This is a genomic window from Streptomyces dioscori, from assembly GCF_003024195.1.
Classification (GTDB): Bacteria; Actinomycetota; Actinomycetes; order Streptomycetales; family Streptomycetaceae; genus Streptomyces; species Streptomyces dioscori.
The window spans coordinates 114,003-216,977 of sequence record NZ_KZ679044.1 but is presented as its reverse complement, the minus strand read 5'-3'; the positions used below and the strand labels follow the sequence as shown (position 1 = coordinate 216,977).

The following is a 102,975-nucleotide window of genomic DNA, read 5'->3' as shown; positions in this document are numbered from 1 at the left end:
TGGAAGCCACCCTCGCCCAGCAGGTGGAGGTACTCGGCGACACCCACCCCGACACCCTCGCCACCCGCAACAACCTCGCCAGCGCCTATCAGACGGCGGGGGATCTGGGACGGGCCATCCCGCTGCTGGAAGCCACCCTCGCCCAACGAGTGGAGGTACTCGGCGACACCCACCCCAACACCCTCACCAGCCGCCACAACCTCGCCAGCGCCTATCAGACGGCGGGGGATCTGGGCCGGGCCATCCCGCTGATGGAAGCCACCCTCGCCCAACGAGTGGAGGTACTCGGCGACACCCACCCCAACACCCTCACCAGCCGCAACAACCTTGCATACGCCTACTACACGGCGGGGGATCTGGACCGGGCCATCCCGCTGCTGGAAGCCACCCTCGCCCAGCAGGTGGAGGTACTCGGCGACACCCACCCCGACACCCTCACCAGCCGCAACAACCTCGCATACGCCCGGGAAGCGGCTGCATCTGTACGGCAACCTCGGTGACCACCACCAACTTTTAACCTCCTTCCAACACCCCGAGTAACCTGTGTGACCGTCATCGGTTGGTTTCTGTAGAGCTACGGCACAGAGGGTTGTGAAGTCTGGTGCGCGCACCCGGGCCGCACCACAAGCGCACCAGATCGAGCGGGGAACAGCGGGGAATCACGGTGAAAGCCGCCGCCTCCGGCGAGGCAGCACCTAACTCGTTCGCCCAGGTCAGCTCCCGAACCGCCCGCAAATGCCCGCAGCTTCCCAAGCTGAGAGTGCGAGTTCGATTCTCGTCACCCGCTCCATGCGGAGCCCCCAGGCCGGCGGCCCGGGGGTTTCTTGTTGTCCGTTGTCCAGACCGGTGGGCGGGGCGTGCGCTACGGCGTCGGCCAGAAGCCTCGCGTTCGAACCTAAAGCACCTGTCGGTCGGCAAAAAGTACGTCAGACGACGTCGTGGACGTTGCACTCGATCAGGTCGGACGCATGCCGGGCAATGCTGCCGTAGCCGGCGTCGTCATGGAGGACGGTCAGACCGTGGTGGGCGGCAGTGGCTGCGATGACGAGGTCCACTGCCGAGGCACTGCGATGCTCCCCTGCCCGGGCCATACGGTGTTGCACCGCGCTGATCCAACGCCCCGCGTTCTTCGGTACCGCGACGTCGGGATAGAGGTCAGAGAACATTTCCGCGATCTCGTCGTACTCGCGGCCATGTCGGGCGCTGTACAGGAACTCGGCGCGTTGCACGAAACAGGACGCGATGGCGCCGGCATCGATCGCGTCGTACCAGGCCGATTGCAGTTTTGGATCGCGGAGCAGCCGGACCAGGCCGGATGTGTCGAGCAGGTAGATCACCGGCTGTGCTTCTCCGCCCGGTGCAGACGCTCGGCGTCCTCGACGGCACCCCACTCATGTGCACGCTCGAAGTGACGGCTTATGCGCGCCGCACGCTCCTGCTGCTCGGCGTAGAAGTTCAGAGCGAGATTGACCGCCTCTTTCTTGGTCCTGACGTGAGCCAGAGCCATGGCGCGCTCCAGGGCGTCGTCATCGATGTCGATCTGGGTCACGGACATACCGTGCCTCCCACGTGATGTTGGTGATGTACATAGAAGAATATGTGACCAACATTGCCGGGTCCACCCGTCGGCTCCGATGCGGTACCACCACGCACTCACACCTGTCGCGGCAGCCGCACCCGGGCGTACAACCTTTCGTACGGCGTGCGCGTCATGGGAACACCTGTTGTCAGATCAAGGAGTTCCGTTGCGTAGAGCAGTCACGGCGGTCGCCGTGCTCACCGCCTCCGTCGCCGTCACCCTCGCCCTGGTGACGTCGTCCGCCGCCGCGCCCTACAAGGGGGCCAACTCCGCGGCCGTGCAGGACGACTTCAACGGTGACGGCTATCGCGACCTGGCCGTCGGAGCTCCGGGGGCCGCCAGCGGCACGGTGCAGGAGGCCGGATCGGTCGTCGTGCTCTACGGCTCCGCGTCCTCGGTGAGCGCCACCCGGGGCACGGTCATCACCCAGGCGACCACGGGTGTCCCCGGCACAGCCGAGGAGTCCGACCGCTTCGGCAGGACGGTGAGCAGTGCCGACCTCGACCGGGACGGCTATGCCGACCTGCTCGTCGGCGCCCCGGGCGAGGACGTCGGCGATGTCGCGTCACGAGGCTCCGTGACCGTGGTGTGGGGCGGACCGGACGGGCTGAAGGGCGGCGCGACCATCGCCCCGCCGGCCGGGTACGGCGAGGGCAGGACCTACTGCCGGTTCGGCATGTCCATCGCCACGGGCGACATGAACGGCGACGGCGCCCCGGAGGTCGGCGTCGGCTCGGGCTGCACCCCCGCCTCCTACAGCGGCCCCTTCACTCGCACCGGTGAGGCCGCCGCCCGCTATCTGGAGTGGCGGGAGAACGCCCGTGGCGTGGTGATGGGGGACGTGAACGGCGACGGCACGGCTGAGCGCTTTTACCTGGCCGGTCCCACGGACGGTGACATCCGCGGACCGGTGACTCTCGACGCGGGTGCCCCCGACCCCGAGGACCCGTTCGTCAACCAGGGCGTCGAGCTGCCGTACGCCGACGGCCACGCGGGGCAGATCGGCGACATCGACGGCGACGGTTACGGCGACCTCGTCACCGGTATCGCGGGCGACGACTCCCACTTCAACGCCCCCACCCCCGCGGCCCACCGCGGCGGCGAGATCCAGGTCCTCCACGGGAGTGCCCAGGGCATCACCGCCGGGCAGCAGCCGGAGGTCTTCCACCAGGACACGGCGGGTGTCCCCGGCACCGCGGAGTGGGGCGACTGGTTCGGCCAGTCCCTGAGCGTCGGCGACGTCGACGCCGACGGGTACGCCGACGTCCTGGTCGGCTCCCCCGACGAGGCCGTCGGGTCGCTCGCCTCGGCAGGCACCGCTGTCCTGCTGCGCGGCTCCGCCTCCGGCCTGACGACGGCCGAGGCGGCTGGTTACACGCAGAGCACGACGGGTGTCCCCGGGGCCGCGGAGGCCGGCGACAGGTTCGGCGCGGCCGTCCACCTGGCCGACCTGGACAAGGACGGCAAGGCCGAGACGATCGTCGGCGCCCCCGACGAGAACTCCGACGGCTGCTTCTGGATCGCCCGTGGCTCGGCGTCCGGCCCCCTCCTGAACGGCTCGGTCAACCTGTGCGGCAAGGCCGCCGGCATCACCGTCCACGGAATGAAGGGCTCCTTCGGCGCCGCCCTTTCCAGCCCGCACGTGGAGAACTGACGCGGGCACGGCGTGCCTACCGGGGTCCTGGACGCCGTCCTGCAGGCGCCCAGGACCCCGAGGCCGACAAACTCCTCGGACCGGTGCCGGCTCACCGGCCCCGGTCCGGCTGGACTCGGTGCGGCTACACCCGGTCCTGAAATACGCAGCCCCATACGTGAGTGCCCGCCACCGTGCCGTCGGGGCGTATCGCCTGCAGGGTGTAGAAGTGCGTGGTGCCCCGGTCGGCGCTGGTGTCCGTGTATCTGCGGGTGTCCGGTGGCAGCAGGTCCGTGTGCAGGGGCGCGTACGTCTTCGTCGTGGGGTTCCAGCGGGTGATCCGGTAGCCCGCCGCCGTGTCGCACTCGGGTGTCCTGGTGCAGTTCCAGCCGACGGACGGGCCGTCCTCGGTGGGGCCGCCGATCACGGTTCCGTTGGCTGTGGGGCCGAGTTCCCAGTTGCGGGTGACCGGCACGGACGGCCTGACGTCCAGTTCGGTGGCCTCGACGGGGGTGACCTTCGGGTCGGTCGGGTGCAGGGCGTTGCCCCAGCGGTCCCTGGCGACGATCGCGTACACGTACGTCTCGCCGTCCGGCAGGTCGCCGCAGAGGACCGCGAGCGGGTCGCTCGTGCCCTCCCGGCAGTCCGCGGAGCCGAGCCACTTGATCGTGCCGTCGGTCTGCCGGACTCCGGTCCATCCGTCGTAGTGCTCGACATCGTCCTCGGTCGGGGCCGCCCAGCTCAGCAGGATGCCGTCGGCGCGCGGGGTGGCCCGCACGCCGGTGACCGGGCCGGGCGCGACGCGGTCACCGGTGCGGACGACGTGCGGGGCGGACAGCGCCGACTCGTTGCCGGCCGGGTCGACCGCCGCGACGGCGTACGTCACGTACGTGCCCGCGGGCATGTCCACGTCCTCGCAGATGCCGCCGGAGTTGGTCTCGTCGCTGTCCTCGGTGCAGGTCACGCGGGTGCGCGTGGCCGGGTCGAGGGTCTTGCCGGGCGAGCGGTAGACGCGGTACGTCCCGCCGTTGGAGAAGTCCTCGTCGAAGCCGTCGGGCTGCTTCCAGTACACCTCGGTGTGTCCGACGCGGGCGATGGCGGCGAGGGAGAAAGGAGACTTCGGCGGGGTGCGGTCGACGCCGTCGCCGGTGACGGTGGTGTACGGCGACGGGTTGCCGAGCGCGTCGAGCGCGCGGACCCGGTAGTGACGGGCGGTGTTCTCGGGCGCGCTGGTGCGGTACGTCGTCGTGGTCGTCGTGCCCAGCAGTTCGAAGGGGCCGGTGGCCGTGGAGGCGGCCTGTATCTCGTACGTCGCGGCGTCGGGCGCCCCCTGCCAGGCCAGGGTGGCCCACCACGCGTCAGTGGTGACCGTGAGACGGGACGGCGCCGCGGGGCCCGTACGGTCCACGCTCGCGACGGTGACGTCGGAACTGCCGGTCGACTCGCGGCCCGCCTTGTCGACGGCGCGGACCTCGTACAGGAAGGTCTGGCCCGTGGCCGGTGTCGCGTCCACGAAGGACAGGGAGGTGACCGGCGCCGTGCCGCTGACCTTCGCCCACGGGGCGGTGCCCAGCCGCCGGTACACGCGGTAACCGGCGAGGTCCATCTCGTTGTTCGCGTTCCAGCGCAGGATGGCCTTCGTGGTGTCCTGGTTGTAGTTGCCCCTGAAGTCGGCCGGGGCGAGCGGTTTGACCGTGTCGACCGCGGCCGTCGTGCGCGGGGCGTACGTGAACGCGGCCTGGGCGACGCCCGTCCAGGCGACGTAGTCCACGCGGAGGGTGTGCTTGCCTGCCGGAATGGTCAGGTCGACGGTCTTGCGGGCGGTGGTGGAGACGTTCTTCCACAGGTTGATCTTCCGTACGCCGTCGACGTAGACGCGCATGCCGTCCTGTGTGGCGGCGGAGAGCCGGAAGGGGCCGCCGGAGCCGAAGTCCCTTGTGAGGGACCAGCGGACGGAGAAGTTGTCCTTGGGCAGCGTGACGCCGGGCGGGTCGCCGCGTCCGTAGTTCTCCGCGACGGCGGAGTCGCACGCGGTCAGCTTCGGGGTGCCGCTGAAGGCGGAGTTGCCGAAGTACTGCGCCTTCCAGAGGGGAGAGGCGCAGGTGACGGCCGCGGAGGCGGGGGCGGCGGTGAGCAGACCGCCGACGGTGACGAGGGAGGCCGTGGCGGCCACCGCGGTCAGCCGGGTACGAGTGAGCACGGGGAGTAGGGCCCTTTCCGGACCGTAGGAAAGCACAGTGGCGAATGACGCCTGTGTGACCTGTGTGACCTTTGAGGTGGGGGCAAGGTTGCCCACGCCGCCTCCCCTTTTGCGGCTCAGCCCCGACAGGCTTCGCACGTGCCCGGAACTGTGGCTTCCGTCACAGCCAATGTGATCTTGGCCTGGTGAGATCACCGGATGCTCGGTTTCCTCATCCGTCTCCTGCCGTTCTGGGTCCGTGAGCCCCTGCTCATCGTGCTCGGTTCTGTGTTCGGCGTACGGATCATGTATCTCGCCGTCCACGACCACGACTGGGCCGCGGCGGGTATCGGCACGGCGTTTCTCGTGATCGCGGCGGTCAGTGTCCACAGGGTGGTCCGGGCCCTGCGGGCGCGGCGGAATCCGAGCCCCGCCCCCTCCGCGGATGGGGAGGGGGCGGGGGCGGGGGATGCTCAGCCCCCAGCCGTCGCCCGGTCGCTTCCCGGCCCGGCCGCGCCGGAGAAGGAGCCCAACGCGTGGGGGCAGGCCGCTGCCGCCGTGGCCGTGTTCGGGGTGATCGCGGTCGTGCTGTGGGCGGCCCCGCGCTACCTGCCGTCCACCGACAACTCCCCGCAGCCACCCTCCTGTTCGGACGGGTCGTCGCACGAGGAGCTTCCGAAGGTCTACAAGGAGTCGCCCCGGCCGGTGACCGGTCAGGAACTGTGCGAGGCGCTCAACCGGCCGGACCTGGCCGAACTGCTCGGCACGCCGGGAGAGATCGCGACCTCCGTTTCCCGCACCAACAACACCGCTCCCCTGACGGACGAGAAGGTCGCCGCACCGGAGGCGGCGGTCACGTTCGACACGTACACCGTGAACTTCTCCGTCACGTACAACAAGCTGTCGATCGACCAGTACGTGAAGCTGATGAAGTTCGGGGACGAGACGGACGTCCGGACGCTCACGGTCCTCGGTCGGCCCGCGGTCCTCTCCTCGGACCACACCATGCGGTTCGAGATCGACCTCGGAGGCAGCGCATCCGGCGGGCCGGTCGAGGAGGGGCCCCTGGCCAGGTCGGTGACCGTGGCGCTGGACCGCGACGACCGGGGCGGCTACTGCGACATCAGCGTATGGAGCACGTCCGGCACCCTCCCGACCGACAGCGTTCTCCTCGACATCGTGGAGAGGGTCCTCCCGAAGATCCCCGAACGGTCCTGACACTGAGGCGACGCCGACGCCGACGGGGAGGACCACCCGGCGCACCTGCCCCAACTCCACCTTCTGCGGATCCAGTTGTCCGCGTACCTCGTCGGGATTGTCCTTGATCCGTAACGAGGGCGTTCGGACGGCTTCGCTGCTCGTACTGTTCTGGATGTCGCCGGGTGACCGGGGAGTTGGTGGGTAACTTCGGGGGAGCGGGGCCGATATGGCGCGGCACAGTGGTGGACGCGGCTGGTACAGCAAGGTGATCGGCGCGGCGCTCGGGGTGGCCCTGGCCGCCACCGGTGCCTCGATATGGACCGCGCAGGCCGGTGTCGTGGGCGGTTCGTCGAAGCCCGCCGCGTCGGAGACCGCCGTCAAGCCGGTCGCGGAGACCATCGTGCACGCCTCCGACAAGGGCCCGCGCGGAGTCAACATCACCATCGACGACGGCCCCGACCCCGTCTGGACCCCGCAGATGCTCGACGTGCTGCGGGAGAACGGGGTGAAGGCCACCTTCTGCATGGTGGGTACGCAGGCCGAGGCCCACCCCGATCTGGTGAAGAAGGTCGTCGCGGCCGGCCACCGGCTCTGCGACCACTCGGTGTCGCACGACACCACGATGGACAAGCAGTCCCAGGCCTACCAGAAGCAGCAGATCCTCGACGCCGAGCGCATGATCACCAAGGCGTCCGGGGGCGTACGGCCGATGTACTACCGGGCGCCGGGCGGTGCGTTCACCCCGTACAGCCGCAAGCTCGCCGCCTCCCACGGGATGCGTCCGCTGGGCTGGAACGTGGACACCAAGGACTTCGAGGGTCCGAGCGCGGCCACCATGGTCGAAACCGTCGAGCAGGAACTCCCCGACGGGCCGACGATCCTCTTCCACGACGCGGGCGGCGACCGCTCCCAGACCGTCGAGGCCCTGCGCCAGATCCTCCCCCAGCTCAAGGCTGAGGGCCACACCTTCGGGTTCCCTGTGCATTGATCACCCGTGAGCCACTTACCCGTGAGCTGATCACTTGTGTGCTGACCGTTCCCCTTGGCGGGCCGTAGGCCGCCAAGGGGAGTGACCTCAGTGCACGTCCACGTAGTCGCCCGTCGCGTTGGCCGCGGCCGTCGTCGACGTGGCGGTGGAGCTGTAGCGCCAGTAGCCGTCCGTGGACGCCTTCACCGTGGTCTTCAGGTTTCCGGAGCTGTCCGTGGTGACCGTCTTCACGGTCGTGTACGCGGACGTCCCCTTCTTGCGGAACTGCAGTTTCACCTTCTGGGCCGTGTAGGCGTGGTAGCCGCCGCGCGTCTCCCAGTCCACGCGGGTCAGCTTGCCCGTGACGGTCAGCGTCTTGCCCTTGGTCACCGGTTCGGGAGCCGCGTTGGCCGTCAGCTTCGCGTCACGCAGGACGGGGACCGTCCTGGCCGCGTGTGCGTCGACATGGCCTTTGCCGTCCGCCGACTCCGCCCACGCCGCCAGCTTCCACGTACCGGCGAGTGAGTTGCGCCCGAGCGTCAGGCGCGGCTGGATGTAGGCGAACTGCGTCTCGCAGGTGGACGTCGTCGCGTCGGCCTTCGTGCAGGTCGCGGCCCAGGTGCCGTGGAGGACGGCGTCGGGGGTGTCGTACGAGCCCTTGTACAGGTACATGTCCCCGCTCGCGATCCCCGACGGGTCGGTGGCGGTGAACTTCGCCGTGAACTCCTGCAGCGGCTGGTCGGTCAGCTCGACCGCCTTGCCCCCGTTCACCACGACGTTCGAGACGCGGGTCGCGCCCACCGTCTCGTCGCCCTGCGGGGCCGGGCCCGCGAACGCCCGCGTGATGGTCCGGCGCAGGACACCGCCCTGGTCGTCGGCGGCGGTGACGCGCAGCGAGACGAAGGAGGCCGTCGCGGGGACGTCGACCGTCGCCGAGCCGTCCGCCGCGAGCGCCGTGTCCGTCCAGGTCGCGCCGTCGTCCGTGGAGAAGGCGAGCCCGGTGACGCGGGTGTTCGCCTCCGTCGCGTCCGTGTCGCGGGTCGTCGCGCTCGTGTCGACCTGTACGGGTCCGGCGCTCACGCGGCTGAGACCGTCCAGCCCGGCCACCTTCACCTCGGTGTCGATGAGCGGGAGTTCACCGCCGGCCGTGTGGTTCGAGCGGAACGTCCACTCGCTGCGCACGTCCGTCGACAGCCGGGTGTACGGGGCTTTGCGGTGCGCCGTCTGGTCGAGGGTGTACGTCTTCTGCTGCGAGGGCAGCGCGGCGGAGGTCAGCGTGGCATAGGCGTCGAGGCCCTCGGCCCGGGCGTAGGTGACACCGTCGGAGGAGCTGAGCCTGTACGCGTACGTCGCGCGGCCGTCGGTGCCCCGGTGGCCGGCCGTGTCACCGAAGGTGTGCGGCTCGTACAGCCAGATCTTGCCGGAGTTGCGCTGCGAGCCGCCCCATTCGCGGCGGACCGGTTGCGCGGGGGCCCCGCCCACGGTCTCGCCCGCGCCCGCCCCGGCGGGCAGCGTGCGGTCCGGGAGGTCGAGGGTCGTCCCGTCGCCGCCGTAGGAGAACAGGCGGCTGTAGGTGATGCCCGGAGTGGCGTACTCGGTGACCGAACCGGCGACGGGCACCGCGGAGCCGATGTAGACGCCCGTCCACTCACCGAAGGACGGCACGCTCTGCAGGAAGGCGGTCGTCCGCGTGCCCGGGGCGGCCACCTTCGTGACGGTCCTCGCCAGGGAGGACGCGGCGACCGTCTTGACCGGCGAGGCGGGCGCGGTGCCGTTGAAACTGTGCGTGAGGTCGTAGCGGTAGGGGCTCGGCACGCTCGCCGACGCGCCCTTCTTGCCCAGCACCTCGTGCAGACGCAGCGAGACACCGCTCCGCGTGAACGGGGTGACGTACACCTTGTCGGCCCCCGAGCCCGCGAAGCCCGCGAGGTCGCCGCCCGGGACGCTGATCCACACGGCGGACGCCTCACGCGTGGCCGTGGTGTCGTCGGTGCGGATCGCGGTCTCCTTGGCCGCACGCTGGTCGAAGCTGACCGTCTTCGCCGCCGAACCGACCGTGAAACTGCTGGTGAGCAGGTAGCTCGGCTCCTGCCATTCGTTGTGCAGCGCGACCGAGAAGTAGTCGCCCGGCGGCAGCTTCACGGTCGCCGAGGCGCCGGAGCCGTCGCTGGGAACGGCGTACGACGTCCAGGTCTCGCGGTCCCAGACGTAGAACTGCTTGGACCGTACGTCGGCGTTCGTGATGCGCAGCTTGACCGCGTACGACGCCGCGGCCGCCTTCGCCGTCGTGGTGACACCGGTCGAGGTGACACCGGTCGAGCTGGCACGCCGGGCGCCACCGGTTTCCGTCGGCAGCGGAAGCGTCGCGGTCGTACCGTCGGACGCCGGCTTCCCGGTCGGCCGCACGGACACCGTGCCGTTCAGTGACGCCACCGAGTAGCGGGCTCCCCGGGCGTCGCCCCGCGCGTCCGCCGTCACCCTGACGTCGCGTCCGTCGACGAGTTCGACGCGGCCGTCGTCGCCCAGCTCGGCGCTCTGTCCGGTGCTCTGCCCGGCGGCCCGCCCGGTGCGGAGTTCAGCGCCCTTGCCCTCGTCCTCCGCCGTCGAGACCACTCCCACCGTGGCCCGCCCGTTGTCGGACGCGGAAGCCACAGCTGAAGGCGTCGCCGCGAGCGTCGGCGTGGGCGCGGTCAGCGCCGCGGCGGTCAGCGCCGCCCCGCACAGCCCCGCCGCCGTGTGTCTTCGAAACCGCCGCGCGTGAAAAACGGACATCAATTGTCCCCCTGATGTACCCACTTGACCGTCCCCTGGGACCGTCCCCGGCACAGCTGTCACGGGCGACGGTCAGCACACTCTAGATGGTGGTGTGCGGGCGTTCCGTCCGGCGTTCCAGGCAGGTCAAGTTTCCGCAGGTCAGAGCCCGTTTGAGCATTCCAGCGTCCCGTAATTCCCGCAGGAGTGGCGGCTGGGACGGAGGGCGGCACAAGGTGGGGCCATCCACCCGATGTTCAGAGAGAGCAGTCCACTCATGCGTAAGAGCACGCGTTCCTTCTCCCGTACCGCCGCCTCCTCCCTCGCCGTCGCCGCCCTCGCGCTCGTCGGGTTCCAGGCCACCGGGCAGACCGCCTCCGCCGCTTCCACCACCGCGACCGCCAAGGCGTCCTCGATCGCCACCTGCACGACGGCGAACACCAAGGTGACCGTGAGCACGGTGTCCCGGCCGATCAACCACCTGCTGCTGAAGGCCACCAACACGGGCAGCAAGCCCTGCTACGCCTACAGCGCCCCCTTCCTGCGGGCCGGTGCCGACGCCCAGGCCCCGCTGCAGTGGGTCGAGGACAGCACTCCGCAGTCCGTGCTGATGCTGGAGCCCGGCCAGTCCGCGTACGCCGGCATCCTGACGTACTCCCCCGACGGCGAGGGCGGCAGCCTGGCGAAGAACCTCGGTGTGCTGTTCACCGACAGGAACGGCGGCGCGACCGCCACGGAGAAGAGCCTGAAGCTGCCGGGCAGCGGTGTCTTCTTCAACAGCGCCGCCGCCGTCACGTACTGGCAGGACAACGCGGCGGACGCCCTCGTCTGGTAGCCCGGGGCTCCCGCGATCCGCCGCGATCGCCGTGATCGCCGTGATCATGTCACCGGTCGGTGACAGCGCTGTCCTGGAACGACGGCGGCGGGATCCCCTCGCCGCCCAGCCCCCTCATAGTGATCAAGCGAGTACCGCCGAGGCCGATGTGCATCGGTCTCGGCGGTGTCTCAACTCCGACCCACACAAAGGAACTTCATGTCTGGCAACCGTCGCAGGGCCTTCCTCGTCTCCGCCGTCGTCGCGGGCAGCGCCCTGCTGATGACCGCGTGCCAGGACACGGACGGCGGCAAGGACAAGGACACCGGTGCCGCCGGGAGTTCCTCCTCCGCCGGTGCGGCCGACGACGCGGCCACCCCGTCCGGCTCGTCGGGCGCGGGCGGCGACCAGGCCGCGGACAAGTCGAAGGGCTCCGACGCGAGCAAGGGGTCCGGGAACACGGACGGCTCCGGCGTCGACACCGGTGACGGTACGCGGGAGAAGGTCGAACAGGGCTGCGGCGCCAACGACATCACCTGGTCCACCAGGTCCGAGAGCCAGGCCGGCGGATACGTCCTGATCATCGCGAAGGCCAAGTCGGGGATCACCTGCTGGCTGCCCGCCGAGCTGCCGACCGTGGCGTTCGGGTCCGACGGCACCGAGGCGGGGCCCGCCGAGCAGAGCGTCGGCGAGCAGATCAAGCTGACCGGGAACGTCACCGCGTACGCGGGCGTGAACCCGAAGACCACCAACTCGGACGGTGGCAAGGAGCTGGAGAGCATCATCGTCGGCGTCGGCAACGACGACCCGAACCCGGTGAGCCTGCCGGTCGACACCATCACCGTCGACAAGCCGATCGTCACCAACTGGCACACCTCCCCCACGGAGGCCGTTCCCTTCAGCTGACCGGACCGCGCGGACCACGTGCTGAGTCGATGTGCCGTCGCGGCCCGTTCTTCAAGGATGTGCAGGACGTACTCGACCCAGGAGTCTGTGATGAGCACCAAGACGGGACCCCAGCGATACCCCTCCGCGAGCCGGGCCAACTGGTACCAGGACGACTTCGGCGGTGACCCGATGCAGGTCAACGTCGTCGTCCTGCACACCACGGAGGGTTCCACCCTGCCCGGTTACGGCGGCGGCTCCTCCGCGCCGAACCTGACCGCGGTCCCCGACCTCGCGGCCAGGAAGCTGAAGTGGTACCAGCACTTCGACATCGAGACCTCCTCCCGCGCTCTGGTCAATCTGTCCGGCGGCGTCGAGACGAACACCCTGAACGTGTGCCAGGTCGAACTGGTCGGCACCTGCGACCCGAAGACGCACACGAAGTGGAAGGCGGCGGGCCGGGCGCACATCTACTGGCCGGACGCGCCGGACTGGGCGCTGCAGGCGGTCGCCCGCTTCCTTTCGTGGATGCACGAGGAGCACGGCGTACCGCTGTCCGGCCCGAAGGCGTGGCCCGCGTACCCCACGTCGTACGCGAACGGCGGCGGTCAGCGGATGTCGGGTGCGAAGTGGAAGGCCTTCAAGGGCGTCTGCGGGCACATGCACGTGCCGGAGAACGTCCACGGCGACCCCGGCGCGATCGACTTCGCCAGGATCCTCAAGTACGCGAAGGCCGACCTGGACGTGGACGACGACACCCCGGGGACGACCACACCCGCCGTCCCCGCCTTCCCCGGCCGCAAGTACTTCGTGGCCGGGGCGTCGAACGCGTACGTGCTGCAGCTCGGCAAGCAGCTGGTGAAGCGCGGCTTCGGTGACCACTACAAGGTCGGCCCGAGCAGGAACTGGGGCGAGGCGGACCGGCTGAACGTGCGCGACTTCCAGAAGTCGCGCAAGGAACTGCGCGGCGACGCCGACGGCGTCCCCGGCCCCCTGACCTGGCGCCTGCTGTTCTCCTGAACAGCCGCCAGGTGGCCGGGCGTGCCGCCTAGTGGACGGGTGGGACGGGTGTGCCCCCGGGACGGATCAGGCCCGTCTCGTACGCCAGGATCGTCGCCTGCACCCGGTCCCGTAGGCCCAGTTTGGTGAGCAGGGCGTTGACATGCGTCTTCACGGTTCCGGTGGTCACGCCGAGCGCGTCCGCGATCTCCGCGTTGGCCAGGCCCGCGGCGATGTGAAGCAGTACTTCCCGTTCGCGCGGGGTGAGTTGTCCGAGTGCCCCCGTCACGGCGGGCGGCGGGGGCGCGCCCTGCGCGAAGGTGTCGATCAGCCGGCGGGTGACGGCCGGGGCGAGGATCCCCTCGCCGGAGGCGACCACGCGCAGGGCGGACAGGAGCTCCTCGGGCTGGGCGTCCTTGAGGAGGAACCCCGAGGCTCCGGCCCGCAGTGCCTCGTACACGTACGCGTCGAGGTCGAAGGTGGTGAGGACCAGGACGCGGGGTCCGGGCCTGAGCGCGGTGATGAACCGGGTCGCGGTCAGGCCGTCCATGCCGGGCATCCGGATGTCCATCAGGACCAGGTCGGGGGCCTCACGGGTGGCCAGCTCCACGGCGGTCGCGCCGTCCCCGGCCTCCCCGACCACGGTCAGATCGGGTTCGGCGTCGACGATGGCGGCGAACCCGGCGCGGACCACCGCCTGGTCGTCGACGACCATCACACGTGTGGCGACGGGGACACCTCCTGGAACGGGACCGGATCCGGGTCCGGACCGGGTCCGGCCGCCGACGCACCGGGGCCGGCCGCCGACGGCAGCAACACCCGTACCGTACCGGCAGGTTCGAGGGCGATGCAGGCCCCGGCGGCGGTGGCGTGCGCGCGCAGGCGGTCCGCGGCCGGGCCGTGCACCGCCAGGCGTACGCCGGTGACCGTGAGGTGGAGTGCTCCGCGGCGCCGCCGCAGGCGTACCCGGGCGGGCCCCCGGTCACCGGCGCCGAGTGCCGCCTCCACCAGCCGGTACGACGTCAGCGCCACCGGCTCCGGCAGCCCGGCGGCGGCTCCGGGGAGCCCGCGCACGGTCACCTTCCGTCCGGCGGGGCCCATCGGACGGCACAGCGCGTCGAGGGCGAGGGCCAAGTCGAAAGCGGGCGCGGGAGTCTGCTGCCGAGCCGGTCCGGGCAGTCCGCCGTTCATCCCTGGCGGTCCGTCGTTCATCGCCGGCAGTCCGCCGTTCATCTCGTGGAGCAGGTCCCGCATGGCCTTGAGCGTGGCGCGGGCCTCGGTGGCCACCGCGTCCAGCTCTCCCCGGCGGGCGAGTTCGACGAGCGCCGAGGTGCGGTCGAGCACCGCGTCCCGCAGTCGTGCCGCCAGCAGGTGCCGCTCGGCGCCCGCCGCGTGCTGCGCCTCCCACCGGGAGACGCTGAGCGCGAGGTCGTCGCGGGCCACGGCGCGCAGCCGCCGGCCGCGGACGATCAGCCCGGTCCCCCACACCAGGAGGAACAGCAGACACAGCAGTGTCCCCAGCGGCACGACGACCACCATCACCAGGAGCATGGACGGGGTCTGCCCGGCCATCGCGCCGTCGGCGGTGGCCGTCACGGTCAGCGCGGTGGCACCCGCTCCCGCGGCCGTCAGCGGCGCGGGCCAGGTGGACGCGGCGCCACGGCCATAGGCTGCCAGGGCGTACACGGCCAGCGTCTCGGCCAGCAGGCCGCCCGCCAGGAAGGGGGACACCTGTCCCGACAGGTGGGCCGTCGTACGGGCCACCGGCCACAGCCACGACGAGGCCAGCACCGCGGCGAGGACCGCCCAGGGCGCCCGGCGCCGCCACAGCAGCGGCAGCGCGTGCAGGGTGAGCAGCGCGGCCACCACGCCGATGTCCCGGAGGACGGTGGTGCCGTCGTGGTGTTTCCAGTCCTCCGCGTCCGCCAGCAGCACGATCAGGGGGAACACGGCCGCGGAGAAGACGAGCGCGAGGTCCGCCAGCCTCTGCTCACGCGGGAAGTCGCGCCGCCGGGGGCGTACGCCGGGCTGCCGGGGTCCCGTGGTGTCGGGCAGCGTGGCCCGCACGCGCCAGCCCCCGTCGGGCCCGGGGCCCGCGGTCAGCTCCCCGCCGAGGGCCACCGCGCGCTCGCGCATGCCCGTGACCCCCCTGCCCGATCCCAGGCCCCCGAAGTCGGCCGTGCCGCGCGCGGCGGTGTTGTCCACGGTCAGCTCCAGCGTGCCGTCCGCCACACCGCCCGCTGCCCCGTCCGCTGTCCCGTCCACCCGCCGTACGGCGACCCGTACGGCCGAACCGGGCGCGTGGCGCAGGGCGTTGGTGAGGGCCTCGCGCACGATGCCGTGCACCGCCTCGGCGGCGGGTCCGGCAAGGTCGCCGGGCAGGTCGATCGCGATGGGGCGGCCCAGGCGGCCGAATCCGGAGACGAGGTCCTGGATGCGGCCGGTCATCGGGTGGGCGTCGGCGGGGTCCGCGTCCCGCATCACCGCGACCAGCCGCTGGATCGCCGCCAGGGTCTCGCGCCCGGTCCGTTCGGCGAACTCCAGCGCCTCGGCGACGAGTTCGGGTCTGCGGTCGCCGAGTCTGCGGGCCACGTCCACGGTGACCACGACCGAGGTCAGGTGGTGCGCGCTGACGTCGTGCAACTCCCGGGCGAGTCTGCCGCGTTCGGTCTCCCCGGCCCGTTGCCTGCTCTCCTCCGCGCCGGCCAGCAGGCGGGCCGCCGACTGCCGCCCGGCCACCCGCTGCCGCCGTGCCAGCCCGAGGCCCACGCAGACGACGTACGTGGCTGCCTGCACCGTCAGCTGGGTGGCGAGCGCGGGGTGGAATCCGACGCGTACGACGGCCGGCAGCCAGGACGAGCCGACGGCCGCGGCCAGGGCTCCCGCGGTGACCGCGGTGGGACGGCGGACCGCGACGGAGTAGAGGGCGACCGGCAGACCGAGGTCGGTGTACGCGTCGTACTCCATGGCCTGGCCCAGGACCGACGTCGCGAGGACCCACACCAGGGCCCGTACGGGCGCGCGTCGGCGCATGCTCAGCGCGACCGTCTCCACCGCGACCGCGACGAGCACGCCGACGGCACCGGCCGGGCCCGGTGCGGGGGCGTCCAGCAGACCGGCCTCGTCCCCGATGCACAGCAGCATCACCTGGACGGCGGCGAGCAGCCCCGGAAGCGCCCAGTTCCGTGTGGTCTCCATGTCAGGTCGTCTCCATGTCGGGCACGAGCGTAGGCCCAGCCGGTTTCTCCACCCTTCGGTAGAGGCCCCGGTCGTCCGCCACGCCGACGACTCCCCGCCCGGCCGACGGAATGCTTACGGGCATGGACATCACCGTGCTCACCGTCGTACTCGGCGCCGTCGTGGTCGTCGCGGCCGCGTTCCTCATCGCCTCCAACGAACCCCCGCTGTGGCTCTACGCGGTCGGCTGCGCGGGCTCCTGGCCGCTGAGCCACGTGCTGCTCGACGGGCCCGGTCGCACCGCCGGCCTCGGGGACGGTTCCGTCGGCGCGTGGGCCGTGCGGCTCGCCGTCACCACCACCGTCACGGCCCTGCTGAGCTTCTTCGTCGACAAGGACCGCCGGACCGCGGACACCGTCTGACGCCCGGTCCCCGGTGCTCAGGCCGGTTCGGGCTGGGGGTCCAGTTGTGGTGTCGGCGTGGGCTTCGGCTCCCATGCCGTCGTGGTGCGTACGTAGCGGTAGATCACCGAGGCCATCGATAGGAGGACGAGCGGTCCGAAGATCCACGGGTGGCGGGCCATCTCGGCGGGCAGGAAGCGGTAGGCCACCAGGAGCCCGGCGAAGACGGTCGCGCCGTGGGCGGCCAGCCGGATCCCCGAGCGGTCCCAGCCGCGGTCGTACGCGCGCAGGGCCGACTCGATCGTGAGGACGAACACCACACCGGCGACGAGGTCCGCCCCGTAGTGGTAGCCGAATCCGAGTGTCGCGGCCAGTGTCGCGATCAGCCAGAACGCGCCCGCGAACCGTATGAGCCGCGGGCCCTTGCGGGAGTGGATGAAGATCGTGACGGCCCACGCCGTGTGCAGGCTGGGCATGCAGTTGCGCGGGGTGATCCCGTCGAAGCCCATGGGCTGGGGGGCACTGATCGGCGGCGGCGTACGCGGCCACAGATCGCCCACCGACCACGGGAGGCTGGACGGGGCGCTGTCCGCCCAGACACTGACCGACGCCCAGTGCACGGCGCCGTCGCCGAAGGCGAAGACCGGTCCGACGACCGGGAAGATCATGTAGACGGCCGGTCCGAGGAGCCCGATCAGCAGGAACGTGCGCACCAGGTGGTGGACCGGGAAGCGGCGCTCGGTCGCCACATTGCGCAGTTGGTACAGGGCGACGACGACCGCGGCCACCGCGAGCTGACCGTAGACGAAGTCGAGGAGACCGAAGCCGAACGGGCCGGTCGCGGTGACGAGCCTGCCCACCGGCCAGGAGAGGTTGCCCAGCGCGTGGTCGGCGGCCGCCATGTACTGGTCGAGCACCATCGGGCGGGTCTTGGAGGTGATGAGCAGCCAGGTGTCCCCGGTCTTGCGGCCCACCACCAGCAGCAGACCGAGCCCGACGCCCTTCAGCAGCAGTACGCGATCCGGTCCGGTGCGGCGGGTGAGGGCCATGACCGCGCAGCCGAGGATCACCCACAGGGCGCCGTTCCCGAACGGGTGGCCGTCGGTGATCTCGATGCCGGCCGCCCACCGGACCAGCCAGAAGACGGCGTCGACACCGACCGCGGCACCGATCGCGACGAACCGCTGCCGCCAGGGGAGCACCACCAGCGTCAGCGCCATGCTCGCGTAGAGCAGCCCGCCCGACTTGGGTGCGAAGACCACTTCTCGCACCTGGTTGGTGATCGGCCCCGGCAGGCCGTAGTGACGTGCGGCGATCTCCAGCGCGATCATGAAGCCGAGGGCCGCCACGCCCACCACGGCCCAGAGTCTCACCCGTCGCCGGCGCCACATGGGGGGCGCGACGCCGGGTTCTATTCGGGCGGAGACCTGCGATTTTATAGGTTTCAAGTTTTTCAGTCGATTGAGTAGGTGGTGATCCGGTAGGTGTCGCTCAGGCCCGAGCCGGGCCTCTCAGCAGGGGAAGACGGGGGGATCGGCGTTCGGGTTCCGGCCTCACCCCTGGCCCCTGTGCCGCAGCCGCGCCATCAGCAGGGCCCCGCCGAGCGTGGCACCCACGGCTCCCACGGCTCCCGCCGCTCCCACCGCCAGGAATCCGCCGTTCGACCGCCAGGACAGCACCGACCAGCGCGACTGCGCGGAGAACAGCGATCCCGTACTGAGCCATGAGCCGGTCGAGATCAGCGACAGGGACGAGCCGATCGAGCCGACCGACAGGGCGCTGCCGATCGAACCGACGGACAGGGCCGAACCGACGGACCCCACGGACAGCACCGAGCCCACCGAGCCGATCGACAGCACGGAGTCCTGGGACCACAGCGACAGCACCGATCCGGCGGAACCGGCATCGGCGGAGCCGCGACCGACCGATCGTACGGACAGCTTTTTCATAGGGACATCTTGCCTGCCCGGTGCCCCTGCCCGGGAGATCCCGTACACGCTTACGTGCACGGCACATCCTTGCGAATTAACTTAGGTAAGGCTTACCATACTGACTCGCACCACTCGGGGTCCGACCACCGACCGCCGCACCGGTCCCCCCTCGGCGAGCGCTCCACCGACGCAGCCTGGCCGCCCTCCCCCAGTGCCCCAAGGGCCTGGGAGGTCCCCCAGCCGGAACCCGCTCAGAGGACCCGCACGTGAATCGCTCCACCGGCTCCGCCGCCCTGCCCTCCGCCGCCCTGCCCTCCGCCGCGTCTCCCTCCGCCGCCTTCGGCCTGTACGACCCCGCCCGCGAGCACAGCGCCTGTGGCGTCGGCTTCATCACCCGGCTCGACGGGACACCGGGCCACGACGTCGTCCGCAGGGGCGACGAGGCGCTGCGCGCCATCCCGCACCGGGGCGGCACGTCCGCCGAGGGGGTCGGCGACGGGGCGGGCGTGAGCGTCGACCTGTCGGTGGAGTTCTTCGGGGCGCTCACCGGGGAGCGGCTGCGCCCCGGGCACTTCGGGGTCGCCAACTGCTTCGTACCGACCGACGGCGTACGGCGTCACGCGTCGGTGGACCTGGTCGGCCGTACCCTCGCCGCGCAGGGCTTCGACGTCCTGCTCGTCCGGGACGTGCCCGTGGACCACGGCGTCGCCCGGCCCGCCGCCGAGCAGTACCAGCTCCCCATCGTGCAGTGGGTGTTCCGGGCCCCGGACGCCTGGGAGCGCCATGCCGTCGACTCGGCCGCCCATCGCGCGCTGCTCGCCGTCGAGGCCGTCGCCTACGCCGACGACGCGTACGCCGGGCTGTATCCGCTGTCGCTGAGCGCGCGCACCCAGGTGCTCAAGGGACGGCTCAACTCCGGGGAGATCGTCGGGTACTTCCGTGACCTGTGCGACCCGCGGCACTCCGTGCGCTCGCTGTACTTCCACACCCGGTTCTCCACCAACACCGAGCCGCATCCGACGATGGCGCAGCCGTTCCGGCTCATGGCGCACAACGGCGAGCTGAACACCGACCGCAAGAACCGGCTGAGCGACGAGGCGCTCGCGCGGGCCCGCACCCGGAGAATCGTGCGGCCGCCCGGCCAGTCCGACTCCAGCCGGCTCGACCAGACCCTGCAGAGCCGGGTGTCCGACGACGGGCTGGACATCGTCGAGGCCGTCGTGTCGCTGATGCCGCCCGCCTGGGAGAACGACCGCACCCTGCCGGTCGCCGTCCGCGACATGCTGGAGTACTTCTCGCTGTACGAGGAGAAGAACGACGGGCCCGCCGCCGTCATCTTCAGCGACGGGGACGTCATCGGGGCCCGGCTGGACCGGCTCGGGCTGCGTCCGCTGCGTACCGTCGAGACCGCCGAGTACCTGATGGTGTCGTCGGAGGCCGGGCAGGTCGCGTTCCCCGACGAGGAGGTCGTGCACCGGGGGCGTATCGAGGCCGGCGGCATGCTCGTCGTCGACCACCGGACCGGGCGGCGGATGCGGACGCGCGAGGTGCTCGGTGCGCTCGCCGCGCGCCGCCCCTACAGCGAACTGCTCGACGCGGCCCGGGTGAACCTCGACGACATCCCCGCGCCCGACTACTACCGGGGCACGACGACGCTCGGGTACGAGGGCGACCTGACGCAGGCCGGACGGTACGTGGCGTACGGGCTGAACCAGGAGAGCTTCCGGTTCATGCTCGACCCGATGCTCGCCGACGGCTCGGAGCGGATCTCTGCGATGGGGTACGGCAACGCCATCAACGCGCTCAGCGACACCGAGGGCGGTATGGCGAAGTACTTCTCGCAGCGCTTCGCCCAGGTGACGAACCCGCCGCTGGACAGCATCCGCGAGGCCGACGGCATGAGCATGCGGGTCGCCCTCGGCCCCAAGCCGGACGGCACCGGCGACATCGCGGACGCCGGCGCGGCCGGAGAGCGGCAGCTCGTCGTGAACTCGCCCGTGCTCGGGCACCTCGACATGGTGCGGCTGCGCGACCAGCGGATCGTGCCGCTGGAACGGTTCGCCATGCTCTACGAGCCGGTCGCCGGGGACACCACCGCGAACGCCGACGCCCTGCGGGACGCGCTGACGCGCCTGTGCGACGACGTGGAGCGGTTCGCCGCCGAGCGGGGCGGCATCGCGCTCCTCAGCGACCGGGCGATCTCGTCGACGCGGGCGCCGCTGCCCGTCGTCCTCGCCGTCGCGGCCGTCAACCAGCGCCTGATCGAGGCCGGTCTGCGGCTGCGCGCCTCCCTCGTCGTGGAGAGCGGTCAGCTGCCGTCCTCCCACCATGTGGCGACCGCGCTCGGGTTCGGTGCTTCGGCCGTCTACAGCCTCAGCGCGCGGCTGCGCGCCGAGGAGCGGCACCCGAGCGCGCCCGCGCCGGCGGGGGAGATCACCGGGACCGACCGGGCGCTGGCGAGGTTCCGCAAGGCGGCCGAGAAGGCGCTCGCCAAGACCATGGGACGCGTCGGACTGTGCACCGCCGAGAGCTACATCGGCGGCGCGTTCTTCGAACCGAACTACCTCGACACCCGCGACGACGTGTTCGCGCGGGCCTTCCCGCACATGGACGCCCCGGTCGGCGGGGTCGGCTTCGCGCGGATCGCGCAGGCCGCGACGGACTGGCACGAACGCGCCCGCACGGTCGACGGCAATCAGCAGATCCCGCTGCTCGGCCTGTTCAAGGAGCGCTCCGACGGCGCCGGGCACTCGTTCGGGGTCACGGCCGTGCGCGGGTTCGGCGACATGGTCGAGGAGCGGCCGGAGTTCGGGCGGCCCGGTGACTCGGACGCGCTGCGCCTGCTCACCCTCGGGCAGCTCGACGACGCGTTCGGCATCACGGAGGCCGCGTACCGGAACACGGGGTACGACGCGCTCAGCGACGCGGAGATCGACGCGTTCCGGATCACGCCGGGCTACCGCGCGTTCCTGCGCACGACCCACGAGGAACGCTCACGGCGCCCCTCCGCCCTGCGCGACGTACTCGCCCTTCCCGCGGACGTCACGGGCCTGCGCACCCCTCAGGACTTCGCCCGCGAACTGGGCCGGTTCTCCACGACCGGCAACGCGAGTGTCATGGTGCGCGGGATGGTGGTGCGGGTCCAGGACCGCACGGAGGCGCCGGGGGGCCCGGCGGACCCGCCCGTCGCGGGTCGGGCCACCGGCGCCGACGGGGGCACCGGCAGCGAGAGCGGCAGCGGTGACGGTCGCGGCAGCATGGTCGTGCGGCTGTGCCTCGCCCCCGGGAGCCACGCCGGCGGCCCCGACGACCCCGCCCGGCGCCACGCCGCCCTCGCCGAAGGGCTCGCCCTCGTCCGTCCCGGGGAGGTCGAGACGCTGGAGGCCGCTGCGGACGGTGTCCGCGTCCGGGTCACCGGCGCCGCCGCCGCGTTGCTCACGCTGCTGCGGGGCGCGCCCGACAGCGTGTCCCTCGACGACGTGCGGCCCGCGCACGAGATCACCCGCGTGCTCGCCTCCGGGGCGATGAGCCACGGGGCGCTCGTGGCGACCGCGCACGAGGCCGTCGCGCACGGCACGAACATGGTCGGCGCCCTGTCGAACAGCGGCGAGGGCGGCGAGCACCACTCCCGCTACGGGACCATCCGCGGCTCCCGGATCAAGCAGTTCGCGTCCGGCCGGTTCGGCATCTGGGCGGGCTATCTCGCCGATCCGATGCTGCGGGAGCTGGAGATCAAGATCGGGCAGGGCGCCAAGCCCGGCGAGGGCGGCCAGTTGCCCGCGCCGAAGGTGACGGTCGACATCGCGGCAGCCCGTGGCGGCACCCCGGGCATCGAACTGATCTCACCGCCCCCGCACCACGACACGTACTCGATCGAGGACCTCGCGCAGCTCATCCACGACTGCAAGGCCGCCCGGGTACGGGTCGTCGTGAAGCTCGTGTCCTCCGAGGGCATCGGCACCATCGCGGTCGGCGTCGCCAAGGCGGGCGCGGACGTCATCAACGTGGCGGGGAACACCGGCGGTACGGGCGCCGCGGCCGTCACCAGCCTCAAGTACGCGGGGCGTTCGGCGGAGATCGGCGTCGCCGAGGTCCATCAGGCGCTCGTCGCCAACGGCCTGCGGCAGAAGGTCGTCCTGCGCTGCTCCGGCGCGCACCAGACCGGCTCCGACGTCGTGACCTCCGCGCTGCTCGGCGGCGACAGCTTCGAGTTCGGTACGACCGCGCTCATGATGCTCGGCTGTGTCATGGCGAAGAACTGCAACGTGAAGTGCCCGGCCGGGCTCACCACCAACGCCGAGGCCTTCGAGGGCGACCCGCGCGCACTCGCCCAGTACCTCCTCAACATCGCGCACGACGTCCGGCAGATCCTCGCCCGCCTGGGCCTGCGGTCCCTGCGCGAGGCGCGCGGGCGCACCGACCTGCTGCAGCTCCTCGACCACCCCGCGAGCGTCGGGCGGCTCGACGTCCGCCGGCTGCTCGCGCGTGTGCCGGAGAAGGCCGTCGCGGACCCCGAGTACCTGGAGAAGGACTTCACCACCGACGACGCGCTCATCGAGCGGGTCCGGGCCGCGCTCCTCGACCGGCGCGAGCCGTCCCTGCTCGTCGAGGGCGTCCACCTGCGCAACAGCGACAAGTCCGTCGGCGGTCAGCTCTCCGTCGACATCGAGCGGCTCCTCAACCACGAGAACCACGCGAACCACGAGTTCGAGGGTGCCGTACCCGCCGTCACCGTCGACGACCGCGGCCGGCGCCGCCTCGTCGACGGCGCCGTCCGCATCCGTACCACCGGGTCGGCCGGCCAGTCGTACGGCGTGTTCTGCAACGACGGCATCGCCCTCGAACACACCGGCACCGCCAACGACGGTGTCGGCAAGAGCCAGAGCGGCGGCCGGATCGTCGTCCGCGCCCCGGGCGGCGGCAGTACCGAGCGCGGCGGCAACGTGCTCGTCGGGAACTTCGCACTGTTCGGCGCGACGGGCGGCCGGACGTTCGTGCAGGGCGAGGCGGGCGACCGGTTCGCCGTACGCAACTCCGGGGCGACCGCGGTCGTCGAGGGCGTCGGCGACTTCGGCTGCGAGTACATGACCGGCGGGACCGTCCTGAACCTCGGCGGCTTCGGCAAGGGCCTCGGCAACGGTATGAGCGGCGGGTTCCTCTACCAGTACGACCCCTCGGGCGAGGTCCGTGACCGGGTGAGCGCCGACTCGCTGCTGGTGTTCCCGGTGACCGACACCGGTCACGGCGCCTTCCACGAGGAGGCCGTGCGGCTGCTCCTGGAATGGCATGCCGAGGCCACCGGCTCCCCGCTCGCGGCCCGGCTGCTGGCGGACTGGGAGAGCGAGCGGCGGCACGTGTACTGCGGGATGCCCCGGGCGCTGCTGCTGTACCAGGACGCCGGTGAGATCCTCGCCGCGGCGAGCCGGGGGCAGCTCCTCGACGAGCTGGCGACCTCGATCGCGACGGACAAGCTGCGCGCGTTCAAGGTGGACTACCGCGACCGCAGGACCGTGCTCGGCGGCCGTGCCCCGGCCTTCGGCGACCAGGGAAGCGACGACATGTTCTCGCTGCTGTCCTCGTACACCGTGCTCGGTGTCGCGCAGGATCTCGCGCTCCGGCGGGTGCCCGGGGCGAGCGGCCCGGACGACCCGCGGATCGCCGAGGCGGTCCGCAACCTCGTGCTCACCGAGGACTTCTTCGTCAAGCAGCGGGTCGTGAAGTATCTGCGCGGCACGCTGGAGCGGTTCGCCGACGACGAGCTGGCCACGCTCATCGCGGTCAAGCGCCTCGACGACTACAAGCGCGCCCTGCGGCAGCGCAACAACCTCAGTGTGGACGCGCCCGGCACCTACGGCTGGATCATGCACCAGAACGCCAGGAACGCGGGCCGCGTACGGGCCGCCCGCTTCGACGAACTGCTCGCGACCGCGGCGCTCGACGACCTGGCGAGCCGCCACGTCCCGCAGGCCCCGACCGAGACGACCGAGACGGTGACCGCGTGACACTCATGCCCCCGACCGGGACCCTGATCCCGGCCGACGCGCCGTTCTCCGCCGGGCAGGAGGCCTGGCTCGCCGGGTTCGTCGCCGGTGTCGCCGCGGCCGGACGCCGGGCCCCGACGGCGGCCGACGCGCCCACGGCGACGGTCGACGTCCTGTTCGGCACCCAGACCGGGAACGCCGAGTTCCTCGCCGGTGAGGTCGTCGCCGGGGCCCGCGCGCAGGGCCTCGGCGCAACCGCGACCGCGCTCGACGCCGTCACGCCCGAACGGCTCGCCGCGATGTCCCACGTCCTCGTCCTCGCCTCGACGTACGGCGAGGGCGAGATGCCCGACAGCGCCGGGCTGTTCTGGGAGGCGCTCCAGGCCGACACCGCGCCGCGCCTGGACGGGCTGCGCTATGCGGTCCTCGGGCTCGGCGACCGGGGGTACGACGACTTCTGCCAGGCCGCGAAGCTCATCGACACCCGTCTGGAACAGCTGGGGGCCACCCGGCTGTACGACCGCGTGGACTGCGACGTCGACTTCGAGGAGCCCGCGGCGGCCTGGACGGCCGCCGTCCTCGACCGGCTGACCGCCGAGACCGGCGGTACGACGGCGACCGCCACGCCCTCCCCCGCGCCCGCCCCGGCGCCCCGCACCCGCTCCCCCTGGAACAAGCGCACCCCCTACCCCTCCCGCCTCCTGGTGAACAGGCTGCTGTCCTCGCCGGACAGCGCGAAGGAGATCCGCCACTACGAGTTCGACCTCGGCGACAGCGGCATCACGTACGAGGCGGGCGACGCGCTGGCCGTCGTACCGCTGAACGACGACACCCTGGTCGGCACCCTGCTGGAACACCTGGGCGCGGGCGGTGACGAAGAGGCCGCTCAACTCCTGCGCGCCGAGCGCGAGATCCGCACCCCGTCCAAGGAACTGATCGCCGACCTCGTGGAGCGGGCGCCGTCGAGCGAGCTGGCCGCGGTCGTCGCGCACGGCGACCGGTCCGACCTGGAGTCCTGGCTGTGGGGCCGGGACGTGCTCGACCTGCTCCGGGACGCCGGACCGGCCGCCCCGGATCTGGCCGAACTGCTGCCGCTCCTGCGGCCGTTGCAGGCCCGCCAGTACTCGATCTCGTCGAGCCCGCTCGCCCACCCGGACCGTGTCCACCTCACCGTCGCGTCAGTCCGCTACGGCACCGGGCAGCGGACGTACGCGGGAGTCACCTCGTCGTATCTCGCGGACCGGGTCGGCGAGGAGGCATGCGTGGGCGTCTACCTCCAGCCCAACGCCTCCTTCGGCGTGCCGGCCGACGACGACACCCCGATGATCATGATCGGGCCCGGCACGGGCATCGCGCCCTTCCGCGGCTTCCTGCACGAGCGGGCCGCACGGGGCGCCTCGGGACGCAACTGGCTGTTCTTCGGCGACCGCCACCGCGCCACCGACTTCGTGTACGAGGACGAGCTGGCCGGGCTGCGCGAGAGCGGCGTGCTCACCCGGCTCGACCTCGCGTTCTCGCGCGACCAGGCCGAGAAGGTGTACGTCCAGACGCGGATGCGGGAGCAGGCGCGGGAGCTGTACGCCTGGCTGGAGGACGGCGCGCACGTCTACGTCTGCGGGGACGCCTCCCGGATGGCGAAGGACGTCGAGGCGGCCCTGCTGGGCGTCATCGCCGGACAGCGCGGACGCGGGGACGCCGACGCCGCCGAGTACCTGGCGGACCTGCGCCGGGCCAAGCGCTACGTACGGGACGTGTACTGAACATGACGGACCACCACAAGCCGTACCGGACCTGCGCGTTCGAGGGGTGCTGCGGCAGACGGAACGGCAGTGTGCGGCTGATCGACGCGCGGATGCCGGAACTCGCCCGCTGCCTGACGCTCTTCCAGTACGTCCAGGCGATCACCGGAGGACCGGTCGCCCGCATCGAACAGGCGGGCAGCTACGCCGTCCCGAGCCTGCTCGGCGAGGCGTTCGCCGTCCGGCCGGGCTCGATCGCCCTGCGTATCGACGGCGGCTCGGTCGCCTCGGCGGTGGTCGCGCGGGACGAGGACACCGGCACGGTCGCCCTGAGCCTGTTCGACGCGGACGGCCGGACCGCGCACCAGGGGCGGCTGCTCTCGGAGGGGGACCGCCTGCTGGCCGGACTCGCCGGCACGGTCACCCCGGGGCTCCGGGCGGCCGGACCGTCCACCGCATCCGCCGCGCCTGCCGTGCCCGCCGTACCGGAGTGGGAGAGCGGCGACCAACTCGCGCAGCTGGACGCGGTGCTGGCGGACGGCGGGGTGGCCCGGCGCGCGGCCTTCCACCGCTACCGCGGCGAGCACCGGGCGATCGAGGCCGACGTCGTGCCCGCGGTGCTCGACCACGTCTGCTCCGTCGGACTGCCGGTCGGGATCGCGGTGTTCGGCCCGGGAGCCATGCAGGCGTGCGGCGGCCGGGTGCACGTCACCGACCGGACCGTCGGCGGGCGGGTGTTCGCCGCGATCGCGGACAGCTCGGTGGAGATCGACCTCGCGGGCGTGCGGGCCTGCCGTCTGGTCCGCTCGACGGCCGCGCACGGCCCGACCTCGGCGCTCGAACTCGACGACGGGGACGGGCGCTGTGTCGCGGTCGTCACGCAGTTCGGGATGGTCGGCGAGGACGTGCACACGGCGTGGGAACACCTGGCGGCGTCCCTGCCCGACGCCTGACCGGCCGGTCGATCGGCCCGGCCAGGCGTCGGACTCACGCACCTAGTTGGTGAAGGTGATGTACTTCCAGGCGCCGTGGGTCGTGGAGTTGACCGTGTCGCCGGACGAGCTGTTGACGTACGACGAGCGGACGCGGGCCCGGATACCGGACTCGCCCGGCGCCCCCAGGGTCACGACGGACTTGCCGTTGCTGCCGAGGGCGAAGTACTCGGAGCCCGTCGTGTACCAGGAGCCCTGGTGGTACACCTGCACCTGGAGACGCTGCTTGCGGCCCGAGTAGTAGTTCATCGTGGTGGTGAACTTCGGGTCGGTGTTCTTGCGGAACCACTGGTACGTCGTGGAGCCGATCTTCGCCGTCCTGTAGTGCTTGGAGACGGTGGTGGAGACCTTCGCCTTGGCGTACGCCGTCGACTTCACGGTCTTGCCGGCGTAGCGGGCGTCACCGGCGAAGACCGCGGAGACCGTGGTGTCGCGGGTCATGTCGACGGTCGCCGACAGGTTGCCGCTGGAGTTGACCTTGGCCGTCTTCAGCAGCTTCTTCGGCTTGTCGGAGCCGAAGGGGTCCGCGTAGATCGCGACCGTACGGTTCTTGTACGTCGTCCCGAGGTGCGCGGTGAAGGAGACGTCCTTGCCGTACGAGTACAGCTTGCCGTTGTTGCTGAGCGTCAGCGTGGTCGCCTTGCGGGAGACCTCCACCGCGTCCGAGCCGGAGACGGCGCCGTGCGTGGCGTCGCCCGCGTAGGACACCTTGTAGGTGACCTTGCCGCCGGCGGGCGGGGTGTCCGTGAAGGAGAAGCTGCCGTCCGCCTTCGTCTTGACGGTGGCCAGCGCCTTGCCGTTCGGGGACTCGACGTCCGTACGGGTCACGCTCAGGGAGGTGCCCGCGGGGAGCGCCGACTTCGAGGTCAGCTTGCCGGTGACGGTGAGCTTCTTGGCGCGGTCCGACTTGGCGGGGGCCGACACCTTGAGGGTGGGCAGCTCCTTGGTCGGGTCGGACAGGGCGCGCAGCGTGTACGTGCCGTAGGTGTTCACGGAGACCGCGAAGACCTGGCTCGCGTCCGGCGCCCAGGCGAGCGCCCCCTCCACGAGGGTGTCGGCGCCGCTGCTGTTGCCGGTGTTGGGGAAGTCGTACTCCCGCACCGGTGTCTGGTCGCCGGGCCGGTGGATGTGGACGTCCGGGTCGTACCAGGAGCTGCTGCCGCCCGCCACGCTGCCGTCGGGCGCGACGCGCACCGCGTTCGGGTAGGCGTCGATGGGGTAACCCGTCTGCTCGGACAGGTCGGTGGCCGCGTAGGCACCGATGCCGTAGCCGTACTCCGGGTCGCCCCACGAGGTGAGGACCTGGCCGCCGTCGGGCGTCAGGTCGATCTGCCGTACGGCGGTGTCCATGCGGCCCTTGACCCGCAGCGCGGCCCCGTCGGCGGACACGTCGTACACGGCGAGGTCGCCGCCGTTGCCGACCGCCAGGACGCCGGGTACGGCCGGGTCGGCGGCCAGGTACATGCCGAAGCCGCCGGAGAAGCCGACGTCCCCGCGCTGGGCGAGGTGCACGACGGGCTCGGCGCCCGAGACGTCGAGCGAGCCGATGTCGGTGCCGTGGGCGAACCAGATCCGGCCGTCCACCACCTCCAGGTCACTGGGGGCCGCGCCCACCGGATAGCTGGCGGTCTGGGTGTACGTGCCGGTCTCCACCGAGACGATGCGGTTGCCGTTCTCGACGGCCGCGTACACCTGGCCGGAGTCGGCGGACAGCGCGAGGCCGCTCACGCCGGAGAGCCCGGTCAGGGTGGCCCGTACGGCACCCGTGTAGTCGGTGACGACGATCTTGCCGCCGGTGGGGTCGGAGACGTACACGCGCCGGTGGGCGCCGTCCACGACGATGTCCCCCACGGACGCCACCGGCAGAACCTTCGCGGAGTCGGCCGATGCCGGACCCGCTGTGCCCGCGGCCAGAGCCGCGGAACTGAGGACGACCGCGAGTGTCGTCGCGATCGACATGCTGCGCCTGCGCACAGTGATGTGACCCCCCACAAAGAAGCCCGGTACTCGCCGGGCGTGCTTGAAGCGGCCGCGGGTTCCCCTCGCACCGTCGACGGTGCGTACCTGCGGCCGAAGACGCAGCGTATGGCATGACAGTGACAAAGGTGACCGGGTCAATGCCCGGCGCCCGCCCGAGCCGGGGTGTTGGGGACGCTCACTCAGCCGTGCAGGGTCCGGTACGCCTCCGCCGCCCCCGGATGCAGGGCGATTCCGCCGGTGCCGATCAGGCTGCCGACGTCGAGGAACTGGGTGCCGACGGCGTTGTCCGGTACGAGGGCGCTCGCCCGCAGGACCAGCAGACGGGTCAGTGCCTCGGCGACGGCGTGCGGCAGATCGGGGCGGCACACCAGGAGGTTGGACACGCCGATGGTCGCCACTCCGCCCGCCGACCGGTACGCGCCCTGCGGCAGGGACACCTCCTCAAGACCGGAACCGGCCCGGCCCTCGCGCCCGCCCAGCCGGGGCAGCAGCCCGGCCAGCGGCAGGAACCGCAGACCGGGCCGTTCGTCGAGGTCGGACAGTGTGGGCAGCGGCACCCCGCCCGCGACGATCAGGGCGTCGACCGAGCCCGCCCGCATCGCCTCGGCCGCGTCGGCCAGCGGGAGATGGAGCACGGGCACGTCGGTGCCCGGGGTGAGGCCCGCCGCGTGCAGGATGCGGGCGCCGAGCACGGCCGCGCCCGACCCGGTCGCGCCGAGCGAGACGGGGTGCCCGGCCAGGTCGGCCACCTCGCGCACGGGGGAGTCGGCGCGTACGACGAACTGCAGGTAGGTCTCGTACACCCGGCCGATCGCGCGCAGGGGTACCGGTCGCGGGAGGAGGTCGGTGCCCTGGGCGGCCAGCGCGGTGTCGGTGAGGACGAGTCCGAGATCGGCGCGGCGGTCCCGGAGCAGCTCGATGTTGGTGAGGCTGCCCGCGGTGGTGCGGACGCGGCAGTTCAGCCGGGGGTACGCCGACTCCAGTTCCGCGGTGAGGAGGCGGCCGAACGCCTCGTAGAACGCGGTGGGTTCACCGGTCGCGATGCGCAGCACGCCGCTCGGCCCGGGGCGCAGCCCGGACGCGTCGGCGGTGAGCGCGCCCCCGAGAACGGCGACGGCGGCGGTGCCGAGGGCGGCGTGCAGGAGGGTGCGGCGGTCGAGGGGGCGGGATTCCGGACGGGGGCGGGTCATCGGGCATCACCGCTGCCGCCCGCGTCGCTCGTGCCGCCCGCTCCGCCCGGCGCCGCGCGCGGCACCAGCGCCCTCGCCCGCAGCCCGTGCGGACGCGCCGCCGTCAGTTCCAGTCGGCCGCCCCGGCCCGCCAGCAGTTGTTCGGCGATGGCCAGACCCAGGCCCGTACCCGCCGTGCGGTTCTCGCGCTGGTGGCCCGAGCGCCAGAAGCGGGTGGTGGCCAGGGCGAGTTCGTCCGCGCCGAGACCGGGACCGTCGTCCGTCACCGTGAGAACCGCAAAGCCAACCCCGGACCCGGGCCCGGATTCGGTGGTGCAGTGGAGGGAGATCTCGGCGCCCGCACCCGCGTACTTGATGGCGTTGTCCAGCAGGATGTCCGTGATCTGGGCGAGTTCGCGGTCCGTGCAGGCGGCCGGGACCGGGGACGCGGCCGAGGTGAGGATCAGCCTGGCTCCGGCGCGTTCGGCGACCGGCTTCCACAGGCGGTGGCGGTCCGCCGCCACCGCCGCCGCGTCGCAGTGCCCGCCCGAGCCGTCGGTCACGGTCAGCTCCCCGGCCCGGTGTTCCGCGGTGGCGAGGGCGAGCAGATCGTCGAGAAGGGTCTCCAGGCGGTCGAGTTCGGTGGTGACCCCGGTGTACGTGCGCTCGCCCGACGGCGCCAGATGGGTGTGCAGGGCGTCGACGCGCAGCCGCAGCGCCGCCATCGGGTTGCGCATCTGGTGGGACGTGTCGGCGACGAGCCTGCGCTGCTGCTCCAGGGCCGCCGTGACGGTACGCGCCATACGGTTGAAGCCGATCGCGAGCTGCCGCAGTTCGGGCGGGCCGCCCGCCCGGGTCTGTTCCGGCGGGAGTCCGGCGGCGAGCTGGCCCACCGCCCGGTCGAGCCGGCGCAGCGGGCTGACCACCCACCCGGTCGCGGCCCGCGCGAGGACCGCGCAGGCGACGGCGACCAGCGCGGCCCCGGCGAGGACGGCGGCCCAGCGCCGGGTGATCTCGTCGGCGGCGGTGCCGACCGAGGCCCGCAGCACGACGGCCCCGGAGACCCGGGTCCCGGTGCCGGCGGGCTCGGCGAACATCCGGTACCCCCGTGACCAGGGGCGCAGTGACGCCGAGGGGTGCTCGGTCTGGTTGCGCAGGGCCGCGTCGAGCAGCCGGGCGACGGCCGGGTCGGCGGCCCGCATGCCGCCGGTCTGGACGACGGTCCTGCGGCGGGTGTCGGTGACGACGAGCGGTTCGCCGTACAGCGCGGTGTAGCGCCGGGCCTCGGCGGCGACGGCCGAGGTGTCGCCGGTCGCCGCGGCCTGGTCCATGAGGGCCGCGAACCGGTCGAGGTCGGCGCTGCGGGCGAGGACGAGCTGCTGGGTGCGGTCGGAGGCGGTGAACAGCAGCAGCGGTACGGCGAACGCGGCCACCGCGATCACGACGAACAGCAGCAGTGCGGCCTGGACCCTCGTGCGCACGCCTCGCCCCTCAGTCCTCGTCGGTGCGCGTCGAGGTCCCGAAGCGGTAGCCGAAGCCCCGGATCGTCGTGAGCAGGCCGGGGCGGCGCAGCTTGGCGCGCAGCTGGGTGAGATGGACGTCCAGGGAGCGGGACACCCCGTGGTGGGCGTCGCCCCACACCTCGTCGAGGAGCTGCTCGCGGCTGACCGCCGTGCCCGCGCGCCCGGCCAGTACGGCGAGGATGTCGAACTCCTTGGTGGTCAGCTCGACCTCCGCCCCGCCGACCCGGACCCGGCGCGCGTCCAGCTCCACCTCGACGTCGGCGGCCCGGACGGTCCGTACGGCGGGGGCGGCGGGCGCGTTCCTGGCGCTGTTACGCCGGGTGACGGTGTCGATGCGGGCGAGGAGTTCGGCGAGGCGTACCGGCTTGACGAGGTAGTCGTCGGCGCCGAGGCGCAGCCCGCGGACCACCGAGCGTTCGTCGCCGCGCGCGGTGAGCACCACGACCGGCAGGTCGCTCACCGCCCGCAGCGCGCGCAGCACGTCCAGACCGTCGGTGTCGGGCAGTCCCAGGTCGAGAAGGAGCAGGTCGGAGCTTCGGTGGTAGGTGAGCACGTCCCGGCCGTAGCGGACCCGCCGGGTCTCGTGGCCGTGGTCGTACAGGGCCTCGACGAGCGCCGCGGCCACGCCGTCGTCGTCCTCGGCCAGCAGTACCTGCACCCGGTCCACCTCCTTCGGCCACGTCGGCCCCTACGGGAAACGCGGCCACTCCCCGTGACCACGCAACCGAATGTAGACCACACCGGCCCCGCACCCGCCGGAGTGTTAAGGGGACGTTAGTTCTGTGTCTGGTCCTCTCGTACGGCGGCACGGACCGGGGTGAGGCTGCACGGCACCCAGCAGTGCAGCTCGGCTTGCGAAGGACCCCGTCATGATCATCGACTGTCACGGTCACTACACGACCGCCCCTCCCGCCCTCGGGGCGTGGCGCGACCGCCAGATCGCCGCCCTCACCGGCCCGTCGGCCGCCCCCGACCCCGCGGACCTGCGCATCGGCGACGACGAACTGCGCGAGAGCATCGAACCGAACCAGTTGCGGCTGATGGACGAGCGGGGCATCGACGTCACGGTCTTCTCACCGCGTGCGTCGTTCATGGCCCACCACGTCGGGGACTTCACGACCTCCGCCGCCTGGGCCGCGCTCTGCAACGAACTCTGCTTCCGGGTCTCGCAGTTGTACCCGGAGCGCTTCGTGCCCGCCGCGATGCTCCCGCAGTCGCCCGGCGTCGACCCCGCCACCTGCGTCCCCGAACTCATCCGCTGCGTGGAGGAGTACGGCGCCGTCGCGGTGAACCTGAACCCCGACCCCTCCGGCGGCCACTGGACGGCCCCGCCCCTCACCGACCGCTCCTGGTACCCGCTCTACGAAAAAATGGCCGAGTACGACATCCCGGCGATGATCCACGTCAGTACGAGCGTCAACCCGGCCTTCCACACCACCGGCGCGCACTATCTGAACGCCGACACCACGGCGTTCATGCAGTTCGTCCAGGGTGACCTGTTCGCCGACTTCCCGACCCTGCGCTTCGTCATCCCGCACGGCGGCGGCGCGGTCCCCTACCACTGGGGCCGCTTCCGGGGCCTGGCGATGGCACTCGGCAAACCCCCGCTCGAAGAACACGTCCTCGGCAACGTCTACTTCGACACCTGCGTCTACCACCAGCCCGGCTCGGACCTCCTCTACGACGTCATCCCGACCCGCAACCTCCTCTTCGCCTCGGAGATGATCGGCGCGGTCCGCGACATCGACCCGTGCACCGGCTTCCACTTCGACGACACGCGCCGGTACGCGGAGGCCGCGGACCTCTCCCCGGACGACCTGGCGGCGGTCCAGGAGCACAACGCGCGCACGGTGTACCCGCGCCTCGACGCCTTGCTGAAGCGACAGGGCCGGTGAGCCCCATGAGCGGATCCACCACGGGCTCCCCCAAGACCCCCGGCTGGCTGGACTGGTACGAGAATCCGTCCGCCCCCGCCTTCCGGCTGCCGCCGGGGGCCGTCGACACGCACTGCCATGTCTTCGGCCCGCAGGCCGAGTTCCCCTTCGCGCCGGAGCGCAAGTACACGCCCTGCGACGGCGGCAAGGAGGACCTGTTCGCGCTCCGCGACCACCTGGGGGTGGCCCGCAACGTCATCGTGCAGGCCACCTGCCACGGCGCCGACAACAGCGCCATGACCGACGCGGTCCGCTCGGCGGGCGGCCGGGCGCGCGGCATAGCGACGGTCCGCCCCGAGATCACCGAGACCGAACTGCTCGCACTGGACGCGGCGGGGGTGCGCGGGGTGCGCTTCAACTTCGTACGCCGTCTGGTGGACACCTCGCCCGCCGACGACCTGCTGACCATCGCCGAGAAGGTCGCCCCGCTGGGCTGGCACGTCGTCCTGTACTTCGAGAGCGCCGACCTGCCCGAGCTCGAAGGCTTCTTCGGGTCGCTGCCCGTGCCGCTGGTGGTGGACCACATGGGCCGGCCGGACGTGACGCAACCGGTGGACGGCCCGCAGTTCAGCCGCTTCCTGCGGTTCGTGGACGCGGGCGACGTGTGGGTGAAGGTGAGCTGCCCGGAGCGTCTCAGTGTGAGCGGACCCGCCGCCCTGCACGGCGAACGGCACGCCTACACCGATGTCGTCCCCTTCGCCCGCCGGGTCGTGGCGGAGTTCCCCGACCGGGTGCTGTGGGGCACGGACTGGCCGCACCCCAACCTCACCGACCACATGCCGGACGACGGCCTGCTCGTCGACCACATCCCGCACGTGGCGGTCACGGCCGAGCAGCGGCACAAACTCCTGGTCGCCAACCCGATGGGCCTGTACTGGCCCGGCGAGGACTTCTGACATGCAGCACGCCGACATGCAGCACTCCAACGCGCTGAACCGGCTGGACCGGCTGCCGGTCTCCCGGTTCCACAAGGTCACCCTGCTCGCCGTCGCCTTCGCGTACTTCTTCGAGTTCGCCGACATCAACAGCTTCGCCACCACCGCGCCGAAGCTCATCAAGCTGTGGGGCCTGACCGTCGACCAGGTCGCCTACGTCACCTCGCTCTCGTTCGTCGGCATGTTCATCGGGGCGATCGTCGCCGGGTCCATCGCCGACCGGTGGGGCCGCAAACGGGCCCTCATCTGGACCACGCTGTTCTTCGGCGTCTCGTCGTTCGCGGCGGTGTTCTCCTGGGACCTGGTCTCGCTCGGCGTCTTCCGCGTCCTGACCTCGGCGGGCCTGTCGGCGATGACCGTCGTCGGGGTCGTCTACGTCAACGAGATGTACCCGTCGGCGATCCGCGGCAAGTACCAGGCGTACGCCATCGCCATCGGCATCTGCGGCACGCCCGTCACCAACCTCATCGCCAGCGCGGTCGTCCCGCTCAACGACTGGTCGTGGCGGCTGGTCTACCTGTGGGGCTCCCTGGGCGTCCTGCTGGTCTTCTTCTCCGGCCGCCTCAAGGAGTCGCCGCGCTGGCTGGAGAGCCGGGGCGAGCACGCGGCGGCGGACGCGGTCCTGACGGAGATCGAGACGGCCGTGACGGCGGAGAAGGGGCCGCTGCCCGAGCCCGCGCCACCGGTCGCCGAGACACCGTCGACGAAGGCGCCCCTGCGGCTGCTGCTCCAGAAGAAGTACCTGCTCCCGACGCTGCTCCTGTCCGTCCTGTGGATGACGCAGACCATCGGCTTCTTCGGCTATTCGAGCTGGGCGCCGACCCTGCTGGCCAAGGAGGGGTTCAGCGTCGAGAAGTCCGTCTTCTACGTGGCGCTGACGACGGTCGGAGCACCGCTCGGCTGCTATCTCGCTTCGCTGGTCACCGACCGGTTCGAACGCAAGTGGTGCCTGGTCGCCTTCGGCACGGTGATCGCGATCTGCGGGCTGCTGTACGGGCTCACCTTCAACCCCGTGCTCATCATCGTGTTCGGCTTCCTCGTGAACCTCTTCGAGCGCGGGTACACGGCGCTGGCGTACGCGTACTCACCCGAGCTCTTCGACACGCGGGCCCGGTCGTTGGGCACGAGCGTGTCCTACGGGCTGGGGCGGCTGTCGAACGCGGCGGGTCCGCTGATCGTCGCCGCGCTGTACACCGGGCACGGGTATCAGAGCGTCTTCTACTTCATCGCCGGGACGTGGCTGGTCGGCGCGGTCACGCTGGCCGCGTTCGGTGCGCGAACGCGCGCCACGCGATTGGCTGAGGCGGAGTCTCAGCGGGTCCGCGTCCCGGTGTGAGGTGCGGGTCCGCTGTGGCTGGCCGCGCAGTTCCCCGCGCCCCTAAAAGATTGCGCCGTTCCCCGCGCCCCTGATGGGGCGCAGCCCCTCTTAGGGGCGCGGGGAACTGCGCAGTCTTTTGGCTTTTAAGGGGCGCGGGGAACTGCGCGGGCAACCCCCACCGGGCCGCACCCGACCAGCAACCCTCAGCGGAGCTTTCGGCAGAGGAGCGCGTCGGGGGTGCGGGAGGACCCGATACGACCCGTGTACGCGACACCCCCCACGTACTCGTCGTCCGCACACTGCCCCTTGTACCGCCCGTTGGCGAAGTCCCCGCCCTTGGGGGCCGGGCCCCGGTTGTCGCCCCGGTCGAACCACACCGTACGACCCGCCGTACCGGTGATCACCCCGGCCGGCGCGGCAGCGCACAGCACGGACGACACCGCCGCACCCCGCACCGCGTACCCCGACACGAACCGCCCGTCGGCACACTGCAGCTTGGTGTACCCGGACGCCCAGTCCCCGCCCGGCGGCACGTACCGCTCGTCCTTGACGACCTCGGGCGCCCCGGCCGCGTTCGCCGGCGGCCCGGTGGTCACGTCGGAGCACAGTCCCCGGTTCCCCGTGTGGGCGAGCCCGAGGAGCCGCTGTCCGTCGGGGCAGACGGCCTTACGGGCGCCCGGGTCGAAGTCGGGCACCCCCCGCATGCGCCGCGAGGCGATGAAGTCGCCGTGGTCGGGGCTGAGCATGGACCATTCCGGGACAGGGGCGACCTGTCCGGTACGCCCGGCGGCTCCGACGAGCCGGTTCCACGCCGCGGCCCGCCAGTCGTCGCCGTCGTACACCCCCATGCGGTGGCCCGCCGCGTCCCAGTGGAGCAGGGCCCAGCCGTTGCCGGTGCGGTTCTCGTGCCAGCCGACGAGTGGCCAGTACGCGAAGTCGGCGTCGGTACGGACCAGTTGGTCGACGAAGTTCTCGAACCAGGCCCGTGCCTTGGGGTTCGTCTCCGCCCGGCCGCCCACCCCGAACTCGCTGATCCAGACGGGCGCGGTGAAGTGCTGGTCCTGTTCGGCGGTGACGAAGAACGCCTGGCGGTTCAGTACGTCGATCAGTTCGGCGGGGCTGAAGTCGCGGTAGCGGGGGTCGGTGGTCTCACCCGTGCCGGTGGCGCCGCTGTGGTGGGGGCCCGTGTAGTCGTAGAAGTGGGCGGAGTACACGAGCTTGCCGGAGTCGACGAGGGTGTGCGACAGGTTCCGTACGGGCTCCAGGGTGGGGCGGCCGTGCGCGAACCCGTCGACGGGGATGCCCGTCCAGTTGATGCCCTCGACGACGATGAGGAGATCGGCGTCGGCCTCGGTCAGGATGCGGTCGCCGACGCGCTGGGAGGCGGCGAACCAGTCGTGGTCGTCGCCGAGGCCCCAGTTGGGGTCGTCCCAGATGGTGCGGCGCACCTCGTTGTAGAGGTCGGCGCCGACGACCCGCTTGTTGTCCTTGTAGCGGCGGGCCATGAAGAGCCAGTCGTCCTCCCAGGTCTGGACGGACTGGCTCGTGTTCCAGCGCTCGTTGCCGTCGACACCGCAGCACCAACGGGTCGTGTTGGTGTGGTTGTTGAGGATCACGGCGAGCCCGGCGCCGGTGAGTTCGCCGATCACGGCGTCGTACACCTGGAGCGGTGTCCTGCCGCGCAGCGCCGGGTTGGCGGCGACGGCGTCGTCCGTGACCGGGCGGCTGTCGTGGACCATCTCGTTGGAGAAGGGCAGCCGGATGCTGTTGATCCCGATCTCCTGGAACCCGGCGACGATGTCGCCGACGGGTGCCCGGTCCAGGCCGAGGGGGATCCGCCCGGAGTTCTCGCCCGCGTGATGGGCGGAGTCGTCGTCCACGTTCCCGCTGCCGTTCCACGTACCGCTGGCACCGTGCCAGTTGCCGCTCCGCAGCTTGAACCGGTCGCCGTTCGCGTCGACGATCCAGCGGCCCCGTGTACTGAGCGGTCCCGTCCAGTCCGCCGCGGCCGTGGCGGCCTCACGGGCGGCGGGTTCCGGGCCGGCCGAGGCCGCCCGAGCGGGAGCGGAAGCGAAGGGCACCAGGAGAAGAACGGCGGCCAGGGTCGTCCAGCCGAAGGATCCGCGCACGGTCACCATCCCGAGGACTACGTTGTCATGGCAGCGTCATCATGAGGGACGGTCGGGCGCTGGTCCAGGCCTGCGAGGAGAAGACGAGGGGAACGGATACGGAATCCGAGGGAATTCAAGCCACCGGGTCGTGCCCCTTGCCGCCGCGGCGCAGCGCGCGGGCGCACCAGCCGATGACGAGCGCGTTGACCAGCGCCCCGAACGCGACGGAGACGCCGAACAGCGCGGCGCCCTCCGGCAGCAGCAGGAGCGGCACGACACAGCCCGGGGCGGCGGCGAGCAGCGGGATGACACCCGCCATGGACCCGTCCTCACCCGCGCTCACCACGTACGCCCACACCACCAGGCCCGCACAGACCACCAGGTAGGCGAGGGCGAAGACGTCCTTGAGGGCGTGTCCCAGACCTCGCACGAAGGCGGTGGGGCGGTAGCCGGGGCTCTTGCCGGTCTCGGTCACGGGGCGGTACTCCTCGGGTCGGTGCCGGGCGGATTCGGCCGGGCGAGCCCGAGGTCGTACGCGAGGATCGTCGCCTGTACGCGGTCCCGCAGGCCGAGTTTGCGCAGCAGCGCGTTGACGTGGGACTTGACCGTGCCGACGGTGATGCCGAGTTCACCGGCGATCTCCGCGTTGTTGAGTCCGGACGCGATCAGGGCGAGGACGTTGCGCTGGCTGCCGGTGAGGCTGTCCAGCTCGTCCGGCCCGCTCCCGGCCCGTGTCCCGGCGCCCGCTCCCGCCGCGTAGTGGCCGATGAGCCGGCGGGTCGCGGACGGGGCGAGCACGCTCTCGCCGGCGGCCACCACCCTGATGCCCTGCAGCAGTTCGGCGGCGTGCACGTCCTTGAGCAGGAACCCGGAGGCTCCGGCGTGCAGCGCGTCGAAGACGTACGAGTCGAGGTCGAAGGTGGTCAGCACCAGGACCCGGGGCGCGTCCTGGCGGCCGGTGATGATGCGGGTGGCGGCGATGCCGTCGAGCACGGGCATCCGGACGTCCATGACGACGACGTCGGGGGCCAGTTCCGCGGCGAGGCGTACCGCGGCGGCGCCGTCGGCGGCCTCGCCGACGACCGTCATGTCCTCCTCGGCGTCGATCACGGCGGCGAACCCCGCGCGCACGATGCCCTGGTCGTCGACGACCAGCACCTTGAGACTCATCGCTCCCTCTCCTCGGCCGACGCCGATGCGACGTCGGCCTCCTGCGGAACCGGTGCGAGTGGCAGCCGGAGCCCGACCGTGCCCGGCCGGTCGGTGTCCAGGGTGCCGCCGAGCGCGGCGGCACGCGCCGCCAGCAACTCCCGTACGGCGGGGCGGGCGGCGCGGGGGACCCCGGTGGCCGTGAGCGTCAAGGTATCCCCGTCCAGGTCGAACTCCAGCACCGCGGCCTCCTCCCCGCCGGCCCCGAGCACCGTCTCGGCGGCGTGGTACGCGGCCAGATCCACCGCGGTGGGCAGCCGTTCCGGTACGCGGCCGGTCACCCGTATCTCGACGTCACGACCGCCGGCCCGGCACTGCCGGGCCAGCAGGTCGAGGGCCTGGAGGGTCGGCTGCGGCCGCAGTTCGGCCCTCCGCTCCCCCTCCCTCTCCCCCTCACCCTGCCCGTCCCGGACGGTGTCGAGGAGGGCGCGCATCGCGGCGAGGGCCTCACGGGCGCGTTCGGCGGTCGCGTCGAGGTGGCCCGCCTCCGCCTGGGCGACCATGTCGGCGGTGCGCGCCAGCACGGTGGTCTCCAGCCCGGCCGCGATCCGCCGCCGCTCGGCCCACGCGTCCCGCACGGCCTCCCCCGCCCAGACGGCCATCCGCTCCTCCCGCACCCCCCGAGCCCGCCCCACCCACCGCCCCCGCAACAACCCACCCCAGAGAGCCCCACCCACCAGGACCCCCACCCCCCACACACCGACCCCCCACTGCCCCGCCCCGACAAGAACCACCACGAGGCCATGCACCCCCACAGCAACCAGGGCAAGCCCCAAGGGGGCGCGGGGAACGGCGCAGTCTTTTACCCTCAGGCGCGCGGGGAGCGGGGCACGAGCGACGGCCGGCCCCTCCCCCCTCAGGGGCGCGGGGAACGGCGCAGTCTTTTGCTTTGAGGTGAACAGGAACGCGGCGACCAGCCCCAGCCTTCCAGGGGCGCGGGGAACGGCGCGAGCAACCCCCACCGACCCGCGGCCGTACAAAGACGCCCACCCCCAGACCCCCGCACACGTGACCAGCACGCTCAGCCCCACCGGCAGCAGAGCCGGCCCTCCGTACCCACCCACCCGCATCGCCTCGGGCCAGAGAAGCGCCAGCCCGAACAGCGCACCCCAAGCGACCCGCGGCGCCCGCCGCAGCCACATCAGCGCAACCACCTGCGCCGCCGCCAGCAACGCGAACAGCAGCCCCGCGGACACACCCCCGTCCCCCTGCTCCACGGTCTCGTCCCGGATGACCAGCGCGGGAAGCAGCGGCTGCAGAAGGAGCCCCGCGGCGGCCACCACCTGCGCCACCCGGTAGCTCCGCGCCACGACACGCCCCACCGGCCCCGCGACCCGCCCGGGCAGCACGGCACGTACCTCCCAGCCACCTTCCTCCGTGGGGCCGCTGGTCAGCGTCCCGCCGGCCTCCCGCGCGCGGGCCCGCAGGAACCCTTGCCCGCGTCCCCCGCCCAGACCGGCCCCGTGGGCCGTCACGGCCGCCGCACCGGCGGGCGGTGCCGCACTGGTCACCACGACCTCCGTGCGCGCGTCGCCCTGCCGGCACCGCACCACGGTCGGGGCGCCGGGCGCGTGCCGGGCCACGTTGGTCAGCGCCTCGCGCACGATGCCGAAGGCCGCGTCCGCGACGGCGCCGTCCGGCAGCGGCCCGATCTCGCAGTCCACGGGCTGACCGAGCCGCCGGAACCCGGTGACGAGCTCCCGCAGCCGTTCCTCCGGCGAGGGCAGCTCCTCCCGCGAGGGCGCCGGCGCCCGTACCGCGCCGAGCGCCCGGGTGACCTCGCGCCCGGTCTCGACCGCGAACCCGAGTGCCTCCGAGGCCAGTTCGGGACGGCGCTCGCGCAGCCCGAGGGCCGCCCCCGCCGTCACCACCACGGCCGTCAGATGGTGGGCACTGACGTCGTGCAGCTCCCGCTCCATCCGCCGCCGTTCGACGGCCGGAAGCCGGTGCCGCTCGGCCTCGGCCCGCTCCAGGAGCTGTGCGGCTGTCCGCCGGGCACGACGGGCCCGCCGTACGACCAGGCCGGCGCCGCACGTGACGGCGTACAGCAGGGCGGTCAGGACGAGGTCGAGTCCGTCGCGTTCGCTGAGTCCGTGCAGGCTGATGCTCTGCAGCAGTTGCCACAGGGCGAGCGCCACCACGCACAGCACGGCCGTGAAGGTGTCCCGTTCGGCCGCCACGGTGAACAGGGCCAGCCCGACCCCCGCGGTCCCGAGCACCGCCGTCGCCCCGGTGGGCAGCGGCCCGGCGCCCAGCGCGCAGGCGACGGCGACCAGGACGAGGGTGGCCACCGGGCGGGCACGGCGCAGGGCGAGTGCGGCGGTCACCGATCCGGCGACCAGGACGGCCACGAGGAGCGCGGACGCGTCCGGCGCGGCCCCGCGCACGAGTGCCGCGCCGGGCCACACCAGGGCCTGGACGCAGAGCAGCAGGACCGCGAGCAGCCGGTCGTCGATTCGGTTCACGGCGGCCAGGCTATGGCCGCGACCGAGCTGCCCGACTCCGGCCGGGGGTGGATTCCCGTCTCTTACCAGGGTTGGAGATCGGCGGGGACGGCACTCATCCGGCAGCGTGACGACCATGGAACACCCCCGGACCTAATCTTGGACACATCGAGAGAGCGGCGGCCCGCCGAAGAAATTCGCGGGAGGAAACCCAGGAAACCCGTCCGAGGGAATTCGCGGACCGCTCCGACTCGACCCGACGCAATTCAGCGCAGTCCAATTCAGGGGGATATCCATGTCCAAGTCCAAGCGCATTCTCATCTCGTCGCTCGTCGGTGCCGCCGTCGTGGGCGGAATCGCCGCCGGCGGGTTCGCCATGGCGTCGTCCTCCTCCGCACCGGCCCTGAGCGACAGCGCGGCCCGTTACAGGGCCCCGGCCGGCGGCGGCGCTGGCTCGCTGACCTTCACCACGGACGTGCGTGACGACTCGGGCATCAAGGGCCTCAAGGTCATCGCATGGCCCGCGAGTTCGAAGCTCGACCCGACGGAGGCGGAGCTGCGGTCCGTGGACGGCGCCGAGTGCCGGAGCACGTCGGACGAGACGTCCCGCTGCACCTACACGCTGAAGGTCACGGAGAAGGAGGCGGCCGAGCTGGACCGGGGCACCTGGCACGTCTCCGCGCTGGCGACGGCGAAGGACGGCGACACGGCGTTCGTGCCCCGCGCCGCCGCCTTCGAGGTCACCGGCTGACCGGACAGCGGCCGACCGGTCACCGCCACGCTCCCGACAGGCTCCGGTTGACGACCGAGCTGAGGATGCGTACGCCCCGTGTCGAGCCCGGGTCGATGTCCGTGAGTTCCCTCGCCCGGCGAAGGCGGTAGTCCAGGGTGCGCGGGTGGATGTTGAGGGCTTCCGCCGTGGCACCGCGGTTCATGTCGTGGCGGTAGTAGGCGTCGAGGGTGAGCAGGAGGTCCGGGCCGGGTACGAGGCTCCGGGCCACCGCGCGGAGCCAGTCGTCGACGAACGGCACGTCGGCGACGGCGAGTTCGACGAGGACGTCCGCCATGGTGTGCGCCCGCAACCGCGCGGACGTACGCCGCAGGGGGGCCGCCCTGCTGATTCGCCGGGCCCGGTCGAGCGCACCGGCCAGCCCGGACCGCGGCCCGTCGGCGGTCCCCACGGCACACAGCCGGCCGATCTCCCGGGCGAAATCCCCCAGCAGATCGGACACGGCCGCGTCGGACACGGACGGGCCGGACACGGACGGACCGGACCCGTCCGAGCCGGGTCCGGCCTCCCCGGGTACGGCCGCGTCGGGTGACGGCGGCGGATCGGGGGCGGCGGGGGCCGCCTGCCCGCCCCCGACGGCGTCCTCCGGCACCAGCGCGATCAGCTCACCGCCCCTGCCCCCGCGCTCCGGACACCAGGTGACGGGCACCCGGTGGGTCCTCACCAGCGTCTCGATCCCGTTCTCCAGGGCACGGTCGCCGACGGGGCAGTCGGGCACCCGGACCACCGTCACCTCGTAGTACTCGGCCGGTTCCAGGCCCGTGAGCAGCGCGAGTTCCGCCGCTATGGAGTCCCCGGTCAGCAATGCCCGGGCCAGCAGACCGACTTGCTCGACGTACGGGAGCCGGCGTCGCATCGCCGTCACGAAGCCCCGCCGGTAGGCGCCGATACCGCGCTCACCCTGCGGGGCGAACCAGCTCATGATCCGCATGAGTTCGTCGACGTCGCCGCCGCGCTGGGCCTCCGTGGCCTCGTTGATCTCGCGCAGCATGAGTTCGGTGTGCACGCGCAGCACTCGCTGCCGTGAATCGAGTGACATGCCCGCCCCGGCCCGTGCCTCGCCCATGGAGGCGATGTAGTCGAGGTCGGCGTCGGTCAGCATGCCGTTGGCCGGGGCCAGTTCGAGCGTGCGGCGCCTGAACCACACCGAGTACTCCAGCGTCTCGGACCTCGCCCGGGAGTTCAGGTCCAGCGATCGGAGTTCCGGTATCTCGCGTACGTACGTCTCGACCTCGCGGCGCGCGTTGGCCGACGCCTGCCGGGCCAGCTCGGCGAAAAGGCTCCCCATAGGCATGAGCATGTCACCGCCGACGAGGGCGCCGACAGATGAAATCCGGACGGGCGCTCATCACTCCGGGTGAATCGATGAAGGACATGCCGACCGCGCATTTGTCACAGTGCGCAAAGTTCCTTGATCCGGGCCTACTTGTGGCCCGATCGGCTTGTCGGGCCGATCCCTCCTGGGCTTAATGGAGACCGCGCAGCGGAATTCATTCGTACGGCTCAAACGGAGGGGAAAACAATGAAAGCAGCGGTCAAGAAGAGAATCGCGGCGGCGGTAGCGGTCATGTCCGCGGCGACCGCGCTCACGCTGAGCGCGCCCGGCTCCAGCTCCGCCGCCCCCGACGCCACTCCCAGCCTGCGGGCGTACGGGATCTTCGGCACGGGCACCACGATGGCCACGTTCCTCACCGACAAGCCGGACACCCTCGACTGGGTCAAGACAGTCAAGGGGCTCGTCGGCGACACCAAGCTGATCGGGATCGACTTCCGTGTGCAGAACGGCCTGCTGTACGGCGTCGGCGAGAAGGGCGGGATCTACACGATCACGTTCCCGCCGATCACCGCCGACGTGGTCGTCACCAAGGTCTCCCAGCTCGCGGTCTCGCTCTACGGCACCGTCTTCGACATCGACTTCAACCCGGCGGCCGACCGGCTGCGGGTGATCAGCAACTACGGCCAGAACCTGCGGCACAACCTGAACGACGGCACCACGGCCACGGACAGCGCGCTCACCGTCCCGCCGCTCACCACGGCGGCCCAGGGCGTGACCGCGGCCGGCTACACGAACAACGACAAGGTCGGTTCCACCGCGACGACCCTGTTCGACATCGACACGTACAACGACCAGGTCGTCATCCAGTCGCCGCCCAACGCGGGCACCCTCGTCCCCACCGGCCTCCTGGGCTTCGACGCGGGTACCGACGCCGGCCTGGACATCTACAGCTATCTGAGCAACGGCAAGACGGTCTCGAACGCCGCCTTCGCCTCACTCACCCCGTACGGCGCCGAGACCCCGTTCTTCTACGAGGTCAACGTCCTCACCGGCGAGCCGTCGCCCGTCGGCCAGTTCCCGCTGAACGTCACGGACATCGCGATCAGCCTGACCGGGACCTGACCTGCCTGCACTCCGGGACTCACCGACCCACCGACTCGCCGCGGACCCCGGACCGCGGCGGGTCGTCGGCGTGTGCGGCGCCCCGGAGCGTCCTCGCAGCGCCCTCGGAGCGCCTCAGAGCGCCGTCGGGCCCGCCTGCACCAGGCCCGTCTGATAGGCGATGACCACCAGTTGGGCCCGGTCCCGGGCACCCAGCTTCGTCATCGCCCGGTGGACGTGGGTGCGTACGGTCAGCGGGCTGACCGTGAGCTCCTCGGCGATCTCGGTGTTGGACTTGCCCTCCGCCGCCAGGGCCATCACCTCGCGTTCGCGGACCGTGAGTTCGGCCAGACGTTCCGGGGGCGCCAGGTGACCCCCGGGCGCGGGGGACGTGAGGAAGCGGGTGATGAGCGTGCGGGTGGCGCCCGGTGACAGCAGGGCCTCGCCGGACGCCACGGTTCTCAGCCCGTCCAGCAGGGTGTCGGCCGTGACGTCCTTGCCGAGGAACCCGCTGGCACCCGCGCGCAGCGCCTGGGCGACGTAGTCCTCGGTCTCGAACGTGGTGAGGATCAGGACGCGGGTGGCGGACAGCTCCGGGTCCGCGCAGATCTCGGACGTGGCCGTGAGGCCGTCCGCGCCCGGCATCCGGATGTCCATGAGAACGATGTCGGGACGGTGGGCGCGGGTCAGGTCCACCGCCTCCACGCCGTCGGAGGCCTCGCCGACCACCGTCATGTCGTCGCAGGAGTCGATCAGGATCCGGAACGTGGCCCGCAGCAGGGCCTGGTCGTCGGCCAGCAGCACCTTGATGCTCATGGCTTCTCTCCTTCTGCGGTCGAAGAGGTCGTGGAGGCGAAGGAGGTGAAGGAGGCGAAGCAGCTGGAGCACATGGTGGACATCGTGGACTTCTCCGCGTCGGCGGTGCCGGAGGGGGCGGGGGTGCCGGCCGCCGTGGAGGTACCGGCCGCTCCGGAGGCCTCCTCGGCCCCTCGCGACACCCCGGCCACACCCACAGCACCCGCAGCCGCAGCCGCACCCGTAATCAGCGGCTGCAGCGGCAGCGCCGTGGTGACCTCGAAGCCGCCTTCCGGGCGCGGGCCCGCCCGCAGCTCCCCGCCGATGGACCGGGCGCGTTCGTGCATGCCCATGACCCCGAAGCCCCGGCCGGGCTCGGCGGCCGGAGCAGCCTTGGCGGCCGTAGCCGCTGTGGCAGCCGTCGCCCCTGCGGCAGCCGTAGCCCCTGCGGGAGCCGTGGCGGCCGGCGCGGCGACCGCCGCCGGACCGTCGTCGGTGACCGTGATGAGCAGCCGGGAGTCGGCGTAGCCGAGCCGCACGTGCGCGCTCTCCGAGGCGGCGTGCTTGGTCACGTTGGTGAGCGCCTCCTGCACGATCCGGAACGCCGTGAGGTCCACCCCCGGGGAGAGCGGCTGGGGTACGCCCTCCGTGGTCACCGTGACGGCGACGCCCGCGGACGCGCACGCCGCCACCAGATCGGGCAGGCAGTGCAGGCCGGGGGACGGTTCGAGCGAGGGGGAGGCCGGGTCGTCGCTCTGACGCAGCAGCCCCAGTGTGGCCTTCAGCTCGCGCAGCGCCGACGACGTGGTCCCGGTGAGATCGGTGAGGATCTTCCGCGACTGCTCGGGGTTGCTGAGCGCGAGGTGGGCGGCGGTGCCGGCCTGCGCGTTGGCCAGGGCCAGATGGTGGGCGACGACGTCGTGCAGTTCACGGGCGATCCGCATGCGCTCCTCGGTGACACGCAGCCGCGCCTCCTCCTCCCGGGTGCGCTCGGCGTGTTCGGCGCGGGCCTGCACGGCCGTGAGGTAGGCGCGGCGCAGCCGGGTCATGTTGCCCACGGCGATCGGCAGCATCAGCCAGAACACCGGCCCGATCGTCCTGAGCAGCAGGGAGTGCGAGCCCAGGGAGCTGGACGTCACCGAGCCGGCCGTGAGCGCCACCATGACCGTGCCCCCGTAGATGCGGGTGGTCTTCCGGTCGCAGAAGACGGCCAGCCAGTAGAGCGCCGCCATCACCGGGGCCAGCAGCAGGGGGGTGACCAGGTACCCCAGGTCGACCGCGATCACCGTGCAGACCGTGATCACGACGACGGTGATCCGCGGGTACTTGCGGTACCGCAGCAGGGCCAGGCAGGACACGCCCATGAGGACGGTCCCGGCGCTGTCGTGGTCGGGCGGGACGACACCGGGCAGCGTGATCGAGCTGCCTAGGGTCGCGGAACCCATCAGTCCCGCGGCCAGGGCCACGTCGATCACGCGGGGATGGCGGTCCGCGTACTGCTCGAAGCGGTCCGTGTAGCGCTCCAGGCTGGTGGACATCGGGCTCTCCGGTTGGCTGGACTGGGTCCTTCGTGCTGCGTGTCGTCCATCGTGACGCCGAGAGGCGCGAACGGCCGACGGGGCCGCCCGTGTCGTTCGCCACGGGCGGCCCCGTCCGGGGGGGAGGGAGGCGGTCGCCTCAGGTGGACCTCATGGGCCTCAGGTGGACCTGCCGGGTGCCAGGTCCACCTCACGGGTCTCAGGTGCGGGCCACCTCCAGGTCGGCCGTGTCGGACGGCGCCGGGGCGGTCTCGGCGCTGCGGCTGAGTGCCTCGCCCTCCACGTCGACGCGGGGCAGCAGCCGGTCGAGCCAGCCCGGCAGCCACCAGGCCTTGTGGCCGAGCAGGGCCAGCACCGCGGGCACGATCGCCATCCGTACGACGAAGGCGTCGAAGAGGACGGCGGTGGCCAGCCCGAAGCCGATCATCTTGATCATGGACTCGCTCTCGCCGATGAAGCCGGCGAACACCGCGATCATGATCAGCGCGGCGGCCACGACGACCCGGGCGCTGTGCCGGAATCCGCTGGTCACCGCCTGGGCGGGCGACTCCCCGTGGACGTACGCCTCGCGCATCCGGGAGACCAGGAAGACCTCGTAGTCCATGGCCAGACCGAAGACGATGCCCACCAGGAAGATCGGCATCAGGCTCATGATCGGGCCGGTCTGCTCCACGCCCAGGAGTTCGGCGCCGTGGCCCTGCTGGAAGACCAGGACGACCACACCGAGGGAGGCGAGGACCGACAGGAGGAAGCCGAGGGCGGCCTTCAGCGGGACGAGCAGGGACCGGAAGACCACCATCAGCAGGATGATCGCGAGGCCGACCACGACGATCAGGTACGGGACCAGGGTGCCCGAGACCTTGTCGGAGATGTCGATGTTCAGCGCGGTGGTGCCGGTGACCTCGAAGGTCGCGCCGGTCTCGGCCTCGACCCCGTTCCGCTCGCCGCGGATGGTGTTCACCAGGTCCGTGGTCTTCTGGTCGGTCGGCGCGGTGGAGGGCACGACCGAGAAGACGGCGGTGTCGCCGCTCTCGTTGAAGCGCGCCGGGGAGACGGACACGACCCCTTCGGTGTCGCCGATCTCCTTGGAGATCGTCTCCACGGCACCCTTCGCGTCGGAGTCGCCCTTGGCGTCCACGACGACGGTCAGCGGACCGTTGAAGCCCGGTCCGAAGCCGTCGGCGAGCGCGTCGTAGGCCCGGCGCTCGGTGGTGGAGGTCGACTTCGCCTCGTCGCCGGGCATGCCCAGCTGCAGATCCGCCATCGGTACCGCAAGGGCTCCGAGGCCGACCACGCCGAGAAGCAGTACGGGCACGGGCCGGCGCAGGACGAACCGCGCCCAGCGGGTGCCGCCGTTGCTCTCGGCCTCCTTCTCGACCCGGCCGCTCCTGCGGGCCTTCCGGGTGAGTACGGCGTTCGGCCAGAAGCCGAGCAGTGCCGGTACGAGGGTCAGCGCGATGAACACGCCCACGACGACCGCGCCGGCCGCGGCCAGGCCCATCTTGGTGAGCATCGGGATGCCGACGACGGCGAGGCCGGCCAGCGCGATGACGACGGTGAGTCCGGCGAAGACGACCGCGGAACCGGCCGTACCGGTCGCGAGCGCGGTGGCCTCCTCGGGCGTACGGCCCTTGGCGCGCTCCTCGCGGTAGCGGGAGACCACGAACAGGGCGTAGTCGATGCCGACCGCGAGGCCCAGCATCATCGCCAGGGTGCCGGTGGTGGTGGACAGGCCGAGGGTGCTGGCCAGCGTCAGGATCGTGGCCATGCTCACGCCGACGCCGATGACGGCGGTCAGCAGCGGCAGCCCGGCCGCGGCGAGGGAACCGAAGGTGACGAGCAGGACGACCGCGGCGATCGCGACGCCTATCAGCTCCGCCGCTCCGCCCGGTCCGCCGTTCTCCTCCATCGCGGTGCCGCCGGCCTCGACGGTCAGCCCGGAGTCCCGGGCCTCGTCGAGCGCCTTCACCAGCTGGGACCTGCTGGCGTCCGTCAGCTCCTCGGGCCCGACCTTGTAATTGACGGTCGCGTACGCCGTCGTGCCGTCCTTGCTGACCGCCTTCGCCTGGAAGGGGTCGGCCGCACCGGCGACCTGCGAGCCGTCGCCCAGCTCCTTGACGGTCTTCTCGACGGTCTCCCTGCTCTCGGCGGCGGTGACCTTCCCGCCGTCCGGCGCGACGAAGACGACCCGCGCGGTCGCGCCGTCGGCGGACGTGCCGGGGAAGCGCTCCTCCATCAGGTCGAACGCCTTCTGGGACTCGATGCCCGGCATGGAGAACGCCTCTTCGGCCGCCGCCGGGGCCTTCATCGCGCCCAGTCCGACCGCGGCCAGGACGGCCGCCCAGACCAGGGCGACGTACCAGCGACGCCGGAAGGCCAGACGGCCCAATCGGTACAGGAAAGTAGCCACGGCAGGAGGTCTCCACATCTGGTGCCGAATGTCCCTCCAGGCTGTCCGGTGGAGACCCGTCCTGTCGTCGTGCGTCTGCCGACACATTTCGCTACTCGGTACGCAGTAGGAACAGGCTTCCGGCTCCGTCTTCGGGACGACGGTCCGGGCCGCCTTGTCAGCCTCTGGTCTGGCTCCCGTCAGGTTCGGGCCCGCCCCCACGCCAAGTTACCGAACCGTAACCTCCCTACTGCTACCACGAGTAACTTACTCGTAGGTAAGTTCCAGGCGGACTTTCACCTGTCGGCCGCTCCACAGGAGGTTCGCCATGCCCGCACGCAGAAAACTGCTGGCCGCGGCAGTCACCGCCGTCGCCTGCCTCACCGCCCAGGCACTCACGGCCACCGCCGCCACGGCGGCGGACGAGGTCGTGTCCCGGGGCGTCACCATCCCCGCCTTCTACCACCCGCCGGCCACCCTGCCCGCCGCGAACGGCACGCTCGTACGCAGCGAACCGCTCCCGCTGGCCCTGAGCCTGCCCAGCCTCCACGGACCGCTGCCGGGCACCGCGACCCGGCTGATGTACAAGTCCACCGACTCGAACGGCGGGCCGGTCGCCGTCACCGGCGCGTACATCGAACCGGCCGCCCGCTGGAAGGGCGGCGGCCCGCGGCCCCTGGTCGCGCTGGCACCCGGCACCCTGGGCCAGGGCGACCAGTGCGCCGCGTCCATGGGCCTCGAACACCCGCTGTCGTTCAACGGCGAGACCGTCTCCGTCGGCTACGAGGACCTGTCGATCTACCGGCTCCTCGCCAAGGGCGTCGCCGTCGTCGTCACCGACTACGCCGGCCTCGGCGCGACCGACCGGCTGCACACCTACGTCGACCGGGTCGACGAGGCGCACGCGGTCCTCGACGCCGTCCGCGCGGCCCGCTCACTGAGCGGCACCTCGGTCACCGCGGACTCCCCGGTCGGACTGTTCGGCTACAGCCAGGGCGGCGGGGCGACCGCCGCCGCCGCCGAACTGCAGTCCTCGTACGCCCCCGACGTGACCCTCGCCGGAACCTACGCGGGCGCGCCGCCCGCCGACCTGACCGATGTGACGAAGGCCATCGACGGCAGCGAGCTGGCCGGTGCGCTGGGCTGGTCCCTCAACGGCTTCCTCCAGTCCGACCCGGAACTGAAGCCGATCGCCGAGGCGCATCTGAACGCGGCCGGGAAGGCGGCCCTCACCGACCTGTCCACCATGTGCGTCGGCGACGCGCTCTTCGGCTACGGCTACGCCAAGAGCACCAAGTGGACGACCGACGGCCGCTCCATCAGCGACATCATCGCCGCCACGCCCGAACTCAAGACATTCCTGGACGGGCAGCGCATCGGCAGACTGAAGCCGTCGGGCCCGGTCCGGCTCGCTACGGGCGTCAGCGACAACCTCGTCCCCCACGGCCAGTCCCGGGACCTCGCGGTCGACTGGTGCCACAAGGGGGCCGACGTCACGTACAAGCCGGTGGTCCTGCCGGGCGTGGGCAGCGCACTGCTCAACCACTTCGCCCCGCTCCTGACCGACCAGGGAAACGCCATCGACTGGCTCACGGACCGCCTCGCGGGCGAGCCCACCACCTCCAACTGCCGAACACTCCCGCTCCAGCCCTGAGCAACGCCGCACCCCAGGGGTCTCGCAGGCCGCCCCCAAAGGCCCGCGAGCCCTTCTCGGCACCCCGCGAGCCCCTCTCAGCGGGCCGCAGGCCCCTGCCGAGGGACGCGCAGCGGGCCGCAGGCCCCTGCCGAGGGACGCGCAGCGGGCCGCAGACCCCTGTCGACGGGCGCGCAGCGGGCCGCAGGCCCCTGTCGAGGGGCGCGGGGAACTGCGCGACCAGCCCCCACCGGGCCCGCACACGAAACCCCACCCACCGCGGGCGCACAGAAACCATGCCCCCCGGGCAGACCAATACCTGTGCCAGCCACATGAGAATTGACCTCGACGCGCGATGACAATTACTTACTCGACAGCCCGAGTGAAATAACTCATCACGCACCCCCGATCGCAGCGTGCTAGTCTCGATCTCAGTTGCATGTTGTGGTTCCCGAAAATCTTGACAGGCATCCCCACCACTTCGTTACGGGTGGGGATCCTTTATGGCTCCGGTTGCATTTCCGGTGGGGTGATCATCACGGCGACACGGAGCGCACACAGTGTGCGCCCCGACGCACCGCCCCGAAGGAGATAAACATGGCTTCCGGTACCGTGAAGTGGTTCAACGCAGAAAAGGGCTTCGGCTTCATCGAGCAGGACGGTGGCGGCGCTGACGTCTTCGCCCACTACTCGAACATCGCCGCCCAGGGCTTCCGCGAGCTGAACGAGGGCCAGAAGGTCACGTTCGACATCGCGCAGGGTCAGAAGGGCCCGACGGCCGAGAACATCGTTCCCGCCTAGTCGTCACGCACTTCGCAGCTGGGGCCCGCACCTTGGGGTGCGGGCCCCAGCTCGCTGCATTCCAGGGGATTCGCGACCCGCTCCACGGGGTCCTCCGTCCAAGCTCCGGATGAAAATCCTTCGGAGCCACCCGCACGGAACGACCGACCCCGTCCCAGGAAACGCGCAACGCGCTCCGGCGAGGCCACCCGCGAATATTCCCCATCGCCGCTTCGATTTTCCAACCGATTCGGCTCCCCATTACTTCGGCTCGTTCTTGCAATTCTCTGCGCTGCTCGTTCTCCGCGGGAATTCCTTGATACGCGCCACGTCAAGGAAGGTTCCACGTGAACCGCACGCGCACGAACGACCGCTACTCCCGTACCCGCAGCGCCGGAGCTCCGAGCGCCGGCCGGAGCGGTGGCGGTACCCGCTCCAGCTCCCCGCGCCGTTCCGACAGCGGCGGCTACGGCCGCCGACAGAGCTCCCCCCAGGGCGAGTTCGCGCTGCCGAAGACGGTCACCCCGGCCCTGCCCGCCGTCGAGGCGTTCGCCGATCTCGACATGCCGGCGCAGCTGCTGGACGCGCTCAGCCACGAGGGCGTGACCGTGCCCTTCCCGATTCAGGGCGCGACCCTGCCGAACTCCCTCGCGGGCCGTGACGTACTCGGCCGTGGCCGCACCGGCTCGGGCAAGACCCTCGCCTTCGGCCTGGCGATGCTCGCCCGTACGGCGGGCCAGCGCGCCGAGCCCAGGCAGCCGCTCGCCCTGGTCCTCGTCCCCACCCGCGAGCTGGCCCAGCAGGTCACCGACGCGCTCACCCCGTACGCCCGCTCCCTGCGGCTGCGGCTGACCACCGTCGTCGGCGGCATGTCGATCGGCAAGCAGGCCGGTGCGCTGCGCGCCGGCGCCGAGGTCGTCGTCGCCACGCCCGGCCGCCTCAAGGACCTCATCGACCGCGGCGACTGCCGGCTGAACCAGGTCGCCATCACGGTCCTCGACGAGGCCGACCAGATGACCGACATGGGCTTCATGCCGCAGGTCACCGCGCTGCTCGACCAGGTGCGCCCCGAGGGCCAGCGGATGCTGTTCTCGGCCACGCTCGACCGCAACGTCGACCTGCTGGTGCGCCGCTACCTGACCGACCCGGTGGTCCACTCCGTCGACCCGTCCGCGGGCGCCGTGACCACCATGGAGCACCACGTCCTGCACGTGCACGGCGCGGACAAGCAGCGCACCACCACCGAGATCGCGGCCCGCGAAGGCCGCGTGATCATGTTCCTGGACACCAAGCACGCGGTGGACCGGCTGACCGACCACCTGCTGAACAGCGGGGTGCGGGCCGCGGCCCTGCACGGCGGCAAGTCCCAGCCGCAGCGCACCCGGACCCTGTCCCGCTTCAAGTCCGGGCATGTGACGGTGCTGGTGGCGACCAACGTCGCGGCGCGCGGCATCCACGTCGACAACCTCGACCTCGTGGTGAACGTCGACCCGCCCACCGACCACAAGGACTACCTGCACCGCGGCGGCCGTACGGCCCGCGCGGGCGAGTCCGGCAGCGTCGTCACACTGGTGACCCCCAACCAGCGCCGTGACATGAGCCGTCTGATGGCCGCCGCGGGCATCAACCCGCAGACCACCCAGGTCCGTTCGGGCGAAGCCGAGCTGAGCCGCATCACCGGCGCCCAGGCCCCCTCGGGTGTCCCGGTCACCATCACCGCCCCCGCCTCCGAGCGGACCCGGCGCAGCACCTCCTCCGCCCCCTCCGCGGCGTCCCGCGGCCGGCGCGGGCGTGGCGGCCGGAGCCGTTCCACGGGCGACGCGGCACGCCGTCCGGCGCCGCGCTCGTCCGCCGTCGACGCGGCTGCCTGAGCGCTCCTCCCGGGGCGCGGTACCGCAGGCGCGGGCCGGTGGGGCCGGCCGGGCACGTGACGTGGTCACGGCAGCCCGCCGCCCCACCCGGCGCCCGCGGCGGGTACCGTCCCCCGGAGGAAGCCCTCGCCCGTCCGGCTGCTCCACCCCGTTGCACCCCGCCCCCGTCCCGGGTCGGCCCCCTTCTCCCTCTCTGTCTGTGAGGCATCATGCGCTGTGTCATCGCCCGGTTCCCGTTCGACCTCACCAAGAACGGGGTGCTGGACTCGATGAAGGGTGTCAAGCCCGAGGCCATCACGGGTGAGTCCGTGCTCATCGGCCGCCGCCAGTACCCGGTCAAGCAGGTCGGCGAGATCATCACCCGGCAGGACCGCCGCGACTTCACCGGCGCGGAGGTCACCCGGGCGATGGCCCGCCTCGGCTTCACCTGCCGCAGCCTCCAGGAGCCCGCGCCCGCCGCGCCGCGCGCCCTGACCCCGCTCCAGAACGCCTCGGCGATGCTCGGCGAGGCCGAGCCCTCCGCCCCCGTCAACACCGACGCGCCCGCCGGTGCGAACACGGACCTGAGCACGAACATGAACACGAGCATGAGCGCGGACGCGGCCGTCGCCCGCTGAACCGCTGACCCGCTGACCCGCAGGACAGTGAAGGGCCCCGCCGACTCACGTCGGCGGGGCCCTTCGTCATGGGTCGGCGGGTCCTACGGATTCCGGCGGCTCACTGGTCGGAGTAGCTGAAGTCGCCCACGGTCCAGGCACTGACATCGGTGATCGCGACGCGGTACATCCCGCCGGTCTCGGGAATCCCGACATTGCCCTGCAGGATGCGGGCGAGATGGAAGTGCAGATGCGTGGGCGCCGCGTCACGATCGGCCTGACCGGTACGGTCCTGTGGCCGGTCCGCGAGGAAGACGCCGGAGAACGGGCCCAGATGGTCGGAGTCCTTCAGCACCTCCGAGACCCGTTCCCGCCACACGGCTTCGGGGGCCAGTCTGCCGGTGATGACAGCACCACCGGCGACCACGGTCAGCGACATCCGATTGCTCTGCCCGGACTCCACCAGGGCTGAGATACCGACGAGCAGTTCGTCAGGGTTCGACATGGGAGCCGATTCTATCCAGCGGTCGCTCCTACCCACCTCCCGTAGAGATGACACCAAAATATTTGGGATTCATGCTGACCAAAATCTACCTTTGCCAGAGTAGACATTGGTCGCGCACGTAGCTAAGGTTTCTCTCGTAGACGAGGTCGAGCAAGGCCCGCAGACATGAACTGACGGGCAGAAGTACGAGAAGTGCGCAGTTCAGAGCGGTTGTGGAGTTTCGAAGCCACGTGGTTCGCAGGACGGTGACGGGACTGACGACCGCGCTGGGTGGCTCGCGGACCGAGGAGCCGCCACCAGCACCACCCATGGATTTCGAGGAAGGACGGAAGGAGCAGACGCCATCAGGATCGCCCGGCCGAGAACATTCGACCGGGCTCGCCAGACCCCGGATTGGAAGGTGGTCCCCGGTCACGCAACCACGGTCCCCGTACTCCCTGCCCTCTCCCGGGCCGGGTGACGGAAACAGAAGGTCGGCGCGACAGTAGCGCCGGCAGATGGTGTTCAATTTCCTTCGGGGCCCTGGTGCCGTACGGCACCAGGGCCCCTCGACGCGTTGCAGAACGAGGTGACATGACAGCAGAGAATCCGCTGGGCGATCGGCTGGACGACGACGACTACCCCGCGTACACGATGGGGCGGGCCGCCGAGATGCTCGGCACCACTCCCGGTTTCCTCCGGGCCATCGGGGAGGCCAGGCTCATCACCCCGCTGCGCTCCGAGGGCGGGCACCGGCGGTACTCCCGCTACCAGCTACGGATCGCCGCCCGCGCGCGCGAGCTCGTCGACCGGGGCACGCCGGTCGAGGCCGCCTGCCGCATCGTGATCCTTGAGGACCAGCTTGAGGAAGCACAGCGGATCAACGCCGAATACCGGCGTGCGGCGAGTCAGGCGGCGCCGGACGGCCCCGGGATGTCCTGATGCGCGCGGCAATGCCCCCGGGCCCCCGGCGAATGTGTGCAGGAGCGTCACACAGGCTGCACACAGTGCCTCGGCCGCCTGGTTAGCGTGACTGGCGTTCGACCCCACGTACCCACGTACGACCATGACCGGGCAGGGAACCGGCGGGGCGGCGACCAGTCAACTCAGGAAGACGCTGATGGACTACTGCTCCTCGTGTCGTCGGCATCTCAACGGCGCCCTGGTGTGCCCCGGATGCGGCGCGTACGCCCCCGACATCGCCCCGGTCACCGTCAGCCGCCACCCCGTCCAGCCCCGGGTCACCCTGGCCGCCGCGAGCACGACGACGGACCACGTCCCGGACGTGCCGGACGTGCCGGACATCTCGGTGTGGGAACCCAGCGCCCCCGCCTCAGCCTTTCCCGCCTCGGTTTTTCCCGACGCGACCGCCCGCGACACGGCCGCCCCTGCCCCGTCCGGCCGCGGCACGCAAGACGAGCGCACGCATGGCGAAGGCACGCATGACGACGGCACGCATGACGACGGCACGCATGACGACGGCACGTACGATCACGACGGTTTCGAGGGGGCGACGCCCCCGCCCCAGGGGCGTGCCGCACGCCGTCGTCAGCGCGCCCGCTGGAAGAAGAACCAGCGCCGGGCCGTCGTCGCGACCGCCGTCGCGCTCGTCGGAGGCGGTCTGACCTTCACCGCCATGGACCGGCTCTCGGCCGACCGCGCGGAAGCCGCCTCGGCTCCGGAAGCCGCGGGCCTGGGCACCAGCACCAAGACGGCCGCGGGCTCCGCGGCGGAGGAGGCGACGCAGTACACGCATCCCTCGTCGGCACGGCCCGACGCCCGGCGGTCCTCGGCGGCCACGTCCCCGCAGTCGCCCGCGAGCGGCCGGTCGGCCGAGCGGGGCGCGGTCGCCCCGTCCTCCGTCGCCCCGCGGGGCTCCCGTCCGGACGCGTCCGCACCGGGTACGGCATCGGCGTCCGACCAGCGGTCGCGGAGCGGGAGCCCGGCCTCGTCGTCGGCCTCCTCCTCGGCTTCGTCCCCGGCCTCGTCCTCGTCGTCGTCCTCCGCGGACCCGGCCGACAGCGCGTCCTCGCAGCCGTCCACACCCGCCGCCACCGACGGGACGAGTGGCACGGGCGGCACGGGCGGCTCCGACTCGACGACGTCACCGGCGAGCCCCTCGCCGTCGGCGACGTCGCCCTCGCAGCTCTGCCTGCTCGTGCTCTGCATCGGCTGACAGCCACATCCCGTACGGGCACAGGTCGCCCGGAGTCCGGAGCCGGGCCGGAGCCGGGCCCGTGGTGTGGAGTGATGTGGCCGGTCGCCGCCGGTGTCGTGCCCACCGGCGGCGACCGCACCGCCCTTCCGCGCCGCCCCCCGGCAGCGGTTTCAGGGCATGAGATCCCTCGGCGGGTCGCGGCGGCACGCGGGAGTGCACCGTCGGCGGGTCCGCAAGGGACATGTGGACAGGGGCCGCTCGCAAGGGAAGCGGCGGGAGGAACTCGCTCGGCGTTCTCGATCGCCTCGTCCTGGCGCCCGGGAATCAGGGGCTGGTGCACCCGGGGGCCGGGGGCGCGAGGGAAGCCGTGGACCACGGCTTCGTCATCATCGGCGGGCTCGGCTCCTGAACGCGGGGTCAGGTGAGCCTCGCTCACATTCTGTTCCGAGCGTAGGCGAGAGAGGCGGCTCTGCACAGCCCTGTGAACCGTCGTCCGTCGGGCGATGCCGGCCACGGCCGTACGACCCCTGGCACGGATGTTCCATGGGTCCCCCCGGCTCCACTCCCCCCTCGCTCCCCACCCTTGCCCGGCCGCGCGGACGGCCCGGGGACGCCCTCGGACAGGCCCTCGGACATGACGGAGCATCACCAACCCTTGCGGAGGCCCCGTTTACCCCGGCGGCTCCTGCTGTGATGATGCCGAGTCCGGGGATGTCCGTCCCGCGGCCGGGGGGAGGCCCGTATGGCAGAGGTGTACTTGCGCAGACTGTCCCGGTGGCAGGCGGAGCAGCAGCGGGACGCCGTCGCGGACGTGTACGTCAGCGCGTACCGGGGCGCGGCGGGGGCGGAACACCGGGACCGTCAGGGTTTCCTGCGCCGGCTCGAACAGCATGTGCAGCACACCGGCTTCGACATGGTGGTCGCCGACACGGCCGGGACGGTCGGCTGCGCGTACGGGTTCCGGGCGCCGCGCACCGGCGAGTGGTGGTCGGACTTCCAGGGGGAGCTGCCGACGGACATCGAGGAACTCACCGCGTCCGGGCGTACGTTCCTGCTCGCCGAACTGATGGTGCTGCCGGCCCACCGCCGCCGTGGTGTCGCCACGCGCCTGGTCGAACGGCTGCTGATCCGGCTCGACGCCGATCTGGTCGTCGCGGCCACGGGCCGGGACGCGGACAGCCCCGCCGGCGGCCGCGGGAACGGCGCCGGCGGGGGCGGCGGGTCGCCGGGCGCGGCGGCGGAGGCGTTCCGCGCCTGGGGATGGTCGAGGTTCGGTGTCCTCGGTCCGCGTATCACCCCCGCCACCGCTTTCGGCGCCGGTCCCGGCCCGGACCGGATGGCCGGCGAGGTCTGGATCCGCCGACCGCTGCGGTGACCTCTCGCGCGGACCGACTGCGGTGACTTCGCGGCGCTCGACGACCGGCTGCCGTCGGCCCCGCGAAAGCCCCCAGTACTGCCTTGCCCCTGGTCAGACCCCCGCGGGGGACGGTCCGACCAGCTCCGACAGGACGTCCTCCATGGTGACGAAGCCGAGGACCTTGCCCGCCTCGCCGGTGACCGCCGCGAGATGACTGCCCGTGGCGCGCAGCGCGGTGAGCGTGTCGTCGAGCGGGGTGTCGATACGAACGCGGGTCACCGGGTGCAGGGCGCTCCGCGGGAACGGCCGGTCCCGCTCGACGACGCCGAGGGTGTCCTTGATGTGGAGGTAGCCGAGCAGCGTGCCGTCCCCGCCGGTCACGGGCAGCCGCGAGAAGCCGGCCTCGGCCGCCGCGCGTTCCAGCCGCGCCGGGGTCACGGTGTCGTCGACCGTACGCATCCGCTGGGCCGGGACGAGGATCTCGCCGACCGGGCGGGTGCCCAGCTCCAGGGCGTCGCGCAGCCGTTCGCCGTCGGCGGCCGTCAGGAGCCCGGCCTCGCTGGAGTCGACGACCATCCGGGCGAGCTGGTCGTCCGTGAACGCCGACTCCACCTCGTCCTTGGCCTCGACGCGCAGCAGTTTCAGCAGGGCGTTGGCGAAGGCGTTGATGCCGAAGATGAACGGCTTCAGCGCCCGGGTGAGGGCCACCAGCGCGGGACCGAGGAGCAGCGCGGTCTGCGCGGGCGCGGCGAGCGCGATGTTCTTCGGGACCATCTCGCCGAACAGCATGTGCAGATACGTCGCCACGGTGAGCGCGATCACGAAGGCGATCGGGTGCACCAGGCCGTGCGGGATGTGCGCCGCCTCGAAGGCGGGCTCCAGGAGATGCGCGATGGCCGGTTCGGCGACCGCGCCCAGGACCAGCGAGGAGACGGTGATGCCGAGCTGGGCGGTCGCCATCATCGCCGAGATGTGCCGCAGACCCCACAGGGTCATCCGGGCCCGCTTGTTGCCCTCCTGGGCCAGCGGCTCGATCTGACTCCGTCGTACGGAGATCAGGGCGAACTCCGCGCCGACGAAGAACGCGTTGGTGAGCAGGGTCAGGGCGCCGATGAGCAGTTGGATCGTGGTGGAGGTACTCATCGGGACTCCCTCGCGCTCTGACCGACCGGTTCGCCGTCGTGACCGCCGTCGTGCTTGTCGTCGTGACCGCCGTCGTACTTGCCGTCGGGATCGCCGTCCGGCTCGTCGGCCGGTCCGGTGATGCGGACGCGATCGGCCCGGTGGTGCTCCACGGCGAGGACGTCCAGCCGCCAGCCGCCCAGGTCGAGGACGTCGCCCTCGGCCGGGATGCGGGCCAGCCGGGTGGCGACCAGGCCCGCGACCGTCTCGTACGGGCCGTCCGGCGCGCGCAGTCCTATCGCGGCCAGCTCGTCCAGCCGTACGCCGCCGTCCGCGTCCCAGGCCGGGCGGCCGTCCGCCGTGGCGGGGGCGGGCAGCAGGTCGGGGATCTCGACGGGGTCGTGCTCGTCGCGGACCTCGCCGACGACCTCCTCCACGATGTCCTCCACCGTGGCCACCCCGGCCGTGCCGCCGTACTCGTCGATGACGACGGCCATCGTGCGGGCCGTGCGCATGCGCTCCAGGAGCCGGTCGGCGGGCAGGCTGTCGGGCACCAGCAGCGGGGCCGTGGCCAGCTCGGTCACGGGGGTCGTGGCCCGCTCGTCCGGCTCCAGGGCGAGTACGTCCCGGATGTGGACCGTGCCGACGACCTCGTCCAGGCTGTCGCGGTAGACCGGGAAGCGGGACAGGCCGGTCGCGTGCGAGAGGTTGGCGGCGTCGGTGGCCGTGGCGTGCGCCTCCAGCGCCCGTACGTCGACGCGCGGTGTCATCACGTTCTGGGCGGTCAGTTCGCCCAGGTGCAGCGTACGGACGAACAGTTCGGCGGAGTCCGGCTCCAGGGCGCCCTGGGCGGCCGAGTGCTGGGCCAGCGCGACCAGTTCCTCGGGGCCCCGGGCGGAGGCCAGCTCCTCGGCGGGCTCAAGACCGAAGCGGCGTACGAACCGGTTCGCGGTGTTGTTCAGGTGCCGGATGAACGGGCCGAACGCGGCCGTGAAGGCGCGCTGCGGTCCGGCGACCACCTTGGCGACGGCCAGCGGGCGGGAGATCGCCCAGTTCTTCGGGACCAGCTCGCCGACGACCATCAGGACGACGGTGGAGAGCACCACGCCGAGCAGGGTCGCCGTCGTGGAGGCCGCGCCGCCCAGACCCACGGCCTTGAGCGGGCCCTGCAGGAGGACGGCCAGTGAGGGTTCGGCGAGCATGCCGATCACCAGGGAGGTGACGGTGATGCCCAGCTGTGCGCCGGACAGCTGGAACGTCAGCTTCCGGACGGCCTTCAGCGCGCCGTCCGCGCCGCGCTCGCCCGCTTCGGCCGCCCGCTCCAGATCACCGCGCTCGACGGTGGTCAGCGAGAACTCGGCCGCCACGAACACCGCGCAGGCGAGTGTGAGCGACAGGGCGAGCAGAAGCAGCAGGATCTCGGTCACCGTGCCACCCCCGCTCCCGTACGCACACGTCTCGGGCCGGGGGTGGCACGGCTGGTACTAGGAGGTTCACCCATGGTGGAACCGTTGCTCCTTCGTCGTCGTCAAGCGTTGGGACCAGTGTAAAGGAATCGCAAAGTAAGGAGTCCAGAGATGCCGGGCACGAGTGGCGCAGCTCACGTCCTCCCTGGTGGGGCACGGGTCGGGGGTACCTGATTCCGGTACGGGGGCCGCCCTTAACCTCTACATGTACGTAGAGCATGACCGCGTACACGCACACGTACACGTACGCGTGCACGTACTCGGAGCATGGCCCGGCACGACCACCCGCACATGAAGGAGTGGACCCCTCAATGGTGTTCAAACGGCTGCTCGGATCACTCGGCGTGGGCGGCCCCACGGTGGACACGGTCCTGAGCCCCGCCCCCGCCCTGCCCGGCGGGACCCTCTCGGGCGAGATCCGGCTCAGGGGCGGCGGCTCGGACGTCGACATCGAGCACATCACGCTGGAACTGGTCGCGGGCGTCGAGGCCGAGCACGAGGAGGGGGAGAGCGAGAGCGGGGTCGTCTTCGAACGGTTCACCGTCGGCGGCGGCTTCCGGCTCTCCGAGGACGAGGAGCGGACCGTACCGTTCGCCGTCACGCTCCCCTGGGAGACCCCGGTCACCGAGCTGTACGGGCAGGAACTGGGCATCGCCCTCGGCCTGCGTACGGAACTCTCGGTGGCGGGCGCGCGCGACAAGGGCGACCTGGACCGGCTGACCGTGGCGCCCCGGCCCGTCCAGGAGGCGATCCTGGAGGCCTTCGGGCAGCTCGGTTTCGGCTTCAGGTCCGCGGACCTGGAACTGGGCCGGATCGGCGGCACGGGCCAGCAGCTCCCCTTCTACCAGGAGCTCGAACTCACCCCGTCGCCCGCGTACGCCCACGCGGTCAACGAGATCGAGGTGACCTTCCTCGCCGCCCCCACCGGTATGGAGGTGGTCCTGGAGGCCGACAAGCGCGGCGGCCTCCTCTCCTCGGGCGACGACACGCTCACCCGGTTCACCGTCTCCCACGAGGGCGTCGGCCATCAGGACTGGAACGCCGTAGTCGACGGCTGGGTCCGGGAACTGGTCGAGCACCGGGAGTCGTACGGCCCCGACGCGGCGTACGGCCACGACCGGCACGAACCGCACGAGCGGTCGCACCCCGGCATCGGCGCGGGGGTCGCCGCGGGCGCGGCGGGGCTCGCGGTCGGGGTCGCCGGCGGACTGGTGGCGGCGGAGATCGTGGACGAGGTGGGCGACTTCTTCGAGGGGGACGAGGAGGAGCAGGAACAGGAAGAGGAGCAGGAAGAGGAGCAGGAGCAGGAAGAGGGCTGACGGAGGGCTGACGGCTCCCCGTCACCCATGAGGCCCACCCCGGCGCACAGGGCGACGCTCAACCGTCCTCCTCCCCACCGGGGTGGGCCAGCAGTTCACGCAGCAGCCGCTCGTCGTCCGGCTCCAGGGACGTCACGAAGCTGGCGAGTACGGCTTCCCGGTCCCGTTCGCCGTCGAGAACCCGGCGCATCCGGCGAGCGGCCAGGCCCGCCTCGTCCGAGGCCGGAGTCCACACGAAGGACCGGCCGACGCGCTCCCGGGTCACCGCGCCCTTGGCCAGCAGCCGGGTCAGGATCGTGATCACCGTCGTATAGGCGAGATCACCACCCAGCCGCTCCTGCACCCACCCCGCCGTCGCGGGCCCCTCCGCCGCGCACAGGGCCGACAGGACCTGCGCCTCCAGCTCGCCCTGTCCCCGCCGCGGGGGACGCTGTCGCCGGTCCGTCACGTCCTGTCTCCTTCCTTATTTTCTACAGTGCTGTAGATTCTGCCTCACGAGGTACGTTCACACCAATAAGGAGATCGGCGTGGGAGTTTCCCTTTCCAAAGGCGGCAATGTCTCGCTCAGCAAGGAGGCGCCGGGCCTGACGGCCGTGCTGGTCGGCCTCGGCTGGGACGTACGGACCACGACCGGCACGGACTACGACCTCGACGCGTCGGCGCTGCTGGTCGACGAGTCCGGCAAGGTCCTTTCCGACCAGCACTTCATCTTCTACAACAACCTCAAGAGCCCCGACGGCTCGGTCGAGCACACCGGCGACAACCTCACCGGTGAGGGCGAGGGCGACGACGAATCGGTCAAGGTGAACCTGGCGACCGTGCCGGCCGAGGTCGCGAAGATCGTCTTCCCCGTGTCCATCCACGACGCCGAAGCACGCGGGCAGAGCTTCGGGCAGGTCCGGGGCGCCTTCATCCGCGTCGTCAACCAGGCGGGCGGCGCGGAGATCGCCCGCTACGACCTGTCCGAGGACGCCGCCACCGAGACCGCGATGGTCTTCGGCGAGCTGTACCGCCACGGCGCGGAGTGGAAGTTCCGCGCGGTCGGCCAGGGCTACGCCTCCGGCCTCGCGGGCATCGCCTCCGACTTCGGCGTCGGCGTCTGACGGCGGCAGGGCGGGAGGGAGAGGGCGCACATGTTCGGGCTGAGTGAGCTCGCCGTCATCCTCGTGGTCGTCATCGTCGTCCTGGCCGTGAAGAAAGGCCCGGATCTGGCGCGGTCGGCGGGGAAGTCCGCGCGGATCCTGAAGGCGGAGAAGCGGGCGGCGGCTGCGGCGGAGGGGGACGCTCCGCCGCGGGTGGTCCAGGGAGAGGTGATCCCACCGGACGGCCCGTCGGCCCCTGGGACGGGGGGCTGAACGCACGCTGCGGCGTCCCTTGGGCGGGCGGGGGTCCGGTTGTCCGTCCGGCACGGGCCGGTGGGGGCTGGGCGCGCCGTTCCCCGCGCCCCTTCGGTGGGCCGGGGGACCGGTTGGCCGTCCGGCGCGGGCCCGCGGGGGCTGGGCGCGCCGTTCCCCGCGCCCCTGAGGTGCGTGGGGGAACCGTTGCCTGTCCAGTGCGGGCCCGTCGTGGCTGGGCGCGCCGTTCCCCGCGCTCCTTGGGTGGGTGGGGGAGCCCGTGTTTGTTCTGTGGGGGTTGGTTGTCGCTGGGCTGCCTTGGAGGTCAGGGCGCAGCCCTGTTTCAGGGGCGCGGGGAACTGCGCGGCCAGCCACCACCGAGCCGTACCGGACACCCGGCCGAACCCCCACTCACCTCAGGGGCGGGGGGGGACAGCCGGGCCCCCGCCCACCCAGGGGCGCGGGGAACTGCGCGACCGGCCCCCACCGGCCCGCAGACGAGGCCGCATGCGGGCCGCGGAGCGTTACTTCTCCGCCGGCGCGTCCGGGCTCGGGACCAGGTCCCGGGTCTGCGTCGCGTCCGGCTCCGGCTCCGGGTCCGACGGGCGCGCGGACCGGCGCCCGGCCAACAGCGCAGCCACCGGCTCGGTGTACCGCGCCGTCAGCGGCCCCACGATCACCAGGATCAGCACATACGCCGTGGCCAGCGGCCCGAGCCGCGGCTCGATACCGGACGTCACCGCCAACCCCGCGATGACGATCGAGAACTCGCCGCGAGCGACCAGCGTCCCCCCGGCCCGCCACCGCCCCTTCGACGAGATCCCGGCCCGCTTGGCGGCCCAGTACCCCGTCGCGATCTTCGTCCCGGCCGTGACCACGGCCAGCGCCAGCGCGGGCAGCAGCACCGGCGGAATGCTCGCCGGATCCGTGTGCAGCCCGAAGAAGACGAAGAAGACAGCCGCGAACAGGTCCCGCAGCGGCGACAGCAGCCCGTGCGCCCCCTCCGCCACTTCCCCCGACAGCGCGATCCCGACGAGGAACGCCCCCACGGCCGCCGACACCTGCAGTTGCTGCGCCACACCGGCGACCAGCAGGGTCAGCCCCAGCACCACGAGGAGCAGCTTCTCGGGGTCGTCGCTCGACACGAACCGCGAGATGTGGCGGCCGTACCGCACCGCGATGACGAGGACGAGCCCGGCGACACCGAGCGCGATGGCGAGCGTGGCACTGCCCGCCGCCAGACCCGCACCGGCCAGCAGCGCGGTGATGATCGGCAGGTAGACCGCCATGGAGAGGTCTTCGAGGACCAGGATGCTGAGGATGACCGGGGTCTCACGGTTGCCGAGCCGGCCCAGGTCGCCGAGGACCTTGGCTATGACACCGGACGAGGAGATCCAGGTGACTCCGGCGAGGACGACGGCGGCGACCGGCCCCCACCCGAGCAGCAGCGCCATCGCGGCGCCGGGCAGGGCGTTCAGGGCGGCGTCCACGAGGCCCGCCGGGTACTGGGTCTTGAGGTTGGAGACCAGATCGGTCGCCGTGTACTCCAGCCCGAGCATCAGCAGCAGCAGGATGACGCCGATCTCGGCGCCGATCGCGACGAACTCCTCGCTGGTGCCCAGCGGCAGCAGCCCGCCCTCGCCGAATGCGAGACCGGCCAGCAGGTAGAGGGGTATCGGCGAGAACTGGAACCGTCCGGCGAATCGGCCGAGCAGCCCCAGTCCGAGGATGATCGCGCCGAACTCGATCAGGAAGACCGCGGACGAATGCACGTGTCACTCCCTTCCGAGTATGGTCGCGGCCGACTCCACGCCCTCGCGGGTGCCGATCACGATGAGGGTGTCCCCGCCGGCGAGGCGGAAGTCCGGCGCGGGCGAGGGGATGGCCTCGGCGCGGCGCAGGACGGCGACGATCGAGACGCCGGTCTCGGTGCGCATGCAGGTCTCGCCGAGCAGGCGTCCGTTCCAGTGCGAGGTCGACGACAGTTCGATGCGTTCGGCGACCAGGCCCAGTTCTGTCGTGGACAGCAGGCTGGGGCTGTGGTGGGCGGGCATCAGGGCGTCGATGAGCGCGTCGGACTCTCCTGCGGAGAGCCGGACGGAGAGGGCGCAGGCGTCCGGGTCGTCCTTGCGGTACGCGCTCAGCGTGCGGCCGCCGTCGCGGTGCGCGACCACGGAGATGCGGCGTTGTTCGCGGGTCGTGAGGTCGTACCGCACCCCGATTCCCGGCAACGGCGTACTGCTCAGGCGTGGAGTGCCCATGGCTGGTCCCCTGTCCGATGTCGATCTGCTGATCCGTTCACCCTACGGCGGGCTGCGGAATGGTTTCCTCTACGGCCGGGTGGCGCACTTCTTCGTCTGCGGCCCGGTGGGGGCCGTTCGCGCAGTTCCCCGCGCCCCCAAAAGATGAAAGGCAGGGGCGCAGCCCCGCTTTTCAGGGGCGCGGGGAACTGCGCGACAAGCCCCCACCGGCCCGCACGGGACGACCGCCGCACCCCCACCCACCCCAGGGGCGCGGGGAACTGCGCGATCGGCCCCCACACGGCCGCAGACGAGCGCCGTACCGTCAGAGCGCCGTGCCGTCAGTCGGTCACGTCGACCTTGCCGTTGGCCGGCGCGGCAGCCGGCGCCGCAGCCGGCGCAGCCGACGGCCCAGTGATCCTGCGGAGCAGTTCCGGCAGGTCGACCCCGGTCGTGGAGCCGAGCAGCTCAACCCCCTGCGCCACGTTGTCCGCGACCGTTCGGGACAACTGGCTCGCCCCGTCCGTGGAGATCACCGTCATCTTGTCGATCGCGCTGAGCGGCTCGGACGCCTTGGCGACCACCTGCGGCAGCACCTCGACGACCATCTGCAGCACCGCCGCGTCTCCGTACCGCGAGAACGCGTCCGCCTTCAACCGCATCGCCTCCGCCTCGGCGGCCCCCTTCGCCCCGATCGCCGCGGCCTCGGCCTCACCCTCGATGCGTACGGCGTCGGCGAGCGCCGCCCGGTGCGCCTTCTCGCCCTCACCGGTCAGCCGGGACCGCTGGGCGTCCGCCTCGGCCTGCTTGACGAGCGCGACCCGGCGGGCTTCCGCCTCCTGTTCGGCCTGGTAGCGCGCCGCGTCGGCCGGCTTGCGGACCTTGGTGTCCAGTTCGCGGTCGGTCAGCGCGGCCTGCCGCTGGGCGACCTTCTCCTGCTCGGTGAGCACTTCCTGGCTGCGGGCGGCCTGGGCGAGCGGACCGGCCGCCGCGGCACGGGCCGCCGCCTCGTCCGTCTCGGCCTTGATCTCCGCGGTCTTGAGCGCGAACGTCCGCTGGGCGATCGCGATCTCCTCCTCGGCCTTCAGCCGGGCCTGCTCGGCGGCGCGGCGGGCCACCGCTTCCGCGATGTCGGCCTCCTGCTTGGCGCGGGCGGCCTCGGGCCGGCCGAGGTCCTCCAGGTAGGAGCCCTCGGTGGTGATGTCCTGGATCTGGAAGGCGTCGAGTACCAGGCCCTGTCCGGACAGGCTGGCTTCGGCCTCCTCGGCGACCTGCCCGGCGAACGCGGCACGGTCCCGGATGATGTCCTCCACCGACATGCGGCCCACGATGGAGCGCAGCGCGCCGGAGAGCACTTCCTGGGTGAAGCCGACGATGCCGTTCTGCTGCATCAGGAACCGTTGGGCGGCGGCGCGGATGGAGTCCTCGGTGCCGCCGACCTTGACGATGGCGACGCCTTCGAGGTTCGCCTTGACGCCGCGCAGGGTGACCGCGCCGCGTACGGCGATGGGGATGTGCCGGCTGGACAGGTCGAGGGTGAACTTCTGCTGGACGAAGGGCACGACGAAGACTCCGCCGCCGACGACGACCTTCTGGCCGCTGTTGTCGGTGAACACCCGCCCGGTGTCCGGGTCGGTGGACTTCTTGCCGCGCCGCCCGGTGACGATGAAGGCCTGGCTGGGCCCGGCCACCTTGTACCGCGTGACGACGACGAGTGCGAGCAGGACGAGGAGTACGACGACTCCCACGACCGCGACGAGCACTGGACTCATGATGAATTCCCCCCTTGCCACCCCCAAGGCGGCAGATCGGTACGGATCGAAACTGCTTCAGCGCTGGATCGCGCGGACCGCCACCGATGTCGGTGACAGGGACTCCTCGACCCAGATCTCCGTGCCCCGGGCCACCGCTTCGGGGCTTTTCGCCGCGAGTTTCAACGGCTGCCCCGCGAGATGCACGAGTACCTCGCCGTAACCACCCACCGGGATCGCGGTGACCACCGAGCCAGAGGTGCCGACGAGGTCGGCCCCGCGTGGTGTGGCGGACGGTTCGTCGCGCATCAGGGCCCGGCTGAACCGCCAGGTCAGTCCGCCTGCCGCGGCTCCGGCCCCGATGCCCACGGCGGTGGCGGCACCGGCCCCGAGTCCGGTGGTGCCGAGCACGAGGGCGCCGCCGAAGCCGAGCATCGAGACGAAACCGGCGATGACCGGCAGTGAGAGCAGTCCGTCGAAGAGCCCGTCCAGGAAACTCGCCCCGCCGAACAGTCCTTCCAGGACGCCGTCGAAGACCAGTGTCAGAAGCAGCAGCACGACACCTGCGATGCCGAGACCGAGAAACAGGTTCATCCGGTCACCTCCCCGACTGTGCCGATCACCTCGGCGGACTCGCATTGTGTCAGATGCATGCGCTATACACATTGCCGGATCCCGGCAGTCTTTACGCTTCCTTGGTGCCGCTTTGACACATCCACCCCCATGCGTCGCGGGACCGCGGCGTCGCCCGGCACCGGGAACGCCCGAAGACTGCCGGGATCCGGCAATGCGGAAATCCGGCTCCCCCGGGCACGATGACCGGGCGGAAACAAGGAACCACGCGGACGTCACGGGGGATCCGCTTGGGCCTGCTACGGGGGACGGACAGGGGCCCCGGTACCGGACACCGTCGGACGACGGCCGGTACCGGGGCCCCGCTCCTGCCGTTTCCCGGCAGCGAGCCCCACCCTCACCGCCCCGGCCCCCGCCCCATGCGCTAGAAAGGCGTCACCAGCTCATCGAGGGAAAACGGCTGACGGGGAGACGAGGGGTGCGCATGGCGGGGCGGGACGTACCCGAGGAGTACCTGGACGGGTACGCGCGTATTCTCGCCGACGCCTCCGCGACCGGCCGCCGGCTGACCCGCGACGAACTCGACTCCCGGCGGGCCTTGGGCGAACGGGCCGCCGAGGCCGGGTTCGGACTGCGCGCCCTGGTCGGCGCCCACCTCACCGCAGCCCGCGTGCACTGGCCCGCCACCGCCGGAGAGCACACGCTCGCCGCCGTCGAGCAGGCCGTCGACGCCTTCGCCGAGGGGTACGAACGGGCGCAGCTCCTCGCCGTACGCCAGGAGGAGGCCGCGCGCCGGGAGTTCATCGACGACCTGCTGCACGGCCGCAGCGACCTCGGCCTGCTCGCCGAACGCGCCGAACGCTTCGGGCTGCGTCTCTCGCACGCGCACGCCGTCGCCGTGGCCAGGGGCAGCGCACGTCACGACGGTTACGACGAGGGCGACGCCGTGCCCCGCGAGGTGGAGCGCGCGCTGATCGCCAGGTTCGGCGACCGCAGCATCCTCGTCACCACCAAGGACGGGCGCCTGGTGTGCATCGCGCCCGGCGACCAGGACGACGTGCTCGCGTTCTTCGCCAAGCAGGCGTACGCGGCCACCGACGGCGGACAGGTCGCCATCGGCCGCTCCCAGCCCGGTCCCGGCGGGGTCGTCCAGTCCTACGAGGAGGCGCTGAACGCCCTCGACCTGGCGGAGCGGCTGGAGTTCGACACGCCCGTACTGCGCTCCGCCGACCTGCTCGTCTATCCCGTACTCACCCGGGACCGGCAGGCCATGGCCGATCTGGTGGTCAGCGCGCTCGGTCCGCTGCGCGCGGCCCGCGGCGGCGCCGAACCGCTCCTCGACACCCTCACCGCGTACTTCGACTCGGGCTGTGTCGCCGCGGAGGCCGCCCGGCGCCTGGCGCTGAGCGTCCGCGCGCTCACCTACCGGCTCGAACGCATCCACAAGCTGACCGGCGCGAACCCGGCGGACCCGGTGCACCGGTACACCCTGCAGACCGCGGTCATCGGGGCGCGGCTGCTGGACTGGCCGGAGAAGGACTTCTGAGGGCCACCGAGGTACTGAGCCTCTCCGCGGGCGCTCATTCCTCGCCGTCGTCCGTGTCGTCCTCGTCGTCGCCGTCGTCCGAGCGGTCCTCGCCGCCCTTGCCCGGCTTGCCCGGCTTCTCCGCGTCCTGGGCGGGGTCCGGTACGACCTCCGGAATCTCCTCCGTGACGGAGGGGGAGGCGGAGGGCGCCGGATTGACGTCGGGCGCGGTCCCGGTCTCCTGCCCCTGCTCCCCGCCCTGATCCCCTCCCTTGTCCCGGTCCTGGTCCCGGTCCACGGCTCCGGCCACGGGCGCCCCGGTGGCCGAGGTGCCGGACGAGCCGTCACTCGCACCGGCGGACGGGGACGCGTCCTTGGACCCGTCCTTCGAAGCGGTGTCGTCCGGCGAGAACATCGACATGCCCGCGAGCACGGCCAGTACGAAGATCACGGCACCGGCGAGGATGCCGAACACCCGGGGTCTGCGGCGGACGGCGGTTCCGACACCGCCGCGTCCGCCGCCACCGCCGGTGGGCCGTGCGCGGCGCGAGGGGCCGGAACGGGCGGAGTGCGAGGCGTGCGAGGAGGGAGCCGGGGCGGGCAGCGGCCCGGAGCGGGCCGCGTGGGCGGAGCGTCCGGTCGGCTGTGCGGCGGTCGCCGGGAGCCGGTACGTCGTCGGGGCCCCGCTGTCGGCTCCCCCGGGCTGCTGCTGCGCAGGCGCGGACGCGTACGACACCTGCGTACGCGGCTGCTGTGCGGCCACCGGGAGGGGTTCGGCCCGTCCCTGCCAGGCGCCCGTGCCGAACCAGTCCGCGACCTCCTGGGCCGTGGGCCGGTCCTCGGGCTGCTTGGCGAGCAGGCCCAGGAGGTAGTTCTCGAAGGCGGGCGGCAGCTGGATCCCGCGCTCACGGGGCGGCACCGGCGCCATGTCGATGTGCTGGTGCAGGGTGATGGTCGCGCTCTCGCCCTGGAACGGCGGTCTGCCGGTGAGGAGTTGGTAGAGCACGCAGCCCAGCGAGTACACGTCGGAGGCGGCCGACGCAGGACGGCCGAGGGCGCGCTCCGGGGCGAGATAGAGGCTGGTGCCGACGATCTGGCCGGCCGTGGTGAGCGCGGACGACGGGTCGTCGACGAAACGGGCGATGCCGAAGTCGCCGATCTTCACGGTGCCCTGGGCGTCCGCGAGGAGGTTGCCGGGCTTGATGTCCCGGTGCACGATCCCCTCGCGGTGCGCGGCGGCGAGGCCCGCGGCGGCCTGGGCGGCGATGGTGGCCACCCGGTCCGCGCCGAGGGTGCCGGACGCGGTCAGCTCCTGGGCGAGGCTCTGGCCCTCGACCAGCTCCATGACCAGGTAGAAGCGGTCGTCCCAGGCGCCGAAGTCGAAGACGGCGACGACATAGGGGTGGCTGAGCCTGGCCGCCGTCTGGGCCTCCAGGCGGAAGCGGGCGGACGCGGCGCTGTCCGCCTCGTCCCCCAGCAGCAGCTTGACGGCCACGGCGCGGCCGAGCACCTCGTCGGTGGCCTGCCACACCTCGCCCATGCCGCCTCGGCCGATGGACGCCTGCAACCGATACCGCTCCGCGACGAGCACCAGCGAATCATCCTCAACAGCAGAAGGCCAACACGGGGACCGCGAACGGCACTTCAGCGTTACGGAAGCGCGCAGATGGGGGGACTCGCAGTCCCCCTAGCCTACCGATCCCCCGACGACCTGAACGCCCTGCGGGCCGCGGGGTCGCTCGGCCGCGGGCCCGGTGGGGGTCACCCGCGCAGTTCCCCGCGCCCCTGGGGGCGCCGGGGGCGCGGGGAACTGCGCGGCCGGCCACGTACGACCCGCAGGCGACACTCCACCGGGGCCCCCACCCCCTAGGGCGCGTCCGCGCGGACCATCACGCAGTCGAACTCCACGACCCGCCCCGTCGCGGGGTCGCGCGTCACGGGGTACATGCCGGTGACCCCGAACCCCGCCGCCTCGTAAGCGGCAACGGCTTCCCCCATCGCGGGACTGCCCTCGTACAGCCGCAGAGCCGCCACCTCGGACTGCATCCCCACGAACTCCGAGATCCGCTCGCCCGCCCCGGCGAACACCTCCATGTCGAAGCCCTGCGTGTCCATCTTCAGATACGGCCGCGGGTCCTCGACCCCTTCGAGCGCCTTCTGCATCACGCCGTCGAGCCGCCGGATCTCGATCTCCTCCGTGCGCCCCTTGGCGAACCGCCGGTACCGCTCCTTGCCGTACTCGCTGGGCGGGAGCAGCGAGTTCATCGACTTCCAGTCCACGTGGATGGACTGCACGGCCTCCTCGCGGCCGAGCGCGAAGTTGTACACATGCCAGTCCGGGTCGTTCTCGGCGGACTTCCGCAGCTTCTCGAACGTCGCGGAGACCGGCTCGAAGGACACGATCCGCCCCGTGTAGCCGAAGCGCCGCAGCCCCTTCCCGTACTGCCCGCTGTTGGCCCCGACGTCGAACACGCAGTTCACACGGTTCAGTTCCAGCAGTGCGGCCACGTGCTGGGTGCACAGATAGTGCGCGGCGGCGAGCTGGAACTCCCGCTCCCCCGCCGCCGGCACCGTCTTGTCGAGCAGCAGCCGCGCGCCCGTGTCACCGAGCGGCACACTCTTCACGTTCCGGCCCCCGGACCCGCGGGCCACCACCCAGGTGTCCGTGCCGGCGTCCGTGACCGCGTACCGGCTCCTGCCGCGGGTCACCAGATCGGCGCCGCCTCCCACCGGGACGACGGTCCGCTCGCCCCGCCGGAACAGCAGGGACGTACCGGGACCGATATCGACCACCTTCACGCCTATCCGGGGAAGGATTCCGAGCAGTCTTCTGTAAAGGGTCGGCATCGGGTCAGCCTCGCAGAAGTCGCCTCGGATTCACCGGTACTTCACGCAACAAGTTTTCACTGCCGTCCCGTCTCGTGACGGTCGAGTTCGTAGGCCGCTCTGATGAGGGGAACGTGCGTGAACGCCTGTGGGAAATTGCCCAGTTGGCGCCCGGCGACGGGGTCGTACTCCTCCGCCAGCAGGCCGACGTCGTTGCGCAGGAGCAGCAGCCGCTCGAACAGGGTCCGGGCCTCGTCCGCGCGGCCGGTCAGCCGCAGGGCGTCCGCGAGCCAGAAGGAGCAGGCCAGGAAGGCGCCCTCGCTCCCGGCGAGCCCGTCGGGGCTCCCGGACCCGCCGGCGTTCGTCGAGTAGCGGCGGACCAGGCCGTCGCCGGTGGACAGTTCGCGTTCGACGGCGGCGACCGTGCCGATGACCCTCGGGTCGTCCGGCGGCAGGAATCCGGTGCGCGGGATGAGCAGCAGCGCCGCGTCGAGGGCGCGCGAACCGTAGGACTGCGTGAACGTGCCGCGCGCCGCGTCGAAGCCCCGCTCGCAGACCTCCCGGTGGATACGGTCCCGGATCTCGCGCCAGCGGTCGACGGGCCCCGGGCGTCCGTGCTCCTCGGCCAGCCGCACCGCGCGGTCGAAGGCGACCCAGCACATGACCTTGGAGTGGACGTGGTGGCGGGGTTCGCCGCGCATCTCCCACAAGCCCTGGTCGGGCCGGGACCACACCTTCTCCAGATGGTCGAGCACGGCCCGCTGGAGCGCGATGAGATGCCGGTGGGGCCGCAGCCCCGAGCTGAGGGTCAGTGCGAGGGTGTCCATCAACTCGCCCGGCACGTCCAGCTGTTGCTGCACGGCGGCCCCGTTGCCGATCCGTACCGGCCGCGACCCCTCGTACCCGGGCAGCCAGTCGGCGGTCCACTCGGTGAGCCTGCGTTCGCCGCCGATGCCGTACATGATCTGGATGTCCTGCGGGCGGCCGGCGACCGCTCTCTCCAGCCAGCCGCGCCAGGCGTCCGCCTCGGCGGTGAAGCCGCTGCGCAGCAGCGCCTCCAGGGTCATTCCGGCGTCGCGCAGCCAGCAGTAGCGGTAGTCCCAGTTGCGTACCCCGCCGGGCTGTTCGGGCAGGGAGGTGGTGGGCGCGGCGACGATGCCGCCGGTCGGCTCGTAGGTGAGGGCCTTGAGGGTGATGAGGGAGCGTACGACCGCTTCGCGGTAGGTGCCGTCGTACGAGAAGGGCCGCAGCCAGTCGCTCCAGTACTCCTCGGTGCGGCGCAGCGCCTCGAAGGGGTCCACGGGGCCGGGGGCGGGCAGGTGGGAGGGCTGCCAGGTCAGGACGGAAGGGATGCGTTCGCCCGCGGTGACGGTGAAGTCGGCGGTGTGGGCGTGGCCGTGCGCGGTCAGCGGGACCGGGGTGGACAGCCGTACCGCCTCGGGGCCCGCGACCCCGGTGAGCTGTCCGTGCTCGCGGTGCATCCAGGGCACCACGCTCCCGTACTCGAACCGCAGCCGCAGGTCCATGCGCAGGTCGACCGTGCCGGACACGCCCTCGACGATCCGTACGACGCTGGGGGCGCCGTCGCGGCGCGGCATGAAGTCGACGACGGTGGCCCGGCCGGTGTCCGTCTCCCACACGGTCTCCAGGACGAGGGAGTCCCCGCGGTAGCGGCGGGTGGCGGCCGGCGGGGCGGGGTCGTCGTACGCGGCCACCGGGGCGATCCGCCAGCGGCCGTTGTTCTCGTCACCCAGCAGCGCGGCGAAGCAGGCGGGGGAGTCGAAGCGGGGCAGGCACAGCCAGTCGAGGCTGCCGTCGCGGCCGATGAGGGCGGCGGTCAGCAGGTCCCCGACGAGGGCGTAGTCCTCGATCCGTCCCGGCATGGGGCCAGTGTGGCCGCGCCGGTGGGCGAGGGCATCTCGAAGGGGCCCGCCCGCTCACCCGGTCGGCCCGGTGCGCTGGTGGGAGGTGCCGCGCGATGGTGCCGTGGGAGGAGATCCAGCAGTCCCCCTGTCGTCGGGAGCCGTAGGAGGCATCCGTGCTGAACCGTCCGCCCCGCCGTCGGTGCCGTCACCGGCGTACCGTCCCCGCCCTCCGGCCGGCCCTCGTCCCGGTCCTCGCGGTGGCCGCGCTGCTCACGACGGCCGGCTGCACGGGCGGTGGCGGCGGGGCCGGTGCCGCGGACGCCGCGGCGGCCTCCGCCTCCGCCGCGGCGGCTCGGGTGCCCTCCCCCTCCCCGTCGGTCACCGTCGCGCACACGCTGACCGAGGCACAGGCGAAGTCGGCGCTGCTCACCCCCGCCGACCTCGGCGACGGCTGGACGGGTACCGAGGGCGCGGCGACCTGGCGGGACGCCCTCCTGAAGGGCAAGGCGGACGTCACCGACTGCCAGCGGCTGCTCGACGGCCTGTACGCCGAGAACCTGCTCGGCGAGCCCGCCGGGTCCCGCGCGGCGGCCGGCTTCGACGACTCCGGCGCCGGGGCGCAGCTGCGGTACCAGGTCGGGGCGTACGACCGGGCCGCGCTGGACTCCTCGCTGGCCTGGCTGAAGACGGTGCCGGAGACCTGCGGGCAGTTCACGGCCACGGACGTCAGGGGCGGACAGTTCACCGTACGGGCCGTCGCCGCGCCGCTGCCCGGCCTGGGCGAGGCGGCCGAGGGCCTGCGGGTGACCGTGAGCGGCGACGGCGGCGGCTGGCCCGCCGTGCTCACCCTGGACTACGCCGCCGTACGGGTCGGCGACAGCGCGCTGTCCCTCACCGACGGCGGACTCGACGAGGTGGACGCCGAGGACGTCCGGCGGGCCGCCGAGGCCGGCACGCGGCGCCTTGAGGAGGTCCTGGCGGGCCGGACGCCCGCGGCGGCGCTCTCGGCCCCGGCCTCCGCGTCGGAACCGGCGGGGGCTTCGGATGCCGCTTCGGCGGGGGCTTCGGAGGAGGCTTCCGTTCCCGCCCCGGAGTCGGTGCGGCCCTCCGAGGAGAGCGGTGACGAGGACGATCCGGACGGGCCGGAACCCGACGAGCTGAGCTGAGCCGCGCCGCCGCGTGACCGTGGGTACGGCCGTCAGGGCCGGTCGGTGAGGTACCGCTCGACCGGGCCCAGGGTGAGCAACCCGCTGCCCGCGCCCGCGAGTTCGGCGGCGGCGGGGCGCAGACGGTCGCGGGCGCGTTCCAGAACGGCACGGTCGCCCAGACGGCGGGCGGCCTCGGCCTCCAGTGCGCAGCAGGCCTCGTACAGAAGGTCGTGCGGGGGTTCCGGGAGGGCGCCCAGGGCGGTACGGGCCTCGGTGCGGCGGCCCGCCGCGAGCAGCGTGAACGGCTCGGCCCAGGGGCGGTGGGGGCCCCAGTCCTGGCGGGGGTCCGGGTCCACCGGGAGGTCGTGGGCCAGACGCAGGCAGAGGAGCGCGAGGGGGAGGAGGCCGCGTTCCAGGCCGGGCATTCCGGCGCCCTCCAGACGGGTGGCGGCGGCGCGGTAGGCGGTCTCCGCCTCGGCCGGGCGGCCGGTCGCGCTGAGCCGCAGCGCCCCGTACCACTCGGTGAAGACGCCCACGAGGGGGAGTTCGTGGCGTTCGGCGAGGTGGTCCGCGGCGGTCGCGTGGCGGTCCGCGCCGGGGAGGTCGCCGAGTGCCGCGCGGGCCTGGAGGCGGATGAGACGGCCGAGGACCTCGTAGGTCACCAGGCCGTGGCGCGCGGACAGTTCGACGAGTTCGGCGCCGATCGCGTCGCGTCGCGGGGCGAGGCCCGCGCGGGAGAAGGACTGCATGAACGTGCCGTTGAGGGCGAACGCCAGCAGGGCGGGGTCGTCGAGGCGGCGGGCGAGCGTCTCCGCCTCGACGGCGGCGTCGGGGCCGCGCCGGCCGTCCGCGCCGCTCGCTCCGCGGGTCTCCAGGGCGATGGTGGTCAGGAGGCGGCAGCGGGCCGGGTCGTGGGCGGGCGTGCCTGCCGGCAGGGCTCTGAGGGTGCGTTCCGCGGCGGCCACGATCTGGGCGGCGGCCGTGGGGTCGTCCGCGCGGGTCCAGATCGCCGGGACGTCGTACGCGCCGATCACCCGGGCGGTCAGTTCCGGGTCGGCGAACTCCTCCGCCGCGGCGATGGCCGCCGTGCGGTGGCGGCGGGCCTCCTCCAGACCCGCGCCACCGGTGACCGCGAGGTTGCGGAGCAGGCCGACGGTGGAATGGAGGCGTGTGCGGGCGCCTCCGGCGACGGTGCGGTGGTAGGACTCGGCGGCCCGGGTCCACAGCTGGGCCGTGACCTCGGTGGCGCTCTGGCCGCCGCCAGGTGTGTTGTCGGGTGCGGGTGCGTCGTGGCTGGTCGCGCCGTTCCCCGCACCCCCGAAAGGCAAAAGACTGCGCCGTTCCCCGCGCCCCTGGGTGGGCTGGGGTTGGGCTTGGGCAGTCGGTGCGGGCAGGCCAGGGGGTAGGTCCAGGTTGGGATTCTGGGTCAGGATGTCCGATTGCAGGTGGCGGAGGTGGGGGCCCGGGTCCACGCCCAGTTGGGTGGTCAGGACCGTGCGGGCCCGGCGCAGGACCGCCAGGGCGTCTCCCTGGCGGTGCTGGCGGTAGAGGGCCAGGGCCAGCAGGCGCCAGGCGTTCTCCCGCCAGGGGTGGTCCGTGAGGTGGGCGTCCAGGTCGGGGACCGCGTCGGCGGGGCGGCCGAGGGCGAGCAGGGTCTCGGCACGGCGTTCCACGGCCTGGAGGCGCAGTTCGGCGAGGCGGGCCCGTTCGGCGCGGGACCAGTCCTGCCCCTCCCCGGCGAACTCGGCGTACGCCGGACCCCGCCACCGGCCCAGCGCCTCCTCCAGGGCCGAGAGCGCAGCCGGGGCGGGCAGTCCGGCGGCGGTGCCGAGCGCCGTCTCGAAGCGCCAGGCGTCCACCGTGTCCGGCGCGGCACGCAGCGCGTAACCGGGGCCGTCGGTGACCAGGAGCCGGGCCGGGGTGCGGGGCGGGCGGTCCGGTTCCAGGGCGCGCCGCAGGGCCGCCACGAAGGTCTGGACGGCGCCCACGGCTCCGGCGGGCGGCTCCGGCCACAGGTCCTCGACCAGCCGGGACACGGGTACGACGCGGCGGCGGGCCACGATGAGCCGGGCCAGCACGGCCCGGTGCCGCGGCCCCTTGAGGGCGAGCTCCCGCCCGTCCTCGGCGTGGGCGACCGTCGGCCCGAGCACCCCGAACACCACCCGCACGTCCCGCTCCTCACCGGCCTCTGCACACCCGTCCCACGCTACTGCGCCCCCACCCACTGCCCGACCGCCGACCGACCGCTGATCGCCCGCTGATTCACACCCCTCACCTTTGTCTCCAAGGGCCGCGGGAAACGCCGCGATCCTTCGCCCCCCAGGGGGCGCGGGGAACGGCGCAATCCTCTCGCCTTCAGGGGCGCGGGGAACGGCGCAATCCTTTCGCCCCCAAGGGGCGCGGGGAACTGCGCGACCAGCCCCCACCCACCCGCACCCGACCCACCTCCGAAAGGCACCCCTTGACCCCCACCGCTCCCACCATCGACGGCTTCGCCCACCACCGCATCCCCGGCGCGACCCCAGCGGAGCTGCACGTCGCCGTCGGCGGGGGCGAAGGCGGAGGCACAGGCACCCCCGTGGTCCTCCTCCACGGTTTCCCCCAGACCAACCTCATGTGGCGCCACGTAGCCCCGAAGCTGGCCACCGACCGCACGGTCATCTGCCCGGACCTCCGCGGTTACGGCGCCAGCGACAAACCCGCCGATCCCGACGGAACGACGTACTCGAAGCGCGCCATGGCCGCGGACGTCGTCGCGGTCGCCAAGGCGCTGGGCCACGAGCGCTTCGCGCTGGTCGGCCACGACCGCGGCGCCCTCGTCGCGATCCGCGCCGCCCTCGACCACCCGGAGACGGTCACCCACCTCGCTTCCCTGGACGTCCTGCCGACGCTCGACATGTGGGAGGTCATGCACGGAACGTCCGCCGCGATCGGCTTCCACCTCTACCTGATGGCCCAGCCGCCGGGCCTGCCCGAGCAGTTGATCGGTGCGAGCCCGGACGCGTTCTTCGGCCACTTCCTGGACGTGTGGACGCGCGACCCGGCGGCCGTACCGGCGGACGTCCGCGCCGCCTACCTCGCGGCGTGCCGCGCGGCCGTCCCGTCGATCGTCGCGGACTACCGCGCCTCCGCGGGCGTCGACGTCGCGCACGACCTGGCCGACCGCGAGGCCGGCAACCGGCTGCGGATGCCGGTGAGCGTGCTCCAGCAGGACTGGGGTTCGGCCCTCGGCTTCGACGCCGCCGCGCTGTGGTCCGCGTGGGCCGACGACCTGCGGCACAGCACTGTCTCGTGCGGTCACTTCATGGCGGAGGAGGCCCCGGACGTCGTCGTCGGGGCGATACGGGAACTGCTGTGCCGCTGACGCGGGGGGCTGTCAGCCGCGGGCGGCTCGGTTAGCTTGCCCGGTAGGACCTGCCCCGCACGGCCGGCCGGGGAAGAAGCCGGTCGGGGCCGGAGAAGAGGCCGGTGGAGAGGAGACGGCCGGTGGACAAGCGCACGCCCCGACTCGGCGAGGTCCAGGAGACCCTGCTCATCCCCCTCTACGCCCGTGCGGTCGAGACCCGTAAGGCGCACGGACTGCTGAGCGATCCACAGGCTGTGGAGATGGTCGACTCCCTCGATTACGACTTCTCCCGTTTCGACGGCGCGCGCAGCCTGCTCGGGGCGAACCTGCGCACCCTGCTCTTCGACCAGTGGGTACGGGAGTTCCTGGAGCGGCACCCCGCCGGCACGGTCGTCGAGATCGGTACGGGTCTGAACACGCGGTTCGACCGGCTCGACAACGGCACGGTCCACTGGTTCGACCTCGACCTGCCCGATGTGATCGCCCTGCGGCGGGGCTTCTTCAAGGACACGGACCGGCGGCACATGGTCTCGGCCTCAGTCACCGATCCGCAGTGGATGGAGCAGGTGCGCGGCAGCAGCCCCGGCCCGTACTTCCTGGTCGCCGAGGCGGTGCTGGTCTATCTGGAGGCGGAACTGGTCCGTACGGTGTTCCAGCAGGTCGGCGAGGAGCTGCCCGGGGCCCGCTTCGCCCTGGAGACCGCGGCGTCCCGCGTGGTCGATGCCCAGGACAGTCATGACGTGCTCGCCAAGGTGACGGCCCGGATGCGCTGGAGCTGCGACAACCCGGGTGCGCTCGAACAGTGGGAGCCGGGCCTCAGCCTCACGGACTCCCGCACCCTGGCGCACCTGCCGGCCCCGGTCGCGCACCGGCTGCCCCTGCGCTACCGCCTCCTGCTCCCGGTCGTGGCGACGCTCAGGCGCCGGGACATCGAGGCGTACCGCTGCAACCTGTTCCGGTTCGCCGGGGAGTGATCGCGTAACCGGCCGTGCCCTGCGCGTAGTCGGAGGTTGCTGGGGGTGGTCCTGCAGGTGAAGCGTGCGCGAGGATGGGGTTATGACCGCGGCCCCTCGCGCCATCGCTCTTCTGGAGACCTGGCCGAACCTGGTAAGTGGCCCGCCCCGGTGCGCCGTTGGGCATGCCTTCGCTTCGGCGGGACACGAGATCGTCCACTTCCACTCCGACGACTCCGCCGACCTCTGCCTCACACCCACGGCGGTCGAGCGCCTGCTTCCCCAACTCCTGCACGCCAGCGCGATCAGAGTCCGCCCCGGCGCCTCCTGGATCACCGTGCTCCTCGACTGCGACGCCGACGTCCAGCTGCTGCTGGGGCTGGTGAGTGTCGCGCTGAAGGAGCAGGGCGCGGTCCCGCTCCGGCGTCCGACGCCGCCCTGCGACTGGGAGCGTCCGGCGGTGGTCCCCGGGCCGCGCCCGGGAGCGGCCCGCCGTGTGGTGGACCGGCTCATGCCCCACCACTGACGGCCGCTCGCCGAAGGCCGCCTGTACGAGGCCACACCCGCTCCTCCCGTGAGAGGGAGGCACGCCAGGAGGAGGGGGTGGTCATCGGGAGGCAGTCGTGCGGACCTCCGTGGAACTGTCCCCACCCTCACGCCATGTCACCGCTCCTGCAACTAACGCGCAGTAAAGCTCACCCCAAGGGATGTGACCCACGACGGCCCGCAACGGCCCACCAGGCCTCAGGGCCTCGTGTCCGTGCCCCCGGCCACCGCCGCCGACTCCTTCGCCCGCGCCGCGTCCTCCAGTTCCTTCGCCCGCGCCGCGCCGGTCGGATCCAGCGTCTCCGTCCCTGTCTCCATCCCCGTCGCCGTCCCCGTCTCCATCCCCGTGGGCGGGGCCTGGAGGCCGCTGTCCGCCAGCGACGGCTCGGGCTGCTCAGGCTGCCCGGACGGCCGTGCCGTGACCGCCCCCACGACCTCCACCACCGCTCCCGGCCTGAGCACCTTGTACAGCCACATCGCGTCCACCGTGCGCATACCGATCGCACCGCCGGTGCTGTCGTAGTTGCCGGGCGCCTTCTCGTCCCAGCTGAGGGCGAGCAGATAGTTCGTACGGTCGTCGGGGCCGCGCAGCCGCATCACCCAGGTCGCCTTCACGCTGTACTCGTTCCAGCCCGCCACCGCGCCCGGCACCATCGTCGCCTTGTACTTGGCGGTGACCGTCATCAGCCCGGTCGGGGTGGGCGACTTGCCCGACCCCACGGAGATCGGCAGCGTGCGTCCCTCGGCGATCAGTTCCCGCCGGTCGAGGTCCACCCTGGCGGCGGCCACGACGGGCGAGGGCCGGGCGGTCGCGGGGGGCGTTTTCACGCCGTAACTGGCCGCGGGCGGAACCGACCGGGTGCTTTCGCCATCAGTGAGCACGAGGGCCAGAATCAGGGCCAGCGCTCCCGCTCCGGCCGTGGTGACGGCGGCCAGCGAGGCTTTACGGCGCCGGCGGCGGCGTACCGCACGACGGCGGATCTCCGCCCCCGGGACGGCCACCGGGGTCTCGTGGTCCTGCGCCAACTCGCGCAGCGCGACGGTGAGTTCGGAACGGCTCGCCGCGTCGCCGGGGTCCTCGTGCTCGTGGCGGCGGCCGGGCGTGAGCTCATCGGACACGGTCGTCCTCCCTCTCACCCAGTTCGTCGGCCTCGCCGAGCCGCCGCGCCAGCGCCGCCCGGCCGCGGGACAGCCGGGCCTTGACCGTCCCAGTGGGCGCACCGGTTTCGGAGGCTACCTGTTCGACACTCAAGTCGCACAGATGGTGCAGAACGACAGCCATGCGCTGCGCCTCGGGCAGTTCCCGCAAGGCGGCCACGAGCGCGGCCCGTTCCGGACCCGGCCCCGGGGTGTGCTCCTGCGGCGGATTGCGGCGTACGAGTTCCAGCCAACGCCGGGCCCGCCGCCACCGGCTGACCGCGAGCCGCATCGCGACCGTACGTATCCAGGCCTCGGGCGCCCCGTCGGCGAGGAACTCCCGCCGCCGGTCCCAGGCCCGGACGAATGCCTCCTGGACGACGTCCTGCGCCTCACCGTGGTCACCGGTGAAGGCGTAGAGCTGCCCGGTCAGCCGGGGGAACGCGGCCGCGTAGAACCCGTCGAACTCGTCCTCGGTCATACCCCCCGCCACACCCCCTGCCGCTGTTCTCGGAAGTTCGGAAATCCCGTGCAACCCGGCTGCCTCTGTCGTGCGTACAGGTCACGTACGTCACGTACGCAACACAGGTCGCGTAGGTCGCGTACATCGAAGCACAAGCACCGCGCAGGGCCGATCCGGAGGGAGTGGCGCGCATCGTCGCGCTCGACTGACCATGGACGACGACTTCACCGCCCGCGCCGGGGAGTACTGGCCCCGGCTCACGCGCACGGCCCGGCTGCTCACGGGGAACTCCGCCGACGCGGACAGACGCGCGAGAGCGGCGGTGGCGGAGGTGTACGCGCGGCGCCGGGTCCCGGGCGACGACGCGGAGTTCTACGTCCGGCGGGCTCTGGTACGGGGTTTCCTGCGACGGCGGCCACGGCTGGTCGCCCGCCTCGGGCACTCCTGGGGCTCCTGGGGCTCAGGGGTCTCAGGGGGCTCCGACGGTCACGGGAACTCCGCGCGCTCCGGCGGCTCCAGGCACTCCAAGCGCTCCGGCCCCACGCCGGAGCCGTACGTGACCGATCCGCTCGACCCGCTCACCGAGGTGCTGGCCGGCCTGCCGCCCCGCCGTCGGGCCGTGGCCGTGCTCCGGCACTGGGACGGTCTGACCCACCGCGAGATCGCCGCGCTCCTCAACTCCTCGCGGGGAGCGGTGAAGGCGGTGGACCGCCGGGCGGAGAAGGCCCTGCGCGCCCACGCCGCGCACCGGGAAGGAGCGCGTGACCCGCAAGTCCCCAACCGTCAGGGCCCGTTCGAGGTCCCGGGCGCGGAACTTCCCGGGCCCGCCATCGAGGCGGCCGGACGCACGCTCCGCAAGCGGCGCCGGCTCACGACCGCGGTGCTCACCTCCGTGGGCGCCCTGCTCCTCGTACCCCTGGTCGTGGGGGCCGTGCGCGGCACGGGTTCCGGGTCCGGCGGGGTCACGGTCTCCGTGGACAGGGCGGCGGTCCGGGTCGTGACACCCGGCGAACGCGTCGCCGCCGCGCCCGGTGTGCAGGTGTGGCTCTCCAAGGACGGTACGCACGTGTCGGCACCGGGGCAGCCGAACCAGTTCCGCGACGCCGGGAAGGACGGCTCGGGGAAGGGCGGGGCCGCCCTGACCCTCTGGGCGGACTCCACGGCCGGGAAGCGGATCTTCCTCTCCGGCGTCCACCGGGGCCCGCGCGAGGCGTCCCGCGTCGAAGTCCGCACGACCGACGGCACGTTCACGGCCCGCCTGCTCACCCTGGCGGGCTCCCCCGGCTGGTCCGCCTGGTACGTGGACGCCCGGCTCACCGGCGGCGACACGGAGTCGCCGGGCATCACGGTGAAGGCCTACGACTCCGCCGGCACCCTCCTCGCACGGACGGACACCCCCTCATGAACGCCCGCGTGAAGCCCCGTACCAAGACCCGTACCAAGACCCGTGTGGCCGCCCGGGACCTGCTCGGCCGCGGCGGCACCCGGCTCCGCGGCATCGGCACGTTCCTGCGGCGGATACGCGTCCGGCGGCGCCGTACCCGCGTCCGCCGCCTGCGCCGCGTGCTGGCCGCCCTGCTGACGCTGTTCCTCCTCGCGAGCGCCGCGGTCGTCGTCGCGTACCGGATGACCCCCATCCCCGAACCGCATCCGGAGACCGTCAGCCAGAGCACGGTCTTCGTGGACTCCGGGGGCGAGTACCTCGGCAGGCGCGGGCCGGTCGACCGCCAGGACATCCCCCTCGAACAGGTACCGCGGCACGTCCAGGACGCCGTGATCGCCGCGGAGAACCGCTCCTTCCGTACGGACTCGGGGGTCGCCCCCTCCGCGATCCTGCGGGCCGCGCTCGCGACCGTGACGGGCGGCGACCGCCAGGGCGGCTCCACGATCACGCAGCAGTACGTGAAGAACGCGCTGCTCACCCCCGAGCAGTCCCTCAAGCGCAAGGCGCACGAGGCCCTCATCGCCGTGAAGCTGGACCGTACGAGGGCCAAGGACGACATCCTGGCGGGCTACCTGAACACCGTGTACTTCGGCCGCGGCGCCGCCGGCGTCGAGTCTGCCGCCCGCAACTACTTCGGTGTCGGCGCCCGCGACCTGACGGTGTCCCAGGGCGCCGCCCTCGCCTCCATCCTCAACCTGCCCTCGTACTACGAGCGGGCGGGCGCGGACGCGAAGGTGACGGGGACGCTGGAGCGCCGCTGGGCGTGGGTGCTCGACGCGATGGCGGACTCGGGCGCGATCAGTGCCCGCGAGCGGACGGCCGCCCGCTTCCCCGCCTTCCGCTTCTACCCGCCGGGCGGCTCGAACGGCCAGCGGCAGTACCTGATCGACACGGCGTCCGCCGAGGCCGCCGACCGGCTCGGCATCTCGGAGGACCAGCTGGCGCGCGGCGGCTACAAGGTGCACACCACCTTCGACCTCGGCCTCCAGGACGAGACGGCGGAGCTGGTGCGCGAGCGGACGCCCGACGGCGACACGGACGGCAAGGGCGACACCGGCGGCAAGGGTGGCAAGGGCGGCGCGCGTGGCAAGGGCGCCGAGGGCGCCCGGCTGCACACGGCCGTCGTCGCGACCGTCCCCGGCGACGGCGCGGTCCGGGTGCTGTACGGCGGGGCGGACTACGCCCACCAGCCGTTCAACGACGCCGTCGACGGGGCGGTGGAGGCGGGCACGGTCCTCGAACCGTTCGCCTACAAGGGCCTGCGGTTCGGCGACCCGCTGGGCAAGCTCGTCGAGGAGACGGCTCCCACCCCGCTGCGCCTGAACTCGGCGTACGCCACGCTGGCCGCCGACGGCACCTACGCGGCCCCGTACACCGTCGCGAAGATCACGAAGGCGGGCCGTACGGTCCACACCGCGCAGCCGAGGACGCGTACCGCGATGGGCGGGAAGGAGACCGTGGTGGTCACCGAACTGCTGAACGCGCGCCAGGGCGTCAAGGACGGGGCCTTCGTGCCCGGCGCCAAAGACGGGACCTTCCTGCCGGCCAGGGCCGTGCCCGCCTCGCCGGTCGGGCACTCGGCCGGCGCGGGCAGCGGGCCGGGCGCGCGGACGGCCTGGCGGAGCGTGTACTCGCCCCGGCTCGCCCTCACCCTCGCCCTGTTCGCCGAGCGCGGCGGAAAGCCCGTCCGGGTCGCGGGCCTCACCGGCGACCTGCCGCCCGACGCGTACGCGGAACTGACGGCGGACGAGGTGTGGCGGCTGGCCGGCTCCCCCGGCGGCCGAACCCCCCAACAGCCCGAACCGACGGCCGCGCCGGTTCCCTAGGCGGGGTTCCGGCGCCGCGTCGCTGATCAGCGTTCCGGCGCCGCGTCGCTGATCAGGGTTCCGGGAGGGACCGTCCGGATCACCCGGACAGTCCCTCCCGTTGGTGGGCGGGGCGGGGCCGTGATGGTGTGGGCGGGTGCCCGGTGACCAGGTCCAACCCGACCCGCGCATACTGCTGACCCAGGCGGAACTGGCGGCGCTCGCGGACGCCGTGCACCACTCCGAGAACGTGGCCGAGTCCGCGGAGCGGCTGCTCGACGAGCTGACGCTGACCCGGCGGCTCCTCGACCACTGCCCGGCCGGTATCGCCGTACTCGACACCGAGCTGCGCTACCTCTACCTCAACGACGCGCTCGCCCGGCTCAACGGCGTCCCGGCCGCCGAACACCTCGGCCGCCGGCTGCGGGACGTCCTGCCGGACCTGGAGGCCTCGGAACAACTGCTCGCGAAGGTGCTGCGTACGGGAGTTCCGCAGGTCATCACCGTCGGCGGACAGACCCCGGCCGACACGACGGGCGACAACCGGTGGTGGCTGGGCGCCTACCACCGGCTGACCGGACCGTCCGGCGAGATCCTCGGAGTGGCCGGGGTCGTCATGGAGGTCACCGACGCGCTGCGCGGACGCGAGGACCTCGTGCGGGCGCGCAACCGCATGGCGCTGCTCGACGAGGCGAACCGCAGCACCGGCGCGACCCTCGACCTCGGCCAGGCCTGCCAGGCGCTGGCCGACCTGCTGGTGCCGCGCTTCGCGGACTACGCGGCGGTGGACGTCGTGGACCCGGAGGGCACACCCCAGGTGCCCTCGGACCGGTATCCGCTGCGGCTGCGCCGGATCGCGCTCGCCACCACACCCGAGCTGGCGGAGGCGTCCTCGCCGCTCGGCCTCCTCGGCGAGTTCGTCGTGTACCGGGCCGGATCCCCCATGGCCCACGTGCTGGCCGACCGGCGCCCGCTCGTCCTCACCGACCCGGCCGACGAGGCGATGCGCCAGTTCTCCCTCTCGTACGAACGCAAGGAACACTTCCGCCGGATGGGCGCGCACTCCGGCATCTACCTGCCCCTCGCGGTCCACGAGGAACTGGTGGGCGCGGTGATCGTGTTCCGGGCCGGTGACTCCGCCCACCTCACCGACGCGGACGCGGAACTGCTCGGCGACCTCACCGACCGCGCCGCCACGGGCATCGCGCACGCGGTCCGCTACACCCGCGAGCACGAGACGGCCCTGGAGATGCAGCGGGCCTTCCTGAACACGCCGACCGTCACGGGCCCCGGCGTGGAGACCCTGGGCCGCTATCTGCCGGCGGGCGCGGGAGCGGAGGTGGGCGGCGACTGGTTCGACACGCTCGCGCTGCCCCACGGCCGCACGCTGCTGGTGGTGGGAGACGTCATGGGCCACGGGATCCGCGCGGCCGCCGCGATGAGCGAGTACCGCTCGGTGCTGCGCACCCTCGCCGTCCAGAGCAGCACCCCGGACTTCATCCTGCTGCAGGCCGAACGCACCGCGCTCACCCTGGAGCTGGACCGGGTGGCGACCTGTCTGCTGGCCCTCCTGGACCCCCGCAGGGAGTGCGCCACCTTCTCCAACGCCGGCCACGTCCCCCCGCTGCTCGTCGCCCCCGACGGCACCCGCACCCTGCTCAGCCTCCCGGTCGCACCGCCCCTGGGCGTGGGCCTCGGCTCCTTCTCGGCCACCACGATCCCCGTCGCCCCCGGCTCGGTGCTCCTCCTGTGCACCGACGGCCTGATCGAACGCCGCGACCGCGACATCGAAACCGGCCTCACCACCCTGGCCGACCTCCCCATCGACCCGGCGGCCCCCCTCCCCACCCTCCTGGAAACGGTCACCACCCACCTGGACCCCTCCACCTCGGAAGACGACGTAGCCATCCTCCTGGCCCGCACGGGCCCCCCACCCCCACACACGGACCACCTGCCGTGGCTGCCGCAGGGCTGGCTGCACGGGCGGAACCTCACGCCTCCACGGTGATCGTGCCCATGGCCGATTCCGGGCCAGGCCCCGCCGGGCGCTCCACCGTCTCGCCGTCATTCGTCCTGTCAGCCATGTGCCGATCAGTCATGCGCCGATCAGTCATGCGCCGAGTCAGGGGGTCGCCACTGACAACGACCAGGCGAAGCAGCGACTCAACGGCTCAACGCTTCTCGTACGGGTCCGCAGGCGCCGTCGTCCTCTTCACCGACACGGCGTCCAGTACCGGGCGGGCCGCGTCCGTGCCGGGCTTCCCCGTGGGGTGCCAGGTTCCGGTTACCGTCACCCAGGTGTCGGCCGCCGGGGCGTCCTCGCCACGGATCTCGACCTTGAGCGCCTGCGCGTCGGCGGCGCAGCAGGTGACGCGCAGTCGTGCCACGGACCAGGCGCCGCCGTCGTCGCGGGTCACGAAGCCGGTCAGGCGGACCGTGCGCCCCTTCAGGGACGCGCCCGTGTCCCACTCCGCCCGCGAGGCGAACACGCCCAGGGTCAGGTCGAGAGGGTCCCCGGCCGGCAGTTCCGGGAAGGTCCCGGTACCCAGCGCCGCGACCCTCGCCTCCTCGCGTTCGGCGCTGTACGAGCCGAGCGCGGGCGGCGGGAAGAGGAGGAGGGCCAGGGCGGGGGCGGTGAGGAGCCAGGCGATACGGGGGTTACGGGTGTGGTCGTGGCCGTCGTCTTCGCCCGCACCCCGGCCATGGCTCTCCTCGTGGGCGTCTTCGTCGTCCTCGTGGGCGTCTTCGTCGTCCTCGTCGTGGGTCCGGGCGAGCAGGCCCAGGAGGCCGAGTGCGATCAGGGCCGCGCCGGAGACGACGAGGTACGGGCGCAGGCCCTCCTTCACATAGCGCAGGTACAGCTCGCTGAAGAGGGCGATCCGGAGCAGTGCAGCCCCGCACAGGATCAGCAGCACGCCCTGCGGACGCAGGCGCAGACGCAGGCGCGGCCCGGAGCGCGGGCGGGGGCTCACAGCAGCCACCCGCCCACCAGCACGCTGCTCACCACGGCCACCACCCACGTCACGGACGAGAACCGCACCGCGAACGCCCGCCCGAAGGTACCCGCCTGGAGAGCGATGAGTTTGAGGTCGACCATGGGGCCGACGACCATGAACGCCAGGCGGGCCGTGGGCGAGAAACCGGTCAGCGACGCCGCCACGAAGGCGTCCGCCTCGGAGCACACGCACAGCACGACGGCGAGGACGGCGAGCAGCAGCACCGACAGCCAGGGCGAGCCGGTGAACACGTCGAGCACGGACCGCGGCACCAGGATGTTGAACGTCGCCGCGGCGGCAGCCCCCAGCACGAGGAACCCCCCGGCGTGCAGGAAGTCGTGCTGCAGCCCGTCCCGGAAGCCCCGCCACCCGCCCGGCCCGGACGCCGCGCCGCCTCCGCGCCGTACGGTCGGCAGCCACTCCTCCTTGCCGAACCGCACCCACAGCCACCCCATCGCGACGGCGGTGGCGAGGGACGAGACGAGCCGGGCGCCGACCATGGCCGGATCTCCCGGGAAGGCGATGGACGTGGCGACGAGGACGACCGGGTTGATGGCGGGCGCGGACAGCAGGAAGGCGAGCGCGGCGGCGGGCGCGACCCCGCGCCGCATCAGACTGTCCGCCACGGGCACGGACGCGCACTCGCACCCCGGGAGCACGGCCCCGGCCGCCCCGGCGACGGGCACGGCGAGCGCCGGGTTCTTCGGCAGTACGCGGCGGAAGACCCGCTCGGGAACGAACGCGCCGATCGCCGCCGACACGACCGTGCCCAGCAGCAGGAAGGGGATGCCCTGCACGGTGACAGCGGTGAACACGGTCCACCAGGCGGCCATGGCGGGGGTGGCGAGATCGAGCACGACCATCGGCCCGAGCACCGACCCGACGGTGACGACGGCGAGCAACGCCACCCCACCGACCACCGCGTGCACGAGCGCCCGGGCGACCACCCGCGCCGCGTCGGCTGCATTCCGTCCGTTTTCCATACAGGACAGCAGGCTAGCGGCGACTCCTGTGCGCACCTGGGCGGGGCCTGTCAGGGCCCCCTAAGGGGCGCGGGGAACTGCGCGACCAGCCCCCACCGGCCCGCACCCGCAAAAGCGACCCCGGGCGGAGCCCTCAGTGAGGAACCGCGTTCGCCGCGCTGACAAGCGCGGCAAAAGCCACCACGGCCGCCCCGAACGCCGCGATGAACCGAGCCGGAAGATAGCGCGTGGCAATGCGTCGGAACACGGCGACAACCTCGCAACGTCAACGTAGGCCAGCGTATTAAATGTGCTTCATCGTGCGCTTAACGCGCCGCTTAACCTAGGGCGTGTTCGCCTCCGGGGCAAGGGCCGCATTGAGCCGATCGACGGCCTGCCCGAGCCTGTCCACAAGACTTAACTTGACCGTTTCAACAGGAAGTTGGATAGCGGGCAGGAGTAAGTCGACTTACTGGCATGCTTACGCCATGGCCGAGCGCGACGACCCGGGAATCATCGGGCGCAGAGTGCAGCAACTGCGTACGGAACGCGGGCTGACACAGAAACAACTGGCGGAACCCGCCTACACCCCCGCGTACGTCTCCACGCTGGAGGCAGGACGCGTACGGCCCTCCGAGGAGGCACTGCGGCACATCGCCGAACGGCTCGGGGTCGCCTACGAGGAACTGGCCACCGGGCGGCCCGCCCACCTCGCCACCGACCTGCGGCTGCGGCTCACCGACGCCCAGCGCACGCTGGCGACCGGCGAGGCGGAGATCGCCGCCGAGCAGTACACCGCGCTGCTCGCGGAGGCGCAGGCCCACGGCCTCAACGCCGAGTGCGCCGCCGCCCTGCTCGGCCTCGGCGAGTGCGCCATGGACACCGGCGACCTGACGACGGCGCGAGCGCGTTTCGAGGAGTCGGAGAAACGGCTGGCGGACGAACCGCTGCCCGTCCGGGTCCCCGCCCTGCGCGGGCGCGCGGTCTCGCACTACCTCGCGGGCGAACTCCGGTACGCCTGCTACCTGCTCGAATCCGCCATCGACGAGCTGAACAAGGGCGGACTGCACGACCCGGACGCCCTGCTGCTGCTCTACGCGGCGGTGATCGCGCCCTACATGGACATGGGGGCGCACGCGCGGGCGGCGCAGGCGGCGGAGTTCGCGCTCGCGCTGGCCCCGCAGGTCGGCGACCCCGCGCTGCTGGCTCGTATGCACCGGTCCGTGGCCCGCACGATGATCGCCGAGGGGCGGATGGCCGAGGCCGACGCGTCCCTGGGCAAGGCGGCGGAACTGTACCGGCAGCTCCAGATCCGTACCGAACTGGCCAACTGCCACTGGATGCGCGGGTACTTGTACGCGCAGAACGGCGATCTGGAGCGCGCCGAGAGCGAGTTGCGCGAGGCGCAGGCCATGCACTCCGCGCAGCGCGCCGCGCTCTACACCAGCCAGGTCGCGGTGGAACTGGCGGACGTGCTCCACCGGCGCGGCAAGTCGGAGGAGGCCGCGACGCTCCTGCACGGCGTACTGGGCGATCTCAGCAGCGAGCGCGGGGCCGTCCACTCCGCGGGCGCGCACCGGCTGCTCGGCATCATCGCCGAGGACAGCCGGGACACCGAGACGGCCGAGGAGCACTACGTGCGCGCGCTCAGCCTGCTGGAGCGGGCGGGCGCGGCGGGGGATCTGGCCGACCTGTGCCGTCTGCTCGGGGACCTGCTGCGGCGTACGGGGCGGATCGACGCGGCGCTGGACGCGTACCGGACGGGACTCGGACACCGCACCGCGCCGGGGACGACGACCCTGGGGCCGGCGCCGGCCCATCCGCCGCTCTGACGGGTCCCACGAGTCCCACCTGCCACGATGTGACGGAAACCATCCGAAATCCCCCTCCTGACAGCACTCCACCCGCTTTACGGTGGACGAATGTCATCCGCCGCCCCTCCGACGCCCCTCGTCGAGATCGTCCGCACGTACGCGCCGCGCTTCGCGGAGTTCGCGTTCGAGCCGGCGTTCACGGCGGCGGTGGACCAGCATGTGGCGGAGTTGCGCGACCGGCTGGCTTCGGCGGGACCCGGTCTGGTCCCGCCGCCGCCGGACCGCGAGACCCTCACGGACTACGCGCTCGGCTTTCTCGACGGGCTCGCGGAGACGGACTGGCGGGAGCCGGTGGGCCACGACTACGCGGTGTGCCGCCTGACGGCGATCAGCTGGCTGATCGACCTGCATGGGCTGATCCCACCCCAGCGCGACCACTAGCCGTGGGGGGCGGGAATCGTACGGGTCCGCATGCGCCTGCGGGCCGGTGGGGGCCGTTCGCGCAGTTCCCCGCGCCCCTGAAGTGACCGAGTGCGGGTCGTACGTGGCTGAGCGCGCAGTTCCCCGCGCCCCCGAGAGGCGGGGCTGCGCCCCTGCCTTTCGTCTTTTGGGGGCGCGGGGAACTGCGCGGCCCGCCCCCACCGGGCCGCAGGTGGGTTCCGGCCGTCACATGTCCATCGTCGAGCCGGTGCCGCCGCCGGCGTCCGGGCCTGCGGCCCGGTCCGTGCGCTCGCGGGCCGGCTGCCCGCGCAGCGCGTCGTCCCGGCCCGACTGGTACGCCGACATGCTCCCCTTCGCGTTCATCGACTCCCGCTCGGCCGTGGCCAGCCACCGCTCCCACCGCTGCCGCATCGGCATGATCATGCCGCCGCCGACACCGACGATCAGGATGCCCGCCACGGCGGCGAGTGCCGCGTACAGGACCGGCTGGGTGACCGCCGTCGCGATGCCCGCCTGGCCGAGCGCCGCGATCACGCCCAGCGCGAGGATGGCGGCCCACATCATGGTCGCCACCGTCCTCCCGTAGGAGACGGACGACAGCGCGCTGCCCACGATCGTGCGGACCCCGTTGGCGATGGCCATCGCGATGACCACGAGGACCACGGCGACGATGCCGCGCGGCAGCCAGGCCACGATCCCGTTGATCATCTCGCTGACGGGGTTCGCGCCGAAGACACCGAGCGCGAGCTGCAGCGTGATCAGCATCAGCGCGTAGTACACGATCTTGCAGACGATCCCGGTCATGTCGTACTTGGACTCGCTCAGCAGCCGTTCCGTGCCGGCCCGCTCCGACAGGCGCTCGGAGCCCACCTTGCGCAGGACCCGGTCCAGTACGCGGGCGATCATCTTCGAGATGACCCAGCCGATCGCCAGGATGACGAGGAACCCGATGAGTTTGGGGACGAATGTCGCGATCTTCGACCAGGCGTCGTCGAGCCCCTGGGTGAAGTTGATGGCGAGCGTGCCTGCCATGCCGCACTTCCTTCGGTGGGTGTCGTCCCCCTCCCTCGTGGATAGCAGCGACACCCGTCCACGACCGCGCCGAACACCGCCATACGGGTGATACGCGCCGCCTACGCTGACGAGGTGACCCCTCCCGTCGAACCCTCCGCCACCGAACCCTCCGCCACCGGACCGGACGCCGCAGGACCGGACGCCGCAGGACCCGGCGCCGCCGGACCCTCCGCCGCCGCCCGCACCGCCCTGGACCTCACCGCCGACCTCCCTCTGCCCGCGCTGGAGGACCTGTACCGGGACCTCCACCGGCACCCCGAGCTGTCGGCCCGCGAACACCGCACGGCCGGGGTTCTCGCCGGACGCCTGCGCGAGGCCGGGTACGAGACCGCCGAGGGCGTCGGCGGCAGCGGCGGCCCGGGGGTCGTCGGGGTCCTGCGCAACGGCGACGGACCCACCGTCCTCCTCCGCGGCGACATGGACGCGCTGCCGGTCACCGAGGAGACCGGACTGCCGTACGCCTCCGAGAACCCCGGTGTCATGCACGCCTGCGGCCACGACCTGCACGTCACCTGGCTGACCGGCGCCGCCGGGGCGCTCGCCGCCGGACGGGACACCTGGTCCGGCACGCTCCTGGTGGTCGGACAGCCCGCCGAGGAGACCGGTACGGGTGCCGCCGCGATGGTGGCGGACGGCCTGTACGAGCGTTTCCCGCGCCCGGACGTCCTGCTGGCCCAGCACGCGGCCCCCGGCCCGACCGGCCTGTTCGCGCACACGCCGGGCCTGATCATGTCGGCGTCCACGGACGTCGACATCGTCGTGCACGGGGTGGGCGGGCACGGTTCACGGCCCGAGGCGACCGTGGACCCGGTGGTGACGGCCGCGTACATCGTGACGCGGCTACAGAGCGTCGTCTCGCGTGAGATCGCGGCCCGCGAGTCGGCCGTACTGACCGTGGGACGCATCGAGGCGGGCACCCGGCACAACATCATCCCGTCCGAGGCCCGCATCTTCCTCAACCTCCGTACGCAGTCCGCCGAGGTACGGGAGCGGATGCTCGCCTCGATCCGGCGGATCGCGGCGGGCGAGTGCGCGGCGGCGGGCTGCCCGCGCGAACCCACCGTGACGGTGAGCGGGAGTTTCCCGGTGACCGTGAACGACGCCGACACCGACCGCCGGGTCGCGGCCGTGCACGGCGAGGTCTTCGGCGCGGGCACGGTCCTCGACTTCGGCCCGGTCATGGGCAGCGAGGACTTCCCGCTCCTCGCGGAGGGCGGAGCGGGCGGCACACTCCCGTACGCGTACTGGTTCGTCACGAGCACACCCGCGGAGGTCTGGAACGCGGCAGCCGCCGGGGCCGGGGGCGATCTCCTGGAGCAGCTCGCCGCCGTCCCCAGCAACCACAGCCCGCACTTCGCGCCCGATCTGGCGACGGTCGGGCCCGGCGTACGGACGCTGGTGTCGGGCGCGCTGGAGATGTTCGCCGGCTAGGCCGTGTCCGCCAAGGCGCGACTAAGGACTCACCTGCGTACCGAGCCGGCTGAGGTTGCGTCGGATGTCGTCCAGCGCGCCCTGCCGGCGCCCGGGGACCCGTCCGCGCAGGTCCGCCAGGGCGGGGCCCAGCTCACGGGCCCGCGCCACGTCGCCGATCCGGCCCCACTGGTGGTGCGCCCTGTCGACGGCCGCCTCGACGCCGGTGGCGTCGGCGGGCTGCCCCGCGGTCAGCCGCGCGTCGGCCACCGCGAGCCAGATCCGGCAGCTCAGCTCGGCGTCGCCCGCGAACATGGCCAGGTCCGCGCGCACCTCCATCCAGTGCACGACCTCGTCGGCGCCGGGCCCGTACGACCGCAGCGCGGTCCGCTCCCACTGCTCGGCCAGTACGGCGGCCTCGGCGTGCCGGCCGCTCTGCACGGCGGCGGTGATCTCGGCGTGCGGATCCACCGGGGCGGGCGCGGGAGGCGGGGCCGCGACGGGCGGGGCCGCGGGCATGGGGACGGCGGCGAGGTAGGGCGCGGGCACGGGCATGGATGCGGTTCCGGGCATGGGGGCGGTTACGGGCATGGGGGCGGGCGCCGGTGCCGCCGCGTACCCGTGGGCCGTCGCCGACCCCGGCATCTGCATTGGCATTGGCACTGGCACTGGCACTGGCATCTGCATCGGCATCGGGACCCCTGCCCGGTACCTGGGTTCGACCGCGAGTACGAGGTCCCGGTGGGCGGAGTCCGGGTCCTCGCCGTACGAGCGGGTCAGCGCCTGCTGGTGGAGCTGCGCGAGCGGCGGACGATGGCCGCTGCGCAGGATCGTGGCCAGGGACTTCATGTACGTGGGAACCGCCAGCGCGCGGCGCGGAGGCGGCGGGGCCACGCGGCCGTACAGCGCGACACCAGGACCCCCGGCGAGGGGCTGGCCCGCCAGGTGCTGCCAGGTCTCCGCGTCGGTGTGCAGGTCGACGAGCAGGGTCGTACTGCCCGGGGCGCGCAGGCGCAGTTCCTCACGGATCCAGTGCCACGGGAAGCCGGTGTAGCGGACCGTCGCGGGCGTCGTCCGGGCGAGCGCCAGATGCGGACGCCGCTGCCTGCGGTCCAGTTGGAGCTGCCCGGTGAGGAAGACCGTGAGCGGTCCCGGGGCCGTCGCGGCGGCCCGCAGCCGGGTCAGGACCGCCTGCGGCTGCAGGGGGTCGGCGAGTTCGACGACGTTCGCGGTGTCGGTGCCCGAGAGCACGGAGGGGGCCACCGCGGCGAGTACGGGGAGCACGGACGCGGCGTCGACGAGGCAGCCCTTGCCCGCCGGCGACGCGGCGATCAGCAGTACGGTTCCGGGCATCGCCGTCCCCCTCCCCTTCGCTTCCCCTTCGATCACCACGGCAGCACGGTAACCGGTGCGGGTGCAAAGGGGGTTGCGGTGGGGGCGATAGGGGGTGGGTGATGGCGGTTTGTTCGGCCGCCGACTCACCCACCCGCACCGGCCGGGCGGACCGCGAAGATGGTCGTGTCGTCCACCAGGTGGCCCGTGCTGTGGCGGAGGGTGCCCTCGCGGACCAGTTCCACCAGGTGGCGGGGATGGGTGAGGCCGGGGTCCACGGAGACGGCCAGGGCGACGTGCTCATGGAGCGGGAAGAAGGCGCCCTCGGCGTCCCGGGCCTCGGTCACGCCGTCCGTGACGAGCAGCAAGGTCTCGTCGGGGGCGAAGGGGACCCGGCGGACCGGCGGAACGCCCGAGGCAGGACCGGCCAGCCCGCCGAAACCGAGCGGCAGGCCGTCGCCGGGCGGCAGGAGGCGCACCCCGGACGGTCCGGCCACCAGCGGGGGCTCGTGCCCGAAGTTGACGACCTCGATGTGGCCGCCGGGAGCGCCCGGCGGCGGGAAGCCGACGAGGACCGCGGTCGCGAAGCGTTCCACACCGCGGGCCGGCTCCTCGCCCAGGTCGGCCACGTACTGCCGCTGGCGGCGCATCCGGGTCTCCAGCCGTTCGGCGACGACAGCCAGGGACGACTCGTGGTACGCGGACTCCCGGAACGTGCCGAGCAGCGCGGCGGCGGCGTCCACCGCGGGCAGACCCTTGCCCTGTACGTCACCGAGGAGGACGCGGGTGCCGTGCGGGCCGGGCTGGATGTCGTAGAAGTCGCCGCCCACGCGGGCCTCGCTGTCGGCGGCGAGATAGACGGCCGCGTGGTCCAGGCCCGCCCAGGGGGTGGGCATCGGGCGCAGCACGGTACGGCGCGTCGTGTCGGCGACGTCCCGCATGTGCAGCATGCGGCGCTCTTCGCGCACGCGTACGGCACACGCCATGGTGGCCAGGGCGCCGCCCACGGCGACGAGGATGAAGTCGGGCAGGCCGGTCTGGTCCTGGTGCGGCCAGGCGGCGTCCACCTCGATGTACGTGACGAGGGCGAGGGCGGCGAACACGGCCGTGCCTCCGACTCCGCAGATCGCTGCCGCGATGCCGGGGACGAGGACGATCCAGGAGATGATCCTGAACTCGCCCGAGGTGTTGCTGTCGATCACGGCGATCGCGGCGAGGAGGAGCAGTGGGGGTGCCCAGGCGACGCTGCGTCCGCGCACGCGGAGCAGTTGCTGCCGCTGGGCCCGGGTGCTCTGCTCCGCGCCGCCGCTCACCCGCCCAGCGAAGCACGCACACCGCCGCCCCGCACGCCGACCTCCCGGCCCCGCGGCCCCGCGGCCCCGGCCACGCTGCGACCTGCGGGCCCGACTGGGACCGTTTGCGCCGTTCCCCGCGCCCCCCTAGCGGGGCCTCCGCGGGCCCGGTGGGGGCTGAGCGCGCCGTTCCCCGCGCCCCTAGCAGGGCCCCTGCGGGTCCGGTGGGGGCTGGCCGCGCCGTTCCCCGCGCCCCTAGCGGGGCCCCTGCGGGTTCGGTGGGGGCTGGCCGCGCCGTTCCCCGCGCCCCTTGAGGGCTGCGCCCCGGGGGCAAAAGCTGGGGCGCAGCCCCGTTTTTGAGGGGCGCGGGGAACTGCGCGATCGGCCCCCACCGAACCCCAGCCCCGCCTTCAAGGGGCCCCGGGAACCGCGTAGCCGTCGCGCACGACTTGCCGTCCCCATCCCCCAGGTGTGACCTGGAAGGCAGGGGCGAGGAAGAGAGGAGTGCTGTCATGGCTCACACGGCACCCGCAAGGACCGGCCCACGAACCACCCACCACCCCACCATCCCGCTCAGAGCGAATCTCCTACTACCCGCACTCGCCGGCATCGTCTACGGCCTCTGGACCTCCGGCATAGCCCGCCACGCAGGCCCGATCACCGGCTGGAACGTCCTCCTGGGCGTCATCTCCGCCCTCGCCTTCGCCGCGGCCGCACACGGCATCCACACCATCGCTCCCCGCCTGCCACGCGAATTGCGCGCAGCCACGTGGGCGGCGTTCGCGGGTATCGCGTTCGGCTTCGTCTACAGCCTCACGGATGCCGGCATCGTCAAGACCGTCGGCCTGTCCCTGGTGATCACGGCGGGCGTTTTCGCGGTCGTCTTCTACCGCTACTACACGACGGAGGACTGAGCCCGGCACGTATCAGTACGCATCAGTACGTACCAGCACGCACCAGTACGCATGGCGACGGGGCCCGGCAGCCGGCCGGAGCCCCGTCCTGTCGTCGCCGTACCCATGTCCCCGAAGGCCCTCACCGCCCCACCGATGAGTTTCCGCGGCCCCAGGGGTCTGCATTCCGAAAACAGTCACGGAACCAGTCACCAGAACGACGCGGATGGGCGGACCGACATGACGAGCAGCAACCGCACCGACCACTGGGCCGGGCCGGCCATCGAGACCGCGGGTCTGGTGAAGACCTTCGGCGACACCCGCGCGGTCGACGGCGTGGACCTGCGCATCGAGCCGGGCACGGTCTACGGCCTGCTGGGCCCGAACGGCGCGGGCAAGACCACGACCGTACGCATGCTGGCGACCCTGCTGCGCCCCGACGGCGGCGAGGCGCACGTCTTCGGCCACGACGTCGTGCGGGAGGCGGACGCGGTCCGCAGCCGGGTGAGCCTCACCGGTCAGTACGCGTCCGTGGACGAGGACCTGACCGGCACCGAGAACCTCGTGCTGCTGGCCCGTCTGACCGGCCACGCCAAGAAGGCCTCGTACGACCGCGCGGCCCAACTCCTGGACGCCTTCGGCCTGTCGGAGGCGGCCGGCCGTCAGGTGAAGAACTACTCGGGCGGCATGAGGCGCCGTATCGACATCGCCGCGTCCATTCTCAACACCCCGGACCTGCTGTTCCTGGACGAGCCGACGACGGGTCTCGACCCGCGCAGCCGCAACCAGGTCTGGGAGATCGTGCGGGCGGTCGTCGCCCAGGGCACCACGGTCCTCCTCACCACCCAGTATCTGGACGAGGCGGACCAGTTGGCGTCCCGGATCGCCGTCATCGACAAGGGCAAGGTCATCGCCGAGGGCACCAAGGGCGAGCTGAAGGCGTCGGTGGGCGCGGGCGCCGTGCACGTACGACTGCGGGACGCGGACCGGCGCCCGGAGGCGGAACGGGTGCTGCGGCAGGCGCTGGGCACGGACGTCCAGTTGGAGCCGGATCCGGTGGCGCTGACGGCCCGGGTCGGCAACGGCTCCCCGGACGGCGCCGCGGCCGCCGAGAAGGCGTCCCGCGCTCTCGCCGAACTCGCCCGCGCGGGCATCACCGTCGACAACTTCTCCCTCGGCCAGCCGAGCCTGGACGAGGTCTTCCTCGCTCTCACCGGAAAGCCCGACGACCGGCACGACAGCCCTCACGACAGCCCGGACGACAGCCGTCCCGAACCCCAGCCGACGCTGAAGAAAGAGGCCACGGCATGAGCACCGCGACCCAGTCCTCCGGCCCCGGAACCGGAACCGCGGACACCGCGGACCTCGCGCCGGTCCGCGCCGAGAGCCTCGCCGCGATCCTGGTCGCCGGCGAGCGCCCGCCGCGCCCGAACGCCCTGCAGACGTCCCTCACCTTCGGCTGGCGGGCGATCCTCAAGATCAAGCACGTACCGGAGCAGCTCTTCGACGTGACCGCGTTCCCGATCATGCTGGTGCTGATGTACACGTACCTGTTCGGGGGCGCGCTCGCCGGTTCCCCGCGGGAGTACATCCAGTACCTGCTCCCCGGCATCCTCGTCATGTCCGTCACGATGATCACGATGTACACGGGCCTCGCGGTCAACATCGACATCGAGAAGGGCGTCTTCGACCGCTTCCGTTCGCTGCCCATCTGGCGCCCGTCGACGCTGGTCGGCTATCTGCTCGGGGACGCCCTGCGCTACACGATCGCGTCGGTCGTGATGCTCGCGGTGGGCCTCGTCATGGGATTCCGTCCGGACGGCGGCGTCCAGGGAGTGGTGGCGGGCGTCGTCCTCCTGCTCGTCTTCTCGTTCGCCTTCTCCTGGGTGTGGACGATGTTCGGCCTGCTGCTGCGTACGGAGAAGTCGGTCATGGGCGTGAGCATGATGATCCTGTTCCCGCTGACCTTCCTCAGCGACATCTTCGTCCGCCCCGAGACGATGCCGGGCTGGCTCCAGGCCTTCGTCAACAACAACCCGGTCACCCACCTCTCCTCGGCGGTCCGCGGCCTGATGGAGGGCTCCTGGCCGGCCACCCAGATCGCGTGGTCGCTGGGCTGGGCCGGGGTACTGGTCGCGGTCTTCGGCCCGGTCACGATGAGGCTCTACAACCGCAAGTAGCCGACGGCCCACAGCCCACGGCCTAGGAGCGACCCGCCGTAGCGACCCTCCGGCACTCGGCGAAGGCCGCCCCGGGTCCCCCGGAAGAACGCAATCCGCGTCCGGATGCAGTCACCCCGGCCGTGCCCCGATGGCGGAGGGCGCGGCCGAGGCCCTTCCTTGAGGGGTGCGGAAAGACACCGGCCCTGCCCCCTCGGCGCTACGAAAGGTTTTCTCGGCGCTGCTGATCGTGCTCGCCTGCGTCCTCGTGCCGCTGGGCGGGCTCTCGGCGTGGGCGAAGTACGAGATCGGCGACACCGGGCGGTACGTCGACACGATGGCGCCGCTCGCCGCCGGACCCGACGTCCAGGGCGCGATCGCGGACACCGTCACGGACGGGATCATGAGCGAGGTCGAGGTCGGGCCGCTGGAGGGGGAGGTCCGCGCGTACGTCCACCGGGCGGTGCGGTCCTTCACCGGTACGGAGGCCTTCCGTGCGGCCTGGACCACGGCGAACCGGGCCGCCCACGACGCCGTCCTGCGGGCCCTGCGCAGCGACAGCGAGGGTGCCGTCACGCTCGACCTGGCCCCGGTCACGGCCCGCCTCAAGGCCCAACTGGCCGACGACCGCGTGCCGTTGGCGAACCGCATCCCCGTCGAGCACACCGAGGTCACGGTCCTCGGCGCCCAGGAGCTCAGCTCCCTGCGGAAAGGCTTCCCCATGCTGGAGATCGCGGGCTTCTGGCTGCCGCTGGCCTCGGTCGCCCTGGCCCTCGGCGGCATCCTGCTGGCCGTACGCCGCCGCCGTGCCGTCACGGCCACCGCGCTCGGTACGGCCCTGGGCGCCGCCCTGCTGGCGCTGGCCACGGTCATCGGCCGGACCCTGACCCTCGCGGGCCTGCCCGAGCACGTCTCGCGCGCCGCGGCGGGCGCGGTCTACGACGCCCTCACCGAGACCCTGCGCACCGCGACCTGGTTCATCCTCGCCCTCGGCCTCACGGTGGCGCTGGCGACCTGGCTCACGGACGCCCGCGCGCGACGTCGCGCAGCGTCCGCAGCGCCTGTCCCAGCACCGGTACCGGAACCGACGCGAGCCCGAGCCTGACGGCGTCCGGCGCGCCCTGCGACCCCACCTGCCCTGCCTGCCCCGCATGCCCCACGGCGAAGGCGGGTCCCGGGGTGACCGCGACCCCGCGCGCGGCGGCGGCAGCCGTGAAGGTGTCCGCGCGCCAGGGCGCGGGCAGCTCCCACCAGGCGTAGTACGCGTACGGGTCGGCCCGGACCGTGAACGGGGCGAGCAGTTCCGCGACCACACGCTGGCGCCGGGCCGCGTCGGCCCGCTTCCTGCCGACGAGCCGCTCGACGGTCCCGTCCCGGATCCACCGCGTGCCCGCCTCCAGCGCGAACCGCCCCGCCGTCCAGCCGCCCGACCGCAGGGCCCCGCCCACCGCCCCGGCCCGATCCTCGGGCACGACGAGGAAACCGACGGTCAGTCCGGGCGCGACCCGCTTCGACAGCCCGTCGACGACATGGACGCGCTCGGGGGCGTACGCGGCGAGCGGCACGCCCTCCTCATGGAGGAAGGACCAGATACGGTCCTCGACGACGGGAAGGTCCAAGTCCCTCACCGTGGCGGCCAGTTCACGCTTCCTCCGGTCGCCCGCCGTCACGCCGGTCGGATTGTGCAGGGTCGGCTGGACGTAGAGGGCGGAGAGCGGCGCGGCGCGGTGGGCCGTGGCGACGGCGTCGGGCCGCAGCCCCTCCTCGTCCGTGGCGAGCGGCACGAGCGTGCAGCCGATCCGCTCCGCGATCTCCTTGACCAGCGGATACGTCAGCGCCTCCACGCCGACCCGCCCACCGGGCCGTACCAGCGAGGCGAGGACGCCGGCGATGGCCTGCCGGCCGTTCCCGGCGAAGAGGAGCTGCTCGGGCGCGGGCCGCCACCCGGATCCCGCGAGCAGCCCCGCGACGGCCTCGCGGGCGGCGGGGGTGCCGGTGGCCGGGACGGTACGGGTCGCCTCGCCCAGCACGTCGGCCCGCAGCAGCGGCGCGAGCCCGTCGGCCATCAGCTCCGACTGCCCCGGTACGGACGGGTAGTTGAGCTCCAGATCGGCCTTCACCTGAGGGTCGTGATCGTGGGCGGCCTCCGCGAGGGCGCGGCCCGAGGGGGGTGGCGCGGCCCGTACGAAGGTGCCGCGCCCGACCTCGCCGACGACGAGCCCGCGCCGGACCAGCTCTCCGTACACGCGCCCGGCCGTGGACCCCGCGATGTGCCTGCGCCGGGCGAACACGCGCTGCGGCGGCAGCCGTTCGCCGGCCTTCAGCCGCCCCGAGTAGATCTCCTCGGCCAGCCGGTCGGCAATACGCCGGTAGTCCTCCACGCCGCCCCTTCCTGGAACACAGGCGAATCCCACCCGGATTGCACCGAGAGCAAAGATCTTATTGCACCGAGGAGTTGAGGAGACCTAGGGTCCGATCATGGCTCCCTTCCTCGCATACGAGGACAAAGGCCCGCATGCCGCCACGGCACTGCCCCTTGTCCTGATCCACGGCCACCCCTTCGACCGCACGATGTGGGCTCCCCAGGTGGCGGCCTTCTCCCCGGACCGCCGGGTGATCGTGCCGGACCTGCGGGGCTACGGCGCGTCCCCGGTCGTCCCCGGGACCACCCCGCTCTCCGTCTTCGCCGAGGACGTGGCGGCCCTCCTCGACGAACTCCGGGTACCCGAATTCGTCCTCGGCGGACTGTCGATGGGCGGCCAGATCGCCATGGAGTGCTACCGGCTGTTCCCCGAGCGGATCCGGGGGCTGCTCCTGGCGGACACGTACCCGGCGGCGGAGACGCCGTCGGGAAGGATGTCCCGGGCCGCGACGGCCGAGCGGCTGCTGCGCGAGGGGATGGGCGGGTACGCCGAGGAGGTCCTGTACCGGATGGTCGCGCCGTACGCCCGCCCGGAGGTCGTGGCGCATGTGCGCCGCATGATGACGGGGACGTCGGCGGAGGGGGCCGCAGCGGCCCTGCGGGGGCGGGCGCAGCGGCCGGACTACCGGGAACTGCTGACTCGGGTCACCGTTCCCACGCTGGTGGTGGTGGGGGAGGACGACGACTTCACTCCCGTG

General features: G+C 72.3%; 82 protein-coding genes and 1 pseudogene (1 of these 83 cut by a window edge). 42 read left to right on the top strand and 41 right to left on the bottom strand.

What is annotated here, in order from left to right:
* Nucleotides 1–500 (top strand): tetratricopeptide repeat protein (locus tag C6Y14_RS19485; RefSeq protein WP_159074274.1); only part of this gene is annotated, 500 nt, incomplete at its 5' end.
* 426 nt (nt 501–926) lie between these two features.
* On the opposite strand, the gene C6Y14_RS19480 is transcribed toward C6Y14_RS19485, so the two are convergent.
* Nucleotides 927–1,337: a PIN domain-containing protein gene (locus C6Y14_RS19480; RefSeq protein WP_107018002.1), complete on the bottom strand. Its 411-nt coding sequence runs from the start codon at nt 1,335–1,337 to the stop codon at nt 927–929.
* Nucleotides 1,334–1,555 carry a type II toxin-antitoxin system VapB family antitoxin gene (locus C6Y14_RS19475; protein ID WP_199854781.1) on the bottom strand — a complete coding sequence of 74 codons (222 nt, stop codon included), beginning with the start codon at nt 1,553–1,555 and terminating at the stop codon, nt 1,334–1,336. Before C6Y14_RS19475 ends, C6Y14_RS19480 begins: the two co-directional genes overlap by 4 nt.
* A gap of 190 nt (nt 1,556–1,745) precedes the next feature.
* Between C6Y14_RS19475 and C6Y14_RS19470 the strand changes: the two genes are divergently transcribed.
* On the top strand, nt 1,746–3,233 hold the full coding sequence (locus C6Y14_RS19470; RefSeq protein WP_225891162.1) for an FG-GAP-like repeat-containing protein: 1,488 nt from the start codon (nt 1,746–1,748) through the stop codon (nt 3,231–3,233).
* 124 nt (nt 3,234–3,357) lie between these two features.
* Here the strand turns inward: C6Y14_RS19470 and C6Y14_RS19465 are convergent, their stop codons facing one another.
* Nucleotides 3,358–5,412: a PA14 domain-containing protein gene (locus C6Y14_RS19465; protein WP_159074273.1), complete on the bottom strand. Its 2,055-nt coding sequence runs from the start codon at nt 5,410–5,412 to the stop codon at nt 3,358–3,360.
* Nucleotides 5,413–5,610: 198 nt separating this feature from the next.
* Here C6Y14_RS19465 and C6Y14_RS19460 point away from each other — a divergent pair, with 198 nt between their 5' ends.
* Both C6Y14_RS19460 and C6Y14_RS19455 read left to right on the top strand, forming a co-directional pair.
* Complete coding sequence (locus C6Y14_RS19460; RefSeq protein WP_107018225.1) at nt 5,611–6,609, top strand: DUF6215 domain-containing protein; 999 nt, start codon at nt 5,611–5,613, stop codon at nt 6,607–6,609.
* A gap of 208 nt (nt 6,610–6,817) precedes the next feature.
* Nucleotides 6,818–7,579 (top strand): polysaccharide deacetylase family protein, encoded by a 762-nt coding sequence (locus C6Y14_RS19455; RefSeq protein WP_107017999.1) that lies wholly within the window; start codon nt 6,818–6,820, stop codon nt 7,577–7,579.
* Between the two features lie 87 nt (nt 7,580–7,666).
* Here C6Y14_RS19455 and C6Y14_RS45070 read toward each other — a convergent pair whose 3' ends face one another.
* Nucleotides 7,667–10,330, bottom strand: a complete 2,664-nt coding sequence (locus tag C6Y14_RS45070) for a hypothetical protein (RefSeq protein ID WP_225891161.1) — start codon at nt 10,328–10,330, stop codon at nt 7,667–7,669.
* Between the two features lie 256 nt (nt 10,331–10,586).
* Here C6Y14_RS45070 and C6Y14_RS19445 point away from each other — a divergent pair, with 256 nt between their 5' ends.
* The 3 genes from C6Y14_RS19445 (at nt 10,587) to C6Y14_RS19435 (ending at nt 13,028) form a co-directional block, all read left to right on the top strand.
* The gene (locus C6Y14_RS19445) at nt 10,587–11,144 is read left to right on the top strand and encodes a DUF4232 domain-containing protein (protein ID WP_107017998.1); all 558 of its coding nucleotides are present in this window, start codon (nt 10,587–10,589) and stop codon (nt 11,142–11,144) included.
* Nucleotides 11,145–11,342: 198 nt separating this feature from the next.
* A complete protein-coding gene (locus C6Y14_RS19440; RefSeq protein ID WP_107017997.1) occupies nt 11,343–12,029 on the top strand; it encodes a DUF4232 domain-containing protein in 687 nt (228 codons plus the stop codon).
* A 90-nt stretch (nt 12,030–12,119) separates the two neighbouring features.
* Nucleotides 12,120–13,028 carry a peptidoglycan-binding protein gene (locus C6Y14_RS19435; RefSeq protein ID WP_107017996.1) on the top strand — a complete coding sequence of 303 codons (909 nt, stop codon included), beginning with the start codon at nt 12,120–12,122 and terminating at the stop codon, nt 13,026–13,028.
* Nucleotides 13,029–13,056: 28 nt separating this feature from the next.
* On the opposite strand, the gene C6Y14_RS19430 is transcribed toward C6Y14_RS19435, so the two are convergent.
* Genes C6Y14_RS19430 through C6Y14_RS45525 form a run of 3 tightly spaced genes read right to left on the bottom strand, consistent with a single transcriptional unit; the run spans nt 13,057 to nt 16,329 of the window.
* A complete protein-coding gene (locus C6Y14_RS19430; RefSeq protein ID WP_107017995.1) occupies nt 13,057–13,722 on the bottom strand; it encodes a response regulator in 666 nt (221 codons plus the stop codon).
* Nucleotides 13,722–16,205 carry a sensor histidine kinase gene (locus C6Y14_RS19425; protein WP_107017994.1) on the bottom strand — a complete coding sequence of 828 codons (2,484 nt, stop codon included), beginning with the start codon at nt 16,203–16,205 and terminating at the stop codon, nt 13,722–13,724. Before C6Y14_RS19425 ends, C6Y14_RS19430 begins: the two co-directional genes overlap by 1 nt.
* Before the next feature lies 1 nt (nt 16,206).
* Nucleotides 16,207–16,329 carry a hypothetical protein gene (locus C6Y14_RS45525; protein ID WP_263973078.1) on the bottom strand — a complete coding sequence of 41 codons (123 nt, stop codon included), beginning with the start codon at nt 16,327–16,329 and terminating at the stop codon, nt 16,207–16,209.
* Between C6Y14_RS45525 and C6Y14_RS19420 the strand changes: the two genes are divergently transcribed.
* Nucleotides 16,328–16,606 (top strand): hypothetical protein, encoded by a 279-nt coding sequence (locus C6Y14_RS19420; RefSeq protein ID WP_225891160.1) that lies wholly within the window; start codon nt 16,328–16,330, stop codon nt 16,604–16,606. The two genes, C6Y14_RS45525 and C6Y14_RS19420, sit on opposite strands and share 2 nt — an antisense overlap.
* A gap of 17 nt (nt 16,607–16,623) precedes the next feature.
* On the opposite strand, the gene C6Y14_RS19415 is transcribed toward C6Y14_RS19420, so the two are convergent.
* Nucleotides 16,624–17,976 (bottom strand): phosphatase PAP2 family protein, encoded by a 1,353-nt coding sequence (locus tag C6Y14_RS19415; RefSeq protein ID WP_107017992.1) that lies wholly within the window; start codon nt 17,974–17,976, stop codon nt 16,624–16,626.
* Between the two features lie 162 nt (nt 17,977–18,138).
* A complete protein-coding gene (locus C6Y14_RS19410) occupies nt 18,139–18,534 on the bottom strand; it encodes a hypothetical protein (protein WP_225891159.1) in 396 nt (131 codons plus the stop codon).
* A 248-nt stretch (nt 18,535–18,782) separates the two neighbouring features.
* On the opposite strand from C6Y14_RS19410, the gene C6Y14_RS45065 reads away from it, so the two are divergent.
* The 3 genes from C6Y14_RS45065 to C6Y14_RS19395 are packed head-to-tail and all read left to right on the top strand — an operon-like array spanning nt 18,783 to nt 27,189.
* Entirely contained in the window at nt 18,783–24,518 is a 5,736-nt protein-coding gene (locus C6Y14_RS45065; protein WP_225891158.1) for a glutamate synthase-related protein, read from the top strand.
* A 5-nt stretch (nt 24,519–24,523) separates the two neighbouring features.
* On the top strand, nt 24,524–26,257 hold the full coding sequence (locus C6Y14_RS19400; protein ID WP_107018221.1) for a diflavin oxidoreductase: 1,734 nt from the start codon (nt 24,524–24,526) through the stop codon (nt 26,255–26,257).
* A gap of 2 nt (nt 26,258–26,259) precedes the next feature.
* Complete coding sequence (locus tag C6Y14_RS19395) at nt 26,260–27,189, top strand: ChuX/HutX family heme-like substrate-binding protein (RefSeq protein WP_107017991.1); 930 nt, start codon at nt 26,260–26,262, stop codon at nt 27,187–27,189.
* A gap of 42 nt (nt 27,190–27,231) precedes the next feature.
* Here the strand turns inward: C6Y14_RS19395 and C6Y14_RS19390 are convergent, their stop codons facing one another.
* The 4 genes from C6Y14_RS19390 to C6Y14_RS19375 form a co-directional block, all read right to left on the bottom strand.
* Entirely contained in the window at nt 27,232–29,187 is a 1,956-nt protein-coding gene (locus C6Y14_RS19390) for a YncE family protein (RefSeq protein WP_225891157.1), read from the bottom strand.
* A 200-nt stretch (nt 29,188–29,387) separates the two neighbouring features.
* Nucleotides 29,388–30,398, bottom strand: a complete 1,011-nt coding sequence (locus C6Y14_RS19385; protein WP_107017989.1) for a TAXI family TRAP transporter solute-binding subunit — start codon at nt 30,396–30,398, stop codon at nt 29,388–29,390.
* The gene (locus tag C6Y14_RS19380) at nt 30,395–31,858 is read right to left on the bottom strand and encodes a sensor histidine kinase (RefSeq protein ID WP_107017988.1); all 1,464 of its coding nucleotides are present in this window, start codon (nt 31,856–31,858) and stop codon (nt 30,395–30,397) included. The genes C6Y14_RS19385 and C6Y14_RS19380 overlap by 4 nt, the downstream gene beginning before the upstream one ends.
* A gap of 10 nt (nt 31,859–31,868) precedes the next feature.
* Nucleotides 31,869–32,558, bottom strand: a complete 690-nt coding sequence (locus tag C6Y14_RS19375) for a response regulator transcription factor (RefSeq protein ID WP_107018220.1) — start codon at nt 32,556–32,558, stop codon at nt 31,869–31,871.
* A gap of 211 nt (nt 32,559–32,769) precedes the next feature.
* Between C6Y14_RS19375 and C6Y14_RS19370 the strand changes: the two genes are divergently transcribed.
* From C6Y14_RS19370 to C6Y14_RS19360, 3 genes are read left to right on the top strand one after another with little or no spacing between them, the layout of a single operon-like run.
* Nucleotides 32,770–33,795, top strand: a complete 1,026-nt coding sequence (locus C6Y14_RS19370; protein ID WP_107017987.1) for an amidohydrolase family protein — start codon at nt 32,770–32,772, stop codon at nt 33,793–33,795.
* 5 nt (nt 33,796–33,800) lie between these two features.
* Nucleotides 33,801–34,730, top strand: a complete 930-nt coding sequence (locus tag C6Y14_RS19365; RefSeq protein WP_107017986.1) for an amidohydrolase family protein — start codon at nt 33,801–33,803, stop codon at nt 34,728–34,730.
* A 16-nt stretch (nt 34,731–34,746) separates the two neighbouring features.
* Entirely contained in the window at nt 34,747–36,105 is a 1,359-nt protein-coding gene (locus C6Y14_RS19360; protein WP_107018219.1) for an MFS transporter, read from the top strand.
* 185 nt (nt 36,106–36,290) lie between these two features.
* Here C6Y14_RS19360 and C6Y14_RS19355 read toward each other — a convergent pair whose 3' ends face one another.
* The 4 genes from C6Y14_RS19355 to C6Y14_RS45520 all read right to left on the bottom strand — a co-directional run bounded on the left by C6Y14_RS19355 (nt 36,291) and on the right by C6Y14_RS45520 (nt 41,872).
* Nucleotides 36,291–38,225: a glycoside hydrolase family 5 protein gene (locus C6Y14_RS19355; RefSeq protein WP_107017985.1), complete on the bottom strand. Its 1,935-nt coding sequence runs from the start codon at nt 38,223–38,225 to the stop codon at nt 36,291–36,293.
* A 106-nt stretch (nt 38,226–38,331) separates the two neighbouring features.
* Nucleotides 38,332–38,673 (bottom strand): SCO4225 family membrane protein, encoded by a 342-nt coding sequence (locus C6Y14_RS19350; protein ID WP_107017984.1) that lies wholly within the window; start codon nt 38,671–38,673, stop codon nt 38,332–38,334.
* Nucleotides 38,670–39,368, bottom strand: a complete 699-nt coding sequence (locus C6Y14_RS19345; protein ID WP_107017983.1) for a response regulator — start codon at nt 39,366–39,368, stop codon at nt 38,670–38,672. Before C6Y14_RS19345 ends, C6Y14_RS19350 begins: the two co-directional genes overlap by 4 nt.
* Nucleotides 39,365–41,872: a sensor histidine kinase gene (locus C6Y14_RS45520; protein WP_107017982.1), complete on the bottom strand. Its 2,508-nt coding sequence runs from the start codon at nt 41,870–41,872 to the stop codon at nt 39,365–39,367. The genes C6Y14_RS19345 and C6Y14_RS45520 overlap by 4 nt, the downstream gene beginning before the upstream one ends.
* Nucleotides 41,873–42,146: 274 nt before the next feature.
* Between C6Y14_RS45520 and C6Y14_RS19335 the strand changes: the two genes are divergently transcribed.
* Nucleotides 42,147–42,602 (top strand): DUF5707 domain-containing protein, encoded by a 456-nt coding sequence (locus tag C6Y14_RS19335; protein WP_107017981.1) that lies wholly within the window; start codon nt 42,147–42,149, stop codon nt 42,600–42,602.
* Nucleotides 42,603–42,621: 19 nt separating this feature from the next.
* Here the strand turns inward: C6Y14_RS19335 and C6Y14_RS19330 are convergent, their stop codons facing one another.
* A complete protein-coding gene (locus C6Y14_RS19330) occupies nt 42,622–43,929 on the bottom strand; it encodes a PucR family transcriptional regulator (protein WP_107017980.1) in 1,308 nt (435 codons plus the stop codon).
* Between the two features lie 234 nt (nt 43,930–44,163).
* Between C6Y14_RS19330 and C6Y14_RS19325 the strand changes: the two genes are divergently transcribed.
* Nucleotides 44,164–45,039 (top strand): DUF4394 domain-containing protein, encoded by an 876-nt coding sequence (locus C6Y14_RS19325; protein WP_225891156.1) that lies wholly within the window; start codon nt 44,164–44,166, stop codon nt 45,037–45,039.
* A gap of 114 nt (nt 45,040–45,153) precedes the next feature.
* Here C6Y14_RS19325 and C6Y14_RS19320 read toward each other — a convergent pair whose 3' ends face one another.
* The 3 genes from C6Y14_RS19320 to C6Y14_RS19310 form a co-directional block, all read right to left on the bottom strand.
* Nucleotides 45,154–45,834 carry a response regulator transcription factor gene (locus C6Y14_RS19320; protein ID WP_107017979.1) on the bottom strand — a complete coding sequence of 227 codons (681 nt, stop codon included), beginning with the start codon at nt 45,832–45,834 and terminating at the stop codon, nt 45,154–45,156.
* On the bottom strand, nt 45,831–47,351 hold the full coding sequence (locus C6Y14_RS19315; RefSeq protein WP_107017978.1) for a sensor histidine kinase: 1,521 nt from the start codon (nt 47,349–47,351) through the stop codon (nt 45,831–45,833). The genes C6Y14_RS19320 and C6Y14_RS19315 overlap by 4 nt, the downstream gene beginning before the upstream one ends.
* 199 nt (nt 47,352–47,550) lie before the next feature.
* Nucleotides 47,551–49,761: an MMPL family transporter gene (locus C6Y14_RS19310; protein ID WP_159074272.1), complete on the bottom strand. Its 2,211-nt coding sequence runs from the start codon at nt 49,759–49,761 to the stop codon at nt 47,551–47,553.
* 307 nt (nt 49,762–50,068) lie between these two features.
* Here C6Y14_RS19310 and C6Y14_RS19305 point away from each other — a divergent pair, with 307 nt between their 5' ends.
* From C6Y14_RS19305 to C6Y14_RS19290, 4 genes and pseudogenes are all read left to right on the top strand, one after another.
* Nucleotides 50,069–51,394, top strand: coding sequence for an alpha/beta fold hydrolase (locus tag C6Y14_RS19305; protein WP_107017976.1), 1,326 nt, complete (start codon nt 50,069–50,071; stop codon nt 51,392–51,394).
* 576 nt (nt 51,395–51,970) lie between these two features.
* A complete protein-coding gene (locus C6Y14_RS19300; RefSeq protein ID WP_107017975.1) occupies nt 51,971–52,174 on the top strand; it encodes a cold-shock protein in 204 nt (67 codons plus the stop codon).
* Nucleotides 52,175–52,500: 326 nt separating this feature from the next.
* The gene (locus tag C6Y14_RS19295; protein WP_107017974.1) at nt 52,501–54,024 is read left to right on the top strand and encodes a DEAD/DEAH box helicase; all 1,524 of its coding nucleotides are present in this window, start codon (nt 52,501–52,503) and stop codon (nt 54,022–54,024) included.
* 209 nt (nt 54,025–54,233) lie between these two features.
* Nucleotides 54,234–54,530: pseudogene (locus C6Y14_RS19290) on the top strand (SCO5918 family protein); the annotation flags it as partial.
* Between the two features lie 211 nt (nt 54,531–54,741).
* On the opposite strand, the gene C6Y14_RS19285 reads toward C6Y14_RS19290, so the two are convergent.
* On the bottom strand, nt 54,742–55,125 hold the full coding sequence (locus tag C6Y14_RS19285; RefSeq protein WP_107017973.1) for a hypothetical protein: 384 nt from the start codon (nt 55,123–55,125) through the stop codon (nt 54,742–54,744).
* A gap of 573 nt (nt 55,126–55,698) precedes the next feature.
* Between C6Y14_RS19285 and C6Y14_RS19280 the strand changes: the two genes are divergently transcribed.
* The 3 genes from C6Y14_RS19280 (at nt 55,699) to C6Y14_RS19265 (ending at nt 58,637) form a co-directional block, all read left to right on the top strand.
* Nucleotides 55,699–56,046, top strand: a complete 348-nt coding sequence (locus C6Y14_RS19280) for a MerR family transcriptional regulator (RefSeq protein WP_107017972.1) — start codon at nt 55,699–55,701, stop codon at nt 56,044–56,046.
* A gap of 124 nt (nt 56,047–56,170) precedes the next feature.
* Nucleotides 56,171–57,280: an SCO2400 family protein gene (locus C6Y14_RS44140; RefSeq protein ID WP_159074271.1), complete on the top strand. Its 1,110-nt coding sequence runs from the start codon at nt 56,171–56,173 to the stop codon at nt 57,278–57,280.
* Between the two features lie 724 nt (nt 57,281–58,004).
* On the top strand, nt 58,005–58,637 hold the full coding sequence (locus C6Y14_RS19265; protein ID WP_225891155.1) for a GNAT family N-acetyltransferase: 633 nt from the start codon (nt 58,005–58,007) through the stop codon (nt 58,635–58,637).
* A 93-nt stretch (nt 58,638–58,730) separates the two neighbouring features.
* Here the strand turns inward: C6Y14_RS19265 and C6Y14_RS19260 are convergent, their stop codons facing one another.
* Nucleotides 58,731–59,762, bottom strand: a complete 1,032-nt coding sequence (locus C6Y14_RS19260; RefSeq protein WP_107017970.1) for a hemolysin family protein — start codon at nt 59,760–59,762, stop codon at nt 58,731–58,733.
* On the bottom strand, nt 59,759–61,168 hold the full coding sequence (locus tag C6Y14_RS19255; RefSeq protein ID WP_107017969.1) for a hemolysin family protein: 1,410 nt from the start codon (nt 61,166–61,168) through the stop codon (nt 59,759–59,761). The genes C6Y14_RS19260 and C6Y14_RS19255 overlap by 4 nt, the downstream gene beginning before the upstream one ends.
* A 350-nt stretch (nt 61,169–61,518) precedes the next feature.
* On the opposite strand from C6Y14_RS19255, the gene C6Y14_RS19250 reads away from it, so the two are divergent.
* Nucleotides 61,519–62,526, top strand: coding sequence for a sporulation protein (locus C6Y14_RS19250; protein ID WP_107017968.1), 1,008 nt, complete (start codon nt 61,519–61,521; stop codon nt 62,524–62,526).
* Between the two features lie 58 nt (nt 62,527–62,584).
* Here the strand turns inward: C6Y14_RS19250 and C6Y14_RS19245 are convergent, their stop codons facing one another.
* The gene (locus C6Y14_RS19245; RefSeq protein ID WP_107017967.1) at nt 62,585–62,974 is read right to left on the bottom strand and encodes a BlaI/MecI/CopY family transcriptional regulator; all 390 of its coding nucleotides are present in this window, start codon (nt 62,972–62,974) and stop codon (nt 62,585–62,587) included.
* A gap of 79 nt (nt 62,975–63,053) precedes the next feature.
* On the opposite strand from C6Y14_RS19245, the gene C6Y14_RS19240 reads away from it, so the two are divergent.
* Nucleotides 63,054–63,629 carry a TerD family protein gene (locus C6Y14_RS19240; RefSeq protein WP_107017966.1) on the top strand — a complete coding sequence of 192 codons (576 nt, stop codon included), beginning with the start codon at nt 63,054–63,056 and terminating at the stop codon, nt 63,627–63,629.
* Nucleotides 63,630–63,659: 30 nt separating this feature from the next.
* Complete coding sequence (locus tag C6Y14_RS19235) at nt 63,660–63,881, top strand: twin-arginine translocase TatA/TatE family subunit (protein ID WP_107017965.1); 222 nt, start codon at nt 63,660–63,662, stop codon at nt 63,879–63,881.
* Between the two features lie 503 nt (nt 63,882–64,384).
* Here C6Y14_RS19235 and C6Y14_RS19230 read toward each other — a convergent pair.
* The 4 genes from C6Y14_RS19230 to C6Y14_RS19215 form a co-directional block, all read right to left on the bottom strand.
* A complete protein-coding gene (locus tag C6Y14_RS19230) occupies nt 64,385–65,632 on the bottom strand; it encodes a cation:proton antiporter (protein ID WP_107017964.1) in 1,248 nt (415 codons plus the stop codon).
* Between the two features lie 3 nt (nt 65,633–65,635).
* Entirely contained in the window at nt 65,636–66,121 is a 486-nt protein-coding gene (locus C6Y14_RS19225) for a cation:proton antiporter regulatory subunit (RefSeq protein WP_107017963.1), read from the bottom strand.
* A 320-nt stretch (nt 66,122–66,441) separates the two neighbouring features.
* Nucleotides 66,442–67,872 (bottom strand): flotillin family protein, encoded by a 1,431-nt coding sequence (locus C6Y14_RS19220; protein ID WP_107017962.1) that lies wholly within the window; start codon nt 67,870–67,872, stop codon nt 66,442–66,444.
* Nucleotides 67,873–67,929: 57 nt separating this feature from the next.
* Nucleotides 67,930–68,445, bottom strand: coding sequence for a hypothetical protein (locus C6Y14_RS19215; RefSeq protein ID WP_107017961.1), 516 nt, complete (start codon nt 68,443–68,445; stop codon nt 67,930–67,932).
* A 463-nt stretch (nt 68,446–68,908) separates the two neighbouring features.
* Between C6Y14_RS19215 and C6Y14_RS19210 the strand changes: the two genes are divergently transcribed.
* Nucleotides 68,909–69,970 carry a PucR family transcriptional regulator gene (locus C6Y14_RS19210; protein ID WP_107017960.1) on the top strand — a complete coding sequence of 354 codons (1,062 nt, stop codon included), beginning with the start codon at nt 68,909–68,911 and terminating at the stop codon, nt 69,968–69,970.
* A 34-nt stretch (nt 69,971–70,004) separates the two neighbouring features.
* On the opposite strand, the gene C6Y14_RS19205 is transcribed toward C6Y14_RS19210, so the two are convergent.
* The 3 genes from C6Y14_RS19205 to C6Y14_RS19195 form a co-directional block, all read right to left on the bottom strand.
* Nucleotides 70,005–71,489: a serine/threonine-protein kinase gene (locus tag C6Y14_RS19205; protein WP_263973081.1), complete on the bottom strand. Its 1,485-nt coding sequence runs from the start codon at nt 71,487–71,489 to the stop codon at nt 70,005–70,007.
* Between the two features lie 326 nt (nt 71,490–71,815).
* Nucleotides 71,816–72,796, bottom strand: coding sequence for an FkbM family methyltransferase (locus tag C6Y14_RS19200; RefSeq protein ID WP_107017958.1), 981 nt, complete (start codon nt 72,794–72,796; stop codon nt 71,816–71,818).
* Between the two features lie 56 nt (nt 72,797–72,852).
* Nucleotides 72,853–74,658 carry a glycoside hydrolase family 15 protein gene (locus C6Y14_RS19195; RefSeq protein ID WP_107017957.1) on the bottom strand — a complete coding sequence of 602 codons (1,806 nt, stop codon included), beginning with the start codon at nt 74,656–74,658 and terminating at the stop codon, nt 72,853–72,855.
* Between the two features lie 155 nt (nt 74,659–74,813).
* On the opposite strand from C6Y14_RS19195, the gene C6Y14_RS19190 reads away from it, so the two are divergent.
* Complete coding sequence (locus C6Y14_RS19190; RefSeq protein ID WP_225891154.1) at nt 74,814–75,806, top strand: hypothetical protein; 993 nt, start codon at nt 74,814–74,816, stop codon at nt 75,804–75,806.
* Nucleotides 75,807–75,838: 32 nt separating this feature from the next.
* Here C6Y14_RS19190 and C6Y14_RS19185 read toward each other — a convergent pair whose 3' ends face one another.
* A complete protein-coding gene (locus tag C6Y14_RS19185; RefSeq protein WP_107017956.1) occupies nt 75,839–77,956 on the bottom strand; it encodes an AfsR/SARP family transcriptional regulator in 2,118 nt (705 codons plus the stop codon).
* A 293-nt stretch (nt 77,957–78,249) separates the two neighbouring features.
* Here C6Y14_RS19185 and C6Y14_RS19180 point away from each other — a divergent pair, with 293 nt between their 5' ends.
* From C6Y14_RS19180 to C6Y14_RS19170, 3 genes are all read left to right on the top strand, one after another.
* A complete protein-coding gene (locus tag C6Y14_RS19180) occupies nt 78,250–79,152 on the top strand; it encodes an alpha/beta fold hydrolase (protein ID WP_107017955.1) in 903 nt (300 codons plus the stop codon).
* A 122-nt stretch (nt 79,153–79,274) separates the two neighbouring features.
* Nucleotides 79,275–80,108: a class I SAM-dependent methyltransferase gene (locus C6Y14_RS19175; RefSeq protein WP_107017954.1), complete on the top strand. Its 834-nt coding sequence runs from the start codon at nt 79,275–79,277 to the stop codon at nt 80,106–80,108.
* A gap of 82 nt (nt 80,109–80,190) precedes the next feature.
* Complete coding sequence (locus C6Y14_RS19170) at nt 80,191–80,613, top strand: luciferase domain-containing protein (protein WP_107017953.1); 423 nt, start codon at nt 80,191–80,193, stop codon at nt 80,611–80,613.
* 218 nt (nt 80,614–80,831) lie between these two features.
* On the opposite strand, the gene C6Y14_RS19165 is transcribed toward C6Y14_RS19170, so the two are convergent.
* Both C6Y14_RS19165 and C6Y14_RS19160 read right to left on the bottom strand, forming a co-directional pair.
* Nucleotides 80,832–81,752 (bottom strand): L,D-transpeptidase, encoded by a 921-nt coding sequence (locus C6Y14_RS19165; protein WP_159074270.1) that lies wholly within the window; start codon nt 81,750–81,752, stop codon nt 80,832–80,834.
* Nucleotides 81,742–82,251 carry a SigE family RNA polymerase sigma factor gene (locus C6Y14_RS19160; protein WP_107017951.1) on the bottom strand — a complete coding sequence of 170 codons (510 nt, stop codon included), beginning with the start codon at nt 82,249–82,251 and terminating at the stop codon, nt 81,742–81,744. Before C6Y14_RS19160 ends, C6Y14_RS19165 begins: the two co-directional genes overlap by 11 nt.
* Before the next feature lie 193 nt (nt 82,252–82,444).
* Here C6Y14_RS19160 and C6Y14_RS19155 point away from each other — a divergent pair, with 193 nt between their 5' ends.
* The 3 genes from C6Y14_RS19155 to C6Y14_RS19145 all read left to right on the top strand — a co-directional run bounded on the left by C6Y14_RS19155 (nt 82,445) and on the right by C6Y14_RS19145 (nt 87,490).
* Complete coding sequence (locus C6Y14_RS19155) at nt 82,445–83,638, top strand: sigma factor-like helix-turn-helix DNA-binding protein (protein ID WP_107017950.1); 1,194 nt, start codon at nt 82,445–82,447, stop codon at nt 83,636–83,638.
* Complete coding sequence (locus C6Y14_RS19150) at nt 83,635–85,503, top strand: transglycosylase domain-containing protein (protein ID WP_107017949.1); 1,869 nt, start codon at nt 83,635–83,637, stop codon at nt 85,501–85,503. The genes C6Y14_RS19155 and C6Y14_RS19150 overlap by 4 nt, the downstream gene beginning before the upstream one ends.
* A gap of 136 nt (nt 85,504–85,639) precedes the next feature.
* Entirely contained in the window at nt 85,640–87,490 is a 1,851-nt protein-coding gene (locus tag C6Y14_RS19145) for a SpoIIE family protein phosphatase (RefSeq protein ID WP_107017948.1), read from the top strand.
* Between the two features lie 163 nt (nt 87,491–87,653).
* On the opposite strand, the gene C6Y14_RS19140 is transcribed toward C6Y14_RS19145, so the two are convergent.
* On the bottom strand, nt 87,654–88,418 hold the full coding sequence (locus tag C6Y14_RS19140; RefSeq protein ID WP_107018216.1) for a TIGR03943 family putative permease subunit: 765 nt from the start codon (nt 88,416–88,418) through the stop codon (nt 87,654–87,656).
* Nucleotides 88,419–88,450: 32 nt separating this feature from the next.
* Nucleotides 88,451–89,461 carry a permease gene (locus tag C6Y14_RS19135; protein ID WP_107017947.1) on the bottom strand — a complete coding sequence of 337 codons (1,011 nt, stop codon included), beginning with the start codon at nt 89,459–89,461 and terminating at the stop codon, nt 88,451–88,453.
* A 467-nt stretch (nt 89,462–89,928) separates the two neighbouring features.
* Between C6Y14_RS19135 and C6Y14_RS19130 the strand changes: the two genes are divergently transcribed.
* Together C6Y14_RS19130 and C6Y14_RS19125 are read left to right on the top strand one after the other, a co-directional pair.
* Nucleotides 89,929–91,272 carry a helix-turn-helix domain-containing protein gene (locus C6Y14_RS19130; RefSeq protein ID WP_107017946.1) on the top strand — a complete coding sequence of 448 codons (1,344 nt, stop codon included), beginning with the start codon at nt 89,929–89,931 and terminating at the stop codon, nt 91,270–91,272.
* A gap of 90 nt (nt 91,273–91,362) precedes the next feature.
* Entirely contained in the window at nt 91,363–91,695 is a 333-nt protein-coding gene (locus C6Y14_RS19125; RefSeq protein WP_107017945.1) for a DUF6401 family natural product biosynthesis protein, read from the top strand.
* A 225-nt stretch (nt 91,696–91,920) separates the two neighbouring features.
* Here C6Y14_RS19125 and C6Y14_RS19120 read toward each other — a convergent pair whose 3' ends face one another.
* Complete coding sequence (locus C6Y14_RS19120) at nt 91,921–92,727, bottom strand: mechanosensitive ion channel family protein (protein WP_107017944.1); 807 nt, start codon at nt 92,725–92,727, stop codon at nt 91,921–91,923.
* A 231-nt stretch (nt 92,728–92,958) separates the two neighbouring features.
* Here C6Y14_RS19120 and C6Y14_RS19115 point away from each other — a divergent pair, with 231 nt between their 5' ends.
* Nucleotides 92,959–94,200: an amidohydrolase gene (locus C6Y14_RS19115; RefSeq protein ID WP_107018215.1), complete on the top strand. Its 1,242-nt coding sequence runs from the start codon at nt 92,959–92,961 to the stop codon at nt 94,198–94,200.
* Between the two features lie 21 nt (nt 94,201–94,221).
* Here the strand turns inward: C6Y14_RS19115 and C6Y14_RS19110 are convergent, their stop codons facing one another.
* Both C6Y14_RS19110 and C6Y14_RS19105 read right to left on the bottom strand, forming a co-directional pair.
* Nucleotides 94,222–95,532, bottom strand: coding sequence for a hypothetical protein (locus tag C6Y14_RS19110; RefSeq protein WP_107017943.1), 1,311 nt, complete (start codon nt 95,530–95,532; stop codon nt 94,222–94,224).
* 125 nt (nt 95,533–95,657) lie between these two features.
* Nucleotides 95,658–96,824, bottom strand: coding sequence for a PP2C family protein-serine/threonine phosphatase (locus tag C6Y14_RS19105; RefSeq protein WP_107017942.1), 1,167 nt, complete (start codon nt 96,822–96,824; stop codon nt 95,658–95,660).
* A 491-nt stretch (nt 96,825–97,315) separates the two neighbouring features.
* Between C6Y14_RS19105 and C6Y14_RS19100 the strand changes: the two genes are divergently transcribed.
* The 4 genes from C6Y14_RS19100 to C6Y14_RS19085 all read left to right on the top strand — a co-directional run bounded on the left by C6Y14_RS19100 (nt 97,316) and on the right by C6Y14_RS19085 (nt 100,960).
* Complete coding sequence (locus tag C6Y14_RS19100) at nt 97,316–97,717, top strand: hypothetical protein (protein WP_107017941.1); 402 nt, start codon at nt 97,316–97,318, stop codon at nt 97,715–97,717.
* A gap of 219 nt (nt 97,718–97,936) precedes the next feature.
* Nucleotides 97,937–99,007 (top strand): ATP-binding cassette domain-containing protein, encoded by a 1,071-nt coding sequence (locus C6Y14_RS19095; RefSeq protein WP_107017940.1) that lies wholly within the window; start codon nt 97,937–97,939, stop codon nt 99,005–99,007.
* Entirely contained in the window at nt 99,004–99,876 is an 873-nt protein-coding gene (locus C6Y14_RS19090; RefSeq protein WP_107017939.1) for an ABC transporter permease, read from the top strand. The genes C6Y14_RS19095 and C6Y14_RS19090 overlap by 4 nt, the downstream gene beginning before the upstream one ends.
* Nucleotides 99,877–100,042: 166 nt before the next feature.
* Complete coding sequence (locus tag C6Y14_RS19085; protein ID WP_107017938.1) at nt 100,043–100,960, top strand: hypothetical protein; 918 nt, start codon at nt 100,043–100,045, stop codon at nt 100,958–100,960.
* On the opposite strand, the gene C6Y14_RS19080 is transcribed toward C6Y14_RS19085, so the two are convergent.
* Nucleotides 100,875–102,236 (bottom strand): aminotransferase-like domain-containing protein, encoded by a 1,362-nt coding sequence (locus tag C6Y14_RS19080; protein ID WP_107017937.1) that lies wholly within the window; start codon nt 102,234–102,236, stop codon nt 100,875–100,877. The two genes, C6Y14_RS19085 and C6Y14_RS19080, sit on opposite strands and share 86 nt — an antisense overlap.
* 97 nt (nt 102,237–102,333) lie before the next feature.
* On the opposite strand from C6Y14_RS19080, the gene C6Y14_RS19075 reads away from it, so the two are divergent.
* A protein-coding gene (locus tag C6Y14_RS19075) for an alpha/beta fold hydrolase (RefSeq protein ID WP_107017936.1) crosses the window boundary here: on the top strand, nt 102,334–102,975 show its 5' portion. The gene runs 171 nt beyond the window's last position; only the first 642 of its 813 coding nucleotides appear in the window; the start codon lies at nt 102,334–102,336; its stop codon lies beyond the right edge, outside the window.

Excerpts from the sequence above, each read along its gene's own strand:
- C6Y14_RS19280 (WP_107017972.1), top strand. The coding sequence starts at position 55,699 with ATGACAGCAGAGAATCCGCTGGGCGATCGGCTGGACGACGACGACTAC.
- C6Y14_RS19335 (WP_107017981.1), top strand. The coding sequence starts at position 42,147 with ATGTCCAAGTCCAAGCGCATTCTCATCTCGTCGCTCGTCGGTGCCGCC.
- C6Y14_RS19345 (WP_107017983.1), bottom strand. The coding sequence starts at position 39,368 with ATGAGTCTCAAGGTGCTGGTCGTCGACGACCAGGGCATCGTGCGCGCG.
- C6Y14_RS19460 (WP_107018225.1), top strand. The coding sequence starts at position 5,611 with ATGCTCGGTTTCCTCATCCGTCTCCTGCCGTTCTGGGTCCGTGAGCCC.
- C6Y14_RS19205 (WP_263973081.1), bottom strand. The coding sequence starts at position 71,489 with ATGGGCGAGGTGTGGCAGGCCACCGACGAGGTGCTCGGCCGCGCCGTG.
- C6Y14_RS19265 (WP_225891155.1), top strand. The coding sequence starts at position 58,005 with ATGGCAGAGGTGTACTTGCGCAGACTGTCCCGGTGGCAGGCGGAGCAG.
- C6Y14_RS19170 (WP_107017953.1), top strand. The coding sequence starts at position 80,191 with ATGACCGCGGCCCCTCGCGCCATCGCTCTTCTGGAGACCTGGCCGAAC.
- C6Y14_RS19430 (WP_107017995.1), bottom strand. The coding sequence starts at position 13,722 with ATGGTCGTCGACGACCAGGCGGTGGTCCGCGCCGGGTTCGCCGCCATC.
- C6Y14_RS19455 (WP_107017999.1), top strand. The coding sequence starts at position 6,818 with ATGGCGCGGCACAGTGGTGGACGCGGCTGGTACAGCAAGGTGATCGGC.
- C6Y14_RS19315 (WP_107017978.1), bottom strand. The coding sequence starts at position 47,351 with ATGTCCACCAGCCTGGAGCGCTACACGGACCGCTTCGAGCAGTACGCG.
- C6Y14_RS19475 (WP_199854781.1), bottom strand. The coding sequence starts at position 1,555 with ATGTCCGTGACCCAGATCGACATCGATGACGACGCCCTGGAGCGCGCC.
- C6Y14_RS19150 (WP_107017949.1), top strand. The coding sequence starts at position 83,635 with ATGAACGCCCGCGTGAAGCCCCGTACCAAGACCCGTACCAAGACCCGT.
- C6Y14_RS19370 (WP_107017987.1), top strand. The coding sequence starts at position 32,770 with ATGATCATCGACTGTCACGGTCACTACACGACCGCCCCTCCCGCCCTC.
- C6Y14_RS19100 (WP_107017941.1), top strand. The coding sequence starts at position 97,316 with ATGGCTCACACGGCACCCGCAAGGACCGGCCCACGAACCACCCACCAC.
- C6Y14_RS19160 (WP_107017951.1), bottom strand. The coding sequence starts at position 82,251 with ATGACCGAGGACGAGTTCGACGGGTTCTACGCGGCCGCGTTCCCCCGG.
- C6Y14_RS19225 (WP_107017963.1), bottom strand. The coding sequence starts at position 66,121 with ATGGGCACTCCACGCCTGAGCAGTACGCCGTTGCCGGGAATCGGGGTG.
- C6Y14_RS19325 (WP_225891156.1), top strand. The coding sequence starts at position 44,164 with ATGAAAGCAGCGGTCAAGAAGAGAATCGCGGCGGCGGTAGCGGTCATG.
- C6Y14_RS19250 (WP_107017968.1), top strand. The coding sequence starts at position 61,519 with ATGGTGTTCAAACGGCTGCTCGGATCACTCGGCGTGGGCGGCCCCACG.
- C6Y14_RS19385 (WP_107017989.1), bottom strand. The coding sequence starts at position 30,398 with ATGACCCGCCCCCGTCCGGAATCCCGCCCCCTCGACCGCCGCACCCTC.
- C6Y14_RS45070 (WP_225891161.1), bottom strand. The coding sequence starts at position 10,330 with ATGTCCGTTTTTCACGCGCGGCGGTTTCGAAGACACACGGCGGCGGGG.
- C6Y14_RS19215 (WP_107017961.1), bottom strand. The coding sequence starts at position 68,445 with ATGAACCTGTTTCTCGGTCTCGGCATCGCAGGTGTCGTGCTGCTGCTT.
- C6Y14_RS19305 (WP_107017976.1), top strand. The coding sequence starts at position 50,069 with ATGCCCGCACGCAGAAAACTGCTGGCCGCGGCAGTCACCGCCGTCGCC.
- C6Y14_RS19300 (WP_107017975.1), top strand. The coding sequence starts at position 51,971 with ATGGCTTCCGGTACCGTGAAGTGGTTCAACGCAGAAAAGGGCTTCGGC.
- C6Y14_RS19285 (WP_107017973.1), bottom strand. The coding sequence starts at position 55,125 with ATGTCGAACCCTGACGAACTGCTCGTCGGTATCTCAGCCCTGGTGGAG.
- C6Y14_RS19235 (WP_107017965.1), top strand. The coding sequence starts at position 63,660 with ATGTTCGGGCTGAGTGAGCTCGCCGTCATCCTCGTGGTCGTCATCGTC.
- C6Y14_RS19260 (WP_107017970.1), bottom strand. The coding sequence starts at position 59,762 with ATGAGTACCTCCACCACGATCCAACTGCTCATCGGCGCCCTGACCCTG.
- C6Y14_RS19125 (WP_107017945.1), top strand. The coding sequence starts at position 91,363 with ATGTCATCCGCCGCCCCTCCGACGCCCCTCGTCGAGATCGTCCGCACG.
- C6Y14_RS19420 (WP_225891160.1), top strand. The coding sequence starts at position 16,328 with ATGGACATCACCGTGCTCACCGTCGTACTCGGCGCCGTCGTGGTCGTC.
- C6Y14_RS19445 (WP_107017998.1), top strand. The coding sequence starts at position 10,587 with ATGCGTAAGAGCACGCGTTCCTTCTCCCGTACCGCCGCCTCCTCCCTC.
- C6Y14_RS19220 (WP_107017962.1), bottom strand. The coding sequence starts at position 67,872 with ATGAGTCCAGTGCTCGTCGCGGTCGTGGGAGTCGTCGTACTCCTCGTC.
- C6Y14_RS19155 (WP_107017950.1), top strand. The coding sequence starts at position 82,445 with ATGGACGACGACTTCACCGCCCGCGCCGGGGAGTACTGGCCCCGGCTC.
- C6Y14_RS44140 (WP_159074271.1), top strand. The coding sequence starts at position 56,171 with ATGACCGGGCAGGGAACCGGCGGGGCGGCGACCAGTCAACTCAGGAAG.
- C6Y14_RS19120 (WP_107017944.1), bottom strand. The coding sequence starts at position 92,727 with ATGGCAGGCACGCTCGCCATCAACTTCACCCAGGGGCTCGACGACGCC.
- C6Y14_RS19400 (WP_107018221.1), top strand. The coding sequence starts at position 24,524 with ATGCCCCCGACCGGGACCCTGATCCCGGCCGACGCGCCGTTCTCCGCC.
- C6Y14_RS19110 (WP_107017943.1), bottom strand. The coding sequence starts at position 95,532 with ATGCCCGGAACCGTACTGCTGATCGCCGCGTCGCCGGCGGGCAAGGGC.
- C6Y14_RS19095 (WP_107017940.1), top strand. The coding sequence starts at position 97,937 with ATGACGAGCAGCAACCGCACCGACCACTGGGCCGGGCCGGCCATCGAG.
- C6Y14_RS19210 (WP_107017960.1), top strand. The coding sequence starts at position 68,909 with ATGGCGGGGCGGGACGTACCCGAGGAGTACCTGGACGGGTACGCGCGT.
- C6Y14_RS45525 (WP_263973078.1), bottom strand. The coding sequence starts at position 16,329 with ATGCCCGTAAGCATTCCGTCGGCCGGGCGGGGAGTCGTCGGCGTGGCG.
- C6Y14_RS19195 (WP_107017957.1), bottom strand. The coding sequence starts at position 74,658 with ATGCCGGGACGGATCGAGGACTACGCCCTCGTCGGGGACCTGCTGACC.
- C6Y14_RS19425 (WP_107017994.1), bottom strand. The coding sequence starts at position 16,205 with ATGGAGACCACACGGAACTGGGCGCTTCCGGGGCTGCTCGCCGCCGTC.
- C6Y14_RS19435 (WP_107017996.1), top strand. The coding sequence starts at position 12,120 with ATGAGCACCAAGACGGGACCCCAGCGATACCCCTCCGCGAGCCGGGCC.
- C6Y14_RS19135 (WP_107017947.1), bottom strand. The coding sequence starts at position 89,461 with ATGGAAAACGGACGGAATGCAGCCGACGCGGCGCGGGTGGTCGCCCGG.
- C6Y14_RS19360 (WP_107018219.1), top strand. The coding sequence starts at position 34,747 with ATGCAGCACTCCAACGCGCTGAACCGGCTGGACCGGCTGCCGGTCTCC.
- C6Y14_RS19130 (WP_107017946.1), top strand. The coding sequence starts at position 89,929 with ATGGCCGAGCGCGACGACCCGGGAATCATCGGGCGCAGAGTGCAGCAA.
- C6Y14_RS19415 (WP_107017992.1), bottom strand. The coding sequence starts at position 17,976 with ATGTGGCGCCGGCGACGGGTGAGACTCTGGGCCGTGGTGGGCGTGGCG.
- C6Y14_RS19410 (WP_225891159.1), bottom strand. The coding sequence starts at position 18,534 with ATGAAAAAGCTGTCCGTACGATCGGTCGGTCGCGGCTCCGCCGATGCC.
- C6Y14_RS19365 (WP_107017986.1), top strand. The coding sequence starts at position 33,801 with ATGAGCGGATCCACCACGGGCTCCCCCAAGACCCCCGGCTGGCTGGAC.
- C6Y14_RS19330 (WP_107017980.1), bottom strand. The coding sequence starts at position 43,929 with ATGGGGAGCCTTTTCGCCGAGCTGGCCCGGCAGGCGTCGGCCAACGCG.
- C6Y14_RS19090 (WP_107017939.1), top strand. The coding sequence starts at position 99,004 with ATGAGCACCGCGACCCAGTCCTCCGGCCCCGGAACCGGAACCGCGGAC.
- C6Y14_RS19355 (WP_107017985.1), bottom strand. The coding sequence starts at position 38,225 with ATGGTGACCGTGCGCGGATCCTTCGGCTGGACGACCCTGGCCGCCGTT.
- C6Y14_RS19395 (WP_107017991.1), top strand. The coding sequence starts at position 26,260 with ATGACGGACCACCACAAGCCGTACCGGACCTGCGCGTTCGAGGGGTGC.
- C6Y14_RS19200 (WP_107017958.1), bottom strand. The coding sequence starts at position 72,796 with ATGCCGACCCTTTACAGAAGACTGCTCGGAATCCTTCCCCGGATAGGC.
- C6Y14_RS19320 (WP_107017979.1), bottom strand. The coding sequence starts at position 45,834 with ATGAGCATCAAGGTGCTGCTGGCCGACGACCAGGCCCTGCTGCGGGCC.
- C6Y14_RS19440 (WP_107017997.1), top strand. The coding sequence starts at position 11,343 with ATGTCTGGCAACCGTCGCAGGGCCTTCCTCGTCTCCGCCGTCGTCGCG.
- C6Y14_RS19390 (WP_225891157.1), bottom strand. The coding sequence starts at position 29,187 with ATGTCGATCGCGACGACACTCGCGGTCGTCCTCAGTTCCGCGGCTCTG.